Source organism: Flavobacterium chryseum, from assembly GCF_004362015.1.
Taxonomy (GTDB): Bacteria; Bacteroidota; Bacteroidia; order Flavobacteriales; family Flavobacteriaceae; genus Flavobacterium.
In genome coordinates this window covers 230685-346027 of record NZ_SNWW01000001.1, presented here as the reverse complement: position 1 = coordinate 346027, position 115343 = coordinate 230685, and the positions used below count along the sequence as shown (strand labels likewise).

Genomic DNA, 115343 nt, shown 5'->3' with positions numbered 1-115343 from the left:
TTAGCTTTTTACAGAATAAGAAAAGATTCTATTTCCTCTTCAAAATTCAAATTAATAAAACACAATTTTGGTGTTTATAGAGATTTTCATGGTTTTAATTTGGTAAGTTCCATTTTCTTGATGACACGGTTTTTATTTACTCAATTGATTATTAAATCAAAATATATAAAGAAAGTCTAGTATTCTTAAAAGTCACAAATTGTGACCTTAAAGAAGTATGGAGCTATTTCTTATATCCAATTTTAACTCTATCAATTTCGTTTTCCTTTTTCTCAGTTAATTCATCTAAATAAGAAAAAACCAATTCAATATTTTTATCATGATTCTCTAACTTCTTTTGAATCTGAAGAATATCAACCTTAATTTCAGTTGTATCCAGAAGCATTTGTCTCACTTTCGTAAAAATACGCATGATCTGAATATTGGTTTGAATTGCTTTGTCGCTTTTTAGAACACTTGAAAGCATCATAACGCCGTGCTCTGTGAAAGCAAATGGCAAATATTTTTGATGAGTTCCTCTGCCTTTCTTTAAGGTCGCAATTTGCGACCTTAAAGAATCGTGCTCAATTTCAGTTAGTTGAAACATAAAATCTTCCGGAAATCGAGATAAATTTCTTTTTACCTGTTCATTTAACCTTTTCGTTTCAACTTCATAAAGTAAAGCGAGATCACTATCAAGCATTACTTTTTGACCACGGATAAAGTATATTTTATTAGAAACTGTTTCTTCAGAAAGCAGAGATTGATCGTCCATAAGTTTTTAATTAAAAAACAAATGTAAGATTTTATTTATATTTATAAATACGATTTAAACTGTTTTAGTTTACCGCGATTGGTTCTTTCTAAAACCGTTTTTCGGGTAAAAGAGAAGTTAATATGGACTTAAAAAAACAATTCTGTCAACATGTTTAATTTGTAAATCCACCTTTTATTTATTGCTGTTTTTCATTTTTCGTGTCGAGAAAATTCACTTCTTTTTTTAGATAAAAAAAACAATAAAAAGCTAGTAGATTTTATTTGTAATGTTTTTATTCAAAAAACCATGTTAAATTTATATTATTAAATTAAAAAAGTAAAAAAAGTAACACGAATATAATTAGTTTTAACAAAACTTTAAAACTTTTTAATATGAATAAGTATGTTAAATATTTTTGTTTAAGTGTTCTTTTTTACGTCTATTCATGCCAAAATTCAGAGGAATTGGCAGTTCAAAATGTAGATACAAATTATGTTTCAATTGAGGAGGCTATTCTCATTGCAGAAACTCAATCCCCTCCGTTAAAGAATGTGAATGGAAAATTCTTTGGAAAAAGGAAAGTAAAGAAGGCTTTTCCAATAAAAACAGCGGAGGAAAATCCATCTATGTATATTATTAATTATGAAAGCGATGGATTTGTAATTGTTGCAGGAGACAATAGGATATCGCCAATACTTGCATATTCTGACAAAAACTCTTTTCCAACAGAAACTACCGATTTACCAGAAGGATTAATAACATGGATGAAATACATGGATCAATCGCTAAAAGGAATAAGATCAGAAAAAAAAGCACAAAACGCAGATTTGAAAAAAGTTTGGTTAAGTTCCAATCATGTAAATATGTTATACAATAGCAACTCTTCAAGATTATCGACAAAAACAAATAAAGGACGCGTTCCTTCTTATACTGATTATACGTATGAAGGTGACTGTAATAATGGTGATGCCAGGACAATGGTGTTCTATAATGTAGGCCCGTTGACCGAAACTCAATGGGGACAGGGAGAAGGTTATAATGAATTTATAATAGCAATGGGTTGTAGCGATAGATCTAATGGTCGTCCACTTACAGGTTGTGTTGCAACTGCAGTTGCTCAAGTAATGAAATATCATGAATATCCATCTGGATATGATTGGAGTCAGATGTACAACTATCAAGGAACGTCTGAAACGTCTAGATTAATGCGTAATTTAGGATTTTCTAACAATTTAGACATGAATTATGGATGTAGCAGTTCTAGTGCCGATCGTCATAATATTGGAAGAACTTTTAGTAATATGGGTTATCCATCAACTAATTTTGGCAGTTACAATTATGGAACAGTAAAATATGAAATAGCTTATGGCAGACCAGTTATTTTATGCGGTTCTGAAAAAGCCGAGTTTTTAATTTTTGGATCTAAGTCAGGACATTGCTGGGTGGTGGATGGTGTTGGCGAGATAGAATATTATGAATGTATACCAGATCCTAATACACCAGGTGAAGTAATGTCACACTTAATTAGCACCAATGGATATTTACATATGAATTGGGGATGGAGCGGTTCGTATAATGGGAATTACTCTAATGGTAATTTTAACCCAGGGGGAAATAGTTATAATTGGAAACCAGATATGGTAACTAATATAAGAAATCCATAAAAAAACATTTTTTATAATTTTTCAAGGACGCGATTTGTGTCCTTGAAATTTTTTATAAATACGATTTAAACTGTTTTAGTTTTCCGCGATTGGTTCTTTGTAAAACTGTTTTTCGGGTAAATGTAAAGTTTAAATTGGGTTCGAGATACAACTCAATAGCTTCTTTTATTTTCTGAATTTGAGTAGAATCTAATTCATTTTCAGAAACATATTCAATTTCAAAAACATCTATTTTGATTTGTTTGATGATAAATTCTTTTACGTTTCCGTCATCTTCAATAATACTTTTGGTTACATAATAAAATGTCAATCCGGGAGATTTTTTTCCGCTTGGCAAGATTGCAACATCATTAGTTCTGCCAATTAATTTTTTTAAGATCGGTTTTTGCAATGTGCTCTTTTCATCTAAAATTCCGATATCGCCAATTTCATATCTGATAAACGGATTTGCTTTATTGAATAAAGAAGTAATTACAATTCGGCCTTCTTTCCCGTAAGGGAGAACATTATTATTTTCATCTAAAATTTCAACAAAAAGAGTTTCTGCATTAATTTGCCATTCCCCTTTTGTATTTTCAAAAGCAATCAAATCAAGTTCTGATGCTCCATATTCATTGATAATTGGAATTCCGAATTGTTTCTCCAAGAGTTTTTTATCCGATTCAAAAAGCATTTCTGAAGTAACAAAACAAGCTTTCAATGTTGGGCAGATTTCTTTTAAAACAATATTTTTTTGTTCCAAATATTTAGCAAATAAAACAATCGAACTCGTGTAACCATTGATATAATCGAATTTTTTCGATTTGAATTTTTCCAGAAATTTTTCCAGAATTTCATCAGATAAATTGAAAACCGGAAATCGAAAACGACCACTCAAAAAATCTTTAAAACTTTCTTTTTGGTATCCAATAAAATCCATCGGAATTCCGTAAAAACGTGCCTGATACGAATGGTTAAAATCAATACCAAACCAGCCAAATCGCATAATATTCGAAGCCCAGGTTAAAGCATGCGAATATTTATCTTTAGCAAAAACAAAAGGTGTCCCGCTTGATCCTGAAGTTTTGTTGAGGTAAACATTTTTTAAAGTGTAGCCTTTTGAAAGTCTTTCTTCGAGAGGTTTTTGTAAATTGTGTTTGTTAAGAATTGGCAAATCTCCCCAATTTGAAGCTATTTTATTTCCAACTAATCCATTATAAAAAGAGTTGTTTTTTAAATGGAAATCAACAATTTCGTCTTTTTTATTTTGAAGAAAAACGGCATATTCTTCTTCGGATAAATTTACAATTCGATTCAATTCTGCTTTAGCTTTCTTTATTGGAAAACCATTTAATTTTAATGAAAGATCGAAAAGTGATGCCATTTTTTGAGAATAAATTTCCTCAAAAATAATATTATCCAACTACTAACAGAGAAGAATCACGAACTTTTTAAGATTTAATTATTTTTTACGTACAAAAGCAATTATTTTTGCACCACAACTAAATACAACTATACCATGACAATTTTATTATTGGGATCAGGAGGAAGAGAACATGCTTTTGCATGGAAAATGATTCAAAGCCCACTTTGCGAAAAACTTTTTGTTGCACCAGGAAATGCGGGAACGGCTGCAATTGCTACAAATGTTGCAATGTCTCCAACTGATTTTGATGCTATAAAGGCATTCGTACTTAAGGAAAATGTAAAAATGGTGGTTGTAGGACCGGAAGATCCTTTGGTAAAAGGGATTTATGATTATTTTAAAAATGACGAAAGTTTACAACATATTCCGGTAATTGGACCATCAAAATTGGGAGCTCAATTAGAAGGAAGTAAAGAATTTGCTAAAGAATTCCTGATCAAACATAATATTCCAACGGCGGCTTATGACAGTTTTACAGCTGAAACAGTTGAAGAAGGGTGTAAATTTCTAGAAACTTTGCAACCTCCGTACGTTTTAAAAGCAGACGGATTAGCAGCTGGAAAAGGAGTTTTGATTATTCAGGATCTTGAAGAAGCTAAAACTGAATTAAGAAATATGTTGGTTCACCAAAAATTTGGCGCAGCAAGTTCTAAAGTGGTGATTGAAGAATTTCTTGACGGAATCGAATTAAGCTGTTTTGTTTTGACTGATGGAAAAAGCTATAAAATTTTGCCAACTGCAAAAGATTACAAACGTATTGGCGAAGGCGACACAGGATTAAATACAGGTGGAATGGGAGCTGTTTCTCCGGTTCCTTACGTTGATGCTGTTTTAATGGAAAAAATCGAAACACGTATCGTTAAACCAACAATTGAAGGTTTCCAGAAAGACGGAATCGAATATAAAGGATTTGTATTTATTGGTTTGATTAATGTAAAAAATGAACCAATCGTTATTGAATACAACGTAAGAATGGGAGATCCTGAAACTGAAGTTGTAGTACCGAGATTAAAATCTGATTTGGTTGAATTGTTTCTTTCAGTAGCAAATCAAAAATTAGATACTTTCGAATTAGAAATTGACACTAGAAGTGCTACAACAATTATGGTAGTTTCTGGCGGATATCCTGAAGATTTTGAGAAAGGAAAAGTAATTACGGGATTAGAAAATATTACAGATTCTATAGTTTTTCACGCCGGAACAAAATTAGATGGCAATAATGTCGTTAGTAATGGTGGACGTGTTTTGACTGTAACATCATACGGAGACGATTTTCAACAGGCCATAAAAAAATCTTACCAAAATATAGATAAACTAAATTTTGATAAGATGTATTTTAGAAAAGATATTGGCTTCGACTTACTTTAAAAAAGAGTGAGCTGTTGTATCTTGGTTTTCTGTTCCGGCGTCATCAAAAATGCGTAATTGTTTAATCCAATAAACAATTGCGCCTGAACAGATGATCATGAAAATCCAGTTAATAGTACTTGCAGCAAACCATGAAACTGGTTCTAAACGACGTAAAAAGTCAAGTGGAGCAAATAAAATGTTAACGAATAAGTATTGTATTCCTTCAAAAAAAGCTGTCATAATTTATAAAATTATATGTTATTATTGTTTTGTAACGCATTGAAGACAAAATCTATTAATAGAATCTTTTTTCAACTTGTTGGTTTTCCTTTTTAAACAAGTATTATATTTACAATCACAAAAGTATAAAATATCCTTATGATAACAAGTGTTTTTAGAAAATCTACACCATTAAATTATTCGTTGGTCGTAATTTTAATACTGGTTTTCTTTTTTCTGTTTCAATTTCAGGATTCATCCTGGATGAGTTCTTCTTTTTTGACGTTTCAAAAATTGAGTTTACTGTGTTTTATATTTGCTTCTTTTTTCCTTATTAATTTCATCGTAAAAAAGAACGGACTCAGTAAAGACAACGGTTATTCGATATTTTTCTATTTACTTTTTATATTGTTTTTCCCTACGATATTTAATAATCCGAATGTAATATATGCTAACTTTTTTATTTTGTTGGCACTTAGAAGATTGATTTCTATACAATCATTAAAAGCTTCAAAAGAAAAAATATTTGATGCTTCTTTTTGGATTTTAATAGCTTCTTTATTTCAATTTTGGTGTATACTATTCCTGATATTGGTTTTTATATCAATTATTTTTCACGTTTCGCGCGATTATAGAAATTGGGTTTTGCCTTTTATAGCACTTATGGCTGTTGCCGTTATTTTTATATTGATATCATTAATCTTTCATATAAATGCTATTGAGTTTTTTGAAAAACGAGCAGTAATGAATTTTAATATTGATTATTTTAAAAATAATTACGAAAACGGAGCACTTTCAATATACGTTGCCGTTTCCTTATTTTTCGTCTTTTCGATGTTAACAACCTTATCAAACAGACCACAAATTGTTCATAGTTCATACAAAAAAATCGTAGCGTGTTTTTTTATAGCAACCCTCGTTTTTATAGTTTCACCTAATAAAAGCAATGATTTGTTGTTATTTAGTATTGCACCTTTAAGCATGTTGGCTTCAAGCCATGTAGAATACATTCAACAAAAACTAAACAACGAAATTGTATTTTATGTACTTATAGCGTGTAGTTTATTTACTTTTTTCTCTCAGTTATAATTTACTTCCGTAGGCAAGATCACCTGCATCGCCAAGTCCAGGGACAATGTAATTTTTCTCATTTAATTTTTCGTCTAAAGACGCTACCCATAAATGACAATTTTCGGGAAGATGCTTTTCAAGATGAGCAATTCCTTCCGGAGCAGCAATAACAACAACAATATGAATTTCGTTTGGAGTAGCATTCTGAACCAGTTTTTCATGAACTGCAACTATAGACTGACCGGTTGCTAACATGGGGTCAAGAAGCAAAACTGTTTTATTGTTTATGTTAGAAAGAGCTTGATATTCGACTAGGATTTCAAATTCATTATCGTTATTTGGATGATGCCTGCAAGCCGAAACAAAGCTGTTTTCTGCATGATCAAAATAATTTAAAAAACCATTATGAAGAGGTAATCCCGCTCTTAAAATTGAACATAAAACCAAATCATCATTTATTTCTGTTGTTTTTTTGATCCCAAGCGGAGTTTGAATATCGACATTTTTATACGACAGTTCTTTGCTTAGTTCATACGCCATAATTTCGCCAATTCTTTCTATATTTTTTCGAAAGCGCATACTGTCGCCCTGAACATTTATATTTCTGATTTGACCTAAAAAATGATTCAACACGCTATTATTTTTAGATATATAATGAATTTTCATAATGAAATTTTAGAATTGTTAGTATATGCAAAATATTGCAATTGAAAAATTAAGCAATTTTTTCGCACTATAAAAGTATAAAAAGTATCTTTGTGTCTATAAAAAATAAAGACATGTTTTCAAAATTAGCATATTCTGTTTTCGAACAAAGCATCAAAGACTATCATCAATTTGATAATGTAGATCAACCGATAAGCAATCCTTATCCAAAAGATAAATTCGAACATTTACTATATTTAAAAAATTGGATTGACACAGTGCAATGGCATTTTGAAGATATTATTCGTGATCCGAAAATAGATCCTGTAGCCGCTTTAACTTTAAAAAGAAGAATCGATGCTTCAAACCAGGAGCGTACAGATATGGTTGAATATATTGACAGTTACTTTTTGCAAAAATACAGCGATGTAAAAGCAAAAGACGGAGCAAAAATAAACTCTGAAAGTCCGGCTTGGGCTTTTGACAGGTTGTCTATTTTGGCTTTAAAAATTCACCATATGCAAGAAGAAGCTACTCGTGCAGAAGCTTCTCAGGAACACAGAGACAAATGTCAGGAAAAATTAAATATTCTTTTAGAGCAAAGAAGCGATTTATCAACTGCGATTGATGATCTGCTTTCTGACATCGAAAATGGAGAAAAATTCATGAAAGTGTACAAACAAATGAAAATGTACAATGACGATGATTTGAATCCTGTTTTATATCAAAACAAAAAATAATTGGCAAAATTGTCCAATAAAATTAAGCATATAGCCGTCATGAGACTTTCCGCAATGGGAGACGTCGCCATGACGGTTCCTGTTTTATGCGCTTTTGTAAAACAGTATCCGGAGGTTAAAATCACAGTAATTTCACGTCCGTTTTTTAAACCATTTTTTGATGGAATTCCCAATCTTGAATTTTTTGCTTTTGATGAAAAAGAACGTCACAAAGGTTTTAATGGACTTTTGAAATTATTTCAAGATGTAAGGAAACTTAAAATTGATGCCTTTGCAGATCTTCATAATGTTTTAAGATCTAAAATTGTGAGTTTACTTTTCGCTTTAAGCGGAAAAAAAAGAGCTACAGTTGACAAAGGAAGAGAAGGCAAAAAAGAGTTAACCCGAGCCGAAAATAAAATTTTTAAACAGCTGCCAACGATGTTCGAAAGGCATGCAAAAGTGTTTGAAGAACTTGGCTTTCCTTTAGATTTATCAAATCCAGCATTTCCTGAAAAAGCAAATTTGAATTCAGATATTTTAGAAATTATCGGAAAACAAAATCAAAAATTGATTGGAATTGCGCCTTTTGCACAATATGATTCTAAAGTTTATCCGATAGATTTAATGACAGAGGTTATTGCAAAATTAGCGGAAAATTCATCATATAAAATTTTACTTTTTGGTGGTGGAAAAAAGGAAATCGAAATTTTAGATTCATTTTCAAAACCTTTTGAGAATGTAATTAATATGGCTGGAAAAATCAAGTTTCAGCAAGAATTACAACTAATTAGTAATCTCAATATCATGCTTTCTATGGATTCCGGAAACGCGCATATTGCAGCAATGCTGGGCGTTAAAGTAATTACACTTTGGGGCGCAACACATCCGTATGCAGGGTTTTTGCCGTTTAATCAGAGTTTAGAAAACGCATTAACTTCAGATAGAAATCAATATCCAAAACTTCCAACTTCAGTTTACGGAAATAAAATTGTTGAAGGTTATGAAGATGCGATGAGAAGCATTTCTCCAGATGAAATTGTTCAAAAAATACAGTTAAGCATATAATCCATTTAAATCATGGAGAAAATACCCGATAGTTTTCTTTTTGTTTCTATTAGCAACAATTACAACAAAGTGATTTTCTTTTTCTGTAGCTAGTAAAATGTGTTCAAAATCTTCGGTTGAATTTCTATAGACTTTATGCATCAATTGAGATTCTTTAATTTTGTGCGATAGTACTTTAGCAGCTTTTAATTTGCTTATATAAGGCCAGATATTAAAAATATTGTTGTCAGAAACTGTTATTTCAGTCATTTTCCCAATCATAGTTGAGCTATATTTTTCTTCTGTAAGTAATTTTGGTCCTTTTTTATTTCGTTGTTTTTTAATTATAAAGTAAACACAAAAAAGAGCTGTTATTACAAAAAGTGCTATAAATGATAAACGAAGGAAGTGATGCATTGTCATAATATTTAATATTTAAACGTGTTGACAAATTTGATTTAGCTCTACAAATCTCATAAATCATGAGATTGCGATTACCGTAATTACACCACTAAAATAATGAAAACTTGGCAATATTTTAATAAAAATTTGTTTTTATTGTAATCCAATATAATTATAAAACAAAAAAAATTCCAAACCCCAATTTTAAAGTTGGGATTTGGAATTTTTGTATTTAAAATTTTAATCTTCTATACATCATCATAATCTACATAAATAGATTCTGAAGTTGGATGCGCCTGGCAAGTTAAAATTAAACCAGATGCTATTTCTTTATCTGTCAAAATTGAATTTTTAGTCATTTCTGCAGTTCCGGAAGTTACACGAGCTAGACAGCTGCTGCAAATTCCGCCCTGGCAAGAATACGGAGCATCAATTCCTTGTTTTAATGCTGCATCAAGAATGGTTTGTTTTTGAGACATTTCGAATGAAACTTCATCATCATCAACCATAACGGTAATTTTTGTATGTCCTTCTAAAGAAGTTTTTATTTCATGTTCTTGTGATGAAGAAGTAAAAAGCTCAAACTTAATTGCTGATTCTTTTACATTTTTCTCTTTCAAAATTCCGGAAACCGTATTGATAAGTTCTTCCGGTCCGCACAAATAAAACTTATCAAACTGCAATTCTTTGTGTTTGTTATTCAAAACAAAATTCACTGCTGATTTTTCGATTCTGCCAAACAATGCGTTTTCAGCTTTAGCCTGACTGTATACATAATGTACAAAAAAGCGACCTACATACTGCAATTGTAAATCATGCAATTCCTGATGGAAAATAGTTGTTTCAGGAGTTCTGTTTCCGTAAACCAATACAAATGAACTTTTTGGCTCACCTTTTAAAACAGATTTTATTATAGAAAGCACAGGAGTAATTCCGCTTCCGGCTACAAAAGCCGCATAATTTCTTTGTCTTTCAGCATCAGGTTCAAAAGTAAATTTTCCTTCTGGCTGTCCTACTTCAAGAACATCTCCGGCTTTTAATTTTGTATTGGCAAATTGAGAAAAAAGTCCGTTTTTTACCGCTTTTACCGCAATACGCAATTCTCCGCTTTCTGGCGCTGAGCAAATAGAATATGCACGGCGAATTTCTTGATTATCAAGAGTTAATTTTAAATTGATGTATTGTCCAGCTATAAATTTATAATCTGATTTTAGTTCTTCGGGAACATTAAAAAGAACCGAAACAGCATCGGCAGTTTCGCGTTTTACCTCTTTAATTATAAGTTTTAAAAATGAAGGCATGATTGTATATTTTATGCAAAAATAACAAACGGAGATTAAATGACAGACACTAAAATATTATTTTTAACTTTTTTTGTAACGTTTTCTTACATTTGATCTCTTACTACAAAACTAAAAACCAAACCACCATGATTAAAAAGTTTATTTATCTTGAATGGAAAGCCTTTACAAGATCCGCATCTTTTGGTACAAATCTCGCAATGAAAATTTTAATAGGCTTTGTAATGGTCTATTTTTCGGTACTTTTTATCGCAATGGGAGTTGGAGCATTTTACATTTTAAGAAAAGTAAATCTTGAGCCATTAGTTACCATCAACAAATTTTTGATCTATTATTTCTTGTTCGATTTAGTGGTTCGATTATTAATGCAGGCGATACCGGTACTCAATATCAAACCGCTATTGGTACTTCCATTTAAAAAACCAACCATAGTTCATTTCTCTTTAGGAAAAACAGCCTTATCCTTTTTTAATTGGGTTCACGCTCTTTTCTTTCTGCCTTTTGCTATTGTATTGGCAATAGAAGGATATGACATTCTGGGAATCATTTTTTGGCTTTTGGCAGTTTTTTCAATTGTATACATCAACAATTTTTTAAATATTATTCTGAGTAATATCGATAAATTATTTGCTGTTTTTATCCTATTGGCCCTCGCTTTGGCGACCGCACAATATTATAAAGTCTTTGACATTACGATTTTTACAACTCCATTTTTTGAGGGATTTTATGAAACGAAAGGAATATTTTTAATTCCTGTTTTGGTATTGGTCGGATTATATTTATTTACATTTAAATACTTTAAAAACAATTTATTTTTAGATGCAGGACTTTCTAAAAAAGAAGATATTGCTACAACCGAAAATCTTTCGTGGCTAAATCAATTTGGAATATTGGGTACGTTTCTTAAAAATGACATCAAACTGATCAGAAGAAATAAAAGATCGAAATCGACTATATTGTTGAGTGTTTTCTTTTTGTTTTACGGATTCATCTTTTTTGGTAATACACATCAACCTGCCGTAATGCATATTTTTGCAGGAATATTTGTTTCGGGCGGATTTCTATTCGTCTTCGGTCAGTTTGTACCAAGCTGGGATAGTTCTTATTATCAATTAATGATGACACAAAATATTCCGTATCGCGGTTATATTACATCAAAATGGTGGTTGATTGTTATTGCCACTATTATTTCGACAATAATTGCTTCATTTTATCTTTTTTTCGGGTGGGAAATTTACCTCACCATTATTGTAGGCGCAATTTATAATATTGGTGTAAACTCACACTTAGTACTTTTGGGAGGCGCATTTACAAAAACACCAATTGATTTAAGTTCTGCAAGCGGAGCTTTTGGAGACAAAAAAGCATTCAATATAAGCGCCATGTTATTAACGCTGCCCAAAATTTTATTGCCATTGGCACTGTACGGAATCGGACTTTATTTAGGAAATAAAACAGTCGGACTATTGTTGGTAACAGGAGCCGGAGTTTTAGGTTTTATATTTAGGAACGCTGTTTTTTCATTAATCGAAAAAAGATACAAAATAGAAAAGTACAGTACGATAAGTGCTTACAAACAAAAGAATTAAAATTTTAGTTATTAAGAAAAACCAAATTAACGATTAACCAAACCAATAATTAAACGTATAAAAATGATACAAGTAAATCAACTTTCAAAAAAATATAACGGAACTACAGTTTTAAATATTAATAATCTTGAAATTCCAAAAGGACAAAGTTTTGGGTTAGTGGGAAATAATGGAGCAGGAAAAACAACATTTTTTAGTTTGCTTTTAGATTTGATTCAGCCTTCGACAGGAAATATTACAAACAATACTATTCAGGTAAACACAAGTGAAAACTGGAAATCTTTTACAGGTTCTTTTTTAGACGAAAGTTTTCTTATTGGATATTTAACTCCGGAGGAATATTTTTATTTTATTGGAGATTTGCGTCATCAAAACAAAGCTGATATTGATGCTTTATTGGCGCAGCATGAAGAATTTTTTAATGGCGAAATTTTAAACAACAAGAAATATTTACGCGATTTGTCTAAGGGAAATCAGAAGAAGGTGGGGATTATTGCCTCACTTATTGGCAATCCTGAAGTAGTTATTTTAGATGAACCTTTTGCGAATTTAGATCCAACAACTGTTAGCCGATTAAAAAAAATCATCAAAGAATTAGCTCAAAACCCAAACGTTACAGTTCTGGTTTCCAGCCATGATTTGCAGCATACTGTCGAGGTTTGCGATCGTATTGTGGCACTTAATAAAGGTGAGATCGTAAAAGATATTGAAACATCAGAAGAAACCTTACAAGAACTTGAATCTTTTTTTGCTGTTTAAGTTTTAATTATTACAAAAAAGAAGCGTATTTTTACGCGTCATTATACTAAAAATCATTTTTAGAAGTTAAATGATTTAAACTCTTTTCTATTGAAAAAGACTACAATTAAATATGGTTTTGTTCTGGTGTTTTTATTCTTTTTGATAGCTTGTTCTACCAAAAAAAACACCTTTTTGTCTAGAAATTCTCATGCTTTAAGTACAAAATATAACATTTTGTACAATGGCGGCATTGGCTTAGATAAAGGTTTAGCATCTATAAAAGCCAGTGATCAGGACAATTTCTGGAAGCTGCTTCCTATTGAAAAAATGCAGTTTGATGAAAGTTTTCCGGACGACAACAAAACCAAAAATCCTGATTTTGAAAAGGCCGAAACGAAAGCAACAAAAGCCATTCAGAAGCACTCTATGAATATTGGCGGAAGAGAAAAGAACTATCAGGTAGACGAAGCTTATTTAATGCTTGGAAAAGCCAGATATTACGATCAGCGATTTATTCCGGCATTAGAAGCCTTCAATTATATTTTATATAAATACCCTAATAGCAGTAATATTTACACAGCAAAAATCTGGCGCGAAAAAACCAACATGCGTTTAGGAAATGATGGTATTGTTATTAAAAACATCAAATTACTTTTAAAGAAAACCGACTTAGATAAACAAACATTTTCGGATGCGAATGCTTTATTGGCAGAAGCTTTTTTAAATTTAGAAGAAAGAGACAGCGCCGTTACCAAACTTAAAATTGCTGAAGAATATACGAGAATAAACGAAGACAAAGCCCGATACCGTTTTATTCTTGGACAAATGTATCAGGAAGCTGGAAAAAATGACAGCGCAACCTATTTTTACGATGGTGTAATTGATATGAATCGTAAAGCCGACAGAAAATATATGATGCATGCGTATGCTAAAAAAGCACAAATGTATGATTATGATAATGGCAATGACACCATATTTTTAAAGACTTATAATAAGTTAGTTAAAGACCGTGAAAACAGACCTTATTATGATGTGCTTTTATATGAAATGGGTGTTTTTTACGATAAAAAGAAACAACAGGATAATGCATTAACATTCTATAATAAATCATTAGCCAGAAAATCTAAAGATGAATATTTAGTAGCTTCTACTTATAGAAATATTGGTAATATGTATTTTAAAAATACAGATTATACAATGGCTGCAAAATACTACGACAGTACTTTGGTAAAATTAGATCCAAAAAGCAGAGAGTTTGCTTTTATCGAAAAAAACCGAAAAAATCTTGACGACGTTATAAAATACGAAGCAATTGCAAAACGTAATGATAGTATTATTAAGGTAAAAGGTTTGCCGGATTCTGATAGAAAAATTTATTTTGAATCTTACATTGCAGAGCTCAAAAAGAAAGATGAGGCCAAACGCATTTTAGAAGAGAAAGAAAAGGAAAGGTTAGCGAACATAGAACGCAATACAAATTCTGACAGTGGTCCAACAGCGGTGAATCCTAATTCACTAGGAAAACCTTCAGATATGCCAGCAGTGGGAATTGTTCCACCAAGCGGAAATAGTACAGCAAGTACTTTTTATTTTTACAATCCAACAACAGTTGCGTACGGAAAACTGCAATTCAAAAAAATGTGGGGAAACAGAACTTTGGGTGGCAACTGGAGATTGTCTACAATAAAATCTGCTAATAATGCTGCATTAAATGATACCTTAAGTAATAATCAAGATGATTTGAATGTCGTAAAAGATTCTATTATTATAGAAAAATACACCACAGAATTTTACGAGAAAAAACTTCCAACAACACAAATTGCAATGGATAGTATTGGTAAGGAACGCAACTTTGCCTATTATCAATTGGGATTAATTTACAAAGAGAAATTTAAAGAATACAATTTAGCAAGCGATAAACTGGAGCAGTTATTAAAAAACAATCCGGAAGAAAAGTTGGTTTTACCGGCAATGTATAATTTGTACAAGATTTATCAAATTACAAATCCGGCCAAAGCCCAAGCGATGAAAGCTAATATTGTAGGAACATATCCAAATTCAAGATATGCTCAAATTTTAAACAATACAAATGAAGCTGATGTAGCATCACCGGACAAAGAATATCAAAAATGGTTTAAATTGTACCAGGAAGAACAATTTGATGTAGTTTTAAATAATATTGATAACCTGATCAATCAATATTCGGGAGAAGAGATTGTTTCTAAATTTGAGTTGTTGAAAGCTAATACTTTAGGAAAAGTAGAAGGTTTGGTTGCCTATAAAAAAGGTCTTGAAGCAGTTGCTGATAATTATCCGAATACCGAAGAAGGAAAAAATGCACGAGAAATTCTGGAGAAACAAGTGCCAAGTTTAGAAAAACTAGATTTTACAACGGTTGACAGCAAGAGCTGGAAAATTATTTACCCAATTCCTCATGACGATGCCAAATCAGCAAAACTTATAGAAGAATCAATCAAGAAATTTTTAGCTGTAGAGAATTATCAAAGGCTTAAAACTTCTTTGGATAAATACAATAAAACCCAAAATTTTGTTGTTATACATGGTGTACAATCTGAAGCTTATGCTAATGATGTTGTGGGCGTTTTAAGAGATGATAAAAGATTTAAAATCTCTCAGCCGGCAATTATTATTTCCAGCGACAATTATAAAGTTGTTCAAATTAAAAAAAATCTTGAAGTTTACGTAGCCCCCAAAACTCCATAACACCATGTTTGATAAAGTAAAAAAAAACGGAACAGAATTATTAGGAAAAACAAATAGAATTGTAGAAGGCACATCAATTATTGGCGATATAGTTTCTAAAGCAGATTTTAGATTAGATGGCGAATTAATAGGTAATTTTACTTCGCAGGGAAAATTAGTCATTGGCGCATCCGGTGTCATAAAAGGCGAAATAATTTGTAACAATGCTGATATTGAAGGAATTTTTCAAGGAAAAATAAAAGTTTTGGAAGTTCTAAATATAAAAGCATCTGCACATATTCAAGGAGAAGTCGCCGTAGGAAAACTATCTATTGAGCCTGGAGCTGAATTTATCGCTACTTGTACCATGCTAACAAATACTAATGAAGTAACAATAAAAGATGGAAAAGGAGCCGAACAAAAACAGAAGGAATAAGTGGTTGCCATTGATTAATATTCCCGTTCAAATGGGAATTATTATTTTTTTATTTTCCTATTTTGGTAGTTGGTTAGATGAAAACCATCCTAGTCCTAAAGTATATTACAATACTATTTTTGTAATGGTTGGCGTTGCACTCGCCTTATATAATGTTATCCGTCAGGTTAACGAAATCAATAAAACAAAGTAAGTTATCTTTTAAAATCAGCTTTAAATAAATGTTGCATCTTTGCAAAAAATATTTCAAATGCTTTTAAAAAATTACAAACCTATTTTACACTTATTCTTTTTTGCTTTAGCGGCTTATATTTTGCACAGAGCAGTTTTTCTATTTTTAAAAGTTAACCCCCAAAACTTTTATTATAGTATAGAATTCTTGTATTTGATTTTTTTCGGAATATCCGCATTGTTATACCTTATATTATTAATAGTAAAAAAGAAGAATTTTGAAATTGTTGGAATGGCTTTCTTATTTGGAACCTTCACACAAATGTTATTAGGTTATTTAGTTTTGAGACCGATTTTAGAAAACAAATCAGAAGAGGTCATGATCGAAAAAATCAGTTTTTTTTTAACATTTATTTTATTTTTGTTATTTGAAACGCTTTTAACTGTCCGATTACTAAATGAAAAGCGTTAAAATAACGATTCTGTAAAACAAGGTTCAAAAATAATTTTTCATATCCTTTTGAATATTAATAAAAAATGTACCTTTGCACCAAATTTTAGAAACGTAAAAAAATAAGATTTTTAACAGATATGGTGATTTCCAACAAACCGCTCAAATTTATTCTTGCCGCTTTAGTAGCTTGTTCTCCAGTAATGAGTTTTGCAAATTCAGAGAATGACTCAACGCATGTGCAAAATGAGGTAGCTCATGAAGAGAAAGTAGTTTCGCATAACGCTCCTGTGGAAGGAGAGCATGTAGCTCTTGATCCAAAGGCAAAAGTGGATGCTTTTATTGACCATCACTTACAAGATTCTCACGATTTTGTTTTCTTCTCAGATGAAAAGGAAAACAAACATTACGGTTTCCCATTACCAGTTATCCTTATTGATGGAGGTTTGAAAATTTTTTCATCTTCAAAATTACACCATGGTGAAGAAGTTGCAGAAGTTGATGGAAACTTCTACAAATTAGTTCATGGTAAAATTTACAAAACAGATGCTGCCGGAACAATTAATTTTAATGAACACGGACATCCTGAAAACGAAAAACCATTAGATTTCTCTATTACAAAAAATGTAGTATCAATGCTTTTTGTTTCAATATTATTATTAATAATGTTTACTGGTTTAGCCAGATCATATAAAAAAGGACCAATCCCAACTGGATTTGGAAGAGTTTTAGAACCACTAATTATTTTTATCAGAGACGAAATCGCTGTTCCAAATATTGGCGAGAAAAAATACAGAAAATATATGGGTTACTTGTTAACCGTATTTTTCTTTGTGTGGTTGTTAAACTTATTAGGTATGACTCCACTAGGAATTAACGTTACAGGAAATATTGCTATTACAGTTTGTTTAGCAGCCTTTACTTTTATCATTACACAATTTAGTGCAAACAAAGATTATTGGGGTCACATTTTCTGGATGCCGGGAGTTCCTGTTCCAATGAAAATTATCCTTGCTCCAATTGAGATTTTAGGTACCTTAACAAAACCATTCGCATTATTAATTCGTTTGTATGCTAATATTACTGCAGGTCACGTAGTAATAATGAGTTTGATTGCAATGATTTTCGTAGGTAAAAATTTAGCTGCAGATTTGCCAATCTCTTTAGGATTAACATTATTTATTTCGGTTATCGAAGTTTTAGTTGCATTTTTACAGGCTTTCATTTTTACAATGTTATCTTCATTGTTTATTGGTATGGCCGTTCAGGATCATGATCACGCACATCATCACGAAGATGAGACTGCAATCATTTAATTAGAAGTTTAATTTTATATATATAAATACTTATGGGAACAATTCCAACTTTAGTAGGTGCAGGTTTAGTAGTAATCGGTGCAGGTTTAGGTTTAGGTAAAATCGGTGGATCTGCTATGGACGCGATTGCTCGTCAACCAGAAGCTGCTGGTAAAATTCAAACAGCGATGATTATTATCGCGGCTTTATTAGAAGGTTTAGCATTTGCTGCCTTAATCTTAGGAAAATAATAAAGAAAGAAATAACAACATCTTTAACGGTTGGTTAAAGGTGTTGTTACTTTTAAAAAAGAAATTAAATATTTAATATAGTTATAAAATGGATAAGTTAATTAACGATTTTTCATTCGGTTTATTCTTTTGGCAAGCTTTAATCTTGTTGGTTCTAATTTTACTTTTAGTAAAATTTGCATGGAAACCAATCATGCAATCTATCACTGATAGAGAAGAAGGTATTAAAGATGCATTACTTTCTGCTGAAAATGCAAAAAGAGAAATGCAAAATTTACAAGCTGACAATCAAAGAATTTTGAATGAAGCTCGTGCAGAACGTGACGCGATGCTAAAAGAAGCTCGTGAAATGAAAGAGAAAATGATTGCTGATTCTAAAAACGAAGCACAAGAGCAAGGTCAAAAAATGATTGAGCAAGCTAAAGCTGCTATCGAAAGCGAAAAAAATGCTGCAATGGCTGAATTGAAATTACAAGTTTCAACTTTATCATTAAGCATTGCTGAAAAATTATTGAAAGAGGAATTATCTAACAAGGAGTCTCAAACTAAATTAGTTGAGAAAATGTTAGGTGACGTAAAGTTAAACTAAGATTATTATGGCAAGTACAAGAGCAGCAATTCGTTATGCAAAAGCAATTCTAGACTTAGCAAACTCTAAAGGTGTTGCCGAAGCTGTTAATAACGATATGAAATCTATAGCTTTAGCAATAGAAAGTAATGAAGAATTGAGTACCTTTATTCAGAACCCAACTACAAAAGTTGAAGTTAAGGAAAGTGCTCTTTTAGAAGTTTTTGCAAGTGTAAATGGTGTAACTAAAGGTTTATTTCATTTATTATTTGAAAATAAAAGATTCGAAATTCTGGAAGGAATTGCATTAGAATACAATAAATTATTTGACAAAAGCAATGGAGTTGAAATTGCAAAAGTTACTACTGCTATTCCTATGGATGCTGCATTAGAAGCTAAAGTTTTAGCAAAAGTTGCTACTTTATCAGATAAAAAAATAACAATAGAAAATATAGTAGATCCAGCAATTATTGGAGGATTTATTTTAAGAATAGGTGATAAGCAATACAATGCTTCTGTAGCAAACAGATTGCAGGTATTAAAAAGAGAGTTAAGTAATTAGTTTTATAACACAAAAAGTGTCTAAATTATAAATTAAGATGGCGGAAATCAAACCTGCTGAAATTTCAGCAATATTAAGAAAGCAAGTAGAAGGTTTTGAATCTGGTGCTACGCTAGAAGAAGTAGGAACGGTACTTCAAGTTGGAGATGGTATTGCTCGTATTTACGGGCTATCTAATGTACAATATGGTGAGTTAGTTGAATTTGATAACGGACTTGAAGCAATTGTATTGAACCTTGAAGAAGACAATGTTGGTGTGGTACTTTTAGGGCCATCAACAGGAATCAAAGAAGGATCAACAGCAAAAAGAACACAACGTATTGCTTCTCTTAAAGTAGGTGAGCAAATGGTAGGACGTGTAGTTAATACTCTTGGTTTTCCAATTGATGGAAAAGGACCAATTGGTGGAGACTTATACGAAATGCCGTTAGAAAGAAAAGCTCCTGGAGTTATCTTTCGTCAGCCAGTTACTGAGCCATTACAAACAGGAGTAAAAGCAGTAGATGCTATGATCCCGGTTGGTCGTGGACAGCGTGAGCTTGTTATTGGAGACCGTCAGACAGGTAAATCAACTGTTTGTTTGGATACCATCTTAAATCAAAAAGAATTTTACGATGCAGGAAAACCTGTATTCTGTATATATGTTGCAATTGGACAAAAAGCTTCAACTGTAGCAGGAATCGCTAAAATGTTAGAAGAAAAAGGTGCAATGGCTTACACAGTTATTGTTGCAGCTAATGCTTCTGACCCGGCTCCAATGCAAGTTTATGCTCCTTTTGCAGGTGCTGCAATTGGAGAATACTTTAGAGATTCAGGTCGTCCTGCACTTATTGTGTATGATGATTTATCTAAACAAGCTGTTGCTTACCGTGAGGTTTCTCTTTTATTAAGAAGACCACCGGGACGTGAGGCATATCCTGGAGACGTTTTCTACTTACACTCTCGTTTATTAGAGCGTGCTTGTAAAGTAATTGCTGATGATGGAATTGCTAAAAACATGAATGATTTACCAGATTCTATCAAGTCTATCGTAAAAGGTGGTGGTTCATTAACTGCATTGCCAATTATCGAAACTCAGGCTGGTGACGTTTCTGCATATATTCCAACAAACGTAATTTCGATTACAGATGGTCAGATCTTCCTTGATGGAGATTTGTTCAACTCTGGAGTTCGTCCTGCAATTAACGTAGGTATTTCTGTATCTCGTGTTGGAGGTAATGCTCAGATTAAATCAATGAAAAAAGTTTCTGGAACTTTAAAATTAGATCAGGCTCAATTCCGTGAATTAGAAGCTTTTGCTAAATTTGGTTCTGACTTAGATTCTGTTACTTTAAACGTAATTGAAAAAGGAAAAAGAAACGTTGAGATCTTGAAACAAGGTTTGAATGATCCATATCCTGTTGAAAATCAAGTTGCTATTATTTATGCAGGTTCTAAAAACTTATTAAGAAACGTTCCTGTAAATAAAGTAAAAGAATTCGAATCTGATTTCTTAGCTTACTTAAACAGCAAACATAAGGATACGCTTAATGCTTTGAAAGCTGGTAAGTTAGATGATAACATTACTGATGTTATTGAAAAAGCAGCAAAAGAAATTTCAGCAAAATATATCTAATATTTAGTTTATGGTTTTTAGTTTATTGTTTGTGGTTCGCCCAACAATAAACTAAAAACAACAAACGATAAACAAACAATTAATGGCAAATTTAAAGGAAATCCGTAATAGAATTACTTCCGTTTCATCTACGATGCAAATTACATCGGCTATGAAAATGGTTTCTGCTGCAAAGCTTAAGAAAGCACAAGATGCAATCACTGCAATGCGCCCTTATGCCGAGAAATTAACAGAGTTGCTACAAAATCTTTCTGCTACACTTGAAGGTGAAGTTGGAGGAGATTACACAACACAACGTGAAGTAAAAAAAGTATTGCTTGTAGCCATAACTTCAAACAGAGGTTTATGTGGTGCATTCAATACGAATGTAATTAAAGAGATTAAAAGCCGTACTGAGTTTTATGCAGGAAAACAAGTTGATGTTTTTGCTATTGGTAAAAAAGGAAATGATGTTTTAAGTAAAACACATAAAGTTCACGGTCATCATAATGCAATTTTTGATCATTTAACTTTTGATAATGTTGCGGGAATTGCTGATAATTTAATTGAAAAATTTCTTTCCGGAGAATATGACAGAATTGAATTGATCTATAATCAGTTTAAAAATGCTGCAACTCAAATTGTACAAACTGAGCAGTTTTTGCCTTTGGCTCCAATTAAATCTGATGCACCGGTTTCTGGTGGAGATTATATTTTTGAGCCTTCAAAAGAAGAAATTGTTTTGACTTTAATTCCTAAGTCATTAAAAACGCAATTATACAAAGGTATTCGTGATTCATTTGCTTCAGAACACGGAGCGCGTATGACAGCAATGCATAAAGCAACTGATAACGCAACAGAGTTAAGAAACCAATTGAAATTGACTTATAATAAAGCACGTCAGGCTGCTATTACTAATGAAATCTTAGAGATTGTTGGTGGAGCAGAAGCTTTGAACGGATAATTTTATTAGTTAAGATATAAAAAAAGAGCCAGCAAATATTTGCTGGCTCTTTTTTTATAATACTTTTTCAATTTCATTTTTAAGTGAAGAAATTATAAAATGTTGATTCCCAATTAATCAAAATTGAGAATCAATATCATTTTATAATTTAATAGGCAGATTTACATCCCGCAATGCTTTGTCTTTTATGGGAACAAACTAGCTTTATCAGTCCCAATGCTCTGTTTTTTAAGGGTTACAATACAGCAGAATCAATCCCTTTGCTTTGTCTTTTGTGGGAACAAACTAGCTTTATTAGTCCCAATGCTCTGTTTTTTTAAGGGTTACAAATCAGCTGTTATCAAATCCCTACAAAGCAAATTTACTATGAGAATGGTTTCAAAATATTATATCATTTTTTAATTATATTATACATTTTACATTTGAGAATAATTCAAAGAATTAATAGTAAAGATGGTTATTGTAAACGCAAAAAAGCCAGCAATCATATTGCTGGCTTTTTTTATAGTATAATAGTTTTATTTTAAATGAAAGGTTATAAAATGGTGATTCCCAATTTGATCATAAACCGAGAATCAGCTCCATTTTATAAATCTAAAAGCAGATATTTCTCTGCAGTGCTTTGTCTTTCGTGGGAACAAACTAGCTTTATCAGTCCCAATGCTCTGTTTTTTTAAGGGTTACATTTCAGCAGAATCACTCCCTTGCGCTTTGTCTTTCATGGGAACAAACTAGCTTTATTAGTCCCAATGCTCTGTTTTTTTTAGGGTTACATTTCAGCAGAATCAATCCCTTGTGCTTTGTCTTTTATGGGAACAAACAAGCTTTATTAGTCCCAGTGCTTCCTTTTTTATAAGGGTTGTATTTAGCTTTCTCAATCCCTGTGAAGCAAATTTAAGGCGAGACTGTTAAAAAAATGTTACATAATTTTCTACAGCAATTTATATATTTCACATGTTTTGTTAATGTTTTGCTTATTTAAAGAGTAAAAGTTCTTAAAATCAAGCGATTAACATTGCTGATTAGTGAAAACTATGATGAGTATTTAGTCACCTTTTTTCATTATAAAACACAATATTATTGGCCTTTATTAAATCAAATGCATAAAATATAGGATGAGGATAAAATGTAGGTTTATTTAATTTCACAATACCTTATATTCTTAGTTAGTTGTTTTTTTTGATTAATTTTGATAACTATCTTATCTATCATGGAACTGAAAATACGAGAACTCACTACAATACAAGAAATGCTGGATCAAATTGAAACGATGCGATTTCTTTATCCTAATCTTTCTATTGAGAAATATGAAAATTATCTTTCTCAAATGGTGCCACATAATTACACTCAGATTGGTGTTTTTGAAAATAATATTTGTTTAGGAATTACCGGCTGTTGGTCGGCAACAAAATTATGGACAGGCAAATACCTCGAAATAGATAATTTTGTTGTAAATCCAGATGTCCGTTCTAAAGGTATTGGTAAATTATTGACCGATTATATTGAGCAAAAAGCAATAGATTTAGATTGCAGCAGCATTGTTTTAGATGCCTTTACAGGTAATTTCGCGGCGCATCGCTTTTATTATAATCAAGGATACGGGCCAAAAGGTTTTCATTTTGTCAAGATTTTAGATGAGAAGAAACTAACTTTATAATATAATGATTATCTGCTAATTATAAAAGGTTATATTTATATTTTTTAAAATTAGTAACTTTTTAACGTTTTGTGCGTATAATATTTAACAACCAAAAAGGTATTAAAAAAAATCAGATCAAATAAAAGCAATGGCAAAAGAAAGTTTTAATTGGAAGAGTCTTTTTATAAATGAAGAGGCTAATAATCAAGAAAATACGGGCTCAACTCAACCTTCGGCATCAGTTTTACCAACTCCTGACAACAAATTTCCGAATCAGGTTACAGAATCGTTTTCAACTAATTCTTTGACAAATCCTTTTCTGAATGAAATTTTCGAAGTTTATGATAAAGGTTTTGAATCTTTAAATGAATCAGGTTTTGACTTTTTTGAATTGTACAAGTCTGTTGTAGCTGTAGGAGTTACTAATCCGCAGAGTTATCAGATGGCTTTTACAATGGGGAAATCAATAAAATCTGATTTAACTAAAGAATTTCTTCTTCAAAAAGGAAGCTTTTATATAGCAGAAATTGAAAAAGTTTATACCAAATATGATACTATCGGAAAAACCAAAAAAGCAGATTTAGACAGTAACATAACTAAAGAGAAATATAATTTATCTAAAAGTATTTCTGAATTAGAAGCAAAAATTTTAGAACTTCAAAAAGAACTGGAAGCTAAAAAAATAGAACTTCAAAAAATTGATCCGGTTAATATGGAGCAGCTTTCGGAAATTCAATTAAAAATGGAAGCCAATAATTTAGCGAAGCAAAAAATCTTAACATCAATCAATACTGTAATAACAGGAATTAATCAATATTTGTAATAATGGATAAATACGAACAAGAAAGAAGTACACTTTTAACATTACCAATTTTAAAACATTTTGACGAATCAAAAGGAGAAATTGCTTTAAAATCGGGCGCTCTTAAAAAAGGTGAAAAGTCTTTATTTTTGGCTTTTGCACTTGGATTACTTGGAGTTGGGGGATATTTGATTTGGACCTATATCATTCCGCCATTATTTACAATGCTCGGCCAGGCGATTGCGCTTTCTGCAACGGGTGTGTTTTTGGTTTTTTTGGTTATGATGGCTCCGGTTATCATGAAAGCCCTTCGCTTTACAACAAAAAATTTGCATAAAGCATTAATTCAGAGTAATCCTTTTAATGAACTGGAAGAGCAAAAACAAAAAATGATTAAGAACCGCGAAGTTTTTAAGAATACTAAATCCAAGCTAAAAGGTCTTAAAAATGAAATGGAAATCGAAGCCAATAAATCTGAAAAAGAAGCAAAAGCTTTTCAGGAAGATGTTTTGAGCTTACAACGCCAGTCCGAAAAATTAAAATCGGCAATGGATGAAATGGTGAGACAAAACGGAGTTGCCGCAAAAGACACTGATGAATATGTAGCACTGCAAAGTGAACTAGCCAGAAAGTTAAGCGACTCTCAAAGAGTTTCGACACAATACGAACAAAGCAAAAGTTTTATTCAAAAATATGGTGTTCGTGCCAATGTTTTAGGTAAAATGGATAGAAAACTGACTTTGGCGGGAACAGCGATCGATATTAAAATTGCAGATTTTGATGTAACGGTTAAGATGCTTCAGAAAGAATATGAATTTGCCAAAAATGCTAAAGAAGCAACAGAAAGTGCTAAAAGTGCTATGTTGTTTACAAAAGACTGGGAATTAGAATATGCTTTAGAAGTGGTAACATCTACAATTGCGCAGGATATTGCAAAAACATCTGAAAACTTAATTGACATTGATGCCTTAACTTCTAAGTATTCTGTAGACAATGACGAGCTTTATTCAAGATTAGATTCGTTGGCAGATCAAATTAAAACGGGTGATAATACAATTCCGGATTCAACAAAGTATACAAGTCCAAATTATAAAATGACCAAAGAAGATAAGTTATCCGGTGGTGGTTTTGGAGATATTTTTTAATACAATCAATTAAATTTTAAAAATAAAATGGGAAAAATTTTAAGAACAGAAAAGTTAACGACGTTTTCTGAGTTAATAATTGTTATTGCTGCGATTGGAATAATTTTAGCGGGAGTTTATTATATTTCTCCGGGAATTAAAACGGCAGTTTCAAAACAATTAGACGGTATTGATCTTAATCAAACGGATGTTAATAACGTTACAAACGCAGAAAAAATTGCGATTCCATCTACAGATATTTCTACTGAAGTTAGTGATAAACCATTAGTAAGAATTGCAGGTTATGCCTGGAATGCTCAATCGGGAATTATCGTTTCTAACGGAGGTCCAAAAACGACTAAAGGTTCGTTGATGGAAAAAAACGGAGTTAATCTTGAAATTATTCGTCAGGACTGGCTTTCAGAATTACGCAATATGCAAATGAAATTTATCGAAGAATTTGACAAAGGAGAATCTTTCCCAACTTCAGATAAAAGTGCTTTTGCAGTTATGATTATGGGAGATGGTGCGCCATTCTACATTAGTTCTGTTCAAAAATCATTAGACGAAAAATACGGTAAAGACAAATACCACTTGCAGGTTATGGGAGTTGTAGGTATGAGTTATGGTGAAGATAAATTAATCGGGCCACCAAACTGGAAATCTGATCCAAAATCGATGAAAGGTTCTGTTATCTCTGCAGTTCTTGGAGATGGTGACTGGGTAACTACTGTAAACTATTGTTTTGCAAACGGATTAAAAGTAAATCCTGATCCAACAACATATGATGCAGATGCAGTAAATATTTATCCATCTGAAAATGATGATTATATTAAATCAGCAGAAGAATTGATCAAATCTCAAACAACAGGATGGACTGTTACGTTGAAAGAAGTTGTAAACGGAAAATTAACCGGAAAATCTGTTAACAGAAAAATCGACGGTTGTGCTACATGGACTCCTGGAGATAAAACTGTTTTTGATAAATTGACTGGTTTTGTAGATATCGTTTCAACAAAAGAATTTAATAATCAAATGCCAACTGCACTTATTGGTGTAAAAGAATGGGCTGTAAAAAACCCGGATATTGTTTCTAATATTTTGAAATCGGCACTTACGGCTTCAAACCAAATGAAAAATTATGAGGACTGGAAAGTAAGAGCTTCAAAAGCAATTGCTGATACGTATAAAATGGAGACTCCTGAATATTGGTATAAAATGTTTAAAGGACAACAAGGAACTAAAGGCGGATTAACTTATAACATGGGTGGTTCTAAAGTATTTAATTATGCTGATGCTATGCAGTATTTTGGATTATCTGACGGAGTTAACAGATACAAATCAGTTTACAATCAGGTTTCTGGATATTTAACAGAATTGAATCCGTTTGGATTTAATGAAAATGTTGGCGCAGTGGTTCCTTACGATCAGGCAGTAAATTTATTTTTCCTGAAAAACATTAATGATATCGAATCAACTTCTGCAGATAAAGCAGATTACAGCAATCAGGCAACTGAAGTTGTAGCTTCTGGAGAATGGAAAATTAACTTTAATACAGGAAGTGCTGAAATTTCAAATTCATCAAGTAAAGAAGTAGAAAAAATTTATAACCTTTTAGTTCAGGCTGAAAACACAAAACTAACGGTTGTTGGACATACTGATAATGTTGGAAATCCGGATTCTAATTTAGCTTTATCAAAAAGCAGAGCAGAAGCAGTTGTAAATTACTTAAAACAAAAAGGAATTCCTGCAAACCGTTTTCAATTGGTTGACGGAAAAGGTCAAAACGATCCAATTGCAGACAATAATTCTGCTTCAGGAAAAGCACTGAACAGACGTGTGGTTATTACGTTCTTGAAATAATTCTTAACATAATTAAGGGCTATCCAAAAGGTAGCCCTTTACTATACATATGAAAAAATATTTTACGCCTTTTGAAAAAATATCAAAACTCCATAAAACCATTATTTTAATAATTTGGTTGGTACTTTTGATCATTATTTGGTTTGCAACTACATCAGGAGAAAAACATCTTTTTCCGTCTCCGAGTCAGGTTTTAACCGGTTTTACAGAACTTTATAAAGAAGGTTTGGTAGTACATATTTTCAACTCTTTGAAATTGTGTTTTATCTCCATCTTTTTAGCCACAATAATTTCACTGTTTTTTGCCTACGCCTGGTCAATTCCGGTATTAAAATCAATTTCAGAATTTGTAACTAAATTTCGATTTTTGCCTTTTACAGGTTTGTCATTTTACATTACAATGGTCATTCATGAAGCAAGAACAATGCAGGTTTGGATTTTAGTTATTTTCTTAACGACATTCTTAACAACTTCATTAATTGCAGTTATTAAAGATATTCCACAAGAAGAATTTGATCACGCCAAAATGCTAAAATGTACCCGATGGGAAGTGCTTTGGCAAGTTGTAATTTTAGGAAGGTTAGATTATGTAATTGATGTAATCAGACAAAATCTAGCTATAACCTGGATGATGCTCGTAACGGTAGAATCTATAGTAGTGGCTTCTGGAGGATTAGGATTTTTGATAAAAAACTCTGATAAATTCATGAACACGGGACGAATCATAGCACTTCAGATCATCATTTTATTGATAGGACTTGGATTAGATGCCGGAATCAATTACTTAAGAAAAGCACTATTTAGATATTCAAAAATATAATTATGGCACACGAATTTAAAGAGACACTTTTATACGTAGAAAATCTTAGTGTTACATACGATGATATTGTTATTATAAAAGACATAAATCTTGTTGAAAAAGATGTCGTTCGCAATGGTAAAGATTGCACCGGTCAGATAGTGGCTTTTGTTGGAAGATCAGGAAGAGGAAAATCTACTTTTTTTAAAGCATTGACCGGATTAGTTCCTACAAATTCAGGAAAAATTTTAATTCGGGATTTTCAAAATAATGAACCAAACGCAGCCAAATCTGTAAATGAAGGCGACATTGGTTTTGTAGATCAGAAGTACACCTTGTTTAGACATAAAACAGTTACGGAAGCTTTGAAATTTTCATTAAGAAAAACAACACTTTCAAATACTGAAAAAGATGAGAAAATAAAAAAATACCTGAAAGAATGGGGATTGGATAATTGTGCAGACAAGTATCCGAACGAACTTTCCGGCGGACAAAGACAAAGAACAGCCATTATAGAACAATTATTTTCATCAGATCAATTTATTGTTTTAGATGAACCTTTTTCAGGATTGGATGTTGGAAATATTGAAGAAGTTAAAAAATCTTTTGAGTTACTTGGTAATTCGTCTGAGTTTAATACCGTAATTTTTTCTACGCATGATATTGAATTAGCGATTGAATTAGCACAAACAATTTATGTTATTGGACACCCAACCGTAAACGGAAAAATACAAAGCTACGGCACAATTGTAGCAAAATACGATCTTAGAGAAATGGGATTATCCTGGAAAGAATATTGTGACGATCATCAAAAATTATCAAAAGAGATTATTCATCAAATGATGATTTCTTAAATTAAAATATGTCAAAAAAGAACCATTCAATATCGCTTATAGAAGAATCTTTTTTGTCTCTAAAAAGATATTTAGAGACAAACATAAAAACTAATGAAGCCGTTTTTACGGCTTCATTTATTAAAGATCTGCAAAAAGAAACCATAAGTATTCTTGAAATTTGCAGTGTCCTAAATCAAGATTCAGAATTTATTCAAAAATTAAATGAAGGTGTTATTTCAACAACCTCAAAAGGATTGTTGTTTAAAGCCGAACATTTTTTTCTTTCAGACATCATTCATTTGTACGAAAGAGAAGCAGCGAATAAAAACGAAAAAACACAATTTGTTCTGGCGTATTATTATGATGCTTTGCGTAACGGACATTTTGCAAACGAAAATTCTGCAAGCGAATTAAATCAATTGGTTTTTACAGATGAATTTAAAAATCATCTTATAAAAATTCAAAAAGAAAACAAATTACAAACTTCCAATCAAAACGCAAATCACTACCTATTACCTCAATTATTAGTTGAAAAAAAGCATAATAAACTGGAGGGAATTTTAAACAAATATCAAAATTTCATTCAATTTGCTTTTGACAGAAAGTTTGAAAACACAAAAGATTTTACAGCTTTTTTAGGTTTGGATTTAAATAAGTCAGGCGATAAAAAAGAAGTAGATAATCTTCCGGAAGAAGATACTCTTGAAAAAGTTTTGGAAGAATTGAATCTTTTAGTGGGTCTTGCCGAAGTTAAAAAAGATGTTGCAGAGCTTATTAATTTACTGGAGATACAAAAAAAGAGATCGAAACAAGGGCTCAAAAATGTCGAGATTACATTGCATACCGTTTTTCTTGGCGCACCCGGAACCGGAAAAACATCTGTAGCCAGACTTTTAAGCAGAATTTTTAAACATTTGGGATTTTTATCGAAAGGCCAAATGTATGAAACAGATCGCGAAGGATTAGTCGCCGGTTACGTAGGCCAAACGGCAACTAAAGTAGATACTGCAGTAGAATCAAGTTTGGGCGGTGTTTTATTTATTGATGAAGCCTATGCACTTACACAAAACTTTTCAGGAAATGATTATGGTGCCGAAGCAGTAAATACGTTGCTGAAAAGAATGGAAGATCACCGTGAAGATTTGGCTGTAGTGGTCGCCGGATACACAGAACCAATGAAAATGTTTATAGAATCTAATCCGGGATTGCGTTCTCGTTTTAATAGATTTTTTCATTTTAAGCATTTTACACCAACCGAATTATTCCAGATTTTTGAATCATTTTGTGCTAAATCTGATTTTATCGTTTCAGAAGAAGCAAAAGAAAAACTCGTTGATACTTTTGAATTATTATATGCTGAAAAAGACGAAAGTTTTGGTAATGCGAGAGTTGTAAGAAATTTGTTCGAAAAATGTGTTCAGAATCAGGCAAACAGAATAGTAAAACTGAAAAAAATCAGCAACAAAGTTTTAAAAACATTTACAGAAGAAGATATTCCCGAGCCAAAAGAAACGCAAAAAAGTGCTAGTTTTACTGCAACAGACGAAACGGCATAAAGGTTATATTATCCTTAATACCTAAACAAATTACGTAATTATCTCAGAGAAATGGTTATTTTTGTTTCTACAAATTTTATTACATAATTATTTTGGGATTATATAAAAATCTATTCAAACAAACGGCTATTTACGGACTTGCAACGGTTTTACCCCGCATGCTAAGTTTTCTATTAGTACGATTGTATACCGGTATTTTACCAACTTCAGAATACGGCGAGGTTTCGATCGTTTTATCATGGATGGTTTTCTTTAATGTTGTACTTTCTTACGGAATGGAAACGGCTTTTTTTAGATTTTATAGCGCCGAAGAAGACAAGAAAAACGTCATTGCAACCTCTACAATTTCTATCTTTTGGTCGTCAATAGGATTTTTATTTGCCGCATTAATTTTTAGAAATACACTTGCAAATTGGGCAGAAGTTGATGCACAATATATCACCTATTCAGTTTGGATTTTAGTTTTAGATGCTTTGGTTTTAGTACCGTTTTCTAAACTTAGAGCCAACCAGAGGCCAATGGTGTATGCCGCCATAAAAATTGGAAATGTGGTTGTTAACATGCTGCTGAATTTCTTCTTTTTAATATACTTGCCAAAACTGGCAGCTGCAAATCCTAATTCTATTTGGGATAATTTATATGTTGAAAATTTCCAGATTGCGTATATTTTCATTGCAAATCTTATAGCGAGTTTATTGACTTTTGTTGTGCTTTCGCCGAATTACCTTTCGCTTGGCAGAAAATTTGATCCTGTACTTTGGAAAAAAATGATGAAATACGGTTTGCCAATTTTGGTTGCGGGACTAGCCTTTGCCGTTAACGAACATTTCGATAAAATTTTATTGGGTTATTTATTGCCTGAAAATCTAGCTAAATCAGAAGTTGGAGCCTACTCTGCCTGTTATAAGTTAGGCTTATTTATGGTTCTGTTTGCAACAGCGTTTAGATTAGGAATCGAACCATTCTTTTTCAGTCACGCCAAAAATGAAAATGCACCGCAAACGTATGCCGTTATCACGAAGTATTTTGTAATTTTTGGTTCACTAATTTTATTGGGCGTAATTGTTTTTGCAGACCTTTTAAAATATCTTTTATTAGACAATAAATCATATTGGGCAGCGATGAAAGTTGTGCCATTAATTATTCTGGCCAATTTCTTTTTAGGCATTTACAACAACTTATCGGTTTGGTATAAACTAACAGACAAAACAAAAATTGGAGCCTACATTTCGATTGTCGGCGCAATTGTAACCTTGGTTTTAAATTACCTTTTAATTCCAAAATACAGTTATTACGGTTCAGCAATTGCGACTATTTCTGCTTACGGCAGTATGATGTTAATCTCTTATATTTTAGGAAATAAATATTACCCAATACCTTATGATATGAATAAAATTGGAGCCTATTTAGGAATTTCAATTCTGTTTTCAGCAATCTCATTTTACGGATTCAGAGAAAAATATTATGTTGGAATTCCGTTACTTTTAATCTTCATTTACTTTGTTTATCATAACGAAAAAAGCACCATCAAAGGAATTATAAATAGAAAGTAAGAATAAATTTTTCTATACTTCAACCTTACTTTTTAATCTTTAAAAATAATAATGAAAATACAAATAATCAATAAATCTCAGCACGCATTACCAAATTACGAAACAATTGCTTCGGCAGGAATGGATTTACGTGCCAATTTAACCGAATCAATAACACTTAAACCATTAGAAAGAACGATTGTAAAAACCGGACTTTTTATTGAATTACCAATTGGTTACGAAGCACAAGTTCGACCAAGAAGTGGTTTAGCAGCAAAAAAAGGAGTTACTGTTTTAAATTCTCCCGGAACTGTTGATGCTGATTACAGAGGAGAAATTGGGGTTATTTTGGTAAATTTATCAAACGAAGAATTTGTTGTAGAAAACGGAGAGCGAATTGCACAATTGATTATTGCGAAACACGAAAGAGCCGAATGGTTTGAAGTTGCAGAACTTTCTGAAACATCAAGAGGAGAAGGCGGTTTTGGAAGCACAGGAGTGAAGTAGTTTTTAGCGATCCATTTTCAGTCGCAGTTTTCACGATCAGTTTATAACTTTGCGATCTTAAATGAAATGAATGAAATGAATGAAACTTTGCAATCTTTGCGCAAAACCTTTGCGAACTTTGCGGTAAAATTTTTAGGTAAACTAAAACATAACGCAGCGCTAACATAATTTGAACTAACCAAATCGAAGATTTTAGATCTTCCCATAAAAATAAAAGATAATGAAAATAATCGTTCCAATGGCGGGTCGCGGATCAAGACTTAGACCACATACTTTAACTGTTCCTAAACCATTAATTCCGGTAGCAGGAAAATCGATAGTTCACCGTTTAGTTGAAGACATTGCCAAAATATTAAAAGAACCTATTGAAGAGGTTGCATTTATATTAGGAGATCCGGCCTTTTTTGGAGATGATCTTGTAGCAAGTTTAGAAGAATTAGCAGGAAGTTTAGGAGCAAAAGCTTCAATCTATCGTCAGGATTTACCATTAGGAACCGGGCATGCTATTATGTGTGCGAAAGAATCTTTATCAGGTCCGGCCGTAATTGCTTATGCAGATACTTTAATCAGAGCAGATTTTGAATTAGATCCTGCCGCAGATGCTGTAATCTGGGTAAAACAAGTCGATCAACCGGAAGCATTTGGTGTAGTAAAATTAAATGCAAATAATGAAATTACAGAATTAGTCGAAAAGCCAAAAGAATTTGTAAGCGATTTGGCAGTTATCGGAATCTATTATTTTAAAGAAGTTGGCGATTTGAAAAAAGAACTTCAAGGCGTTTTGGACAATAACATTCAGAACGGTGGAGAATATCAAATTAATGACGGAATTAAAGCGATGATGGCCAACGGAAAAGTTTTTAAAACCGGAAGTGTTGACGAATGGATGGATTGCGGAAACAAAGATGTTACGGTAGAAACGAATACCAGAATGCTTGGTTTTTTACATAATGACGGAGAACATTTGGTAGATTATGATGTAAAATTAGAAAATTCAACTATAATTCCACCTTGTTATATTGGAGAAAATGTAGTGTTGAAAAACGCAACAGTTGGTCCAAATGTATCTTTAGGAAAAGGATGTCATGTTATCGACAGCTCTATTAAAAATAGTTTAGTGCAAACTTATTCTCAAATAAAAAATGCTAACTTAGACAATGCAATGATTGGAAACCACGTTAGTTACGATGGTAAGTTTACAAACATCAGCATTGGCGATTATTCTGTTTTAGAATAACATTAAACATAAATTATGTAAATGATGAAGAAAAGAGTTTTAGTAATTTTATTAATCGCTTTGCTAGGCAGCACAGTTTCGGTTTCAGCTCAGACAGAACCGGAAGATATTGCTATGGCTACCGATGAATATCAGGACTCTTTTTATGAATCATTGAAACAAAAAGGAATTGAGAATTACGATAAAGCCATTTTGTCTTTAGAAAAATGTATCAAATTAAAACCGAATGATGCTGTAGCTTATTTTGAGTTAGGTAAAAATTACCTGGCATTAAAAAAATATGCAGAAGCCCAAAGTTCATTTGAAAAAGCAACGCAATTAAACCCAAAGAATAAGTGGTTTTGGCTGGGAATTTATGATGTAAGTTATGAAACCAAAAATTATCCTTTGGCAATAGAAATCATCCAGAAAATTATTCCGTTTGATGAAGAATATAAAGATGATTTGATTTCGTTGTATATGATTACAAATCAATATGACAAAGCGCTTTTGGCGATTAATGAAATGAATGATAAGTTTGGAAAATCTCAGGATCGCGAGCGATATAAACAACAGATTTTATCTCAGGGAAATCATCAGGATACAGAAATTACAAACCTTATTGATCAGATTAAAAAGAATCCAAAAGTAGAATCTAATTACATCGACCTCATTTCTTTATATACAAAAACTGACGAAACAGATAAAGCGTTAGATGTTGCAAAACAACTGGCAAAAGAAGTTCCAACATCTGAATGGGTTCAGGTAACTTTATTTAAAGGATATTTAGATGCGAATCAGGCAGACAAAGCCATTAGTTCAATGAATATAATCTTGTCAAGCTCAAAAATTGATTCAAAAATAAAACACAGAACGCTAAATGAGTTTTTGATTTATGTGAATAAAAACCCGCAATATGCTCCCGATTTAGAAAAAGCTATTGCTTATTTTGACAACGACACAAGTGTTAATGTTGCGAAAGAAGTTGGGAAATTTTATCACAGTAAAAATCAATTTGAGAATGCGATTAAATATTATGAAAAAGATTTAAAAGCAAATTCAGATACAGATCGTGAAACCAATTTGCTTTTGCTTGAAGCATATACACAGGCAAAACAATTTGATCCAATGACAAAAAGAGCGATGAATATGATAGAGGTTTATCCGAGTCAGCCGCAATTTTATTATTATGCAGGATTAGGAAGCAACCAATTGCAACAATTTAAAAATGCAAAAACCGTTCTTGAAATGGGATTAGATTATGTGGTTGATGATGCAAAGCTCGAAGCAAATTTTAATATTCAGTTAGGAGAAGCATATAATGGGTTAGGAGACGCTAAGAAAAAAGAAGAATATTTTTCGAAGGCAAATGAATTATTAAAGAAGAAAAAGTAAAAAGAGAAAATTCAGATGAAAAAATATATAGCAATACTATTTGTATCAGCATTTATGATTTCTTGTAAATCAAAAGCTGTTGCGGTACAGAACAATACTACTACAGAAGTCGTCACTAAAAAAGACACGAAAGTAATAGACAAACATTACGACAATAAATTAGACTTTAAAACATTATATATAAAATCGAGTGCGAAATATGTTGATGAAAAACAAAGTCAGAATGTTTCGGCCGAAATTAAAATTGAAAAAGACAAACAGATTTTAATAAGCGTTCGTTTTTTAGGAATAACAATGGCTAAAGCATTGATTACGCCTACAACAGTAAGCTATTACGAAAAAATAAACAGTACTTATTACGAAGGCGATTTTACCAGTTTAAGCGCTTGGCTTGGCACTGAACTTGATTATAGTAAAGTACAAAATTTATTGGTTGGAGAAGCTTTAGATGATTTAAGAAAAGGAAAATATACACAAACTATTGTAGAAAACCTGATTCGTCTGGAAGATCAAAAAGACACCAATTTGAAAAAATCTTTCTTTCTAGACGGTGAAAAATATTTGCTTCAAAAAGAACAAATTTCTCAACCAACAGAAAACAGAATGTTGCAAATCAGTTATGCTGATAATAAAGTTTTCGACCAGGGAACGTTGCCAACAAGTATTGAAATTAATGCGGTTCAACCAAAAGGCAAAACCGATATTAATTTAAATTATAATAATATTTCGTTTAATGAAGAACTTTCTTTCCCTTATAGTGTGCCAAGTGGTTATAAGAAAGTTATAATTAAGTAAATTTGCAAAAAGAAAAATAGAAACATGCCGAAATTTCTCCTTAGCCTAATTTTTATATGTGCCACCACTTTTACATGGGCACAAGATTCGCAGCAAGAAAAACTTGAACAGCGAAAAGCTCAGATTCAGCAGGAAATTAGAGACAACGAAAAAATGTTGCAATCTGTAAAGAAAAAAGAAAAATCAGCAGTCAATGTGTTTTTAATTCAGGCCAATAAAATCAAGCTGAAAGAAAAACTGATCAACACAACAGCAAAACAAGAGAAAATTTTAAATAACGATATGTATATTAACCAACTTAAGGTTAATAAACTAAAAAGAGAATTAGCAGTTCTAAAAGAAGATTATGCTAAAATGATTTTAAAATCGTATAAAAGCCGTTCAGAACAAAGCAGGGCGATGTTTATTTTGTCTTCTGAAAGTTTTTTACAAGCTTACAAAAGAGCTCAATATTTAAAACAATATACCAATTTCAGAAAAAACCAAGGATTGGAAATTCAGGGAAAAACAGCTGAACTCGTAGATTATAATGCAAAATTAGACGGACAAAGACAGGTTAAGAAAAAAATTATTGCCGAAAATCAAAAAGAACGAGTTACTTTAGAAATAGAGAAAAAAGAACAACAAAAACTTGTTAATGAGATTAAAAGGGATAAAAATAAAATTATCGCCGACACAAGAAGCAAACAACAGGAAGCTAAAAGAATTGACAGACAAATTGATCGTTTGATTCGTGAAGCTATTGCTGAAGCTAATAGAAAAGCAGCTGCTGAAAAAGCAAAAGATAATCCGGGAGCTCCGGCATCGACTGCACCGGTTTCATCATCGAAAATCGCATTAACACCAGAAGGTAAAGTTTTAGCTGCTGACTTTAAAGCCAACCGCGGAAAATTGCCATGGCCGGTAGAAAAAGGATTTATTTCATTAGGATACGGAGATCAGCCGCATCCGCTTTATCCTTCATTAACCGTGCATAATTCTGGAGTTGAAATTACGACAGAACAAGGAGCAACAGCACGTGCAGTATTCGAAGGAGAAGTTTCGAGTGTTATGGTTTTATCACCAATAAACAGAGCCGTGATGATTCAGCATGGAGATTACTTTACCGTATATCAAAACTTAAGTCAGGTATTTGTAAGCAAAGGTGACAAAGTAAATATCAAGCAAAGTATTGGAAAAGTAAGAACCAGCGGAGATACCGGAAAAACAATTATTAAGTTTTTGATTCTTCAAAATACATCCAACAATAATCCGGAAGGATGGCTGCAAAACAGATAAAACAAAAGGGAGCCAATTGGCTCCCTTTTTTTATGGAATTACAATTGTTTATTTGAAATTGTAATGATTGAAATTTAAAATAGTATTTTTGCATTATGGAAACAAATAGACAGAAAAAAATAGGCGGTGTCATCCAAAAAGATTTGGTTGATATTTTGCAAGGTGAAGTGAGAAAAAATGGAATTAATAATTTGGTAATTTCAGTATCCAAAGTTAGTGTCACATCAGATTTATCTGTAGCAACAGTATATTTAAGTATTTTTCCTCAGGATAAAGCCAAAGAAACATTAGAAGGTATAAAATCTAATTCGACTTTAATTAAGCACGATTTATCGCAACGTGTTCGTTTGCAATTGCGTCGCGTACCAAACCTTGTATTTTTTATCGATGACTCATTAGACTACATCGAAAAAATCGACAACGCTTTATCTAACAGAGAGAACCCAATCGAAAACCGTGATCTTTTAGAAAAAAGAAGAAAGTCATAAATTGAATTTCCCACTTTACATAGCCAAACGTTATATTTTTAGCAGAAGTAAAAACAATGCTATTAATATCATTAATTACATTGCCAGCATGGGAATCATTGTTGGTACAATGGCTTTGTTTGTGGTTTTATCTGTTTTTAGCGGATTGAAAGTTTTCAGTCTTTCGTTTACAAATGAAATAGATCCTGATTTAAAAATTACAAATACATTAGGCAAATCATTTTTGCTTACGCCAGATCAGGAAAATCAAATTAAACATATTGATGGCGTTGCTTCATATACCAAAATTATAGAAGAGCGTGTTTTATTTTTGTTTAAAGACAAGCAGCAAGTTACTTACTTAAAAGGAGTCGACAAAAATTATCCTGTTGTAAACAATATCAAAAAAAAGTTATTTAATGGAGAATGGCTTAAACCAGATACGTATCAGGTAGTTATTGGATACGGAATTGCACAGGATTTTTCATTGGGAATTCTGGATTTCGAAAATCCGTTGCAGATATTTGCACCAAAACCTGGAAAAGGCGCATTTGAAAACCCGGATGAAGCTTTTAATAAAACAGAAGTTTTACCCGTTGGAATCTATTCTATAAGTGAAGATTTAGATTCAAAATATGTTTTTGCTGATTTAGGTTTAGCACAGGAATTGTTAATGTATAAACCCAATCAGATTTCTGGAATTGAATTTCATTTAAAAGAAAATGCCAATGAAAATGCTATAAAATTGCAACTTCAAAATATTTTCAAAAATAAAATTACATTAAAAAACAGAGCACAACTTAACGAGTCTTTGTATAAAATGCTTAATACAGAAAACATTGTCGTTTATCTGATTTTTACTTTGGTTATAATTGTGGCTCTTTTTAATTTAGTTGGTGCCTTGATTATGATGATTTTAGAAAAGAAAGGAAACTTAAAAACCCTTTTCAATCTTGGAACAGAAATCAATACAATCCGAAAAATATTCCTGCTTCAGGGAACTTTGCTAAGTGTTTTTGGAGGGATAATTGGTCTTATTCTGGGTATTATTTTAGTACTGCTGCAACAACAATATGAACTCATAATGATAACGCCAACTTTGGCATATCCCGTTGTTTTTACTGCAGAAAATGTATTTATTGTTTTAGGAACAATTGTTTCACTTGGTTTTGTGGCGTCCTTAATTGCCAGCAGCCGAGTGAGTAAAAAGTTATTAGATTAATATTTTTCCGTCAAAAAATAATACTTATATTTATCCTCTTAAAAATCTATAGCCATATGTTTGTTTCTGCCTAATCCTATTTTATTTTTTCAATAATTAGGATACTTCCGTTTTTTTCTTGAGTTCAGAGCTTTGAATCTGGACTAATTTTATCATTTATCCTAACATACCATGACAGAAACAACAATACAGAAAAGTCTATTTTCTAAAATTTACACCACATTAAAACAAGCCATCAAAGGAGATGAATCTTTTGATTATACAGCCGGAAGCATCAAAAAAGCAGTTATTCTATTAGCCATTCCTATGGTTTTAGAAATGATGATGGAATCGGTTTTTGCCTTAGTCGATTTATATTTCGTTGGGCATTTAGAACATAGCAGTTTTGCAATTCAAACCGTTGGTTTGACAGAATCCGTACTTACGATTATATATTCTTTAGCGATCGGAATGAGTATGGCGGCAACGGCCGTTGTTGCGCGACGTATTGGAGAAAAAGATCCTGTCGCAGCTGCAAAAGCCGGAATGCAGGCCATTATAATTGCATTTGCAGTAAATAGCGTAATGAGCATTTTTGGAGTTATTTATGCCAAAGATATTCTGTTACTTATGGGAGCATCTGCCGAGGCAGCAGAACACGGTTATCATTTTACTCAAATTATGATTGGTTCAAGTTTGTGCATCATGCTTTTATTTTTGATTAACGGAATATTTCGCGGAGCCGGAAATGCAGCGATAGCCATGAAAAGTCTTTGGTTAGCCAATATTTGCAATATCATTTTATGCCCCGTTTTAATTAATGGTCTTGGCCCAATTCCAGCTTTTGGATTAACTGGCGCAGCTTTAGCAACTACTTTAGGAAGAAGTATTGGTGTATTGTACCAAGTTTATCATTTGTTTTCAGGAAATGGCGTTTTAAAAATTAAGATAGCTTATTTTACTCCTGATTTTAAACAAATAAAAGCATTAGTAAAAATTGCTGCTCCTGGAATTTTACAATTTGTAATTGCATCCTGCAGCTGGATTTTTCTGGCGCAATTAGTAGCTACAACTGGCGGCGATCATGGTTCTGCAGGTTATCAGACAGCGCTGAGAATTATGATGTTTTTTATACTTCCTGCATGGGGACTAAGTAATGCAGCGGCAACTTTGGTGGGTCAAAATTTAGGAGCCAAACAAATCGAGCGTGCAGAAAAATCGGTATTTACAACAGCGAAATACAATGTGATTTTTATGGCAACGATCATGATTATTACATTGTGTTTTGGTCAATATATTATCTCGTTTTTTACAAATGATGAATTGGTAAAAACGGTTGCGATTGAAGCCTTGCAAATTATGAGTATCGGATTTATCTTTTACGGAATTGGAATGGTTTTAATAAATACATTCAATGGAGCAGGAGATACCTGGACACCAACCGGAATTAATTTTTTCGGGTTTTGGCTGTTTCAAATTCCACTGGCTTATGTATTAGCCAAACATTTTAATATGGGCCCAACGGGAGTTTTTATCGCAATTCCGGTTGCTGAAACTGCAATAACATTAGCGGGAATTTTCTTTTATAAAAGAGGAAAGTGGAAACGTATTCAAGTATAAATTGTAAACAAAAAGACCTTCAAATTTGAAGGTTTTTTTATGAAAATAATTTTGTACCTTTGAATGTACAAATCAAGGTACAATAAATCTATAACGATGAAAGCAATAACAATATCTACATTACGGAAAAATATAAAAAACTATTTTGATGAAGTTTCTGAATCATCAGAAATTATTGTTGTTCCAAGAAACACAGAAGAAGATGCAGTTGTAATAATTTCTATGAAAGAGTATAATTCAATATTAGAGACGCAACATTTATTATCAACTAAAGCAAATAGAAAAAGGCTTAGTGAATCTATTGAACAATTAGAAAAAGGAAAACTTACATCTTATAATATAGAAGAATTGTAATTGAAGTATGGATATTTGTTTTACTAAAAATGGTTGGGAAGAGTTTGAATATTGGATTGAAAATGATACTGATACAGCAATAAAAATAAAAGAATTAATTAAATCAATTAGAGAAAATCCATTTAAAGGAATTGGAAAACCTGAACCTTTACGACATGATTTAAAAAGTTTTTGGTCCCGAAGAATTAATGGGGAACACAGACTAGTTTATAAAGTTTCAGGAACCAAAGGTGTTGATCAAAAATGCATTATAATACAATGTAGATTTCATTACGATGATTAATTTAAATAAAAAAGACCTTCAATTTGAAGGCCTTTTTTATTTAAATCTCTTTGTCAAAGTTTTTGTTATTTTAAACAAATTCATATCCTGCATATACCTGTTCAATTTCTTTCATAATCGCGAATAAATTTTCAGGTTCATCAGTTGTAACTAACTTTTGTTTGTATTCTTTAAAAGAGTGAATTCCTTTGAAATAATTGGTATAATGACGGCGCATTTCAACAATTCCCAAACGTTCACCTTTCCATTCCATTGACCACATTAAATGATTTCTGGCAGCTTCTACACGATCAGCAACCGTTGGAGCAGCTAAGTGTTCACCCGTTTTGAAATAATGCTTTATTTCGTTAAAAATCCACGGATAACCAATTGCGGCACGACCAATCATGATTCCGTCAATACCGTATTCGTTTTTATATTTTAATGCTTTTTCCGGACTGTCGATATCGCCATTTCCAAAAATAGGCATTGTAATTCTGGGGTTATTTTTTACACGTGCAATGTGCGACCAATCGGCGTGGCCCTTGTACATTTGCGCACGCGTTCTGGCGTGAATGGTTAAAGCCTGAACGCCAATATCCTGAAGTCTTTCTGCAACTTCATCGATATTGATAGAATTTTCATCCCAGCCCAAACGTGTTTTTACCGTTACTGGTAAATCTGTACTTCTGATAACGGCTTTTGTTAAACGCACCATCAAATCGACATCTTTCAAAACTCCGGCACCGGCACCTTTACAAACCACTTTTTTTACCGGACATCCAAAATTAATATCCACCAAATCAGGTTTTACTGTAGAAACAATTTTAGACGAAAGTGCCATTGCTTCTTCATCTCCACCAAAAATCTGAATTCCAACCGGACGTTCGTAATCAAAAATATCCAGCTTCATTCTGCTTTTGATAGCGTCACGAATTAATCCTTCCGAAGAAATAAATTCAGAATACATCATGTCAGCGCCATGCGTTTTGCATAATCTGCGAAACGGCGGATCGCTCACATCTTCCATCGGAGCAAGTAATAAGGGAAATTCAGGTAATTCTATGTTGCCAATCTTGACCATCTTCAATATTTTGTGCAAAATTACAACATTTAGTTCAATTTGTACCAAATTGAGGTTCAAAGGTTCAGAGAGGCAATCCCGAAGCCTCGGGACAAAGGTTTTAAATTTAGAGGTTAAACCTTTGTCCCTTTGAACCTTTGCAACTTTGTACCTTAACTATTGAACTCTATAATCGAAAAACCGAATTGGTTTTCGGCTCATCGGATTAAAAACCAAAGGATTTAAAATTTCTTTTGGAGCGAATTCAATTTTTGGAGTAACTCTTAATTTGGCTCTAAAGTGATCTTTTATTTCCTGTAAAAATTCTGGAGATTGATTCTTTGAAGCAATTTTTATCAGGATTTCATCTGTTCCTAAATCGTTGGTAGAAATCTCAATAATGTGATTTTCGATGTTGTCAAAATCTGTCAGAACATCATTCATCGCAGGCGGATAAAGCGTTGTTCCTTTATATTTAATCATTTGTTTTTTACGTCCTACAACCGGGCCAACGCGAACTGTATTTCTTCCGCAAGCACAAGGTTCGCTTTGCAATTGCACAATATCGCCGGTTTTAAAACGCAATAAAGGCATTGCTTCAATTCCTAAAGTAGTGAACGTTAATTCGCCGGTTTCGCCATTTTTCACAGGATTATTATTTTCATCCAAAACTTCGATGATAATCAATTCCGGATGATGATGACCACCAATTCCGTGTTCACATTCTGTAAAAGCAGTGCTCATTTCAGTAGAAGCATAAGTCGAAAACAACTTAATATTCCATTTTTCTGTGATTTTTTTAGACAAAGTATTCATCGAAAAATCCTGATTTCTCAAAGATTCTCCAATGCAAATTGCTCCTTTTATACTTGAATTGTTATAATCGATTCCGTGAATTTCGGCATATTCAATTAATTTCAATAAAAAAGAAGGAACTGTAATTACGTACGACGGCTGGTATTTTAAAATAGAATCCCATTGCAATTCCGGAATTCCGGCTCCAACGCGAATTGCACCAACTTTTAATTTTCTTAATCCCAGAAAATAAGCCAAACCAGCCATAAATTTTCTGTCGATTGTTGTCATCAATTGTACCACATCACCTTCTGCAATTCCGGCGCAGGCAAATGAAATTGCTTCATTATAAGCCAATCGGTCTAAATCAGAATCGGTTAAACCAAAAGTAACAGGATCCCCCAAAGTTCCGGAAGTAGAGGCGTAGTCAATGATTTTATGTTGCGGAACACAAACAAAATCATCGTTATATTGTTGTAAATCTTCTTTTGTTGTTACAGGCAAATGCTGTAAATCTTCAAGTGTTTTAATTTTCGAAATATCGATATTTTGTCCGGCAAAGAGTCTTTTATAAAAAGGAGAATTTTGGCTGATGTAAATTAAAAGTTCTGCTAATTTTTGCTCTTGAAAAATTTTAATTTCTTCTAAAGAATTTTTTTCTATTAATGGAATCATTTTAATTTTCTTTTGATTTTTTTTAAATATTTTTCAATTTGCGCTTTTTCAGGAGCTGTGGTAATTTCCTTAGTCAGTGCTTTTTCAAAATTAGCCTTCGCTAACTGCCAATCTTTTTTTTGATAAAAGTACAACCCTGCTTTGTAATACACAACCCAATAATTGGAGTTTAAAGATTGATATTGTGCAATAAATTCGAGACTAATATTTTCTTCATTTTTTAAACACAAATCTATCTGGTGATCTTCAATTCTAAATTTTTGGTAATTGCTATACGCAGCAGTTTCCAAAAAAGGATCTTTAGCAATATTCAAATTTTCCTGTTCAAAAGAAACGACAGCGCCGGGTTTTCTTCCTTTAAAAATAGAATCTAAATTGTAACAAACAAATTCGCCCAATTGATACGGATTTGCTGAAACCCAAACCATTTTTTCTTTCGGTTTGAATATAATGCCGTGATGTGCCATTAACTGATTCAGTGCTTTTTCATTTCCGTAACCGATAAGATTATCCTTTAAACCTTCTTTATTTCGAAGAATTTCTGACGCAATTTTTGGGTTTATTTTTACGCTTTCTTTAAAAAGTTCCTGCATTCTTTCGAAGCGATATTCAGAATGACTGTTGGCAATTTGAGACTGATTTCGATTGTCATTTTTTAAACCTTCACTTTGAAAATGGTTAGAACATATTAATTGATTGGCGTTTGGAACATCATAAACATCCATTTTTTTAGGTGAAACTTCAATTAGAACCGCTTTATTATCATTGGCACTTCCAACCATAATCGACTCAGAAACAAAAACTTCGCTTTTTTTTGCAATTGCAATGGCCTCATCAATATTCCTTGCATTCTGTAAAATTTCACGAGTTACAATAGAAATTGGTGCTTTTGCAATCAACGGAATTTTCGATTTTGAGGCATTAATTGTTACCGTTAAACCTTGCTGATTCATTCCTGAAACGGCGCCAATCATTCCGGGCCAGGTAACCATCATAAACGGATAACCTTCTTTAGGTTTTATAAAAGCGACGACCTTATTTTCTGCGAAAGGATCACTTACGTAAAAATCGAAATTTCGACCAAGAATTAACTGGCCGTCTTCAGATTTTTCTCCCCAGGCAGCAAACGACGAACAGCCTACTAAAGCCAAATCCTGCAAAGCGTGACCAATATCGTGCGCGCCATGCAAATATAAACTGCGCAGATATTGAGGTGCAATGTTATTCAGGTTTTGTGAAGTATATTTTGAAATGCCATAAATCTCCGCCTGATATTCATTCGGAACGTGCAAATACAATTTTCTATTGTACCATTTTAAAAAACTGCGAAGTAATTGTTGTTCAAATTTTGAAGGAACAATATCTTCAATTCTGGAGAAAAAAATGTGTTCTTGTTTTTTTAAAAGTGAATCTGATAACGCACCGGTATTTGCACCAATTTCAAACGGATCGCCTTCGACATACAATTCCCAAAGACCTTGTTTGTTTTTTAAAAACGAATTTTTTCCTGAAGTAAAAACAGAATCAGATTGTTTGGTTACAACTGGTATTGTGGTATTATAATTTGAAATATCAGGTAAATGATGCATTGATTTTGATGTGCCACAAGAACCCAAAAGCAATAAAAAAACAATAGAAAAAAGGAGAATACTTTGACTTCTCATAGCGTTACTTATTCAGAGGCTTCATTAATTTTATTTACTAAATAGTCTTTTCCAACAATTTCAGAACAGGTTACAACAGCTCCAATTGTTACGCCCAAAACACCATGCATATTTATACTTTGGCCTGTAAGGTAAAGATTTTCTAATTTGGTTTTCGACGGAATAAATGTTTTCATCGGGTTCGTTGCATCTTTTACATAACCGTACATATTACCGTTTGTACCGCCAATATAATCTCTGTAAGAAAGCGGTGTAGAGGTATGAATAGATCTTATGCAATCTTTGATTCCCGGAAATTTTAGTTCGATTTCATGTAAAAACTTTTCGACTTTTCTTGCCTTAAATTCTTCGTAGCTTTCTCCACGATCATTTTCTTCGGCCGTTGTATTAAAAGTATCAACCCAGGGCGCAACATCATCGTAGTTCATGTAGGTTATAAAAGTCATGCCTTCTGCCCATTCTTCTTGTTTTTTCGAAGCGTTCATAGAAGCCATAAAAGCCTTTGGCCACGATTCTTCATCATATTCATAACACGTCCAGATTTCGGTACTTTTCTTGAAATGATAAAAATTATGATTGATGTATCTGAACGTTTCCGGCTTAAAAACCACATATAAACTAAAGGCCGAAATAACGCCTTCCAAACTTTGAATACGGCTAAAAAATGATTTTCTAAAATGTTCTTCTCCTACCATTTTAAGGGTAGTTTTTGGCTCAATATTAGAAATAAAGAAAGAGCCGGAAACACGCGTTCCATCTTTCATCTCTGCCGAAGTTACTTTGTTCTCTTCAACATTAAATTTGGTAACTTCTTTATACTTGTAAAATTCACCACCGTGTTTTTTAAGCTGTTTTAAAAGCTGTTTTGTAATTTGGCTTCCACCATTTATACAGCGCCATGAACTTTGAATGTACGAGTTTACCGAAAGCGCATGAACGTAAAATGGCGATTTGTCCGGTATTCCCGCATACAAAAAATTAGAACCGGCAAGAACCGCTTTTAGTTTATCATTTTGGGTAAATTTTTCGATCGTTTCTTTTGCATTAAGAGAAAGGATTTCATGATCATATTTCCCGTCTGCACGCAAATTATAAAGCGGAAATGAATCGCAAATTTCCCTTACTTTATCGCAATATTTTTCGATATTTTCTTTTTCATCAGGAAAGAAATTCCCTAACTGCTTGACAAAATTATCATAGCCCTGCGCGTGAGGATATTCGTTTTGATCATCTTCAAAAGAAATAATATCAAAACCATCTTCGTCCATTTTTTTTAAATTCAACTGATCGATAATCCCTAAATATTTAAAATATTTATACAGATTTTCTCCTTCACTCAAACCACCGATATAATGAATTCCAGTATCAAAAATGGTTTTATCACGCACAAAAGTTTGTAGGTTTCCACCGTATTGATTGTTTTTTTCGAGTACACAAACGCTATATCCTTCCTTAGCCAGAATAATCGACGAGACTAATCCGCCTAATCCGCTGCCTACAATCACTACGTCATATTGCTCTTTCATTTAGTTTTTCTTTAATACAATTATGGAGTTTTCTTCCAAAATAGAATCAAAACCAAAGTTAATCAATGTGTCTTTTAAACCTGAATTATCAATTAAAATAATACAAGAAGTTGTAGCGACAACTTGCTCTAAATCATTTTTATAATTTTCATCTGAAATTATAACAGCATCATATTGATTTTCTAATGCCGATTCAAAATTTTCGAGATAAGTTATTTTTCTTTTTCTAACGATATAATTCGTTTTGGCAACGTTAAGTTGTTCTTTGTCTTTATTGTAAGAAAAAACTTTTCGTTGAGGTTCCTGCAAAGTTAACAACAAATCGAGTTGTCCGTAATCATTTGATAAATGCAATATTTGGGCTTTCGCCGAAAGATGCTTGTTAAGACGATAATAGGTTTCTAAGTTTTTTTCTAAATTGCTTTTCACACTATTTATGATTTCAATTTCTTTGTAATCATAACTATGAATAAGCATTCTTTTGAAGTACTCAGGGCCTTCAAATTCCTGGCGAATTTTATCAAATTCTTGTTTAAAAAACGTACTTAATTGTTTCGTTCTTTCGACATAATTTTTTCCGAAAGAAAGATTATCAGGTGTAATTCTTTCTAAAATTGAAACAGTAACATGACTGTGATGAATGACAAAATCGCCTTTTGGAATTGCCTCCGAAGCACCATGAATAACAACTGGAATTATATCTAAATTAAATTCTTCGGCAAGATAAAAAGCACCTTTATGAAAACGTTTAATCTGATTACTTTGTGAACGGGTTCCTTCAGGAAAAACCATCAAAGAATATCCTTCTTCTACTTTTTTACGCAAATGTTCCACACCGCTTTCAAGTCCTTCAGAAACCGGATAAAAGCCTGCTTTTCTAACGGCGCCGCCAAAAATAGGAGAATTGTAAACCCAGTCGCTTACTAAAAATATAATTTTAGGACTCAACATTCCCATTGCCAGAATATCGATAAACGAAGTATGATTGGCAATTATAATAGCTGGTTTATCAAAAGTTTCGTTGTATTTATTGATGACTTTTTTATGAAGAAACGGACCTGAATGCAACACCGAATTCATAAATTTTGAAATGACATATCGAAAAGCTTTCATTTTCTTTTTCTCACTAATCGGAATAAGTGGCATAATCGTCATGCTGAAAATCGACATTACAATGCCACCAAAACCGTAATAGAAAAACGAAATGACACCGTGAATAAAAGATCGCAAAACAAATGGCGGATTTCCTTTTTTCGAACGGTTCGATATAAATAGTTTAAAGAGAATAGGATAGAAAATAAACGTTATAATTAACGCTGCAAAAACCCCAATTAATGAAACCGATGAAATAGATCGTAATGCTGGATGTTGCGCAAAAATCATTGCACCAATTCCTAAAATAGTCGTAATTACGGCAAGAATAATTGAAGTTCTGTAAATCGCAATTTCGTTTACTCCTGTGGTATATTCTTTTTGAAGTGCGCTTGTCATGAAAATGCTAAAATCGACACCATGACCAAAAATCAACGTACAAACGATCATACTAAAAATGTTCATCTGAATGCCAAAAATGCCCATGATTCCAGCCGTTACAATTCCCGTTAAAGCAATCGGAATACAACTTACAATGACCAATTCGATTCTTCTGAAAAATAAAAACAAAATCAGAATAACAGCGATAAAAGAATAATTGACAAGAGAATTGAAATCGGTTTTTAGCGTGCTAAAAAACGTTTCATTCATTTGCTGACGATCAATCGCAATAAGATTATTTTTTGCTGAAGCCGATTTTACAAAAGCATCGCGTTGTTTAGGTGAGACTTTTACTAAAGTCGAAATCGTGAAAAAACCATTTTTTTGCGTTACAAATTCATGCAATTGCAAAGCCTGAATTTTAAGATAATCTTCTGCCGAAATAGGTTTAAAATTAAAATCTAAATGATCAAAAAACAGCAAATAAGTGGTTGGTTTGAAACCCAATTTTGAACCTTCGGCAATTAATCCGGATTTTAAAAGCTGCTTTTTATTGGCATCCCAAAACGAATTCCATTTTGCAATTTTTTGTTGCTGCTCTTTTTGCGAAAGCATAATGCCGCCAACGGAACTAAAATTCACAATCTTATCCTGTTGTTTTTCTTTAGATAAAGAAGCAAAAAGCTGGCTGTTATTTTGCAAAACTTCCTCCATACTATTTCCGTAAGAAGCAACATAAATTGTTTTTGAAGTTAAACTCGTGCTTTCTTCCAAATCTTTTTCGGCAGCCTGAATGTCTTTTGGCACAAAATTCAATTGCGACAAATCATTATTAAAGCCAACATTATTATACGTAAAACAGCAAACAATAGTAATAAGAACACAAAACCCAATCAAGATTTTATTATTATGGAATGAAAAATGAGCGAGTTTATCAATAACATTTTTCTTATGTTCAAAATTATTTTGTGCCGGTTTGTACAAATGAGGAACAATCAAAAGAGAGAAAAATGCAGAAGCCATAACGATTACGGCAGCAAAAATTCCTAAGTCATTTAAAGCATCAGATTTTACAAAAAGCAAACATAAAAAAGCAACCGCTGTAGTCGAGCTGCTCATAATTACCGGCATTGTAATGTCTTTATACAAAGTTTTTACATCGCTGTTATGTTTGTAATGCGTAAGAATATGTATGGAATAATCGATTGTGATTCCTAATAAAATAGAACCAATTCCGAGTGAAATTGCCGATATCTGTTCTTTTACAAAATATAAAAAAGCAACGGCAAACAAAGCGCCAAAAACCGTTGGAAGAAAAATAATAAATGGAATTAAAACTTTTCGGTAGAATAAAATCAAAATCAACATTAGCGTAATCATCGCTATAGTTGTCGTTAAAATAATGTCACTTTTAATTTGCTTTGCATTGGCCACAGCAATTAATGCTGAACCAAAATAACTTACCGAAGTTTTGCCTTTAAATTGCTTGTTTAAATTGTTCTGAATTGATGTAAGCTTATCAGCAAAAATGGTGTTTTTTTCGGTTTCGCTCGACGGAAGACTTGAGGTAATAAAAAGCAATAATTTCTTTTTGTCCTTCGTCATTACAAAACCATTGTCGAGCGTAAAATCGTCTCCAATATTAAGTTGCTGTAATTTTTTTAAAGCAATAAAAGAAATCCCAAGCGGATCCTGCAAAATAAAATCTTTAGTTATAAATCCGGATGGCGAAATAATCGATTTATAATTGCCCTGCACAGCTGCGGCAATACTATCTTTTTGTAGTTTATTCTGAATTGCAGCATAATCTTTTTGCTCTAAAAAAAGCGGCAGATTATTGTAGACAAAATCTATAGTTTCCTGAATGTTTTCTTCATCAACTTTTCCCTGAATTCCGGTAATATAAGGTTTGCAGGATTGGGCAACACTATCTGAAAAAACAGTTGCCATTTGCTTTAAATCTTCGTCTGTTCCGTTTTTATCGAGTTTGAAAATAACGGTAATTTTATCAGCAAAATTTAACTGTTTTAACACTTTTGCCGTAACATCAGACTTATCGTTTGTTGGAATAAGTTTGGTAATATCTTCTTCAAATTTAATTTTAGAAGCAAAAAAACCAAAAGCCAAAAGCATCAGAATTGCCAAAATTACCGATAATGATTTCCTTCGATTTACAAATAAATGAATAGCGTAGAAATAGTGATGCATAGTTATTTATTATTGTTCTTTACCACAGATTACAGGATAAATTGCACTTAAAAGTTTGTGTTAGTTCGCCACGAATTTCACGAATTTTCACGAATTAATTTGTGCTAATTTTTGAAATTCGTGGCAAAAAAAATCTCTTTAAATCATCTTTAATCTGTGGCGAAACTTTACTTAATATTCGTTTTGTTTTTTAGCACTAAAAGCCGTTAAAAGTAAATAACTTAAAAGACCAATAATCAGTGCCGAAACGGATGCTAAAGTAAGACTTCCCACGATATATTGCGTTGCATTTTTCTGAATATCATCAAGTGTAATTGAATTATCTAAAATTAGCGGAACTTCGTTCGTGACAAAGTAACTTCCCATTTTTAATGAACCGTAAATAACAAAGGGAATAAAGGGAGGAAAACTCACATTTGAAGCCATATAGGCAATGACTTTATTGAGTTTAAAAACGGTAGCAAAAAACAAAAGTAAAATGGTTTGAAATCCCCAAAACGGAGAAATTCCGATAAAAATACCTAATGCAATAGCAGCAGATTTTTTAAAATTAGAGTCGCCGCTTTCTAAAATATCTTCGAGGAAGAATTTTTTAAGACCTTTTTTTTTTGCTTTTCGAAAAAAGTCTCTGGGTTTAATGTACAATAACGCATTCAGAACCAAAACCGTATTTAGGATACTGATTCTGGTGAAATCCTTAAAAGGACGAAAATGCGAAACACGTTCTGCAGGATCGTATAAAATTTGAATCGGAATATTTTTTACAACAATTCCTTTCCAGGCAGAGCGCACAATTACTTCAATTTCGAATTCAAATTTGCTGGTACAATATTGCTTCGGAATTAATTTTAAGGGATAAGATCTAAAACCAGATTGTGTATCTTCTAGTTTGATTCCGGTTTCAAACCAAAACCAAAAGTTAGAAAATTTATTTCCAAAACTACTTTTCTTCGGCACATTTTCCGTCGTCATATTTCGGCTTCCAATCAACAAAGAATTTGGTTCTTTTTGAATTTCAGTAATAAAATTTGGAATATCAGAAGCAAAATGCTGCCCATCAGAATCGATCGTAATAGCGTATTCGAAATTCATTTCGATTGCTTTTCGAAATCCGTTTCTCAACGCCCTGCCTTTTCCTATGTTTTTAGGATGGTGAATTTGTGTTAACTGCGAATATTGTTTTAAAATTTCGCTGGTTTCATCAGTCGAGCCATCATTAACTATAATAATATCTGACGTGAAATCTAAAATAGAATCCAGTACTCTTTTTAGCGTTTTGTGATTGTTGTACGTAGGCACAATAACACAAAAATGCGTCGATTTTAATAGCTCTTGCTGAGATAAAGTAGGTGTCATTAAGGTAGTTTCTTTTCCTACTTCACAAATTGCTTCTCTTTATCAGAGAAACTTTTACATTGCAAAACAAAGTCTTTAAGATATTCTTTTAAAGCGCCGGTTTGTTCTGCGTAATGTGTTGTAATGAATTTTTTATCTTCTTTAATATTTTTCTTGTAACCCGTAATTCCAGGAACATCTTCCTGAATACTTAAGCGAATCATTCTTATTTCGATATTATTCGGATCACTTTTTAAAGTTGCTTCAAGAAGTTTTGCGCCTTCTTTAAAACGCGAAATCTTATTTCCCAAAATACTTTCAAACTTTGAATCTAATAAAATAGAAGCCGCTTTATAAGCCACTAAAATTTTGTCGTCGCTGTTTGAAATTCCAGAGAGTTTTTCTGTAAAGTCTTTAGCATTTGTTTCTGATTTTGCAACGTCAGTATACATTTTTCGAATGGCTGCCAAATCTGGAGTACCAGCGAAATTAACCCATAATAGTAATGTCAATAATAATTTCATAATTATAATTTTTTGTAAACATTGCTTAGTTTTAAAGCAACTGTTTCGTTAAAATAAGTTGTGTTCTTCACTTTAACCAAATCCTCTTCTGTCGTTACAATATCAAGTTCTAATCGTAATTCAGGAGTCGCGTCCGGATTAATAAGTGCCATAAACTTTACGTTTGTAAGTGTTTGTATCATTAAAGTTGCACCTGTAATTTTTTCACTAAGTTCTTTAATAATCTGAATCATGCAAACGCCGGGCATTATTGGATTTCCCGGAAAATGGCCTTTGAAAACTTCGTGTTTCTCATTAACCAAAATTGTAATACTATATTTAGTGTCGTTTATTTTTTCTTCCGACAGAATTTTATAAAAATCTTTTAAAACCATGTTTTTTTATTTACCAAAAGCGTATGAAACCCCAACTTGAAAGCCAATATTTGTATTATAATCATCAAGCCAATAATCGTTGCTATTGCCGTTGTTGCCGTAATAGTCGCTATCTATAACATCGACTAAACCTTTTTTAACACGAGCTTCAATAGTTAATCCTGTTGAAGGAATGTTATAACCAATACCGGCTACAAAAGCAAGATCAATATCAGACTTTTCAGAAAGTAAATTGTCACTTGTTCTAAAATCCATCGTTGGACCAACCTGCGCCTGAAAACCGCCCGGAAAAGTAAATTTATTGATCATCGCAATCGAAACATAATCAATTTTTAAATTTCTATTGACAACAATAACATCACCGTTGTTTTCATTATAACCTATAAAGGTTTTAACATTATTAGCGCCTTGTTTGGTATATGTAATTTCAGGTTGTAAGGTGTATATTTTAGTTAATTTAATTTCACCGAAACCACCAATGTAAAAATCGGTTTTATAATCAGAACGTGTATTTGAGAACGTAAAAAAAGCAGCTCCGGCTCTTAAACCTGGTTTAAAGGTTACCTGAGCATTCATTGAACTTATAAATAAAATAAAAGCAATTGCAATTAATTTTTTCATGTATTTGGTTTTTAATTAGTATTGAATTTTCTATTCTGGTTTAAAATAATTTAATTCAATTTTCAATTTTATATTCTGATGAACAATGTTAATTTTTTCCGCAAAAATATTATTTTCTGAATGAAATGTCAGCGTAAACTTTTCTTTTGTTTTAGAGGAATGAATGACTTTCTCTAATTTACGATCTTTTTTTGATATAAAAAGGTAATTGTCAAATTTTCCGTCTGCAGATTTGTAAATATTATCTGATTCATTTTCAAATTGTTCCTGAATTGTGTAATCTTTTTTAAGAAGCAGTCGAAAATCTTCACGCAAAGTATTCACTAAAATTTTGCGGTCTAACTCAGATACAATCGAATTTACTTTAAAATCTTTTTCAGAAATTTCAAAATCCAGCAATTTGTTACCAAACTCAGTTGTAAAAACGACACGATGTGTAGTGTCATTAATTTTTTTGGCAATAAAAATTCCGGTCAGTTCATTTCCGTAAACTGAGATATTGGTTTTATAAACATAATCTATCTTCGAATCCTTAAAATAAGGAACTTCATAAGATTTTTTATCTAATGTTTTGGGTGTATAATTTTTTGTGACCGAGCCACAAGAGACTAAAATAATTGCCAGAAAACAATTAATTAGTAAAAACTGAATCGTCGATTTTTGCATTGATCACTTTGTTTTTAAGTACAATTCGGGTATAATCTTCAGATGATTCTAACAATTTTACTTGTTCAACAGTTGCTTCATCTTTATCAAAAGTCAATTCGATTTGTTTAATGTATTTTTTTAAAGTCGCATCTTTCGGAATAAACTTCGCAATATTCTGGCCTTTAGCTTTAAAATAAGTAATTGTAAATTCTTTATCATCAAACATATTTCCGCTTACACTTCCCACAATTAATTTATTGATGCGTCCAAAAATTTTGCTGTTTCCAATATCAACGGCGCTTTTTTTACCTTCATCGTTAATCAGGATTTTCCCGTTTTTAAAAACAATACTATAATTGTATGGTTTTTTATATTGCCATTGCAATAAGTTCGGTTCCTTGAAAATCATTTTTCCTGAAGTTTCAATATCCTTAGATAAAAAATCTAAATGTTTGTATTGTACAAAATCAGTACTTAAGGTTTTAATTTTTTTTGATACTACATTTACACCTTCTTTAAACGAAGCAATTTCTGCAGCCGTCATTTTTTGTTCCTGAGCAAACAGGTAAGAGTTGCAAATGTTTAGTACTATAAGTAGAATATATATTTTAGTTTTCATATGCTTTAAGATTCAAAAGTTCTTCTATTGAAATCACTTTATAATTGTTTTGCTGTAAAAATTGCAAAAACTGTTCCAATACTAAAACAGAGTGTGATGCCGTATCGTGCAAAAGTACAATTCCGCCGGGACAAACTCGCTTAATAAGTCTATTGAAAATTAAATTTTGATTTTTCGTTCCACCATCCAAAGAGCGAATATTCCATCCAATAACTTTATGTTTCGTTATTTTCAGGGCTCTGCGAATCGAAGGCGTCGTTACGCCATAAGGCGGCCTGAAGAAGTTTATTTTTTTAGAAGTATGCTTTTCTAAAACGGCATCTGTTTTTTGAATTTCTTCGGATATTTTTTTTGCATTGTAAAAATCAAAAAAAGGAGAGTGGTTATAAGAATGATTTCCAACCAAATGTCCTTCGTCTACAATTTGCTGAATAATTTCCGGATGCGCTTCAACATTTTTTCCGATGCAAAAAAAAGTGGCTTTTATATCGTATTTTTTCAACAACGCTAAAACTTCTAAAGTAAAAACACTCGGCCCATCATCAAACGTAATCGCTATTTTTTTTTCTGTTTCTAATGGATTATTGCAGAAAGCTTTTACATGATAATTGGAAGATATCAAAGAGGAACCAACAAGATTAAATAAGAACCAAACCGAAACAACCACAACAAACCACCAAAAATTAATTGCAAAATAAAGATTCAGAAGAAGCAGTAAAAGCAATAAAAAGATAAAAAATAGTGAGATGTTTTTGTGCGTTATCATTTTGAGATTAACGTAAAACTATGATTTTTTCCGTTTAACTGATTGTATAATAATATCGTTTTGTAAGTTGGTTTTGTAACCGAATTTACTTTTACAATTTCAGGAATTTCTTGTGTTTGTAATACTTTAGCAGCCATCCATAATGCAAATGCCGATGCAGTATCGTATTCTCCGCTTAAATGCTTGTAATATAAAACAGGCGTTTGAGCAAAAGCTTTTTCGGCAAGATTTTTATAATAAACTTCAAAATCTACATTTCCGTCAAAACCTAAAACCAAAGCATCAATGTCTGAAACTTCTAATTGATTTGCTTTTAAAAACGATTTTACTTCGTCCTCAATTTCATTTTCTTTCAGTGTATTTACAATTGCAATATCCAGAACTTCTGCATACGTATTGTCTTTTCGTTTATTTTCTAAAACAAAAAAACTGGCTCCTTCACCATAAACAGCACCGCTTGTTGTAGAATCTAAAAGATTATAAGGTTGTTGATTATCTGGCTTTATACGACCTGATAATTTAAAAAGTGCGGTTGTGTATTCACCGTTTTCATCAACGCCGCCAATTAATACAGATTGCGCTTCACTTTCTTCAATTTGCATTTTAGCATCTAAAAGGGCAGACTCAAAAGAAACAGCTCCGTTTACATACGTAAAATTATAACCTTTACATTGTTGCAGCAAAGCAATTTGTGCACCAACTGTATTATGCGTAGATTGAATGAACGATGTTGGCGTTAAAAACTGTTCGTTGTTGTCAAGAATATTGGTCAGGAATTTTTCAGAATCTTCAATACATCCTAGTCCAGTTCCGGTAATAATGGCATCAACATTTTCAACTTGCGCATCTTTCATGGCAATTGCCGAAGCTACAATTCCGTTTTTTACGCCTTTTGCCATTCTTCTGCTGGCAGCCGGCGAAATATAGTCTTTGTAAACCGGAGCAACTATTTTAAGAACGTTCTCGTCGTGATTGTGCACGGCTTCTTCTAAAAAAACAGTATCAAATGTTTTTTGAGTCGAAATACAACCTATTCCATTTATATATGTTTTCATTCGCTTTTAGAAAATATAAGAGTTGAACAATTTCCTCCAAACCCAAAAGAGTTCGATAAAACGTGTTCGATATTTTTGTTTTTTAGAGCAGTTTGTGGTTTCAGATCAAATTCTTCCATTGGTGTTTCGAAATTCAAATTTGGGTAAACCACATTATTCTGAATCGCCAAAACACTGTAAACAGCTTCAATTGCAGCTGCTGCCGCCAAAGTATGACCTGTAAAAGGTTTGGTAGAACTGAAATCAGGAACAGCTTCGTTCTCGTAAATGCGTTTTATAGCTCTTCCTTCAGATAAATCGTTGTTTGGAGTTGCAGTTCCGTGCACGTTGATATAATCAATTTGTGAAGGTTCTATTCCCGCAACTTCAAAAGCTTTTTTCATAGCCAGATAAGCACCATCGCCATTTTCCGATGAAGCCGTTTGATGAAAGGCATCATTCGCATTTCCATAACCTAAAACTCTCGCTAAAACTTTTTTATTTTGTTTTTTTACAACTTCATCAGATTCTAAAACTAAATAAGCCGCAGCTTCACCTAAATTTAGTCCTTTACGATTATTGTCAAAAGGTTTGTTGTATTCATCAGATAAAATCATCAGAGTTTTAAATCCGTTGATGGTAAATTTTGCCAAAGCATCAGTTCCACCCACAATAACGCGGTCTAATTTTCCTGTTTTTATCAAACGCGCACCCAACATAATTGCGTTTGCTGCAGAAGAACAAGCGGTACTAATAGTGGTAACGAATCCTTTTAAACCTAACTCTTCGGCAATCTTATCAGCAACATCGCCGCCATCATGGCAAGTAATATATTTGACAAGTTCAGGATGTTTAAAATAATCATAATAATGCTTTTCCGTCATGTCCATTCCACCCACACTTGTAGCCGAAACAAGTCCGGTTCTGAATTCGTTTATCGAAGTTATTCCGGCATTTTTTACAGCTTGTTTCGCTGCAAAAGTACCAATCATAGCTGTTCTCGAAAAATTATTATCAGCAGGAAGTTCCAATTCGCTGATCAAATCATCATTGGTTTTTTTAATTTCTCCTACCTTATTAATATCTGCGTGAATAGTCGTTAAATTTTCGACACGAGTTATGGCAACTTTATTTTCAATCAACGAAATATAATTTTCTTCGACTGAATTTCCAATCGCAGAGATAATTCCCATTCCTGTTATAGCAACACCTTTTGTCATTTTAGACTTCTTAGATTTTAGATTTTTAGACTTCTTAGATTTTGGGCTTGTTAGAATTTAGACATAACTTCTCTAAGAAGTCTAAAAATCTAAGCAAGTCTAAGCAGTCTTACTTCGTTCTGTTAGCGCTAATGTAAGCTGCCATACTTTCGATAGATTGAAAAATGGTTTTTCCTTCTTTCGGGTCAACCAGTTTAATACCGTAATCTTTATCTAAAATCACGATTAATTCTAGTGCATCAATCGAGTCTAAACCTAAACCGTCTCCAAACAAAGGATCAGTATCAGCAATATCATCAATTGCAATATCTTCAAGATTTAGAGTAGTAATGATTTTATTTTTTAATTCTTCTTTTAATGCTTCCATGATTATTTATTATATAATGTATTGATAGTTTCGGTTTTATATTTTGTATTTTCTTCTTTACTAATGGTGCAAAGAAACGCTTTGTAATTATCATTAAAAAATTCAACCCATCCACAAAGCACCATATCGGCCTTATTTGAATCTAGCAGAATGTTTGAATAATTCGACATAAATTCAGGATTGAAGGCCTCAAATATAAAGAAAGAATTTTCACTTTTCAGCTGATGACGGATACTTATTTCGCCCAGACAAATATTTGGAAGCGTATAAACGAAAACCGCCGGACTCGGAAAGTAATTTTCTTTGTCTGAAATCGATTCCTGGTATTTTACATCGGTATCTAAACTCGACGATTTGTTGGCCAAAACCAACGCAATATTATTTTCTTTTTCAGTTGAAGTTATCGGACTTAAAAGCAATTCTGATCCTAAAAAAGCCAGTTTGCTCAAAGCATCCATTTTAAAAAACTTTGGATATTGCATTTCAAAATTACGATACGCTTGTTTCGAAAAATCAGCAAAATCTGTTGGTTCAATTTTGAAAACAGAATTTCCGTTCAAAACAATTTCGTTGTTTTGGATGGTGATATAGGATTGTATGTATGTTTTGTTTTGAGTCATTGTTTTATTTTAAGAAACCCAGGTATTAGCAATTTTGGTAATATGCCATTTTCCAGACTTGTTTTCAATCGTAATTGTGAATCCTTGCCCACATCTTCCTCCGCCACATGAAGCACTTGCTTCTAAAGTTCCCAATGTTTTAGTTCTATTAAAATTAATTTTGTGAACCTTAATAGTACCAACTGGCATTCCACTATCTTTATCTTCTATATCCCAAAGTATTTCTTCAGGGAATTTAGAAGTATATTGAAAATTAAATTTTTTATTGTTTTTGAATGGTGCTAAATCAAACTTGTCATCATTGATTCCGTTGCTTACTACAAAATCATGAACACCTATTAAAATTCTATGTTTATCATTTTTAATACTTTCTTGTTCAATCTGATATCTTTTTAATTTATCATGATATCCAATAGTATCTTGTTTATTTGTTTTAAAATCTATCCTTGGCATTGGTGGCGGAAGCATAGTTCTTCTATCCATATAAATAGAATCTACAATTTCGATAAAAACACTATTCAAAACATTTTTTTCAAAATCAGATTCAGACACTACTTTCTTTTTACATGCAAATGATGAAAGAAGAACGAGTGTTATAAATATGAATTTTGATAATTTCATTTCTTAATTCGATTATTTTTGAACTTGTAAATTTTCCTTACAAGTTGGATTTTCTTTTGAACTGTTAAGGAAACCCAAACAGTTCAAACTATATTATTATGAACAAAACAGCAACAATTTTAATTCGTGTAATTAGTATTTTAATTTTTCAAAAACCACAGCCGTATTACAACCTCCAAATCCAGAAGCTGTTTTCAGGAAAAAATCAATATTCGCAGGTTCATTTTTCTCAATAACATTAATTGATTCACTAACTCCAATTTTATCAAAACCTTTTGATTCAAAAAGCATATTTTGATTCGCTGATTCAATTGCAATTACCGTTTCTAATAATCCCGAAGCGCCTAATGTATGACCGTAAAATCCTTTTAAACTATTTACCGGAACATTTTGCAAACCCAAACGATTTAATGCAATGGCTTCCATTTCGTCGTTAAACGGAGTCGCGGTTCCATGAGCTGAAATATAATCAAGTTTGTCAATATCAATTTGAGCCTCTTTTAAAGCATTTTGTATACTTCTAAACAAACCTTCTCCCGTTCTTGACGGTCCCGAAATATGATTGGCATCGTTTATAGAACTGTCTCCAATAACTTTTATTTTTGCATTCTTGGCTTCCGCCGAAACTAAAACAGCTGCAGCAGCTTCGCCTAAACTTACACCGGTTCTGTTTTTAGAATAAGGTTTACAAGGCAAATCGCTCATCGCCTGAAACGTATTAAAACCTGACAGAACAAACTCTGAAACTTCGTCGCCGGCAATGATAAAAATATTATCGTACAATTCAGATTGAATCATTCTTTTGGCAATTGAAACGGCTAAAATTCCGGAAACGCAAGCATTCGAAATTACAATTGGCTGCGTTTTAAATCCGAAGAAATCAGAAACGTTTCTTGCTAAAACATCCAAATGCGCATTATTAAAACTTTCTTCAGAATCATTTTGTAATGCTGTAATATTTCCTTTTGTAGTCGAAAGAATAAATGCCGTTTTTGAATTTAATTCAACACCAGAATTTTTGATGATCGGCGCTAAAGCCAAAATCATCATCTTTTCTAATCTTGAGTATTTAGCTGAAGTGCTTATTTTTTCAAAAACACTGTTTAATTTTTCAGTATTAATGACAGAACCATAAAACGGAATTGGCATTAATGATGCATCCTGATGCAGCTGAATACCAGAATCGCCACGAACAATAGCGTCGATGTTCGACTGAACATCAAAACCTAAAGGTGTGATACAATTCGTTTCTGTGATATATATTGCTCTTGTCATTTTGTAGTTTTCAATTTTGTAAGCTAATTAAATTGCACGCAGATTTTACAGATTTAGGCAGATTAACACAGATTTTATAAATCAAATTCGTGAAAATTTGTGTAATTCGTGTTTACTTTAACAATCCCACTTTTCGTTTCCATTCTTCATAAAAAGGCGGATTCGTAAGCATCAAATTTCCATCTTTATCTAAAAATACCTGAACGGTTTCGCCAGTACAGGCTACTTCGCCTTGGGCATCAATTATTTTAAAACGATAAATCATTTTAGCGGCCGGAGTATCAACTACTGTGGTTTCGATAGTAACAACATCGCCGTAACGCAAAGATAATTTATGTTCGCATTTTGATTTTACAATGGGCGTGGTATAACCCGTATTGCCAATATCCAAATAAGTAAGGCCGTGTTCGCGTCCAAAAGCTTCTCGTCCGTCCTCGAAATAGGTAATATAATTGCCATGCCAAACGATTCCCAACGGATCAGTTTCGTTAAAACGAATTCTGATTTCATGAGAAACGGTTAGTGAAGTTGCTTCGTTATACTGTTCTTTTCTTTTTGTCATAAAATAATGCAATAGATGTTGTGAGAATAAAAAACAAAAACAGTAAACTTATTTTTGGTATGATTTCTAAGAAAGAGATGTTGCGTAATAAAACATCATAAAAAGCTTCTAATGCCCAATTCATTGGTGATGATTTGGCAACGATCTGCATGATTTTTGGCATTGCAAAAACAGGAACCCAAACACCGCCAATAGCAGCTAAAATGATAACACTTGTTGCGCCAAAAGGTGCGGATTGTTCTTGCGTGCTTGCAACAGTTCCGAGTAAAATTCCGAAACCAATTGCTGCAAATCCTGAAAATAAAGCAACAATACTCATTAAAAATAAATGTCCTTCGATATTTAAGGAAGGCAAACCAATATGTGGAAACAGAAAAACGGCCACAGCAACCATCATATAAAACTGAATCATACAAATGGCCGAATAGGTAATTGTTTTTCCTATAATGACAATAAGATTAGAAGACGGATTGGTTCTTAAACGAACAAATGTTCCTTGTGTTTTTTCTTTTACGATATTAATAGACAACGGAATTACAATAAAAAATATAGCAAAGAGTGTCCAGGCAGGAACGTTGTGCTGTACAGAATTTGGTCGGACTTCTTTGTTGTTTATTGTTGGAATTATTTCTTTGAAAGAAATGAAACTTTTTTGTTCGAAATCGGCATTTCCTTCTCCCAATTGATTTTGAAAGGTCTTGTAAATTGATTTTGATTCGATTTGAGAAATCATTTTATCAATCGAGCTCATTACCGCATTTTTAAAACTCAACTGAACCGCCGGATCAAAATAAAGTTTTACTTCTTTTTCTTTGATGATTCTTGGAGCACCGGTTTTGGCAACGCTATCAGTTAAACCCATATTGCTCAAAATGTTGTCTACATTCTGATCAATTTTGGCTTGTAAATCGACGCTTAATTTTGAAGGAATTACAATTGCAAGTTTATATTTTCCTTTGTAAACGGCTTCTTTGGCAATTTCTTCTGTAATTGGCTGATTGTCGATTTTAGTTACGACTGTAAACAAACTGCTTTTTTCAAGATTTTCGAAAACAGTTTTAGAAACATCACCTTTATCATTATCGATTAATAAAATCTCAATTTTAGAATCGCTTACGGTTTTAAAAGTGCTGTCTTGTATTAATGTTACGGTGATCACAAGTACCAATGGCATGACAAACAAAATGATCAAACCACCTAAATCCCGTCTTAACAACAGGAATTCTTTTACTACAGACATCCAAATTTTATAGCTCATCTCTAAAGTCTTTACCGGTTAATGAAATAAAAACTTCTTCAAGGTTTCTTGCTTTTTCAGTAGAAGAAATTAAGCTCGAAGGCGTGCCTTGTGCATAAATTTTGCCTCGGTCTAAAATGGCAATATTGGTGCAAAAATCTTCGGCTTCAGCCAAATGATGCGATGTATAAATAATGGTTGTTCCGTTTTGGTTTAATAATTTCAAATAATCTATAATGGCATTTTTAGACTGAACGTCAACGCCAACGGTTGGCTCATCTAAAAACAACACTTTTGGATTATGTAGAATTCCGGCAATTAAATTGACTCTTCGTTTCATTCCGCCCGAAAATGTTTCGATACGTTTGTCTGCGAATTTTAATAATCCTAAAAGGTCTAAAGTTTCGATTACTTTATCTTTTAAATCTGAACCTTTCAAGCCGTACATACTTCCAAAATACTGCAAATTTTCTCGGGCTGTCAAAGTAGGATATAAAGCATACTCCTGAGGAACAACACCAATAATTTTTTTAATTTGTGAAGAATCGTCAGTGTAGTTCAAACCATCAATTGTAAAATGTCCTGAAGTTGGTTTTACCAATCCGCAAAGCATCGAAATTAAAGTGGTTTTTCCGGCACCGTTTGGGCCTAATAAACCAAAAATATTGCCTTCATTTATATGCAACGAGACTTCGTTCAAAGAATACATTTCTGCATTTTTGTACTTTTTCGAAAGGGATTCTATTTTAATTATGGGATTCAAAATATTTTTTTAGCTAATTGCTTTTTTTAGTTTTTTGAAAAAGATTTCTTCTCTATTGGCAATGTCCAAAAGTTCATCGGCAATAGTATTGTAAGCATCTTCTTTGGCGCTTCTGTTTTTGTAAATTCGGGATGCTTCAACAGCAAAATCACGCCATGAATCGCCAATTTGAGTCATTTCTTTCGAAAGTACTTTCAACTCTTCATTGCCTAAAATAACTGAAGCTTCCTGTAAAAAAGCAGCATATATAAAACGGAAACCTCCGCCTCCGGTTCCTATTTCTTCCTGCATACGAACCATTTGTGCCAAATAATGATTGGCTTTTTTAGTTCCGTGTTTTACAGGCCATTTTCTAATTTGTTTTGATACAAACCGAATACCGCGAACACCAATAATGGGCATCGGTGCCAACATATCGCGACACGTATTTTTGATTCCTTTTATAATGGCACTTTTTAAATCTACCGTTTCAGGAATATTTATTGGGTAATACATTTGTCCTCTTGGTGCAAAAGCTCCTTTTGCAAAACGTACTTTGTCTAATTCGTCGTGTGTTAAAGTTGTAACGGTTTCCATTACAGGATCGCTTACTAAATAATCGGTTTCGGTTTTACCGTAAACGACTAGATTATGTGCGTTAAAATGAAAACGATATTCATCAGGAAAATAACTTAAATGATACACACCAACTTGTAATCCCGTTGGGATATTGTTTTTTAAATTTTCATCTAAAGCTTTATTTGCATTTACCGTAGAAGAGAATTTTTGTCTTTTTATTTTTAAATTTAAACGACTTGCCAGTTTATTAAAAATTTGTCCAGGCAAAGTTCTATAGCTAATTGCAGGGGCGTGATTTACTTTTATAAAAGGCAAATACACAAAAAAAAGTCCAGAACCAATACCAAAAACCATCGGCTCGCTAATGTTGAGACCGTTGTTTTTTAACAAATTCGAAGCTACTCCGTTTTCGCAGTGAGCAGATTGATGATGTGTAAAATTCGTTTGCATTAGTCTGTTTTAATATTTTTTAATTCTTGTACCGAGATCTCAAAAGCATCGGCATATTTTTGTAAAGTTTTATCGTTTAATTTGGCAAAAACATCAGGTTTAAAATGTCTTTTTACGCGCCATTTCCAAAGTCCAACATAACTGGCAAGAATAGTAAGGTCCATTTTGTTGACTTCCATGTAATAACAAATGGGACTTAATTCGCCGTTTAAAACTTGTTGTTTTGCGTCGGCAATTCGTTCGTTTATATCATCGATAGAATTAGAAAGTGCAATTGTTTTTGGCTCCCAACCAGAACTTAAAGTGGTAGTGTAATCACCATTTTCATCGGTGGCATACAGTAATTCTTTCAGATTATTTTTGGTTAAATTACCTTTGTCTTGTGGTACTTTTTCTTTTTCCATGACCGTTTTATTTTCGATTGAAATTATGAAATAACCGAAATTGTTTTTTGAATGAACAAATTAATTTCGCATTCTAAAAGTATTTTTTCACCAAGTGAACTTTCGCAACTCATTGTGCATAAAGTATAATCGTCTCCGGCAAATTTAGAAACCAAATTTGCTTTGGTTGTAATTGTATCTCCAACTTTTGGCAACGAATGTATTTTTACATTTTTTAAGGCGCTGATAAAACCAATAACATTTACGTTATCATTTTCGGTTCCGTCTTCCTCAACAAAATATTTTTTGCCAACAATAGAAGAACAGGTTTGCGCTGTATTTTCGATTAAACCGGCTTCTATAAAAACACCTTTATCAACAAAAATATTATCTTCTTTTATTAAAAACGTAGTTTCTACAAAGTTGGTATCCAAATCTAATATTAAATCCACCATAAGCAACGGCGCTCGGTGTGGCAAGTAATTTTGTATGTCGACGTTAGTGTCCATACCTACTTTATTTGGCTAAAACAGTTTTCATTTGTCCTGTAGCAATCTCTTCATTATTTAAAGTCGTTACTATATTCACTAAAGTGATTCCGGCAAATTCCTGTAAAATAGTTACAGTTGATTGTATCGTATCGTTGATTTTAGGTAATCTTTTAATTTCAATTTCTTTGATAGAGCCAATATATCCCGTTGGGGCTGTTTCTTTTCTTAAAAAAAACTCATATCCGGTATGCAACGCAACAGATTGCGCCATATGTTCTATTAATCCTGCTTCTAAAAAAGTATTATTATCAAAAAAAATGTTGTCTTCCTGAATTTGTAAACCTGAAACTAATGAAGCTTCTGTAAACGAATACATTTTATCTACCATAACAAAAGGAAACTTTTGTGGCAATAAATTTTCGACAGCATTTTTTTCTAAAAGTAAAATTCTCTCCATTAACAAACGGTTAAATAAGCATAGGCAAAAGAAAATCTTCCGCTTTCCGGTACTGATAAAAGAATACGGTCTCCTTTTTTTAGATTACCGGAATTCATCAATTCTTCTAAAGCTAAATAGATGGAGGCAGAACCTACGTTTCCAACTTTTGAAAGATTCATGAACCATTTTTCATCAGCCATTCCAACGCCTTTTTCACTTAATCCTTTTTTTAATCCTTCAACAAAAAAGTTAGAAGAAACGTGAGGAATGAAATAATCGACCTGATCTGTTGAAATATTATTTTTATTCATGGCATCACTCATACTTTCAGCCCCTTTGGAAAGGATAAACTCATCCAGTAATTTCACATCTTGTTTGATAGAAAAAACAGATTGATTTAGCAATTCTTCAGGTTCGTAATCGCTCCATGATTTAATCTCGCCATTCTCTAATTTATCTCCGCCGGCGTACATACAGGTCTCTAATTCAAATGCATAAGAAAAAGCTTCCATCCATTCGATTTTTAAAGAAATGCCTTCACCAGGTTCGTTTTGTAATAATAAAGCACCGGCACCATCAGATAACATCCAACGTAAAAAATCTTTTTTGAAAGCAATAATAGGCTGCTCTTCAAGGTTTTTTAAGTTGCTTACTTCCTGACTGTATTTTTTTGCTATTAACCATGTTGATACTTTTTCAGATCCTGTACAAATAGCATTTTTAGAGTTTCCTGATTTTACAGAAAGGAAACCAAATTTTAAAGAATTCATTCCGGCGCAGCAAACCCCGGTTGAAGAATTTAATTCTACCGATTTATTTTTAAGTAAACCATGAACCATTGCAGCATGAGAGGGCAGGAAAACATCTGGTGTTGAAGTTCCGCAAGAAAGGACTTCTAAATCCTGAGCGGTAAATTTTTCATCAAATAATTGCTCTATCGCATTGTTAGTTAACTCAGCATTGCTGTGTGTACTTTTTCCTGTTTTATCTACAGCGTAATGGCGGCTTATAATTTTATTATTGCGCAAAATAATACGTCTTGCTTTAGAAGCGGTATCATTTATAAGACCTAAATAACTTTCCATTTCATCATTTGAAACAGCTTCGTTTGGCAAAAATTTTGCGGCTCTGGTAATATATACTTCAAACATAATTCTACTTTCGTCTTCTTAAACCCCTTTATAATATTGAGTTTCTTTTTTTATAGTATTTAATTTAATAGGGTAGGTAAAAAGGTGCAATATATACACTATTGGTGAGATTAACCATATCGCAAGGAATAAATAAACATTAAATAGTTTAAGCAGCAATTTTCTGTTATTTTTATTTTTATAAATAAGGTTTGACCATTTATTAAAAATTTTATTTGCTGTTTTATCAACAGTAACTAAATACGGACTAATTTTTACCGCGTCAATTGCCAGTAATTTGGGTTGTAAATTGCTTAGATTGTTCTGTTGAAATTCTGAAAGCATTACTTTTCCAAACTTTTCTGATTCCTGAATGTCTTTATCTGAAACGCCCGGTAAAGGGAAAATTCCAAGATACTTTTTCTTAACACCTGAAAACATCCATTCAACAATTGTAATAACACTTATTAAATTTCCTACACGATCTACCAAAGCTACATTTCCTACCAATTGCGCATTGGCTTCTTTTAGTAAAACTTTGATTTTTTCCTGAGCCATAATCCACATATTACGAGAACCGCTAATGGTAATAACGGGCGTATTATTTAATATTTTTTTGGCTTCATCACTTTTTAAAAATGAGTTTATAGGAATAGACGGAGATAAATACCAAACCTGATAATGAAAAAGAACCAAATCATATTTTGTATTAAGAACTACTTCTGAAACCGGTTTTAATGCTGTTGGAATTTGTAAAAACGATTCCGGAAAAGCATCAAAAAAGGAATTTTTATCCCACGGAAAAGGAAAAGGTTTCTCTAATTTTATTTCATGAAATGTTACATTTATTTCATTTGAATTTAGAAAAGGTTTTGCAATATTTTGTGCAATTTCTCCTAATTGTCCAGATTGAGAATAGTAGATTACAAGAACATTTTTCATTTTTTGGTTTGTTGATTTGGTTGAAAACGCAAAAATAAGTATTTTTTTCTAAACGAATTTCCTTATTTTATCTGTTCGTTTTGTGTGAACCCATTCCGGCCATGTAGTCTGATCTTCAGCATCATAAATTCTGATTTTTTGATTTTCATCTTCAATCAGTAAATCATCCGGCGTGCAGCCTAAAATTGTTGCAGCGGCTGCAACACCTGAGTGTGTTGCACCTGTAACGCCGTGAGATAATGTACAAGCTCCGCAAAGGAACAGGTTTTCGATTTCAGTTTTATTCTTATAAGAAAAAGGACCAACCTGATTTAATGTTTTTTCGGTTCCGTAAACATTTCCTTTTGTCGAATTAATGTAAAATTCATTTGTTTTTGGAGTTCCTAATTCTGCCTGAATAATATGCTGTTTTGCATTCGGAATTATCTTCTCGACATTGTTCATGAGTTTATCGACTACTTTTTCTTTAAACTTTTTATATTCCTCATTGTGATAATCATCCAAACCATTAAAATCACTCATGTGATCGTAGTTTACATAAGTTACAATTTCAAAATTATGATATCTTCCGTTAAAACTTGCGGGATCTTTAAGTGTCGTACAGCTTATAAAAACTGCAGGAAATGAATCTCCGGTTGCAATTGTATCGCTCATTAAATGTTCAAAATTGGCATCATCATTTTCATCTTTCATCATCCAGATATTTCCGGAATCGATTTGAAATTGTGTAACATCTAAATCTAATGTCAAAAACAAAATTAAAGAGGTAACAGAATATTTCGTTTTTTCTAATTTCTTTAGGAGTGATTTACTGATGTGTTCTTTGCCAATTAAATTTAAATAAGTGATAGAAGGATCAGCATTTGAAACAATATTCTTAGCCATTATTCTGTCGCCATTTTCAAGCTGAACGCCTACTGCCTTTTTATTTTCAATAATAATGTTCTTAACATTTTGCTTTACGCGAACTTCACCGCCATGTCTTTTTATTCCGTTTGTCATGGCTTTTACAATGCCGCCGCCGCCGCCCATTGGGTAAAAACCGCCATCAAAATAATGACTCATTACAGAACAATGTACAGGAAAACAGGCTCTGTTTGGTGAAAGGCCGTGATCGCCGCATTGTATATTAAGGACTGCTTTTAATATCGGGTCTTTTACGTGCCAGCCAACCACTTTCTTTAATGGAAATAGAGCAAACTTTCCGAAATGTTTGGTACGAAACGGAACGGTTATGTTTTGCCAGAAACCTTTTAGTTTTGGAATTAATTGCAATTCATAACTTACTCTTTGAACTAGTGTAAGATATTCGTTTATGTTTTTTTCTTCGTGTGGAAAATGTGAAGAAAGTCTTTTTTTAAGATTGTCAACTCCTGCAGGTAAATCGAAACTTTTGTCGCCAATTAAGCAATGCTCGTAGGCATCTTTGTTCATTCTAAAAAATACCATATCATTGGCAATTCCTAAACCTCGATATAATTTATCTGTAGATTGTCCTTCATCAAGAAGTCCTACATAATGAACACCCGGACTAAAACGTTGTCCTTTTAAAGTAAAACTATGACTCCAGCCACCAGGAACGTAATGTTGTTCTAGTACTAACACTTTTTGTCCGGCTCTTGCCAGACATATTGCGGTTGATAATCCTCCAACTCCAGAACCGATGATAATTGTGTCAAATTCCTGCATGTTTTATTTTAAGATTTGGATATTTATGAAAGAACGACCTTAAATTGTATGTTTTACTTTTTTAACTGGTTCCAGAAATCAAAATAATTGAACCATTGTAAAGGATATTTTTCAAGCATTGATTCGACACTTTCGATATAAGATCTTAAAAGTGCTTTTTCGTCTCTGTGTTTTACTTCTGCTTCACGTGCATATAAATGATAATGCAGGTTTTGTTCTTTCATTACATAAACAAAAACTACAGGAACTTTTAATCGCGATGCAATTAAAAATGGGCCAGCAGGAAAATTAGCTTGTTCGCCCAGAATTTTTTCAGATAATGATTTTGTGCCTTCAAAATAGCGGTCGCCGGTAAAACAAACCAATTCATTACTAGACAAAGCTGCATTGATCTCAAAAATATGAGACAAATCATCTCTGATAATTATAAATTTTACGGTTGGTTTTTTTACAACAGTTTCAAGATAATTCTTGATAGCAGAATGCTCTAAATCTGTAGTGACTAAATTGATTTGAAAATCAAGATCAATTTCGCCAAAAAAATGTTCGGCAATTTCAAAATTTCCAATGTGCGCGCTAATTAAAACACCGCCTTTTTTCTCTGCTAAAAGTTTTTTCAAAATTTCAATTCCGTCAAACTCATAGGTGAATTTGTTTCGCATTCCTGCTGAAATAGAAATCTTATCAATGATGGTTTGTCCAAAAGTATAATAACTTTTGAATACCATTTTTTTAGATTTAAATTGAGGGTACTTTAGCCTTTCTTTAAAATAATAAAAAATGGCTTTATTACTTTTCTTTAAAAACAAGAAATAATAAGAAGCAACAAAATAAAGTAAAACGTAAGCGGATTTAACACCCGCTTTTTGTATCAAAAAAACAAATATTTTATAGCCTAAAACTGTTCCTTTTGATTTGCCATCCCATTGACTCATTAAACAACTTTAGCTTTTAGTTTAGTTTCAATAAGATCATAAAAACTTTGAAAAGAAGCGATTCCTACGAAATCGGCTTCAACTAGTTTTACACCAAAAGTGGCTTCAATCGAAACTACTAAGTCAACATAGTCTAAACTATCTAACCCAAGTGTATCTTTTAAATTTGCTTCTGGTTCAATGTCGTCATTATCAACTTCAAATTCATCAACCAAAAAACTATTAATTTTATTTATTATTTCTTCTTTATTCATCGCTTTCATTTAATCTTTTTAACTACAAGTGCAGAATTTGTTCCTCCAAACCCGAAGGAATTGGACAAAAATATATCAATTTTTTTATTTAACGTAGTTTTAACTAAATTTAATTTCGCTGAATCTTCATCTGTATTTTCTAAATTGATGTTTGGAGCGATAAAATCGTTTTGCATCATTAGTATAGAATAAATTACTTCGCTTGCTCCTGCCATCCAACATTCGTGTCCCGTCATTGATTTTGTGGAACTTACGTATGGATTGCTTTCTCCAAAAACTTCAAAGATTGCTTTGGCTTCATTGCTGTCTCCAACTGGCGTCGAAGTGGCATGAGCATTTATGTAATCGATATCACTTGCTTTTAATTGTGCATCATCAAGTGCTCTTTGCATTGCTATTGATGGTCCTTCGACATTTGGTGTCGAAATATGGCCTCCGTTTGAAGAAAATCCGTAACCTGCAACTTCAGCAATAATGTTGGCACCACGGGCAATTGCAGATTCGTAGCTTTCTAATATTAACGTTGCACCGCCACCACTCGGAATTAATCCGTCTCTTTCGGCATCAAAAGGTCTTGAAGCTTTTGCGGGTTCGTTTTCTCTTCCGGAAAAAACACCTAATCCGTCAAAGCTGCTCATTGCATATTTATTGATTTCCTGTGCTCCACCACAAATAATGATATCCTGAAAACCACTTTTTATTAAAAAATAAGCTAATCCTATAGAGTGAGAACCACTTGCGCAGGCTGCACTGATGGTAAGATTTATACCACGAAGTTTAAAAATGGTAGACAAATTCATTGTTACCGTAGAATTCATCGATTTAAAAATAGCGCCTGAACCAATTAAAGCGGTGTCCTTTTTTTCGCGTATAATATCTGTAGCTTCAATAATTGCTTTAGAAACACTGTCGTTTCCGTACATGATTCCAACTTCGCGATTGTCAAAAAAAGCATCGTCTATATTTGCATTTTTCAGCGCCTCAATGGTAGCCATGTAGGCGTATTCGGTTTCTTCACCAACGCTCATACGTTGCCTTCTGGTTAGCAAAGATTTTAAATCCGGTCTTGGAACCATTCCTGTTAATGCGGATTGAAAACCAAATTCTTTTCTTTCAGAATCAAACTGTATACCAGATTTTCCGGTGTATAAGGATTCCTTTACTTCATCTAAAGAAGTACCTATACAAGAATAAATTCCCATTCCAGTAATTACAACTCTTTTATTCATCGTTTTTAAAGTAATTTTTTAAGAATATATTCCTCCGTTTATATTAATGATTTCACCGGTAATGTAGCTTGCTTTTTTTGAAATTAAAAAACTCACTAAATCTGCTACTTCCTCGGCTTCGCCAAAACGATTAACCGGAATTAGTTTTAGTAATTCTTTTTCATCTAACTGGCTTGTCATATCCGTTCTGATAAAACCCGGTGCAACTGCATTTACGGTAATATTACGTTTGGCAACTTCCTGAGCCAGCGCTTTTGTAGCCGCAACGATTGCGCCTTTTGCAGCTGAATAATTGGTTTGCCCTGCGGTTCCTTTTACTCCGGAAACCGAAACAATATTTACAATTCGGCCATATTTATTGCGCAGCATTTTTTGCATGAAAAACTGTGTCACATTAAAAAATCCGTTTACACTTGTATTTACAACTCCGCTCCAGTCTTCAGGTGTCATCCACATAAACAGACCGTCTTTTGTAATTCCGGCATTGTTTACAATTGCTTCAACAATTGCTTCAGGATTGGCGTCCTGCCACTGTGTTAAAGTTTTTTGTACGTCTTCAAAATTCGAAACATCAAAACCTAAAATTTCTCCGGTTGCTCCTAATTTTTGTATTTCCTGAAGCGTTTCTTCCGCTGCAGTTTTGTTAGAATGGTAATTAATCAGAATATGATAGCTGGCTTCAACGGCTAATTTTTTACAAATAGCACTTCCAATTCCTCTTGAACCACCCGTTACTAATACACACTTCATATTATAAAAATAGTTTTTTATTATTTTTGAAAGAGTTCAGCATTATCAAACCATTGGTTACCTAATACAGTACCATCCGGTTTAAGAAATCCCCATTTCTTTTCATTTTTTACTCTTGCAACACCATTAATAAATCCTTTTTCCTGATCTGAAAACAGCGAAAGGACAAAACCATTAGAGGTAATACCATATTGAGTTGGAATTACTATTTTTCCTTTTTCATTGATAAAACCCCAGTTGCTTTCTTTAATTGGAGCCAAACCGTTTGAGCTGAAAGTTTCAGCATCGCTATAGGTTGGCGGAATTATAAATTCTCCTTTTAAATTAATATAACCCCATTTTGAACCAACAAGAACGGGCGCAAGGTTTTTTGAAAAAGCTTTTGCTTTATCATATATTGGAAGAATAGCCCAGTTTCCTTTTAAATCAATAAAACCAATTTTTCCGTTTTTTCTCGCATAGGTTAAATCCTGTGTTCCAAAATCCCAGATTTTATCAGCTCCGTCAACAGGAATAAATTTTCCTGCCGCTACTAATCCAAAACTTTCTCCTTTTTTTGCCCAGGTTGTCGCTTTGTAGTAATTACCAATTTCCTGATAAGCAATCTCTACAACAATTTTTCCGGCTGTATTGATGATTCCCCAATTATCATTGTTTTTTACTTTTGCAAAACCATTTTCAAAAGGTTTGATTACATCGTATTTTGGCTCTAAAACAACGGTCATTTTCGGATTCATTAATCCAATTTTGTTTCCTTGTTTTATGAATGCCACACCATTTTCAAAATCAAATAGTTTTTCAGAAGCAGGCGCAGTCAAAACCTCTCCTTTAGTATTTATGTATACCCATTTTTTATCTTTGGATACCACACAAATTCCGCTTCCGAAATATTTTACATTATCAAATGTAGCCGGAATTACCAACGTGCCTTTCATGTCTATAAAACCCCATTTCCCATTATCTTCTACAGCGGCAAGGCCTTCGGAGAAATTTTTGGCATTCTTGTATTTTGGTTCTATACGAAATGTTCCTTCTTTAGTAAGGTATCCGTATTTACCGTCCTTTTTAACTAAGGCCAGTTCCTGAACAGGAGTTTGACTATTAGCAAATTGAATAAACAATAACAACAAAAAAAGAAATGATTTTTTCATAGCTTAAGATTCAGATTAATAATTGGTGTTGATTTTAATTATTTATAAGGTGATCTTTTACTTGTTGAACAAAAGGATACATTACCTGATCTTCTTTAAATACCGGGATGATTTTTCTAATATCATCGTACCATTTTCTGGTAACTGACGAAATTTTATCTTTTTGTTCTAAATAATCGATTGCCTGAACAATTGTGATCATTTCAATACTTAATACTTCAAATGCATTTTCGATTACTTTCGCTGTAATCACTGCTGCATTTGTTCCCATACTTACAATATCTTGATTATCGTTGTTGTTTGGGATACTATGTACGTACATTGGATTAGATAACATTTGGCTTTCTGCAGTTGTAGAAGTAGCAGTAAACTGAACTCCCTGCATTCCGAAATTGAATCCTAAAGTTCCTAAATTTACGAATGGAGGTAGAAGTTCGTTGATTTTTGAATTCAGTAAATAATTCAATTGACGTTCTGCCAACATGGTTAATTTGGTAATAACGATTTTCAATTTATCCATTTCAAGCGAAATATAATCGCCGTGGAAATTACCTCCGTGATAAACGTGTTGGTTTTTTACGTCGATAATTGGGTTGTCATTCGCCGAGTTAAATTCGTCTTCAAGAATAGAAGCAACATTATTTATTGTTTCTAAAACCGGACCTAAAATTTGAGGTACACAACGTAAAGAATAATACTCCTGAACTTTTTCTTTAAAAATTTCTTCGGTATTTTCACCTGAATATAAATGGTCTTCTCTTTTACGGATCAAAGTACTGTCTGAAAGATTGGCTCTCATTTTTGAAGCAACTTCCTGTTGACCTTTATGACGTTTTGTTTGATTTAATTCTTCTGAGAAATGGTCATCATAAGCCTGAACCAATTCATTGATGGCACAAGAACATTTTAAAGACCAGTCTAATAGTTTATTAGCATAATGTACATTTACAACTCCAATTCCGGTCATTACAGATGTTCCGTTTATTAAAGCCAGACCTTCTCTAATTTCTACCTGAATAGGTTTTAAACCTTCGATTTCAAAAACTTCCTGAGTTGGTCTTCTGTCTCCTTTGTAAAAAACTTCGCCTTCACCAATTAAATTCAAAGCTAAATGCGATAATTGTACCAAGTCACCACTTGCTCCAACACCACCGTGTTCAAAAATTAAAGGAGTGATGTCTCTGTTAATAAATTCTGACATTAAGTGAATTACTGAAGGGTGAACTCCGGAATTTCCTAAAGAAAGTGTATTTAAACGAGCCAAAATTGCTGCTTTTGCACAAACCGGACTTAAAGGCTTTCCTGTTCCTGAAGAGTGGCTTCTGATTAAGTTATACTGTAATTGAATCTGATCAGATTCTTTAATTCGATATTGCGCCATTGGCCCAAACCCGGTATTTACACCATAGATTACTTTATTCCCGGAAAATTCTTTTAGGAAATTAAAGCTTTCATTTACTCGATTTAATACAAGATCGCTCACAACAACCTTGTTGTTTCCAAATATTATGGATTCGAATTCTTTTAAGCTTAGATATTCATTAATTGTGTTCATTAAATTGTTTTTGGTTCGTGCTAATTTAATTTTATTTATCAAAATAAATGTAGTTATTTTGAAATGGCAAATGTAAGTTAATAATTGATAACATTTTTATTATGACAAAAGAGATTGTTGATGTTTTAGTGATAGGTGCAGGACCTTCAGGATGTGTTTCTGCTTCGTATCTTCATAAGAACAATATTAAGATAAAAGTTGTAGAGAAAACAAAATTTCCGAGACTTGTAGTGGGCGAAAGTCTTATTCCTCGTGTGATGGACCATTTCGCTGAAGCGGAACTTTTTGAAAGTCTTGATGTGATGAATTTCGAAAAAAAATTAGGGGCACGTTTTATTCGCGGAGAAGAAATTTGTGTTTTTGATTTTAGTCAAAAATTTGGAGAAGGATGGGATTGGACATGGCAAGTGCCGAGAGCTGACTTTGACAACACAATGGCACAGGAGGTTATTCGTAAAGGAATTGATTTAGAATTTGAAACTGAAGTATTAGAAGTTTCTTTTGAAGGGAAAAATTCTAAAACGATTGTAAAGGATAAAGACGGGAATTTAAAAGAAATTCACGCTAAATTTATTATTGATTCTAGCGGATACGGTCGTGTTTTACCAAGACTTTTAGATCTTGATACACCATCAAAATTAGATCCTCACTCTTCGATATTTGCACACGTAAAAGACATCAACAGACCGGAAGGCGTAGAAGGAACCATGATTTCTTTTGATATTTTAGAAACAGAAGTTTGGTTATGGGTAATTCCGTTCTCAAACGGAAACACAAGCTTAGGAGTTGTTGGACCAACGGATTTTATCAATTCGCTTTCTGAAAATAAAGATAATGCTGAGGCTCTGAGAAATGCGATTCAGCTTTCTGATTATTATATTAAAAGATTTAAAGGAACGGAGTTTTTGTTTGAGCCGGTAAAACTGGAGAATTATTCAAGATCGGTTAAAAAAATGTACGGAGATGGTTTTGCCTTAACAGGAAACAGCTCTGAATTTTTAGATCCTGTATTTTCATCAGGAGTTGCTTTTGCTACAGAATCTGGAATGTTAGCTGCAAAATTATATATTAAGGAATCGCAAGGAATTGATGTAGACTGGGAAACTGAATTTACAAGTTATATGAAAAGAGGAATTTCTGTTTTTACCACTTACGTGAAAGAATGGTACACCGGAAATTTACAAACCTTATTTTTTCACCAACCTGAAAACCCTGAAGTGAAAGAAAAAATTTGCTCGGTTTTAGCAGGTTATGTTTGGAACGAAGAAAATCCTTTCGTTAAAAAGCATGATAACGTGATTAAGAATATGGCGTATCTTATTAATAGTGAAAAAGAAAATGCTGCAAAATAATCGAGTATTATTTTATGAGATAAAAAAAGAGGATGCTGATTAGTATCCTCTTTTGTAAAAGAAAACCCTGATACAAATCAGGGTTTTTATTTTTATATAAATCTTATTTGTAAGCTTTCTTTAAAAGTAATTTACCAAGAGATTTACCAGTTTTAGCATATCCTTCACCAATTCTGGTTTCGTTGCTAAAATTGCTTCCGTATTGATCTCCAGGAGCTTCTTCACTTGAAATTTCTAATAATACATTTGATTTGTTAGCAGTTTCAACAAATTTTAGGTTTGTTGTTACTTTTGCTGCTTGTTTCATCATCGCAATATCCCAACCTGGATAAATCCAAACTGTTTGTACAATTAAAGTATAAGGAGTTGTTAAACCTTCCTGAAAGTTAACATCTTTTTTTTCCTTGTTTAAAACGACATTAACCAATTCTAAAAACTTAGGATTCCAGGACAATTCTTTAGCAGCAGCCCATTTTTTGCTCCATGCAGTTCCATTTCCTTTTGTTTTTTCATTCAATTCAGCAGTTCTTTGTTCTACATACTGAGCTTCAGTTTTTTTATCTTTTAAAACTGTAAACGAGCTGTAATCAAATTCTACGTTAATTTCTTTTTGATCTTTTAAAAAATCAAAATTTCCTTTTACAACTTCCATGTCCTGAGCAAATGCAGCTCCAGACATCAACAATAATGATAGTACTAGTTTTTTCATAAAAAGTGTTAAATATTTAGATTTCAAATGTAAATATTATTTTATTAAAAACTATTTTCTACTGTATTATTTATGTGTAAAATATGAAATTATTTTAACATAAATATTTGCTCCATAAGAACCCATTTTTCTCCGGATTTTGCCCAGGGTAATGCTTGTTGAAATTTCCACATTAAGGTTTCCCATTCCTGAACTTTAGCGTTTTGAGCATCTGATTCTGATTTTTTTTCTAACGAAAAATCTGAATCTGCTTCTATAATCATAAACAATCTGTTGCCGGTACAATAAATATCAAGTACCGTTATGCCTGCATTCTTTATACTCTCTATAACCTCCGGCCAAACTTTTTCATGCAATGATTTATATTCTGCAATTAGAGCGGGATCATCTTTTAAATCTAAGGCTAAACAAAATTTTTGTGCTGACATATATATAGGTGTAAGAATAGTAAAATTAAATAATTGATGTAAGAAAAAAAAAGACTGTCGTTTATAGACAGTCTTTTTTTTTCAAAAAATAATATAGTAAAAAATTATACTACCAGAATTTTACATACAAAGCCACAATAATCAATAATGTGATTACGATTAAAACTGTAGTTTGTGGTTTTACTTTAAACATTTCAGAGTCGATTTCGAATGCTTTAGGATTTACTTTTGGTCCAGCAAAACTAATTACAATCATAGCCAGCATTGTAAAGAAAAATGATAATCCCATACAGATATGGAAAGGAATTTCGAAAGCGCCTTTTCCGTTAGGATAAGCCGTATATAATAAGGTTTCGTTTCCAAATAACATTGGAGCATATTCGTTGAATAATACTGATAAAACAAATCCTAAAATTACACCAACAATAGCTGCGGTTCCTGTAGTTCTTTTCCAGAACATACCAAGGAAGAACATGGCAAAAACTCCAGGGCTAATAAATCCTGTGTATTTTTGGATGTATGTAAATCCACCAACACCGCCAATTCCTAAAATATCATTCCAAGTAAATAAAACCGCCAAAAGCATTGCAGCAAAAACGGCAATTCGACCAATGTTTACTTGTTGTTTTTCACCCGCTTCTTTCTGGATGTATTTTTTATGAATATCTAATGTATAAATTGTAGAAATACTGTTTACTTTTCCGGCTAAAGAGGCTACAATCGCAGCAGTTAAAGCCGCAACAGAAAGTCCTTTTAAACCTGTTGGCAAGAATGTTAAAACCGCAGAATAAGCTCCATCTTTACCTCCAACTAATTGTGGTAAATGTCCGTTTTGGTATAAAACGTAAGCTGCTATTCCTGGTAACATTACGATTAATGGCATTAATAATTTTAGCATACCGGCAAATAAAATACCTGTACGGGCTGTTTGTAAATCAGCACCAAGAGCCCTTTGCGTAATGTATTGGTTACAACCCCAATAGTTTAAGTTGATGATCCAGATACCGGCCAGGTATGACATTAACCCAGGGAAAGTTAAATACTTATCAATATCAAGTTGAGATGATGTTGCTGTTGGTTTTGGAATAATCATTTTAAAATGCTCCGGAGCTTCTCTCATTAAAACTTTGAAACCTGCAATAGCATTTTCGCCAACCCCAAAATATTGACCAACCGTTGTAAGTGCAATATAAGATGTTACAAGACCTCCAATAATTAAAACGGCAACCTGAATAACGTCTGTATAAGCCACAACTTTCATTCCTCCAAGAGAAATCAGCAAAGCAAATAATGCCAGCCCGACCATAATAACATGAAGATATTCTCCTCCTGCAAGTCCGTTGATAGCAACAGCTCCTAAATATAAAATAGAAGTTAAGTTTACAAAAACATATAAAAACAACCAGAAAACTGCCATAATCAAAGCAGTCGACTCATTATAACGTGTTTTTAAAAATTGTGGCATCGTGTAAATCTTATTTTTAAGATATACAGGAATAAACCACACAGCAACAATAATTAAGGCAACAGCTGCCAACCATTCATAAGCTGCCACGGCAATTCCTAAAAAGAAACCTTCACCGCTCATTCCTATAAATTGTTCTGCAGAAATATTAGAAGCAATTAATGATGCTCCAATAGCCCACCAGGTTAAGTTTCCTTCAGCTAAGAAGTAGGCTTTAGCATCTTGTTCATCTTTTTTACGTTTGTGGTAGATCGTAAAACCGTAGGATGCGACTACGATAAAGTAGATAATAAAAACCGCATAATCTGCGAGAGCAAGGTTCTGGTTCATTGTTAGTATTTTAAAAAATTAGTAAAGGGTGATTGTTTGTTTTTTTTAAAAGTTAAAACTTATTTTATTTTTCGGTTATGAATGTTCAACCTGACTTTTTTCTTTGCTTTTATAATGCACGTCTGATAATTCTCTTAAAATTTCGGCACTTTTTTCAGGAGTAATATCACGTTGCGATTCCGCTAACATTTCGTAACCAACCATGAATTTTTTAACGCTGGCAGAACGCAATAATGGCGGATAAAAATGCATGTGAAAATGCCATTCCGGATGTTCAAATCCATCTGTTGGTGCCTGATGAATTCCTGACGAATACGGAAAAGAAGTGTTGAATAAATTATCGTATTTTGATGTCAGTTGTTTTAAGATCGTAGCATAAGCAATCGTTTCATCAGCAGTAAGATCTGTGATTTTACCAAATGCTCTTTTGCTTATAATCATGGTTTCATACGGCCAGATTGCCCAAAAAGGAACCAAAGCTACAAAATGATCATTCTCGATAACAATGCGTTCTCCGGATCTTAATTCTGCTTTTAGGTAATCTTCAAGAAGCGTTTTGTGGTTTTTATCGAAATACGCTTTCAAGCTTTTATGCGTTTTTTCAACCTGCGTTGGCAATGATGACTGCGCCCAGATTTGTCCGTGCGGATGCGGGTTGCTGCATCCCATAACACTTCCTTTATTTTCAAAAATCTGAACGTAATTAATATATTTAATATCTCCTAAATCAGTATATTCTGCTTGCCAGGTTTTAATGATATTTTCAATTTCGGCAATACTCATTTCAGGCAGAGTAAGATCGTGTCTTGGTGAAAAACAAACGACTCTTGAAATTCCGCGCTCAGGCTGCGCTTTAAAAAAGGTATGTTTAATATCTTCCTCAAAAATAATTTCGTCTTGTTTCATGGCGGCAAAATCATTTTCAAAAACAAAGCTGTCTTTGTAGTCAGGATTATTGACTCCGTTTGCACGTACATTTCCGGGACATAAATAACAAGTTGAATCGTATTTTGGCAATGTCTCCGTTAAAACAGTTTCGTTTTGCCCTTGCCAGGGACGTTTTGAGCGATGAGGTGAAACTAAAACCCATTCATTTATTAATGGATTAAAGCGTCTGTGCGGATCTTCGTTAATGTCGAAATTTTTCATTGTAGTTGCTGTGGTATTAAAGTAGTGTTGTTCCGTTTGCGATTTTTACATCGTAGAATTTTAGTTCGATACCAAATATATTTAAATAAAGATTTGAAAACTTATTTTTCACCTCATTTTCGTGACCTTTTTTAATTAAATTTATGGTACAACCGCCAAAACCACCTCCCATTAATCGTGAACCAACTATCGCATCGTCATCTTTTGCAGTAGCTACAAGCATATCAAGCTCCTCACAACTCACTGCATATTCCTTCGACAAACCATCATGAGTTTCAAAAAGCAATTGTCCTAAAAGTTCTATATTTCCGTTATCTAAAGCCTCACATGCTTTTGTTACACGGGCAATTTCTTTTACTACAAAATGAACTCTTTTAAAAACCGTTTCATTCATTTTATCCTTAAGGCTCAAAATTTGCGCTTCGGTACAATCCCTAAAACTTTTTATTTCAGGAAAATTATTTTTTATAATTGATAAACCTTCTTCACATTCAATTCTTCTCGTATTATATTCTGATGTAAAAAGAGAATGCTTAACATTACTGTCAAATAAAACCAAAGAGTAATCTTTGAAGTTGGCATCGTGATATTCAAATTCCAGCGTATTACAATCTAATTTTATTACCTTGTTTTCAAGACCGTGAACGCTCGAAAACTGGTCCATTATGCCACAATTAATACCAACCCAGTGTTCTGCTTTTTGACCCATTAAAGCAATATCTACCTTATTGATTGTAAGATTAAAAAGTTCTTTTATGCCGAAAAGCATTCCGCACTCTAAAGCCGCAGAAGACGATAATCCGGATCCAACGGGAATATTACTGCTAAAAACACAATTAAAACCTTCAAAAGAAAATCCTTTATCCTGCAATTGTTTAATTACACCCAGAATATAATTTGTCCAGACAACATCGCTTAATTTAATTTCTTTCGTTAAATCAACCTCAAATTCTTCATTCAAATCAATGGCAATTACTTTAGATTTTGAAGTATTATTTTTTTCGAATGCAAAAACAATAACCTTGTCTATTGCAGCCGGTAAAACATAACCATCATTATAATCGATATGTTCGCCAATAATATTAATTCTTCCTGGAGAAAGCACCACTTTTTGAGGCGCTGATCCAAAAGATTTTTCAAAAAAAGCAGTTGTATTTTGTATTAAAATGTCATTCATTGGATGATAAATAGAGTGTTATTTTTAGCTTATTTTTTGAAATTGATAAACAGTTTTTTGTTGATATTCATCTCCTTTTTTCAAAACTGAATTTGGAAAATGAGAATGATTTGGCGCATCAGGAAAATTTTGTGTTTCAAAACAAATTCCGCTTGACGTATGATAATTTGCGTTTTCTTTTCCTTTTAAAGTATCAAAACAATTTCCTCCCACATATACATGCACGCTTGGCTGATCTGTGTAAACGTTCATTTGCAAATTGTTTTTTTTGCTGAATAATTGCGCTGCAATTTCATTTTTAGCTTCAATCACAAATGAATTATCAATTACCGGAGGACAATTTTTTGGAGTTCTAAAATCGAAAGCATGATTAGAAAGATTCGTAAAATTTCCTGATGGAATATTATCTGAATTCGTTTCTAAAATCTGATCAGAATTTACAAACATTTCCTGATCAAGAACCGTCGACTCATGACCGTTGAGGTTAAAATAACTATGATGCGTCAGGCTTATAACCGTATCTTCGGTTGTTGTTGCTTTATATTCTAATTGTAATTCGTTTGCTTCTGTTAAAGTATAAGTTAAATCAACCGTTAATTCTCCCGGAAAATTTTCGTCTAAATTTTCACTTACCAAACGAAAAGTTATCGATGGACTTTTTTCATTTGTACTATTCACAACAGACCAGACTTTTCTTCCAAAGCCAAAATTTCCTCCGTGTAAAGTATTTCCATTATTGTTTCCAACAAGTTGAAAAGTTTTTTCATTTAAAGTAAAAATTCCTTTGTTGATTCTTCCCGCATATCGTCCAACAGTGGTTCCAAAATAAGGTGCACTTGGCAAACTATAGGATTGTAAATAAGAATCTAAAGTATCAAAACCTAAAACAACATCTGCCAGTTTTCCATTTTCAAGCGGTACCTGAAGCGAGGTAACAGTTGCACCATAATTGATAATTTGAACTTTCATTCCATTTTCATTTGATAATTCGAAAGAATAAATCTTCTCATCATTAGGCATGAAACCAAACAATTTACTTTCAGAAATATCTATTAAATGCGATATGTGTTTTAATTCCATCAAAATTTTAGTAAAAATGAAATTCAAAAATAGAAACAATTTAAAATTTTACATACCAGTACCTACCAGTTTTTGCTATATTGCATAAAAATTTGCATTTTTATGAATTTGATATCCATCCAAAACAATCTTGGTTTACCAAAATATAAACAGATAATTCTTTCAATTGAAAAGGCAATTGAGGAGGAACAGTTGGTAAAAGGCGACAGGCTTCCGTCTGTAAATAAAGTTTGCTTGGCTTTTTCTTTGTCTCGCGATACCGTTTTGCAAAGCTATGACGAACTTAAAAAAAGAGGAATTATTTATGCTATTCCCGGCAAAGGCTATTACGTGAAAAGCGTTGAAACCACTATAAAACAAAAGATTTTTTTACTTTTTGATGAGTTGAATATTTTTAAGGAAGACATTTATAATTCGTTTTTAAAAAACATCGGAAAAAATGTTCAGGTTGATATATTCTTCCATCATTTTAACGTTCCCGTTTTTCAAAAGCTAATAAATGACAGTAACGGAAATTACACGAAATATATCATTATGCCCACCAACTTAATCGATATCGCTAATTCTATAAAAACCCTACCAGTAGGTGATGTAATTATACTGGACCAAACTAATGCAGACTTAAAAATGTATCCTGCCATTTATCAAAATCACCAAAAAGATATTTTTGAAGGTTTGCAAAAAGGAAAATCAAAATTGAATAAATACAAAAAGCTGATTTTAATTTTTCCCGGATTCAGAGAACCACTTGGAATGAAAATTGGATTTGAAGATTTCTGTAAAGAATATCATTTTGAATACGAAATCATAACCGAGTTCACCAACAGAGAAATTACAGTAGGCGACCTTTACATTATTCCAAACGACAGAGATTTAGTTCGTGTAATTGAAAATGCCAGAAATCAGAACCTGAAATTAGGCAACGATTTTGGAATTATCTCTTATAATGAAACGCCGCTAAAAAAAATTGCTGCAAACGGAATAACTACAATTTCAACCCATTTTGAAGCCATGGGAAAAATTTTAGCCGAAATGGTTCTGAAAGGAAAAAAGGAACAAATTGAAAATAAGTCTTCACTAATTATGCGAAACTCATTATAACCTTAAAAACGGGTTTTTGTCTGTTTTATGATTTTATCACAATCGATTGCAATTATGTTTATTAAATCATCATAATTTTAATTAAAAAAATAAATTAAATATTTCTTGTTTTAATGAAATTATTTTACATACATTTGTAAATGTAAATTTCACACTTATTTTTTAGCATTGGTAATGTGAAATTTATACAAAGTAATTTGTTAGTTTTTTAATAGTAGTTTTATTGAAGGAAAAACCCTGAGAGTTTGTAGCTTTCAGGGTTTGTTTTTTTATGTAGTTTAATTGGCGTGAAACTTTTTAAAGATTCAGTACAAAATCGTTGAGTAATTTTTCTTCGTATTTTTCTTTATTAAAAGTATATAAATAAGATCCTTTTCGGGAAGATTGCATGTCTTTTTCTTCGAGTTTATTTAAAATTTCCAAAGAATTTATCTTGCTGATAAAATTTCGTTTATCCAATTCTTTACTCAAAATAGCTTCATACAATTCCAGTAATTGACGCATGGTGAATTTTTCCGGCAACAATTCAAAACCTATTGGTTTTATCGAAGTTCTGTAACGTAATCTTTTAATGGCATTTTTCACCATTTCATTATGGTCAAAAATTAAGTTTGGAGCCTCTGAAATAGGAAACCATTCGGCATGGTAATTTTTAATAAGCTCCGTATTGTGATTTTCAATATTAATTAAAGCATAATACGAAACCGAAATGGTTCTTTCAACAGGGTCACGATCAATTTCGCTGTACGCATATAATTGCTCCATATAAATGTCGTGTAAACCTGTATAGGTATTCAGGATTCTAATGGCAGCATTATCTAATATTTCGTCACGTTTTAAAAATCCGCCAATCAAAGACCATTTCCCCTTTTCAGGTTCAAAGTCCCTTTGAATTAGAAGTATTTTCAATCCCTGGCTGTCAAATCCAAAAATGATACAATCCACTGCTAATAAGACCTTATCGGCAGAGCTATAACTGTTTAGCATATTCAATAATTTATTGGTAAATATATAAACTTCTCAACAGGTTTCATAATTTATTAATGTAGGTTTTACACTTAAATTAAATAATTTTCTATTATACGGGCTAAATAAAGACATTATTATTATTTAATAATTAAAAACAGTGCTTTTTAGTTATAATTTCACAATTTGTTTGCGAAATGTATTTTTATTTATTCTTTTTTTTAGTATTAATTTGTTTTTAAGGTTTTATTTTAGCTAATTTTACAAATGTACAATAAACACTTATGTGAGTTTGATACGGTATTAAAATTAAGAGCTTTACGCTTTAATTATTTGTAAAATATTGCAAAACAAGATAATATGAAAAAAATACTTTTAATTGGATTTCTTACAGCGATATCTTCTCAGGTTAATTTTGCTCAAAACCGAACTACAGTAATTACTATTGCTAATAAAGCAGATGCTCCAATAATAAATAAAAACATTTATGGTCATTTTGCTGAGCATTTAGGTCGATCTATTTACGGTGGATTTTTTGTGGGAGATACTTCCAAAATTCCAAATACAAACGGAGTTAGAAACGATATTATTCAAGCTTTGAAAGACTTGAAAATTCCAAACTTAAGATGGCCTGGCGGTTGTTTTGCCGATACCTATCATTGGAAAGATGGAATTGGACCAAAAGAACAGCGACCAACAATTGTAAACAAATGGTGGGGCGGCGTTACAGAAGATAACAGTTTTGGGACACATGATTTTCTAAATATGTGCGAATTACTTGGCGCTGAACCGTATCTATCCGGAAATGTTGGGAGCGGAACCGTTCAGGAATTAGCAGATTGGGTTCAGTATACCAACTTTAGCGGTAGAAGTCCGATGAGCGATTTGCGCAAAAAGAATGGCAGGACAGAGCCGTGGAAAGTGAAGTTTTGGGGAATTGGAAATGAAGCCTGGGGTTGTGGAGGAAATATGACAGCAGAATATTATGCTGGAGAATATCGCAAGTTTGCCACATTTATGTCAGACTGGGAAAATACCGGTGGTTATACCCGCATTGCTTCAGGATCTAATAGTGCGGATTATAATTGGACAGAAGTTTTAATGAAAAATATTCCTCTTAACATGCTAGGCGGAGTTGGTGTGCATCATTATGCAGTAATCGATTGGAACAAAAAAGGAGATGCAGTTGATTATACAGAAGAGCAATACTTTAAAACCATGAAGCAAGCGTTGAAAATGGAGGAACTCGTTACAAAGCATAGCGCGGTAATGGACAAGTACGATCCTGAGAAAAAAGTTCCCATTATGGTTGATGAATGGGGCGCTTGGTATGATGTCGAAAAAGGAACAAACGGAGGTTTTTTATACCAGCAAAATACAATGAGAGATGCTGTTTTAGCGGGCTCAACATTAAATATATTTAACAATCACGCTGACAGAGTTCGTATGGCCAATTTAGCACAATGTGTCAATGTTTTACAAGCCGTAATCCTGACAGATAAGGCAAAAATGATTACTACCCCAACTTATCATGTAATGAAAATGTACAACGTACATCAGGATGCTAAATTATTGCCAATAAGTTTTAATTCGCCAAACTATACTTATAACGGAGAAACACTTCCTGCGGTATCGGCATCGGCTTCAAAAGATAAAAGCGGTCTGATTCATATTTCATTGGTAAATATCGATTCAAAAAATAAAAACAAAGTAGAGATAGATGTAAAAGAACTGGGAGTTAAAAACTTTACAGGAACTATTTTGAGAGCAGGAAAACTGCAGGATTACAATTCGTTTGAAACTCCAAACAAAATTGTACCAACAGTTTTTAAGGATTTTGAAAATAAAAAAGGAAAATTAGAAATTACGATTCCGCCTTTTTCGGTATTAGTTTTAGAAGGAAAATAGAAAGCTAAAAATAGGGTTTTAAGAATTAAATGAAGTAATCGCAAAGAAATAAATGTAAAATTAACCTTTGTTTTTTGATTTGTTCTTAAATCCTTGTTTTGATGCATTATCTATAAAAATAAACTGTGTCATTTTTGTTAAGTGTTTTTTGTACACTTATAAGTTAATTATATTTATATTTGTCGTCATTAAAAATTATTTGGAATGAAAAATTACGTTATTGGGTTAGACTACGGAACAGATTCTGTTCGAGCGGTGCTGATAGATACTGAAAATGGGCAGGAATTAGCATCAAATGTTTCTCATTACAAAAGATGGAAAAACAAACAATATTGCGATGCATCGATAAATCAATTTCGTCAGCATCCTTTAGATCATATCGAAGGGCTGGAAATTACGATTCAAACCGTTATAAAAGAAAGCAAAGTTGATCATTCTTTAGTAAAAGGCATTTGCATCGATACAACCGGATCTTCTCCTGTTCCTGTAACGAAAGACGGAATTCCGTTAGCCTTGACAAAAGGTTTTGAAGAAAATCCGAATGCGATGATGGTTTTGTGGAAAGATCATACTTCAATCAATGAAGCAAACGAAATCAACGAACTGGCAGTAAGCTGGGGCGGAGAAAACGTAACTAAATATGTAGGCGGAATTTATTCATCAGAATGGTTTTGGGCAAAAATCCTGCACATCGCCAGAGAAGATGAAGCCGTTCGAAACGCAGCGCACACCTGGATGGAGCACTGCGATTTAATGACGTATTTATTAATTGAAGATAAAGATTTAAAAACCTTCAAAAGAAGCCGTTGCGCCGCAGGACACAAAGCCATGTGGCACGAAGACTGGAACGGTTTGCCTCCGGTTGAATTTTTAGAAAAACTACATCCCTATTTAGCAACGCTTCGCGGAAACTTATATGATGAAACGTATACGTCTGATTTAGTTGCCGGAAATTTAAGCAAAGAATGGGCAGAGCGTTTACGACTTTCAACAGAAACAGTTGTAGCTGTTGGAACTTTTGATGCACATTCTGGAGCTGTTGGAGCAAAAATTGGAGAAAATACTTTAGTGCGCGTTATGGGAACTTCAACCTGCGATATTCTAGTTGGTTCGTATGATGAAGTTGGAACAAAAACCGTTCGCGGAATCTGCGGACAAGTTGATGGTTCAGTTATTCCGGGCTTTATTGGTCTTGAAGCCGGACAATCTGCTTTTGGAGATTTATTGGCTTGGTACAAAGAATTATTGCTTTGGCCGACAGATCATTTATTAACAGCTTCAACAATTTTAAATGACGCTCAAAAAGAACAATTAAGAGAAGAATTCAGCGATAAATTAATTGTGGAATTGACAAAAGAAGCCGAGAAAATTCCGGTTTCAGAAAGTCTTCCAATTGCATTAGACTGGATTAACGGAAGAAGAACTCCAGATGCGAATCAGGAATTAAAAAGTGCGATTTCAAACCTTTCTTTAGGAACAAAAGCACCACATATTTTTAAAGCTTTAGTAAACGCAATCTGTTTCGGGGCGAAGAAAATCGTCGATCGTTTTGAAGAAGAAGGCGTAAAAATCGACAGCGTTATCGGAATTGGCGGCGTTGCCCGAAAATCTCCTTTTATCATGCAGACTTTGGCCAATGTTTTAAACAAGCCAATTAAAATTGCAGCTTCAGATCAGACTCCAGCTTTGGGCGCAGCAATTTACGCAGCCGTTGCAGCCGGAATTTATTCAAACGTAATCGAAGCAAGTCAAAAAATCGGAAGTGATTTTGACGGAGAATATTTTCCTCAATTAGATAAAGTTGCAGCGTATAACAAACTGCTTATCGCTTACGATCAATTAAGCGCTTACGAAGATCCAACTATTAAAATTTCGCAACATGAGTTCTCCATATAAAGATTTAAAACAAGAATGTTACGAAGCCAACATGCAGTTGAATGCATTGAATTTGGTAGTGTACACTTTTGGAAACGTTAGTGCCGTTGACAGAGAAAATGGCGTTTTTGCCATTAAACCAAGCGGCGTTCCGTACGAAGATTTAAAACCGGAAGATATTGTAATTGTCGATTTTGATAATAACATTATTGAAGGAACAATGCGTCCGTCATCAGACACTAAAACGCATGCTTATTTATATAAAAACTGGCCAAATATTGGAGGTGTTGCGCATACACATGCAACGTATTCTGTGGCTTGGGCGCAATCGCAACGTGACATTCCAATTTTCGGAACCACACACGCCGATCATTTAACGTCTGATATTCCGTGCGCTCCGCCAATGGCGGATTCCCTTATCGAAGGAAACTACGAACACAATACCGGAATCCAGATTCTAGATTGTTTCAAAGAAAAAAATCTTTCATACGAAGAAGTAGAAATGGTTTTGATAGGAAATCACGGTCCGTTTGCCTGGGGGAAAAATGCAGCAAAAGCAGTTTATAACAGCAAGGTTTTAGAAGTAATTGCCGAAATGGCCTATTTGACTTTACAAATAAATCCAAATGCACCAAGATTAAAAGATTCCTTAATAAAGAAACATTACAACCGCAAACACGGAAAAGACTCGTATTACGGACAATAGAAAGTTTGTTTCAGGTTTCAGGTTTTTTTTAGTTTCAAGTTTTTGGAACGTGAAACTTGAAACCTGAAACAAAAAATAACAAAAAAATTTATAACAAAGATTTTCCGCATTTCAGAACTTGAAACCTGAAACAAAGAAAACCTGAAACAAATAAAAAATGATAGATATCTCTCAAAAAGAAGTTTGGTTTGTAGTAGGAAGCCAGGAATTATACGGTGAAGAAACACTTAGAAAAGTAGCGGAGCATTCGCAGATAATTGCAAAAGGATTAGACGCTTCGTCGAGTATTCCTGTAAAAGTGGTTTACAAAGATGTCGTAAAATCTCCATCTCAAATATTAGATGTTTGTTTAGCGGCGAATTCTGCTAAAAACTGTATCGGAATTATTGCCTGGATGCATACTTTCTCTCCGGCAAAAATGTGGATTGGCGGTTTGAACATTTTGAAAAAACCATTATGCCATTTACATACACAATACAACGCTGAAATTCCGTGGGGATCTATCGATATGGATTTCATGAACTTGAATCAATCCGCACACGGAGATCGTGAATTTGGATTCATCATGTCGAGAATGCGTAAAAAACGTAAAGTAGTTGTTGGACATTGGGAAGACGAAAGAGTTCAGAAAAAACTAGGCATCTGGACAAGAGTTGTTTTAGGATGGGATGAACTTCAAAACCTAAAAGTAGCCCGTATTGGAGATAATATGCGTGAAGTTGCAGTAACAGAAGGTGATAAAGTAGAAGCGCAGATTCGTTTTGGCGTTTCGGTAAACGGATACGATTCGTCTGATGTAACTAAATATATTGAGAAGGTAACAGACAAAGAACTAAACGATTTATTAGCCGTTTACGAACAATCTTATACTTTAACCGATTCTTTAAAAGAAGGCGGAGCGCAAAGAAGTTCTTTAGCAGAAGCAGCAAAAATTGAATTAGGTTTAAGAGCATTCCTTGAAGAAGGAGGTTTTGGCGCCTTTACAGATACGTTTGAAAACCTAGGAGTTTGGAAACAATTACCGGGAATCGCAACACAAAGATTAATGGCCGATGGTTACGGTTTTGGAGGAGAAGGCGACTGGAAAACCGCTGCAATGGTAAGAGCTTTAAAAGTAATGAATATTGGTTTGGAGGGCGGAACATCTTTCATGGAAGATTACACCTATCATTTCACACCACAAAAATCATATGTTTTAGGATCGCACATGTTAGAAATTTGTCCTTCTATTGCTGATGGAAAACCTTCTTGCGAAGTGCATCCGTTAGGAATTGGTGGAAAAGAAGATCCTGCTCGTTTGGTGTTTAATTCACCAGCCGGAGATGCAATCAACGTTTCTTTGGTAGATATGGGAACTCGTTTCCGTTTGATAGTTAACGAAGTAGAAGCTATTAAACCAATGGCTGAATTACCAAAATTACCAGTTGCAAGAGTTTTATGGGATTGTAAACCAAATCTTGAGATAGCTGCAACGGCTTGGATTCTTGCTGGTGGAGCGCATCATACCGTTTACAGCCAATCGCTTACAACAGAATATATGGAAGATTTTGCAGATATTGCTGGAATCGAATTATTGGTTATTGATGAAAAAACAACAGTTAGAGACTTTAAGGATAAGATTAATGCTAATGAGGCATATTATCATTTGTTTCAACATGGATTGTAATCTGAGGTACTAAGGTTCTAAGTTGCTAAGATTCTAAGTTTTTGCTACTTTTAACTTCTAACATTTAACCAATTAAAAAATCATTTATGAATGTATTAAAACGTTGCGTTTTTGGAATTACGCTAATAAGTTTGGCGACACTTTCAGTTCAATGTAAAAGCGATAAAAAAGCTGATGCCGAAGCAATTTCTTCAGATGAAAAAGCGGCGGTTACAATCGAAAAATCTTCTTATGGAACAACTGCTAAAGGAGAAAAAGTCGATAGCTATAAATTGAAAAACCAAAATGGGATGGAAGTCGACATCATCACTTTTGGTGGAAGAATTACAGATCTAAAAGTTCCAAATAAAAAAGGTGTTTCTGAAAATGTAGTGATCGGTTATAATTCTTTGGCACAATATGAAAAAGAAAATCCATTCTTCGGAGCTTTGATTGGAAGATACGGAAACCGAATTGCAAAAGGAAAATTTACTTTGGATGAAAAGGAATATCAGTTGGCAATAAATAATGCGCCAAATGCTTTACACGGTGGTCCGCAAGGATATTTTAATGTGGTTTGGAAAGCCGATGAGGTAAAATCGGGAAATACAGCTTCTTTAAAATTATCGTATTTGAGTAAAGATATGGAAGAAGGTTATCCAGGAAATTTAAAGGTTTTTGTAACCTATACTTTGACAAATGACAATCAGTTAGAAGTGCTTTACGAAGCAACAACAGATAAAAAAACAGTGGTGAATTTAACGCAGCATTCTTATTTCAATTTATCGGGAGATTTTTCAAAAACAATCTTAGATCATGAATTAACTTTGAATGCAGATAAATTAGTTCCGGTTGACGCGACATTAATTCCAACAGGGAAATTAGAAGATGTTGCCAATACACCTTTCGATTTCAGTAAACCAAAATTAATTGGGAAAGATATCGCGGTTAAAAACGAACAATTAGAAAGAGGAAAAGGTTACGACCATTGCTGGGTGTTGAAAAATCCAGAAAAAGGAAAAACAATTATTGCAAAAGTATATCACGCTGTAAGCGGACGAGTTTTAGAAATGACCACAGATGAACCTGGAATTCAGTTTTACTCCGGAAATTTTCTTGACGGAACGTTACCAACTCGCGATGGTAAAAAATATGCACACAGAACCGGACTTTGCCTGGAAACAGAACATTATCCGGATTCTCCAAACCAGAAAAATTTCCCAACAACGGTTTTAAACCCGGGAGAAAATTATAAAACCAAAACTACTTTTAAATTTTCTGTACAGAAATAGTTTTAGGATTTATTTTAATTAGTTAGTAATTCTCTAAGAAACCTCGAAAGTTATGCTTTCGAGGTTTTTTTATGGAGCTGATAAAATTTTTTGCCACGAATTAAACTAATTTACACAAATCAGGACGGTTAATTTTAATTAGTGAAAATTCGTGAAATTCGTGGCAGAAAAAACTTTGCGACTCTGCGACTTTGCGTGATTAATTCATTTCTGCTGATAAAAACACTTAATTTAGCTTTAGCAAAAAACTAAAATGAAACATCTATTCACAGCAAAGCTAAATTGGGCTTCGAAGAAAACCCCTGTAGATTTAACAAAAAAGCTTTACAGCAAAAGCCATCAAATTCAAATTGAAGGAAAACCTATTTTAGATATTTCAGCTGCAAAAGCCTTTAAAGGCGATCCTGAATTATATAATCCTGAAGATTTACTTTTAAGTAGTCTAGTTTCCTGCCACATGATGTCGTATTTATATGTATGCTCTCAAAACGGAATAGAAGTTTTGGAATATTTAGACAATGCTGAAGCGAAGCTAGAAGTTTCTGAAGATGGAAGCGGACGTTTTGTTGAGGTAGTATTAAATCCTAAAGTAAAAATTTCGAATTCAGATCAAATTCAATTGGCTTTAACTTTACATGAAAAAGCAAATCAATTATGTTTTATTGCTAATTCATGCAATTTTCCTGTTTTACATAATGCGAGTTGTGAGGTTTGAACCATATAAGCTATATAAGTAAAATATAAAGTTGCATAATAAAACATCAGCTATTGAAATGTTTATAATTGCTTATATATTGAAAAATAAATTTATAAACCAAAAAACATTTTTCGTTAAAAAGAGAATTTCTACTATTAGCGATTGTATGTCGAAATTAAAGAACTAAATAGAGAGTGTTTTAAACAATTTTTGGAAGATTATTATAAATTGTTTGTACTGAGATAATTCTTAAATTAAATAATTGTTTGGTATGACAGAAAAGAAACATAATAAGATATATTTGCAAATGAAAGTGCCGTTCAGTAGCCAATTTATTCCTTTATGATAACCTTTGAGTTTTTATATTATGCTTTTTAATTCATTAAATTTTGCAATATTTTTGCTTTTTACGTTTATACTCTATTGGTTTATTGGAAGAAAATCTTTAAAATTTCAGAATATCCTACTTTTAATTGCAAGTTATTTTTTTTATTCTTGTTGGGATTGGCGGTTTTTATTCTTACTTGTTTTTTCGACTTTATTAGACTATTATACAGGAATTAAAATGTCGGAAGCGAAAAGTCAAACTAATAAGAAATTTTGGTTTTGGTTAAGTATAGCTGTAAATCTTGGATTTCTCGGTGTTTTTAAATATTATAACTTTTTTGCCAGTTCTTTTGCCAATGCAATTTCAAACTTAGGATTTTCTACAAGTCCGTGGTTTTTAAATGTGATTTTGCCTGTCGGAATTTCCTTTTACACTTTTCACGGATTATCTTATGTAATTGATATATACAAAGACCGAATTAAACCCGAGAAGAATTTTGTAGATTATTCCGTGTTTGTAAGTTTCTTTCCATTGCTAGTTGCGGGGCCAATTGAACGTGCAACACATCTTTTGCCACAAATAAAAAAAGAAAGAAATTTTGACTACTCAAATGCAGTTGATGGATTGAAACAGATTTTATGGGGATTATTTAAAAAAGTAGTAATTGCTGACCAATGCGCAGGATATGCTAATATAATATTCAATAATTCGACAGAATACTCAGGAAGCACACTTCTTGTCGGAGCAATATTTTTTACATTTCAAATTTATGGTGATTTTTCAGGTTACTCCGATATTGCAATAGGTACTGCCAGACTTTTCGGGATTGACTTATTAAGGAACTTTGCGTTTCCTTATTTCTCAAGAGATATAGCTGAATTTTGGAGGCGTTGGCACATATCTTTGTCAAATTGGTTTAGAGATTACTTATACATACCCTTAGGAGGAAGTAAAGGTGGGATCTGGATGAAAGTTAGAAACATTTTTATAATATTTCTTGTAAGCGGTTTTTGGCATGGAGCAAATTGGACATTCATTGTCTGGGGTCTACTAAACGCTTTATATATTATACCTTCTATAATTTTTAATACCAATAGAGCTAACCTTGACATTGTGGCTCAGGGTAAATATTTCCCCACTATTAAAGAATTAGTCTCAATGTTTTTCACTTTTAGTTTAACTGTCCTTGCATGGATTTTTTTTAGAGCAGAAAATTTATCGCATGGTTGGAATATAATCACTAAAATATTTTCGAAAAGCTTATTCGTATATCCGATGTATGATAAGAATGATTCTGTTAAACCCTTAATGCTATTGATGATTATTTTTATTGCAATAGAATGGTTTGGTAGAGAACAACAATATGCAATTGCAAAATTAGGAATAGGATTGCCTAAAGTTTTAAGATGGGGATTTTATTACGCTATTATAATTGCAATATTTTACTTTGCCGGTACAGAACAAAAATTCATTTATTTTCAATTCTAAACATGAAAAAATTTATAAGACAAGTGGTGTTTTTTTTAGCTCCAATAGTTATAACAGCATATTTTGTTGATGTTTTTATATCAAAAAACTTAAAAAAGTCGAATTCATATGCGGCAGGAGAATATTCAATCTGGAATGATGTAATTGATGGAAAAATTAATTCAGACATTGTTATATATGGAAGTTCCAGGGCTTGGGTACAGATTAATCCTACAATGCTATTTAATGAATTAAATTTGTCAACATATAATTTAGGTATAGATGGGCATAACTTTTGGTTACAATATCTTAGACATTCATTATTAATTGAAAACAATGTTAGGCCTAAATTAATTATACATTCTGTTGATGTATTTACTTTATTGAAAAAAAAAGATTTGTATAATTTTGAGCAATTTCTTCCATATATGCTTTGGAATGATAAAATTAAAGATAAAACAATAAGTTATAATGGTTTTGATTTAATTGATTATGAAATTCCTTTAATCAGATACTTTAAAAGTCGAGAGGCTAAAAAAATTGCTTTCTCGATGGCTAAAATTAGTAAGGATAAAGAAGTAAGGATTAAAGGATATCAGGCACAAGATTATAAATGGAATTCGGATTTTGATGAGGCAAAAAAGAAAATGAAGAATTATGATATAAAATTGGATAATGCGTCAATACTTTTGTTTGATAAATATTTAAAAGAATGTCAGTACAAAAACATAAAGATTATTTTAGTTTATACTCCTGAATATATAGAAGGACAGAAATTTGTTAGAAATAGAGATAGTATAATATCGTTGTACAGAAATTTTAGTAAAAAATATAATATTCCGTTTTACGATTATTCGAATGATTCCATATCATTTAAAAAAAAATATTTTTACAATGCAGAACATCTTAATAAAACGGGTTCAGAATTGTTTACGCAAAAGTTAATAGATACATTAAAAAACACAAAACTATTGAAATCTATGATTTAGGATTTTTAAATGTAAATTATTTTTTAGTAGTAATAATATGTTTATTGTAACATAAACTTACCTGTTCGCATAATTCGAGTTGTGCAGTTTAAGCCAATATTTAAAATATAACGTTGCGTTATAAACATAAGTTATTAAATGCACTTACATGGCTTAAAATAAACGTATTAACCAAAAAAACCTCTTCCGTTAAGAAGAGGTTTTTGTACCCGGAGCCGGAGTCGAACCGGCACGGTTTCCCACAGGTGTTTGAGACCAGCGCGTCTACCAATTCCGCCATCCGGGCTTAGCAGACGAAAAAATAATTAATAAATCAACTATTTTAACGCAATAGAATAAGTGATTATGTTACCATAAACGTGCTTATTCCTTTAACACGGTGCAAATGTAAAAAATAAAATTAAATGTTCTACTAAAAAACTTAAATATTTCCTTTCAGTCTCCAATAAATTTTCTAAATTTGCACCTCGTTAAAACGAAGCGCACACAACTAACTACAAAACAACAAATTATAATGTCGCACCTAGAACCAGAAGCTAAAATTTTTGCTTGTTCACAAAGTGTTTACCTTGCAGAGAAAATTGCGGAACAATACGGAATCCCGCTAGGCAAAGTAACGATGTCAACGTATAGTGATGGAGAATTTCAACCATCTTACGAAGAGTCAATCAGAGGATTACGTGTTTTTATCGTGTGCTCTACTTTTCCAACTGCGGATAATTTGATGGAATTGTTACTAATGATTGATGCAGCAAAACGCGCATCTGCAAGACATATTACAGCTGTAATGCCTTATTTTGGTTGGGCAAGACAAGATAGAAAAGACAAACCAAGAGTTCCGATTGGAGCGAAATTAGTAGCTAATTTATTAGATGCTGCCGGAGCAACAAGAGTTATGACAATGGATTTGCACGCAGATCAAATTCAGGGGTTTTTCGAAAAACCGGTAGATCATTTATTTGCATCTACAATCTTTTTACCATACGTAGAAAGTTTAAAATTAGACAATTTAACTATTGCATCTCCTGATATGGGAGGTTCAAAAAGAGCATACGCTTACTCTAAGTTTCTTGAATCAGATGTAGTAATCTGTTACAAACAAAGAAAAGCAGCCAACGTTATCGACACTATGGAATTGATTGGTGAAGTTAAAGGTCGTAACGTAATATTGGTAGACGACATGATTGATACTGGTGGAACATTAGCGAAAGCAGCAGATTTAATGATCGAAAAAGGAGCATTAAGTGTTAGAGCAATTTGTACACACGCCATTTTATCAGGTGATGCATACGAAAAAATCGAAAACTCAAAATTAAGCGAGTTAATAGTTACCGATTCTATTCCGTTAAAGAAAGAATCAAAGAAAATCAGAGTAGTGAGTTGTGCACCTCTTTTTGCTGAAGTTATGCACATGGTGCACCACAACAATTCCATCAGTGGAAAATTTATAATGTAGAAAGCAATAAGCTGTAAGCAATTGTTACTCATTAGAAAAAGCCTAAAGCCTAGTGCCTAAAGCTTAATGCAAATTAGAATATTTATTAATAACTATATTTTTTTTACAATGAAATCGATTACAATTAAAGGATCAGAAAGAGAAAGCGTGGGCAAAGTGTCAACTAAAGCCTTACGTAATGCTGGAGCGGTTCCTTGCGTGTTATACGGAGGAAATCAAGCAGTACACTTCTCAGCAGACGCTGCAGCGTTCAAAAACTTGGTTTACACTCCAAACGCACACACAGTTGTGATTGAGCTTGGAAAAGGAAAATCATTTAATGCAATTTTGCAAGACATTCAGGTTCACCCAGTATCTGACAAAATTTTACACATTGACTTCTTTCAATTATTTGATGACAAAGAAATAACTATGGAAGTTCCGGTAAAAGTTGTTGGTACATCAAAAGGTGTTCTTGCAGGTGGTGTTTTACGTTTAAACACTCGTAAATTAAAAGTTAAAGCTTTACCTAAAAATCTTCCTGATTTTGTTGAAGCTGACATTACTCCACTTGAAATGGGTAACAAATTATATGTTACTAAAGTTGGTACACCAGACTACAAAGTTATGCACCCAGAGAACACTGTTGTTGCTCAGGTAAGAATTTCTCGTGCTGCTATGAAAGCTGCTCAAGAAGCTGCAAAAGCTGCAAAAGCTCCTGCAAAAGGAAAGAAAAAATAATTTTTTTTTCAAAATCAATACAAAAAGCATCAATCGAAAGATTGGTGCTTTTTTTTTTGCTTTTAAAGGTTCTGAGTTGCTAAGATACTGAGGTTCTAAGAGTGAAAGTTTTCTAGTCTGTCAGACTGAGCGAAGTCGAAGTCCTTTGTTGACTTTTCGGTTGTTTTTTTTTCGAAGCAGAAAATTTTCGGTTTTTTCAAGACCCAACGCTCCTGCCATCCGCTATATCTTTTCCTTGCTAAAGGAGCAAGAAAAAGGATACCGCTGCTGTCAGGGCTAGCAAGAAGTTTTGTTTTTATAAGGAAAGGGATCAAAGATTCAGAGCGACAAAGTTGCAAAGGTTTCGCTCGGTCTGACAAAAATGGGATAAACTTAGATCTGTAAAATAAAATCCGCGTTTCCTTCTTTGTACTCTTTGCGGTTAAAAATAATTAGTCTTATTTTTGCCTCATGATAAAATGGATAACAAAACTGTTTTCATCAACACAAAAAGAAGAGAACATAGACAATATGAAACCGGAGGTTCACGAACACCCAAAAAACAATATAGAAAGCGTGAGTAAAAAATATTTAATCGTAGGACTCGGTAATATTGGTGCTGAATACGTAAACACAAGACATAATATAGGCTTTAAGGTTTTAGACTTCTTAGCCAAAAAAGAAAGCCTTTCTTTTGAAACTGTAAAACTCGGTGCTTTGGCAGAATATAAATTTAAAGGAAGAACCTTTTTTCTGCTTAAACCAAACACTTACATGAATTTAAGCGGTAAGGCCGTAAAATATTGGATGGATAAGGAAAACATTCCATTAGAGAATATTTTGGTTATTACAGATGATTTAAACCTTTCATTCGGAACCATCAGAATCAAACCAAAAGGAAGCGATGGTGGTCATAACGGACTTAAAAACATCAACCTGGTTCTCAATACGCAAGAATATACACGTTTTAGATTTGGTATAAGTGACCAGTTTAAAAAAGGGCAGCAAGTTGATTATGTATTAGGCGATTGGGATGAAGAAGAAAAAGCCAAATTACCGGAGCGTTTAGAAGTTGCTTCTGAAATTATCAAGACATTTGGAACAGCCGGATTAGAAAACACAATGACAAGTTTTAATGGAAAATAAAGATTTGCAAGTATTTAAGTCTTTAAAAATTAAATTATCAATTAATTAAATTCAATTATAACGAAATAGTATTTTCTATTCCAAAGTTAAATGTTTAAATTTGGGATAAATTATTATAAACCATAAAATCATAATATCATGGCTTTTGAATTACCACAATTACCTTATGCATATGATGCATTAGAACCACATATTGATGCACGTACAATGGAAATTCACCATTCAAAACATCATAATGCCTACACAACAAATCTTAATGCTGCAATTGCAGGAACAGATTTAGAGGGAAAAACAATCGAAAACATCTTAATAAACTTAGATAAATCTAACGGTGCAGTTCGTAACAACGGTGGAGGTTTTTACAACCACAATTTATTTTGGACTGTAATGAGCCCAGACGGTGGCGGATTACCAACAGGTGATTTGTTAACTGCAATTGAGTCTTCTTTTGGAACTTTTGAAGAGTTTAAAGCAAAATTTGCTAAAGCTGGTGCAACACAATTCGGTTCAGGATGGGCTTGGTTAACAGTACAAAAAGGCGGTAAACTAGAAGTTGTAGGTACTCCAAATCAGGATAATCCATTAATGCCAGAAGTTGCGGGTAATGGTGGAACTCCAATCTTAGGAATGGATGTCTGGGAGCATGCTTACTATTTAAACTACCAAAACAGAAGACCGGATTATATTGAAGCTTTCTTTAATGTAATCAACTGGACAGAAGTTGCAAGAAGATACGCTTTAGATAAATAAGATAAAATAGAATAAAGAACAAAAGAAAAGACGGATGACCTAAAGTTATCCGTCTTTTTTATTTATAATATTTTTCCTTTTTGTGTTATCTTTAAATGTAATTCAATTCTCTGGATTCTTTTTTCTGTACACACTTTTTAAAAAATAAAAAAGGCGGAATTTCTTCCACCCTTTTTGCCCCAAATCTACCATGTACTTAACCTACTAATGTAATGGTTTAGTAAATCTATGATAGATAAATTGTTTTCCCAAATATTTTAGATTAAGTGCAAATATATTCGATGAAATACGTAATTTCTTACTTTGACCTGTTTTTGACTTTATTCCAATAAAAAAGGTGGAATTTCTTCCACCCTTTTTGCCCCAAATCTACCATATACTTAACCTACTAATGTTATGGTATAGTAAAGCTATGATAGTTATATCTTACCGCCAAATATTCTAGACAAACTGCAAATATATTCGACGAAATGCGTAATTTCTTACTTTGAAATAATCCTTGACTTTATTCCAATAAAAAAGGTGGAATTTCTTCCACCCTTTTTGCCCCAAATCTACCATAAACTTAACCTACTAATGTTATGGTGATCCAAAAGTATCGTAGCTATTCGATTTTGCCAAACATATAAGACGAACGGCAAAAAAAACCGATTAACTGCACTATTTAACCTTTTGTTAGCATTTTTTTAATATGCCCTTGCATCTTTTCCTTCATAGAAATTCATGAATGCTCTGTTTACAACACGATTTCCGCCTGGTGTAGGATAGTCACCTGTAAAATACCAGTCACCAAGATTTTTAGGACAAGCAATATGTAAATCTTCTACTTTTTGAAAGATAATCTTCACTTCTGCATTAATTTCCGGAGAACTTAACATTTCGGCAATTTTAGCTGAAATTTCTTCCGGAGTAAATTGATCGTAAATTGCAGTTACGTAGTTTACAACATCTGTATCAACATAATTTTCCTGAGCTTTACATTTAGCATAAACTTCATCAACAATATGATATAAGTTTCTTTCTTTTAATAAAGCAAGAGCTGCTCTAAAAGCAACAAGTCCTTCCAGTTTCGCCATATCGATTCCGTAACAATCAGGATAACGAATTTGAGGAGCAGAAGAAACAATTACGATACGTTTTGGATTTAAACGATCCATCATTTTTATGATACTCATTTTTAATGTTGTACCACGAACAATACTATCGTCAATAATAACCAAATTATCAGTTGGCTTAATTACTCCGTAAGTTACATCATAAACGTGAGCAACTAAATCGTCACGGCTGCTGTCTTCGGTAATAAAGGTTCTAAGTTTAGCATCTTTAATAGCAACTTTCTCTGTACGAATTTTTACAGCTAGTAATTCCTGTAATGTTTCTGCAGTAAGTGTATTTCTGTTGGCTAATATATAATTGTTTTTTCTTTGATTCAGGAAATCCTGAGCTGCTTCAACTAAACCGTAAAATGAAGTTTCGGCAGTATTTGGTATGTAAGAGAAAACAGTATTGTCTGTATCGCTGTCAATAGATTCAAGAACGGCAGGCAAAATTAGTTTTCCTAAGTTTTTACGTTCCTGGTAAATTTCAGCATCACTTCCTCTTGAGAAATAAATTCTTTCAAATGAACAAGCTTTTTTTACGGTTGGCTCTAAGATTTGTTCCATAGAAACTTTTCCGTTTTTCTTGATGATTAATGCATTTCCGGGATCGATTTCCTGAACACTTTCAAAAGGTACATTAAATACAGTTTGAATAACCGGACGTTCAGAAGCTACAACAACTACTTCATCATCCTGATAATAATAGGCTGGACGAATTCCGGCTGGATCTCTAAAAACAAAAGCATCACCATGACCTAATAATCCGGCCATTGCATAACCTCCATCTAAATTTTTTGCAGAACGGGCTAATATTTTTGCAATATCCAATCGGTCTGCAATAATAGGAGAAGCTTCTCTTTTAGAATAACCTTCAGCTTTGCAATCCTGGTAAAGCTGCATTACTTCTTTATCCAAAAAGTGACCAATTTTTTCCATTACTGTTACCGTATCCGCCATTTCTTTTGGATGTTGTCCAAGCTCAACAAGATTTTCAAAAAGTTCTTTAACATTTGTCATATTAAAGTTTCCGGCCAAAATTAAATTACGGTGCATCCAGTTACTCTGACGTAAAAAAGGATGTACACTTTCGATGCTGTTTTTTCCGAAAGTTCCGTAACGAACGTGTCCTAAAAATAATTCTCCTATATAAGGTATGTTAGCTTTTTGTTTTGCGACATCATTTGCATATTCAGGATTTGCAGTCATTTCTTCATTGATACGATCATTGATTTGTGCAAAAACATCCTGAATAGGTTGTGCGTGGTTCGAACGGACTCTGCTAATGTAGCGTTGTCCAGGTTCTACATCAAGTTTGATGCTGGCAAAACCTGCGCCATCCTGACCACGGTTGTGTTGCTTTTCCATCATCAGATACATTTTTTGTATTCCGTAAAAAGCAGTTCCGTATTTTTCTTTGTAATATTCAAGCGGTTTAAGAAGTCTAACCAGGGCTATACCACATTCGTGTTTTAAAGCGTCGCTCATTGTGTTTTGTATTTTTGTGTTGTTGTAAGTTGTGTGTATTAACGTAATAAAAAAAGCCCCGTGTTATCGAGGCTTTCGGGCATTATATTTCTATGTCGAACTGAGTTAACGATTTAAATTGTTGTAATCGAATCGCTACTTCTGCTTTGCTTAATGTTTCCATCCTTTCGGTTCCAAATTTCTCCACACAAAATGAAGCTAAATTCGAACCGTAGATAATTGCGTTTTTCATGTTTCCAAACGAAATGTTTTCACTTTGTGCAATGAATCCGGAAAAACCACCTGCAAAAGTGTCTCCGGCTCCTGTTGGGTCAAAAACATCTTCTAATGGTAAAGCCGGTGCAAAGAATACTTCTCTGTTATGGAATAAAAGTGCGCCGTGTTCTCCTTTTTTGATCACCACATATTTTGGTCCCATGTCCTGGATTTTGGCAGCAGCTCTTACTAATGAATATTCTCCTGAAAGTTGTCTTGCTTCTTCATCATTAACAGTTATAACGTCTACACGTTTAATAACGTCTAGTAATTCCGGAAGAGCACAATCCATCCAAAAGTTCATTGTGTCTAAAACAATCAATTTTGGTTTTTTCTCTAATTGATCTAAAACACTGCTTTGTACTAAAGGATGTAAGTTTCCTAACATCACGATATCAGCATCTTTAAAATTTTGAGGAACTTTTGGTTGAAAATCAGCCAAAACATTTAATTCTGTAACTAAAGTATCTCTTGAGTTTAAATCATTATGGTATAAACCGCTCCAAAAAAACGTTTTACCGCCTTTTACAATTTCGATACCAGAAATATCAATATTTTTTGAAGTTAAAAGATCTAAATGTTCTTGAGGAAAATCGTCGCCAACTACAGAAACAATGGCCGATTGTAAGTTGAAAAATGATGCTGATAAACCAATGTACGTTGCAGCACCACCTAATATTTTATCTGTTTTTCCGAAAGGAGTTTCGATCGCGTCGAAAGCAACCGTTCCAACAATCAATAATTTATTCATTTTATGAATTTCGAATTAGGGTGCAAAGATACTCCATAAGTTACAATATTGCAACGGTTTAGGTTCTCAAAATTTTCATAAAAAAACAATATCGTTTGCGGAGCTAAAAGTATTGTATATGAGGGAATTATATTTGACAGATTGAAGAGCTTAAAATATGATTTTTGGATTTAAAAAGCAATATAATTTTTGAAAAATGCTTTAAAGATTTTATTTAAGTTTTCTAACAAAAGAGGTTTTTCAAAAGCAATTTAATTAAAAGTATCTTCAAAGTTTTGGAAATAATTTGAAGATACATTCGCTACTAACCCAATTTTTCAAATCCGTTAGTAGCTGTTAGCGATGGGGCTCTTTTTTTACTTATGATTCTTTACTTTATCTATGTTTTTAACCCAATTGATTGCATATTTCATAGGCTCATCAGAGTCTGAAAATGATGTATTGTGGCCCAAGTTTGGAAACAATTTATATTCATAATGTTTTCCTTTGGATTTAACTTTATTAAGATATTCGATTGATAGATTCACAGGTACTTGAATATCTTTGCCTCCAAAAATCCATAGTCCAGAAATTGATAATCTAGCAAGAACATCTTTTGGATCAGTGTCAATAAACTCATATCTATCTGCGTCATTGAATACATGTTTTCTTGCATCTTCTTCTGAGTGCGTATCCCAAAAATTTCGATCTCCATCTGTGTAAAATTGGAATCTCAATTGTTCTTTAACTGTTATCAAAGCTCCGCTAAATATTGTCATAAATTTGACTTTCTTATTTTTCTCCGCAGCCAATGGAATTATCCATCCAGCTTGACTAGCGCCCATTAAACCTAGTGGTATTTGATCATTTGATAAATATTTAGATAAAGTATTTATAGCAGCACTCGCATCTAAAGACAAAAGATTTAGATTTGAGAAATCAACATTGTTAGTTCCTACTTCAGGACCGGCATATACACCAGCTGATTCTCCGACTCCACGTTTATCATACGTTAAAACTGCAATACCATTGTTGGCTAGGATTGTAGCAAAGTTTATCATTCTTTTTTCTTTTCCAGATCCATGAACAAGCACAACGGCTGCCTGTATCTTTTTTGGTGTAAAAACAGTTCCGGTGAGTGAAACTTCTTCACTAATAAATTTTATTTCCTTACTAGTAAAGTTTGGTGGAATTGCTGATACGTAACTAATGACAAAAAACAACAACATTAAGAGAGAATACGGGGATATTTTTCTTGCTCTTAGAATGCTTTTAAAAATTGCCCGTTTATTTTTCATTTTTTTAAAATTAATCAAATCATGCGTATGTGTCATTACCGCTTTTGTTAGTTTAAGATCTCGACAACTCGTACCTCTTATCAAAATAATTTTTCAAAACGCCTATCTGAACTAAAACCATAAAAGGAACGATCAAAACAGCATATAAGATGTTTTTAGAAAAATGAATTCCTGAAAAAGCGGTTGAAATTTTATCAGAATATAATTTTCCTATTTCGTCGATTTTGAAATTGTTTTCTGATACTGAGAAAAGAGATGCATAAATTACTATAGCAGCTAAAGCCAATCCTAGGAAAATCCAGACCGGTTTAGAAATTAAAGGTTTATATGTTTTACGTTTTTTCTCCTCTAAAATAAGAACCTGAGCCATTATTTTTGAAGTAAAATCTATCGATGGTGACTGCAGTTTTTCTTCAGCCATCATTTTATCAATAAGTTGCTCTATATTTTTATCGTTCTCTTTCATAGCATTCTATTATTTCTGGTTCTAACTGCTTTCTCAAAATTAAGGCTAATTTCTGCCTGCTTCTAAATAATTTTACTTTCGCATTATTTGCCGAAATGTTCATGATTTTTCCAATTTCCTCTAAATTCTGATCTTCAAAATAAAATAAAGTTAAAAGGAAATTTTCGTCACTGGGTAATAAATTTAAACATTTTTGAATGGTTTGTTTTCGTTCTTTATCTTCCAAAGCACTCAATGCATTGTCCATTGTTTTGATTAAATGTGCCGAAAATTCATCAATTGAAATATTCAAATCTTCTTTTTTGTTTTTCTTTAACCGGTCCAGACAAGTATTATAAGCGATTTTGTAAATCCAGGTTGAGAATTTAGAATCACCTTTAAATTTTGGGAGGGAATTATAAATCTTTATAAATGTATCTTGCGAAACTTCTTCGGCTTCTTCCCGGTTTTTAACCATTTTGAGCGACAACGTAAAAATCATATCCTTATAACGATCAACCAGCACGGCAAACGAATTAGTATCGCCCTGCAGGATTTTATCGATATAATGTTGATCACTTATTGTACTCATATTATATAGGACGACAGAACATAATTTTTGGTTACACAAATTCCAAAAATTTTAAATTCCAAATTTCAATTGTTGAATTTGCCACAACAGAACTTTGTCAATTTGCGACATTATGATTTCAAAATTAACTGATAATCAACAAGTTTTGGATTTTTGAATTTAAAATTTAAAATTTATTTTAAAAAAGTTGTAACCTGAATTTAAAAAGCCTCGTCATATGAAGTATCAATCAATTAAAAACAAAATATTATGTTAGCAGGAATTTTAGTACCACTGAGTTTTTTTCTAATGATCTTCGGGATTGTTTACCTTATTTATTCAACAAGAAACAGGGAGCGCCTGGCACTTATAGAAAAAGGCATTGACGCCAGTATTTTTTTTCAAGGCAAAGAGAAAGGTGTTGCAATCTGGAAAATCATTGTTGTTAATTTGGCCTTTTTATTAATAGGCTGTGGCGTGGGAATATTTCTTGCGTTATTAATAACAACCTACACCTCTCTAGAGGACAATGCAGTTTATCCTTCTATCATTTTTATAATGGCAGGAATTGGGCTTTTGACAGGATTTAAAACTGCAAAAGACTTAGATAAAGAATAAGGAAGATTTTAAGTTAGTAATTCGAATAACGCATTGAAAAACATTTTTTTCGATGCGTTATTTTTTTATTCTTTAGAAGCTACGGTTTCATAATAAACATCTACAGAAAGTTTGGGTTGCATTGATGCCATAACCGCCAGTTCATCGCAACGTTCATTTTGTGGATGATTGTTATGTCCTTTAATCCATTTAAAATCGACTTGATGTTTACGATATACAATTAAAAAGCGTTTCCATAAATCAGGATTTTTTTTGCCGGTATATCCTTTTTTCTCCCAGCCAAAAACCCATTTTTTTACAACAGAATCGACAACATATTTAGAATCGGAAATAACCAAAACTTTCATATTCGGGTTTTTTAATTTCTCCAAACCAACAATTACAGCTAAAAGCTCCATTCTATTATTGGTTGTAAGACGAAAACCTTCGTAAAATTCTTTTTTGTGTGGCGTTCCTACCAATTCCATTACTACGCCATAACCGCCGTTTCCCGGATTTCCCTTTGCTGCGCCGTCAGTATATATATGTACTTCGTGATTCATTTTTTTTAGACTTCTTAGATATTAGATTTTAGACTTCTTAGATTATTGGATTTTAGACTTCTTAAATTTTTATAATAATCGAAATAAATCTTGAGAGATTTAGATGAGAAGTCTAAGAAGTCTAACGATCTAAACAATTTATTGTTCTAAGATAGTCTGAATAATTTCCGGAAAATGTTTTTGTTCTAATTCGTGAATCTTTTCGGCTACGGTTTCTGGAGTATCATCATCAGTTAATGCTATATTTTGTTGAAATATGATCCCGCCTTCGTCGTAATTTTCATTTACATAATGAATCGAGATTCCGGTTTCTTTTTCCTTATTATTTATTATCGCTCTGTGTATGTGCATTCCATACATTCCTTTTCCTCCGTAATTAGGTAAAAGTGCAGGATGAATGTTGATTATTTTGTTTGGATATTGCTCGATTATGTTTTCAGGAAATTTCAATAAGAAACCAGCCAATACGATTAGATCCGGGTCGATTTCTTGTATTTTTTGTAAGACATTTCGATCCAAAAGTTCGTTTTTTGAGAATATTTCGACCGGAATTTGATGATTTTTGGCTCTTTCGATAACTTTTGCCGAAGCATTATTGGTAAAAACCGAAACAACATTTGCAATTTTTGATGCTGCAAAATATTTAATAATGTTTTCTGCATTAGTTCCTGATCCTGAGGCAAAAACAATAATTTTTTTCATAATAGGGATTATTTTCAGAATGCAAAAAACGGAATAAAAATCGAAAATAAATAGTATTAAAAGGGCTTTCTTGAAATTAATTTTATAAATTAGTATCACATTTATAAACTAAATAGTTGTTTTAAAATAAAGTTTTTTATTTTTGCCAACAAATTAAATTCTAAAATTAAAGATTATGTCAGACATTGCATCAAGAGTAAAAGCGATTATCGTAGACAAATTAGGTGTTGACGAAAACGAAGTTGTAACAGAAGCAAGCTTCACTAATGATTTAGGAGCTGACTCATTAGACACTGTTGAGCTTATTATGGAATTCGAAAAAGAATTTGATATCCAAATTCCAGACGATCAAGCAGAAAACATTGCTACTGTTGGTCAAGCTATTTCTTATATCGAAGAAGCTAAAAAATAATAATACTACACCCGATTTCTAAAAATCCCAATTTTTGAAATTCCAAATTCCAATTGGAATTTGACTTTTGACTTTTGAAATTTGTAAAAATCGGGTGTTATTATTTTTTTAAAATTTTAAATTTCGATTGGTTTTCAATCAAAAAGATATATTTATATTGTAATACCCATAGCTCTTAAGTACACAAAACAGTTAAGAAAGCGTGGGTTTTATTTGTTTAAAGTACAAAATACATATTTATGACGTTAAAGCGAGTTGTTGTAACAGGATTAGGTGCTCTTACTCCTATCGGGAATAATATCCAGGATTATTGGGAGGCACTTGTGAATGGGGTAAGCGGAGCCGCTCCTATCACGTATTATGATACAGAGAAGCATAAAACGAAATTTGCCTGTGAAGTAAAAAACTTCAATATTGAAGAATACATGGATCGCAAAGAATCTCGAAGATTAGATAAATTCGCTCAATATGCTGTTGCTGCAAGTGATGAAGCTATTAAAGATGCCGGACTTACTAATGATAATATCGACAAAACAAGAGTTGGTGTTATTTGGGGAGCAGGAATTGGAGGTTTAGAAACTTTTCAGGAAGAAGTAATTTACTACGCTAAAGGTGACGGAACTCCAAAATTCAATCCGTTTTTTATTCCTAAAATGATTGCCGATATTGCACCAGCACACATCTCGATGCGTAATGGTTATATGGGTCCAAATTATACTACCGTTTCTGCATGTGCATCTTCTGCAAATGCATTAATTGATGCCTTCAACTACATTCGTTTAGGAATGTGTGATGTCATCATATCAGGCGGATCAGAAGCTGCTATTACCATTGCAGGTATGGGAGGTTTTAATTCTATGCACGCTTTATCTACAAGAAATGAAAGTCCGGAAACAGCTTCAAGACCTTTTGACGGAACCAGAGATGGTTTTGTTTTAGGAGAAGGAGCAGGAGCTTTGGTTCTTGAAGAATACGAACATGCAAAAGCCAGAGGCGCAAAAATTTATTGCGAAGTTGGCGGAGGCGGAATGTCATCTGATGCTTACCACTTAACAGCACCACATCCGGAAGGAATTGGAGTTATTGCAGTAATGAAAAACACATTGAGAGATGCAGGAATGAGTCCGGAAGATGTTGATCATATCAATACACACGGAACTTCTACTCCATTAGGAGATGTAGCTGAATTAAAAGCAATTAGCGCAGTTTTTGGCGAACACGCAAAAAACATCAACATCAACTCGACAAAATCAATGACAGGACATTTACTTGGTGCTGCGGGAGCGATTGAAGCTATTGCTTCTATCCTTTCAATGCAACATGGTATTGTTCCTCCAACGATTAATCATACTGTAGTTGACGAAAATATAGATCCGGCATTAAATCTTACCTTAAACAAACCTCAAAAAAGAGAGGTAAATGTTGCTATGAGTAACACTTTTGGTTTTGGTGGACACAATGCTTGTGTATTGTTTAAAAAATTAGTTGACTAGTTTTGTCTATGAATATTATCAAAAAAATATTTTCAAAATCCCGTTCTCAAGAAGACGGGATTTTTTTTGACACTATTCAGAAAATACTTGGTTTTCAGCCAGTTTCGATTGAATTTTATAAGAAAGCTTTTACGCATCGCTCTTCAAATAAATTAGACGAATCAGGAAATCCAATTAATTATGAAAGACTTGAATTTTTAGGAGATGCCATGTTGAGTGCTGTAATTGCAGCACATTTGTTTGACAAAGCACCAAATGGCGATGAAGGTTATTTAACCAAAATGCGCTCTAAAATTGTTAGTCGCGAACATTTAAATGAATTAGGTAAAGACTTAAACCTGGTTCGTTTTGTAGAAAGTAAAGTACCCGTTCAGCATTTTGGAGAAAATATTCATGGTAATATTTTTGAATCACTTGTTGGTGCTATTTATTTAGACAGAGGGTATCCTTTTTGTGAAAAATTCATTCAAAAAAGAGTTATTACGCCTTATGTTGATATAGCACGACTGGAAGGAAAAGTAATTAGTTATAAAAGTCTTGTTATCGAATGGTGCCAGAAAGAAAAAAGAATCTTTCATTATGACATTTTTGAGGATAACGGAATTGACGGCCAACGCTTATTTGGCGTTAAATTAAGTATAGACGATAAAGTAATTGCAAGAGCAAGAGCAACTTCAAAAAAGAAAGCAGAAGAAAAAGCATCGCAAAGAGCTTATTTTGCCTTTCAGGAGAAAATAGATAAGAAATAACTACAATATTATTGTAATTTGCTCCAGACTATAACGTTTTCGTTTATAAATTAACAAAAACATCCACATCTTAACTATTGATGCTCCAATAGAAATAGTATATTTACACCTAGATTTTTCATGATATGGCAATTCATAGATTGGATTTAGACGAATTTGACGAAATTGATTATTATTTAATGGCAATTCATACTTCATTAGAAGATTACAGATTGGCCTATTTTATCAATAAAAATCTTCCGATAAACTTAAGTAAGAGCAAAAACGAGATCCATGCTCAAACTAAGGAAGGCGAGGCAAATTTTTCGAGATTTTATTATTATGATGCCGAAAAAGCAGTTTCATGGAATTTGATTCAGAATAAAAATGAGATCATTTCAGCGAGTAAGAATGATTTTCAAGATTTGTTTTCCAATGAGACAAGTGAGGTTTCAACAACAATTCATTTACTTCCTGAATTCAAAAAAGTAGATTTTTTCCTGAAAATAGACAATAGCGAAGAGGCTCTTGATTTTTCAGAAATTCAGCAACAATTAAACACAATAGAAAGTATTGCGGCTATTTATGCTGTAGATACCAATAAAATAAAATCAAAAAACAATCTAATTTTTTAAAAAAAATGCTAAAAACAAACAAAAAAACCAAAATTGTAGCTACACTTGGACCTGCATGTAGTACGAGAGAGATTATCAAGGATATGATCGAGGCAGGGGTTAATGTGTTTAGAGTCAATTTTTCGCATGCTGATTACGAAGGAGTAAAAGATAAAATTAATATTATTAGAGGCTTAAACGAAGAGTTTGGTTATACAACTGCAATCCTTGGAGATTTACAGGGACCAAAACTTAGAGTTGGTGTAATGGAAGAAGGAACAGTAGTAAATGATGGTGATGTTATCACTTTTACAACTGCTGAAGATATTATCGGGACAGCTTCTAAAGTTTTCATGAAATATCAAAACTTTCCAAATGATGTTAATCCGGGTGAGCGTATTTTGCTTGACGATGGTAAACTTATTTTTGAAATCCTTACGACTGATAAAAAAACAGAAGTTACAGCGGTAGTAATTCAAGGTGGAGAATTAAAATCTAAAAAAGGAGTTAATCTTCCAAACACTAAAATTTCTTTACCGGCTTTAACTGAAAAAGATATTGCAGATGCAATTTTCGCAATCGAGCAAAAAGTAGACTGGATCGCACTTTCGTTTGTAAAAACGCCTCGTGATTTACAAGATTTGCAAGAATTAATCGCAAAACATTCAGAATATAAAATTCCGATTATTGCTAAAATTGAAATGCCGGAAGCTCTTGTAAATATCGATAAAATTATAGCCTATTGCGACGGATTAATGGTTGCTCGTGGAGATTTAGGAGTTGAACTTCCTGCACACGAAGTACCTTTAGTTCAAAAAGATTTGATCCGCAGAGCTAAAATAGCAAGAATTCCTGTTATCGTTGCGACTCAAATGATGGAGACAATGATTACAAGTTTAACGCCAACAAGAGCAGAAGTAAACGACGTTGCAAACTCTGTAATGGACGGAGCTGATGCGGTTATGTTGTCTGGAGAAACAGCTACAGGAAATTATCCGGTACAGGTAATTCAGAAAATGACTCAAATTTGTGAGGCTGTTGAAGATTCACCACTTATTCAGGTTCCGCAAAACACACCACAAATTAAAACCAAACGTTTTGTTACTAAAACAGTTTGTCATCAGGCAGCTTTATTGGCAAATGAAATTAAAGCGAAAGCAATTTGTACTTTAACAAATAGTGGATATACAGCTTTTCAAATTTCTGCCTGGAGACCTTCAGCGCATATTTTAGTATTTACTTCAAACAAAAGAATCTTAACACAATTGAATTTATTATGGGGAGTAAGATCTTATTTCTATGATAAAGACGAAAGTACGGATGATACTGTAACTGACGTTAACGAAATTGCAAGAGAAAAAGGATTTGTTGTAAAAGGTGATTACTTAATTAACCTTGCAGCAATGCCAATTAAAGATAAAGGAATGGTAAATACCATGAGAGTTTCTGAAATAGAATAATCTCTAATAATACATCATAAAAAAAGCCATCAGAATTATTTTTGATGGCTTTTTTGCGTAATAGATTTTATGAATAAATTTTCAAAAGGCTTACGAATTATTTCGTAAGCCTTTTTTTATTAAATTATTTTAATCCCAAAAATAAAAATCTCACATTAGTTTTTCTGCTAAAGCTATTTTTCGTGTTTCATTTTATAAAATGGAACATCCTCAAGCTCCATTATTACAATGGGAACCTTCTTTATTGGTTAATTTTGAGGCACTTAAAATTTTTTTAAGAAATTTCTTGTTTCAAATACCATTTTAAAAAAATAAAGTGGAGACAAATTAAAGCATAAAATTTTATCTCAATCAGATAAACAGTCTACTAGTTTTTGAATTAATAAATACCACTATACACAGAAAAATCATTAACAAATTTACTACCATGAAACAAATAAAACTCAAAATCAGATTTGGAAATACGATAGTGCTATTTGCATTATTGGGCTTAACAATGGGGATGACGGCACAGACGAAAAAACCCAATATATTAATAATTTGGGGTGACGATATTGGGACAACAAATGTTAGTGCCTATAGTGATGGATTAATGGGATATACAACTCCAAATATCGATCGGGTAGGAAATGAAGGAATTCGTTTTTTACATTATTATGCAGAGCAAAGCTGTACGGCAGGACGCGCCGCCTTAATTACGGGACAACACGGAATTAGAACCGGTTTGACTAAAGTTGGTTTTCCCGGAGCACCAATGGGAAATATACACATGGAGACAGTGAATATATTGACGGAATGATCGAACATGATATTACTGTTGGTGAACTTTTGAAAGCATTAGATGATTTAGGAATTGCAGATAATACATTAGTTGTTTATTCTACAGATAATGGTCCTCACATGAATACATGGCCTGATGGTGGAATGACTTCTTTTCGTTCAGAAAAAAACACCAATTGGGAAGGTGCTTTCAGAGTTCCTTGTATGGTGCGCTGGCCGGGCGTAATCAAACCAGGCCAGATTACTACTGAAATGATGAGCCATAATGATTGTTCCCACTTTAGTTTCAATAGCAGGAGAGCCGGATATTAAAAACAAACTGCTGACAGGTTACAAAGCCAACGGAAATACTTATAAAGTGCACTTAGACGGTTACGATCAATCTGCATTCTTAAAAGGTACAACGCCTAAAAGCGCAAGAACTGATTTTTACTATTCTGATGATGACGGCTTACTTGTAGGTATGCGTCAGGGAGATTACAAATATGTTTTTGCAGAGCAACGTAAAGAGGGAACAATGGGATTGTGGGCAGAACCTTTTACAAAACTGCGTCTTCAAAAAATATTTAATTTATATCAGGATCCTTACGAAAGAGCTGATTTTACCTCTAATACCTATTGGGATTGGATGATGAATCATGTACCAACCGTTTACGGAATGAATGTAGCAGTTATGAAATTTGCAGAAACTTTTAAGGCATATCCACCTCGCTCAATTCCTCCAACTTTTTCTCCTGTAACCATTATGGAAGAAGCATTAGAACAAATCAAACTAGAAAAAGCGATGGATGCGCATAGTGCTGCGAAGAAAAAATAAATAAATTACAGTGGAGCTTGAATTTCCCATAGATCAAGCTCCATTAAATTAAAAATCAATATCATGTACAAAAAAATATATCTACTTCCATTATTTTTATTGCTGTTGGTTTCCTGTAAAAAAAATGAAGCAACCGCTACTGTAAATCCTAAAGACAGTACAGCTTCTATTGCTTACAGTGATAATCCGCTGCCAAGCTGGAATGAGGGTAAATTAAAAAATGACATCATTGCGTATGTAAAAAAAGTCACTACAAAAGGAACGCCGGATTTTATTCCGGTCAATGACAGAATTGCCACTTTTGATAATGATGGAACACTTTGGGCCGAAAAACCGCTGCCTCAGGAATTGTTTGCTTTTTACCGAGTGAAGAAAATGATTGAGGCAAATCCTGCTTTGGCACAAAAACAACCGTTTAAAGCTGTTGTAGAAAAAGACAAAACTTTCTTTGAAAAAGGCGGTGAAAAAGCTTTAATAGAATTAGTTGCTGCTACACATACCGGCCTGACCGAAGATGAGTTTGAAATTTCAGCTAAAGATTTTTATGCAACAGCAAAATATCCGGGAAAAAATGTTTCCTTAAAACAAATCAGATATCAGCCTCAATTAGAGTTGCTGAAGTATCTCCGTGCAAACGGTTTTAAAACATTTATTGTAACAGGAGGAACGGTTGAATTTGTCCGTGCAATATCTCAGGATTTTTACGGAGTTCCAAAAAGTCAGGTAATTGGAACTTCTTTTAAGTATGCATTTGATGATGCGACTAATAGCATTAAAAGAGAACCGGCTTTAAATCATTTTAATGATAAAGGAGGTAAACCTGTCGCCATACAATTACATATTGGCCAGCGCCCCGTTTTTGCCTGTGGCAACGAAGGCGGAGCCGGTGATATTGCCATGTTACAGTATTCACAGGGGAATACACATCCCTCCTTTCAATTATTGGTGAATCATAACGATTCTATCAGAGAATACAGTTATCAGGAAAAAGATAATCTGTCATTAAATACAGCAGCAAAAAACAAATGGCATGTAGTAAGTATAAAAGACGATTGGAAAAAAGTCTTTGCAGATCAATAATTTTGAATTTAGTTCGAAACTGAAAATGAAACGACTTTTTAAAGTTGAAAAGTGGTTTCATTTCAGTTTTTAAAATGATAAAAACTTTAAACAGATAATTATGAAAACCTCAAAACCGAAATTCTCTATTAAATTCATTTTCAATTCTGCTTTTTTGCTTTTAAGTTTTGTAGGTTTTTCTCAAGAACCAAAACCAGGAGCCAGCGCTCAGGAACTGGCAGATAAATTGGCGAATCCGGTGGCGAGTTTAATTAGTGTACCGCTGCAAAATAATATTAATTATGGCATTGGCCCTTTTAACGGATCAAAATATACTGTAAACATACAGCCCATTATTCCTTTTAAGTTAACTGAAAATCTCAATTTAATTACCCGTTATATTCTTCCGGTTGTAGATCAAAGAGATATTACAGGCGAAAATA

At 32.9% G+C, this 115343-nt stretch carries 115 protein-coding genes and 1 tRNA gene (2 of these 116 cut by a window edge); 61 read left to right on the top strand and 55 right to left on the bottom strand.

Features of this window, described 5'->3' with window-relative positions:
* Positions 1-180, top strand: the final stretch of a protein-coding gene (locus EV143_RS01500; protein ID WP_133506220.1) for a glycosyltransferase family 2 protein. 588 nt of this gene lie to the left of the window's left edge; 180 of the gene's 768 nt are visible here — the last part of the coding sequence; its start codon lies beyond the left edge, outside the window; its stop codon occupies positions 178-180.
* Positions 181-223: 43 nt separating this feature from the next.
* On the opposite strand, the gene EV143_RS01495 is transcribed toward EV143_RS01500, so the two are convergent.
* Positions 224-754, bottom strand: a complete 531-nt coding sequence (locus EV143_RS01495) for an ORF6N domain-containing protein (protein WP_133506219.1) — start codon at positions 752-754, stop codon at positions 224-226.
* Between the two features lie 374 nt (positions 755-1128).
* Between EV143_RS01495 and EV143_RS01490 the strand changes: the two genes are divergently transcribed.
* Entirely contained in the window at positions 1129-2400 is a 1272-nt protein-coding gene (locus EV143_RS01490) for a C10 family peptidase (RefSeq protein ID WP_133506218.1), read from the top strand.
* Between the two features lie 52 nt (positions 2401-2452).
* On the opposite strand, the gene EV143_RS01485 is transcribed toward EV143_RS01490, so the two are convergent.
* Complete coding sequence (locus EV143_RS01485; RefSeq protein WP_133506217.1) at positions 2453-3763, bottom strand: phenylacetate--CoA ligase family protein; 1311 nt, start codon at positions 3761-3763, stop codon at positions 2453-2455.
* Positions 3764-3898: 135 nt separating this feature from the next.
* On the opposite strand from EV143_RS01485, the gene purD reads away from it, so the two are divergent.
* Positions 3899-5173, top strand: coding sequence for a phosphoribosylamine--glycine ligase (gene purD, locus EV143_RS01480; protein WP_133506216.1), 1275 nt, complete (start codon positions 3899-3901; stop codon positions 5171-5173).
* Here the strand turns inward: purD and EV143_RS01475 are convergent.
* Positions 5165-5395: a DUF6341 family protein gene (locus tag EV143_RS01475; RefSeq protein WP_133506215.1), complete on the bottom strand. Its 231-nt coding sequence runs from the start codon at positions 5393-5395 to the stop codon at positions 5165-5167. The genes purD and EV143_RS01475 overlap by 9 nt on opposite strands.
* Before the next feature lie 138 nt (positions 5396-5533).
* Here EV143_RS01475 and EV143_RS01470 point away from each other — a divergent pair, with 138 nt between their 5' ends.
* Positions 5534-6463 carry a DUF6427 family protein gene (locus EV143_RS01470; RefSeq protein ID WP_133506214.1) on the top strand — a complete coding sequence of 310 codons (930 nt, stop codon included), beginning with the start codon at positions 5534-5536 and terminating at the stop codon, positions 6461-6463.
* Here EV143_RS01470 and upp read toward each other — a convergent pair.
* A complete protein-coding gene (upp, locus tag EV143_RS01465) occupies positions 6458-7111 on the bottom strand; it encodes a uracil phosphoribosyltransferase (RefSeq protein ID WP_133506213.1) in 654 nt (217 codons plus the stop codon). The genes EV143_RS01470 and upp overlap by 6 nt on opposite strands.
* Before the next feature lie 113 nt (positions 7112-7224).
* Here upp and EV143_RS01460 point away from each other — a divergent pair, with 113 nt between their 5' ends.
* On the top strand, positions 7225-7830 hold the full coding sequence (locus EV143_RS01460) for a DUF4254 domain-containing protein (protein WP_133506212.1): 606 nt from the start codon (positions 7225-7227) through the stop codon (positions 7828-7830).
* 39 nt (positions 7831-7869) lie between these two features.
* Positions 7870-8877 carry a glycosyltransferase family 9 protein gene (locus EV143_RS01455; protein WP_133506211.1) on the top strand — a complete coding sequence of 336 codons (1008 nt, stop codon included), beginning with the start codon at positions 7870-7872 and terminating at the stop codon, positions 8875-8877.
* Here the strand turns inward: EV143_RS01455 and EV143_RS01450 are convergent.
* Both EV143_RS01450 and EV143_RS01445 read right to left on the bottom strand, forming a co-directional pair.
* A complete protein-coding gene (locus tag EV143_RS01450; RefSeq protein ID WP_243739773.1) occupies positions 8866-9273 on the bottom strand; it encodes a hypothetical protein in 408 nt (135 codons plus the stop codon). The genes EV143_RS01455 and EV143_RS01450 overlap by 12 nt on opposite strands.
* A 233-nt stretch (positions 9274-9506) precedes the next feature.
* Positions 9507-10559: a ferredoxin--NADP reductase gene (locus EV143_RS01445; protein ID WP_133506209.1), complete on the bottom strand. Its 1053-nt coding sequence runs from the start codon at positions 10557-10559 to the stop codon at positions 9507-9509.
* A 128-nt stretch (positions 10560-10687) separates the two neighbouring features.
* Here EV143_RS01445 and EV143_RS01440 point away from each other — a divergent pair, with 128 nt between their 5' ends.
* From EV143_RS01440 to EV143_RS01295, 30 genes are all read left to right on the top strand, one after another.
* A complete protein-coding gene (locus EV143_RS01440; protein ID WP_133506208.1) occupies positions 10688-12148 on the top strand; it encodes a DUF5687 family protein in 1461 nt (486 codons plus the stop codon).
* Between the two features lie 63 nt (positions 12149-12211).
* Positions 12212-12907, top strand: a complete 696-nt coding sequence (locus EV143_RS01435) for an ABC transporter ATP-binding protein (protein ID WP_133506207.1) — start codon at positions 12212-12214, stop codon at positions 12905-12907.
* Between the two features lie 90 nt (positions 12908-12997).
* Positions 12998-15613 carry a type IX secretion system periplasmic lipoprotein PorW/SprE gene (gene porW / locus EV143_RS01430; RefSeq protein ID WP_133506206.1) on the top strand — a complete coding sequence of 872 codons (2616 nt, stop codon included), beginning with the start codon at positions 12998-13000 and terminating at the stop codon, positions 15611-15613.
* Positions 15614-15617: 4 nt separating this feature from the next.
* Positions 15618-16028, top strand: a complete 411-nt coding sequence (locus EV143_RS01425; protein ID WP_133506205.1) for a bactofilin family protein — start codon at positions 15618-15620, stop codon at positions 16026-16028.
* Entirely contained in the window at positions 15994-16221 is a 228-nt protein-coding gene (locus tag EV143_RS01420; protein WP_133506204.1) for an AtpZ/AtpI family protein, read from the top strand. The genes EV143_RS01425 and EV143_RS01420 overlap by 35 nt, the downstream gene beginning before the upstream one ends.
* Positions 16222-16278: 57 nt before the next feature.
* A complete protein-coding gene (locus EV143_RS01415; RefSeq protein WP_133506203.1) occupies positions 16279-16671 on the top strand; it encodes a hypothetical protein in 393 nt (130 codons plus the stop codon).
* Between the two features lie 119 nt (positions 16672-16790).
* Entirely contained in the window at positions 16791-17966 is a 1176-nt protein-coding gene (gene atpB, locus EV143_RS01410; protein ID WP_133506202.1) for a F0F1 ATP synthase subunit A, read from the top strand.
* 32 nt (positions 17967-17998) lie between these two features.
* On the top strand, positions 17999-18196 hold the full coding sequence (atpE, locus tag EV143_RS01405; RefSeq protein WP_008465835.1) for an ATP synthase F0 subunit C: 198 nt from the start codon (positions 17999-18001) through the stop codon (positions 18194-18196).
* 88 nt (positions 18197-18284) lie between these two features.
* A complete protein-coding gene (locus EV143_RS01400) occupies positions 18285-18785 on the top strand; it encodes a F0F1 ATP synthase subunit B (RefSeq protein WP_133506201.1) in 501 nt (166 codons plus the stop codon).
* A 7-nt stretch (positions 18786-18792) separates the two neighbouring features.
* Positions 18793-19326 (top strand): ATP synthase F1 subunit delta, encoded by a 534-nt coding sequence (gene atpH, locus EV143_RS01395; protein WP_133506200.1) that lies wholly within the window; start codon positions 18793-18795, stop codon positions 19324-19326.
* A gap of 37 nt (positions 19327-19363) precedes the next feature.
* Complete coding sequence (gene atpA / locus EV143_RS01390; protein ID WP_133506199.1) at positions 19364-20941, top strand: F0F1 ATP synthase subunit alpha; 1578 nt, start codon at positions 19364-19366, stop codon at positions 20939-20941.
* Positions 20942-21023: 82 nt separating this feature from the next.
* Positions 21024-21884 carry an ATP synthase F1 subunit gamma gene (atpG, locus tag EV143_RS01385; RefSeq protein ID WP_133506198.1) on the top strand — a complete coding sequence of 287 codons (861 nt, stop codon included), beginning with the start codon at positions 21024-21026 and terminating at the stop codon, positions 21882-21884.
* 1210 nt (positions 21885-23094) lie between these two features.
* Positions 23095-23541 carry a GNAT family N-acetyltransferase gene (locus EV143_RS01380; protein WP_133506197.1) on the top strand — a complete coding sequence of 149 codons (447 nt, stop codon included), beginning with the start codon at positions 23095-23097 and terminating at the stop codon, positions 23539-23541.
* Between the two features lie 130 nt (positions 23542-23671).
* On the top strand, positions 23672-24346 hold the full coding sequence (locus EV143_RS01375) for a hypothetical protein (protein ID WP_133506196.1): 675 nt from the start codon (positions 23672-23674) through the stop codon (positions 24344-24346).
* Between the two features lie 2 nt (positions 24347-24348).
* The gene (locus EV143_RS01370; RefSeq protein ID WP_133506195.1) at positions 24349-25470 is read left to right on the top strand and encodes a hypothetical protein; all 1122 of its coding nucleotides are present in this window, start codon (positions 24349-24351) and stop codon (positions 25468-25470) included.
* Positions 25471-25497: 27 nt separating this feature from the next.
* The gene (locus EV143_RS01365; RefSeq protein WP_133506194.1) at positions 25498-27312 is read left to right on the top strand and encodes a phosphate ABC transporter substrate-binding/OmpA family protein; all 1815 of its coding nucleotides are present in this window, start codon (positions 25498-25500) and stop codon (positions 27310-27312) included.
* A 49-nt stretch (positions 27313-27361) separates the two neighbouring features.
* Positions 27362-28132, top strand: a complete 771-nt coding sequence (locus EV143_RS01360; protein ID WP_133506193.1) for an ABC transporter permease — start codon at positions 27362-27364, stop codon at positions 28130-28132.
* Between the two features lie 2 nt (positions 28133-28134).
* On the top strand, positions 28135-28965 hold the full coding sequence (locus tag EV143_RS01355; protein ID WP_133506192.1) for an ATP-binding cassette domain-containing protein: 831 nt from the start codon (positions 28135-28137) through the stop codon (positions 28963-28965).
* 8 nt (positions 28966-28973) lie between these two features.
* Positions 28974-30503, top strand: a complete 1530-nt coding sequence (locus EV143_RS01350; RefSeq protein WP_133506191.1) for an AAA family ATPase — start codon at positions 28974-28976, stop codon at positions 30501-30503.
* Positions 30504-30595: 92 nt separating this feature from the next.
* The gene (locus EV143_RS01345) at positions 30596-32056 is read left to right on the top strand and encodes a lipopolysaccharide biosynthesis protein (RefSeq protein ID WP_133506190.1); all 1461 of its coding nucleotides are present in this window, start codon (positions 30596-30598) and stop codon (positions 32054-32056) included.
* 51 nt (positions 32057-32107) lie between these two features.
* On the top strand, positions 32108-32542 hold the full coding sequence (dut, locus tag EV143_RS01340) for a dUTP diphosphatase (protein ID WP_133506189.1): 435 nt from the start codon (positions 32108-32110) through the stop codon (positions 32540-32542).
* Between the two features lie 220 nt (positions 32543-32762).
* The gene (locus EV143_RS01335; RefSeq protein ID WP_133506188.1) at positions 32763-33779 is read left to right on the top strand and encodes a sugar phosphate nucleotidyltransferase; all 1017 of its coding nucleotides are present in this window, start codon (positions 32763-32765) and stop codon (positions 33777-33779) included.
* A gap of 24 nt (positions 33780-33803) precedes the next feature.
* Positions 33804-35153, top strand: a complete 1350-nt coding sequence (locus EV143_RS01330; RefSeq protein WP_133506645.1) for a tetratricopeptide repeat protein — start codon at positions 33804-33806, stop codon at positions 35151-35153.
* 15 nt (positions 35154-35168) lie between these two features.
* Positions 35169-35948 carry a DUF4292 domain-containing protein gene (locus tag EV143_RS01325; protein WP_133506187.1) on the top strand — a complete coding sequence of 260 codons (780 nt, stop codon included), beginning with the start codon at positions 35169-35171 and terminating at the stop codon, positions 35946-35948.
* 24 nt (positions 35949-35972) lie between these two features.
* Complete coding sequence (locus EV143_RS01320) at positions 35973-37226, top strand: murein hydrolase activator EnvC family protein (protein WP_133506186.1); 1254 nt, start codon at positions 35973-35975, stop codon at positions 37224-37226.
* 95 nt (positions 37227-37321) lie between these two features.
* A complete protein-coding gene (gene rbfA / locus EV143_RS01315) occupies positions 37322-37714 on the top strand; it encodes a 30S ribosome-binding factor RbfA (RefSeq protein WP_059115515.1) in 393 nt (130 codons plus the stop codon).
* 1 nt (position 37715) lies between these two features.
* The gene (locus EV143_RS01310; protein ID WP_133506185.1) at positions 37716-38915 is read left to right on the top strand and encodes an ABC transporter permease; all 1200 of its coding nucleotides are present in this window, start codon (positions 37716-37718) and stop codon (positions 38913-38915) included.
* Positions 38916-39086: 171 nt separating this feature from the next.
* Entirely contained in the window at positions 39087-40514 is a 1428-nt protein-coding gene (locus tag EV143_RS01305; RefSeq protein WP_133506184.1) for an MATE family efflux transporter, read from the top strand.
* 96 nt (positions 40515-40610) lie between these two features.
* Positions 40611-40868, top strand: coding sequence for a type II toxin-antitoxin system Phd/YefM family antitoxin (locus EV143_RS01300; RefSeq protein ID WP_133506183.1), 258 nt, complete (start codon positions 40611-40613; stop codon positions 40866-40868).
* Positions 40869-40875: 7 nt separating this feature from the next.
* The gene (locus EV143_RS01295; protein ID WP_133506182.1) at positions 40876-41151 is read left to right on the top strand and encodes a Txe/YoeB family addiction module toxin; all 276 of its coding nucleotides are present in this window, start codon (positions 40876-40878) and stop codon (positions 41149-41151) included.
* Between the two features lie 70 nt (positions 41152-41221).
* Here the strand turns inward: EV143_RS01295 and dusB are convergent, their stop codons facing one another.
* The 34 genes from dusB to EV143_RS01125 all read right to left on the bottom strand — a co-directional run bounded on the left by dusB (position 41222) and on the right by EV143_RS01125 (position 75076).
* Complete coding sequence (dusB, locus tag EV143_RS01290; RefSeq protein ID WP_133506181.1) at positions 41222-42214, bottom strand: tRNA dihydrouridine synthase DusB; 993 nt, start codon at positions 42212-42214, stop codon at positions 41222-41224.
* Between the two features lie 156 nt (positions 42215-42370).
* Entirely contained in the window at positions 42371-43663 is a 1293-nt protein-coding gene (locus tag EV143_RS01285) for a phenylacetate--CoA ligase family protein (RefSeq protein ID WP_133506180.1), read from the bottom strand.
* The gene (locus EV143_RS01280; RefSeq protein WP_133506179.1) at positions 43660-45327 is read right to left on the bottom strand and encodes a C45 family autoproteolytic acyltransferase/hydolase; all 1668 of its coding nucleotides are present in this window, start codon (positions 45325-45327) and stop codon (positions 43660-43662) included. Before EV143_RS01280 ends, EV143_RS01285 begins: the two co-directional genes overlap by 4 nt.
* An 8-nt stretch (positions 45328-45335) precedes the next feature.
* Positions 45336-46853, bottom strand: coding sequence for a phytoene desaturase family protein (locus EV143_RS01275; protein ID WP_133506178.1), 1518 nt, complete (start codon positions 46851-46853; stop codon positions 45336-45338).
* Entirely contained in the window at positions 46854-50534 is a 3681-nt protein-coding gene (locus EV143_RS01270; protein WP_133506177.1) for a 1-acyl-sn-glycerol-3-phosphate acyltransferase, read from the bottom strand.
* 171 nt (positions 50535-50705) lie between these two features.
* Entirely contained in the window at positions 50706-51890 is a 1185-nt protein-coding gene (locus EV143_RS01265; protein WP_133506176.1) for a DUF2062 domain-containing protein, read from the bottom strand.
* A 17-nt stretch (positions 51891-51907) separates the two neighbouring features.
* Complete coding sequence (locus EV143_RS01260; protein ID WP_133506175.1) at positions 51908-52393, bottom strand: hypothetical protein; 486 nt, start codon at positions 52391-52393, stop codon at positions 51908-51910.
* Between the two features lie 2 nt (positions 52394-52395).
* On the bottom strand, positions 52396-52767 hold the full coding sequence (locus EV143_RS01255) for a 3-hydroxyacyl-ACP dehydratase (protein ID WP_133506174.1): 372 nt from the start codon (positions 52765-52767) through the stop codon (positions 52396-52398).
* A gap of 6 nt (positions 52768-52773) precedes the next feature.
* Positions 52774-53388, bottom strand: a complete 615-nt coding sequence (locus EV143_RS01250; RefSeq protein WP_133506173.1) for an outer membrane beta-barrel protein — start codon at positions 53386-53388, stop codon at positions 52774-52776.
* 30 nt (positions 53389-53418) lie between these two features.
* Entirely contained in the window at positions 53419-54054 is a 636-nt protein-coding gene (locus tag EV143_RS01245) for a hypothetical protein (RefSeq protein ID WP_133506172.1), read from the bottom strand.
* Complete coding sequence (locus EV143_RS01240; protein WP_133506171.1) at positions 54020-54655, bottom strand: outer membrane lipoprotein carrier protein LolA; 636 nt, start codon at positions 54653-54655, stop codon at positions 54020-54022. Before EV143_RS01240 ends, EV143_RS01245 begins: the two co-directional genes overlap by 35 nt.
* Entirely contained in the window at positions 54645-55421 is a 777-nt protein-coding gene (locus tag EV143_RS01235; RefSeq protein WP_133506170.1) for a polysaccharide deacetylase family protein, read from the bottom strand. Before EV143_RS01235 ends, EV143_RS01240 begins: the two co-directional genes overlap by 11 nt.
* Positions 55418-56476, bottom strand: a complete 1059-nt coding sequence (locus tag EV143_RS01230) for a beta-ketoacyl synthase N-terminal-like domain-containing protein (protein WP_133506169.1) — start codon at positions 56474-56476, stop codon at positions 55418-55420. Before EV143_RS01230 ends, EV143_RS01235 begins: the two co-directional genes overlap by 4 nt.
* The gene (locus EV143_RS01225; RefSeq protein ID WP_133506168.1) at positions 56473-57675 is read right to left on the bottom strand and encodes a beta-ketoacyl-[acyl-carrier-protein] synthase family protein; all 1203 of its coding nucleotides are present in this window, start codon (positions 57673-57675) and stop codon (positions 56473-56475) included. Before EV143_RS01225 ends, EV143_RS01230 begins: the two co-directional genes overlap by 4 nt.
* A gap of 109 nt (positions 57676-57784) precedes the next feature.
* Positions 57785-58042: a phosphopantetheine-binding protein gene (locus EV143_RS01220; protein WP_059115533.1), complete on the bottom strand. Its 258-nt coding sequence runs from the start codon at positions 58040-58042 to the stop codon at positions 57785-57787.
* 2 nt (positions 58043-58044) lie between these two features.
* Positions 58045-58662 carry a beta-ketoacyl-[acyl-carrier-protein] synthase family protein gene (locus EV143_RS01215; RefSeq protein WP_133506167.1) on the bottom strand — a complete coding sequence of 206 codons (618 nt, stop codon included), beginning with the start codon at positions 58660-58662 and terminating at the stop codon, positions 58045-58047.
* Between the two features lie 9 nt (positions 58663-58671).
* Positions 58672-59283 (bottom strand): hypothetical protein, encoded by a 612-nt coding sequence (locus EV143_RS01210; RefSeq protein WP_133506166.1) that lies wholly within the window; start codon positions 59281-59283, stop codon positions 58672-58674.
* A gap of 132 nt (positions 59284-59415) precedes the next feature.
* Positions 59416-60558 carry a beta-ketoacyl-[acyl-carrier-protein] synthase family protein gene (locus EV143_RS01205; protein WP_133506165.1) on the bottom strand — a complete coding sequence of 381 codons (1143 nt, stop codon included), beginning with the start codon at positions 60556-60558 and terminating at the stop codon, positions 59416-59418.
* Positions 60559-60670: 112 nt separating this feature from the next.
* Entirely contained in the window at positions 60671-61120 is a 450-nt protein-coding gene (locus EV143_RS01200; RefSeq protein ID WP_133506164.1) for an acyl-CoA thioesterase, read from the bottom strand.
* A complete protein-coding gene (locus EV143_RS01195) occupies positions 61095-62378 on the bottom strand; it encodes an ABC transporter permease (RefSeq protein ID WP_166638094.1) in 1284 nt (427 codons plus the stop codon). Before EV143_RS01195 ends, EV143_RS01200 begins: the two co-directional genes overlap by 26 nt.
* Positions 62368-63066 (bottom strand): ABC transporter ATP-binding protein, encoded by a 699-nt coding sequence (locus EV143_RS01190; protein ID WP_166638106.1) that lies wholly within the window; start codon positions 63064-63066, stop codon positions 62368-62370. Before EV143_RS01190 ends, EV143_RS01195 begins: the two co-directional genes overlap by 11 nt.
* A gap of 63 nt (positions 63067-63129) precedes the next feature.
* The gene (locus EV143_RS01185) at positions 63130-64128 is read right to left on the bottom strand and encodes a BtrH N-terminal domain-containing protein (RefSeq protein ID WP_133506162.1); all 999 of its coding nucleotides are present in this window, start codon (positions 64126-64128) and stop codon (positions 63130-63132) included.
* A complete protein-coding gene (locus EV143_RS01180) occupies positions 64128-64532 on the bottom strand; it encodes a hypothetical protein (RefSeq protein WP_133506161.1) in 405 nt (134 codons plus the stop codon). Before EV143_RS01180 ends, EV143_RS01185 begins: the two co-directional genes overlap by 1 nt.
* A gap of 23 nt (positions 64533-64555) precedes the next feature.
* Positions 64556-65020, bottom strand: coding sequence for an ABC transporter permease (locus EV143_RS01175; protein ID WP_133506160.1), 465 nt, complete (start codon positions 65018-65020; stop codon positions 64556-64558).
* A 7-nt stretch (positions 65021-65027) separates the two neighbouring features.
* Positions 65028-65459, bottom strand: coding sequence for a hypothetical protein (locus tag EV143_RS01170; protein ID WP_133506159.1), 432 nt, complete (start codon positions 65457-65459; stop codon positions 65028-65030).
* Positions 65459-66592, bottom strand: a complete 1134-nt coding sequence (locus tag EV143_RS01165) for a beta-ketoacyl-ACP synthase III (protein WP_133506158.1) — start codon at positions 66590-66592, stop codon at positions 65459-65461. The genes EV143_RS01170 and EV143_RS01165 overlap by 1 nt, the downstream gene beginning before the upstream one ends.
* A gap of 18 nt (positions 66593-66610) precedes the next feature.
* Positions 66611-67513, bottom strand: coding sequence for an NADPH-dependent FMN reductase family protein (locus tag EV143_RS01160; RefSeq protein ID WP_133506157.1), 903 nt, complete (start codon positions 67511-67513; stop codon positions 66611-66613).
* A gap of 48 nt (positions 67514-67561) precedes the next feature.
* Positions 67562-69202 carry a phytoene desaturase family protein gene (locus EV143_RS01155; RefSeq protein ID WP_133506156.1) on the bottom strand — a complete coding sequence of 547 codons (1641 nt, stop codon included), beginning with the start codon at positions 69200-69202 and terminating at the stop codon, positions 67562-67564.
* A gap of 53 nt (positions 69203-69255) precedes the next feature.
* A complete protein-coding gene (locus EV143_RS01150) occupies positions 69256-70137 on the bottom strand; it encodes an LpxL/LpxP family acyltransferase (RefSeq protein WP_133506155.1) in 882 nt (293 codons plus the stop codon).
* Positions 70137-70391 (bottom strand): acyl carrier protein, encoded by a 255-nt coding sequence (locus EV143_RS01145; RefSeq protein WP_133506643.1) that lies wholly within the window; start codon positions 70389-70391, stop codon positions 70137-70139. Before EV143_RS01145 ends, EV143_RS01150 begins: the two co-directional genes overlap by 1 nt.
* 5 nt (positions 70392-70396) lie before the next feature.
* Positions 70397-71620 carry a beta-ketoacyl-[acyl-carrier-protein] synthase family protein gene (locus EV143_RS01140; RefSeq protein ID WP_133506154.1) on the bottom strand — a complete coding sequence of 408 codons (1224 nt, stop codon included), beginning with the start codon at positions 71618-71620 and terminating at the stop codon, positions 70397-70399.
* Between the two features lie 18 nt (positions 71621-71638).
* Positions 71639-72370, bottom strand: a complete 732-nt coding sequence (fabG, locus tag EV143_RS01135) for a 3-oxoacyl-ACP reductase FabG (protein WP_133506153.1) — start codon at positions 72368-72370, stop codon at positions 71639-71641.
* A gap of 20 nt (positions 72371-72390) precedes the next feature.
* A complete protein-coding gene (locus EV143_RS01130; RefSeq protein ID WP_133506152.1) occupies positions 72391-73521 on the bottom strand; it encodes a WG repeat-containing protein in 1131 nt (376 codons plus the stop codon).
* A 34-nt stretch (positions 73522-73555) separates the two neighbouring features.
* Entirely contained in the window at positions 73556-75076 is a 1521-nt protein-coding gene (locus EV143_RS01125; RefSeq protein ID WP_133506150.1) for an HAL/PAL/TAL family ammonia-lyase, read from the bottom strand.
* A 101-nt stretch (positions 75077-75177) separates the two neighbouring features.
* On the opposite strand from EV143_RS01125, the gene EV143_RS01120 reads away from it, so the two are divergent.
* The gene (locus EV143_RS01120) at positions 75178-76428 is read left to right on the top strand and encodes an NAD(P)/FAD-dependent oxidoreductase (protein WP_133506148.1); all 1251 of its coding nucleotides are present in this window, start codon (positions 75178-75180) and stop codon (positions 76426-76428) included.
* Positions 76429-76531: 103 nt separating this feature from the next.
* Here the strand turns inward: EV143_RS01120 and EV143_RS01115 are convergent, their stop codons facing one another.
* From EV143_RS01115 to EV143_RS01090, 6 genes are all read right to left on the bottom strand, one after another.
* Complete coding sequence (locus tag EV143_RS01115) at positions 76532-77137, bottom strand: hypothetical protein (RefSeq protein WP_133506147.1); 606 nt, start codon at positions 77135-77137, stop codon at positions 76532-76534.
* 89 nt (positions 77138-77226) lie between these two features.
* Positions 77227-77565, bottom strand: coding sequence for an L-rhamnose mutarotase (locus EV143_RS01110; protein ID WP_133506145.1), 339 nt, complete (start codon positions 77563-77565; stop codon positions 77227-77229).
* A 109-nt stretch (positions 77566-77674) separates the two neighbouring features.
* Complete coding sequence (locus EV143_RS01105; RefSeq protein ID WP_133506143.1) at positions 77675-79360, bottom strand: sodium/sugar symporter; 1686 nt, start codon at positions 79358-79360, stop codon at positions 77675-77677.
* A 75-nt stretch (positions 79361-79435) separates the two neighbouring features.
* Positions 79436-80509, bottom strand: coding sequence for a UDP-glucose--hexose-1-phosphate uridylyltransferase (locus EV143_RS01100; RefSeq protein WP_133506141.1), 1074 nt, complete (start codon positions 80507-80509; stop codon positions 79436-79438).
* A gap of 16 nt (positions 80510-80525) precedes the next feature.
* The gene (gene galK, locus EV143_RS01095) at positions 80526-81686 is read right to left on the bottom strand and encodes a galactokinase (protein WP_133506140.1); all 1161 of its coding nucleotides are present in this window, start codon (positions 81684-81686) and stop codon (positions 80526-80528) included.
* Between the two features lie 24 nt (positions 81687-81710).
* Positions 81711-82766 carry an aldose epimerase family protein gene (locus tag EV143_RS01090; protein WP_133506138.1) on the bottom strand — a complete coding sequence of 352 codons (1056 nt, stop codon included), beginning with the start codon at positions 82764-82766 and terminating at the stop codon, positions 81711-81713.
* A 102-nt stretch (positions 82767-82868) separates the two neighbouring features.
* On the opposite strand from EV143_RS01090, the gene EV143_RS01085 reads away from it, so the two are divergent.
* Positions 82869-83867, top strand: coding sequence for a GntR family transcriptional regulator (locus EV143_RS01085; protein WP_133506136.1), 999 nt, complete (start codon positions 82869-82871; stop codon positions 83865-83867).
* A gap of 297 nt (positions 83868-84164) precedes the next feature.
* Here EV143_RS01085 and EV143_RS01080 read toward each other — a convergent pair whose 3' ends face one another.
* Positions 84165-84854, bottom strand: a complete 690-nt coding sequence (locus EV143_RS01080; RefSeq protein ID WP_133506134.1) for an NUDIX hydrolase — start codon at positions 84852-84854, stop codon at positions 84165-84167.
* Positions 84855-85193: 339 nt separating this feature from the next.
* On the opposite strand from EV143_RS01080, the gene EV143_RS01075 reads away from it, so the two are divergent.
* The 8 genes from EV143_RS01075 (at position 85194) to EV143_RS01040 (ending at position 95740) form a co-directional block, all read left to right on the top strand.
* Complete coding sequence (locus tag EV143_RS01075) at positions 85194-86741, top strand: alpha-N-arabinofuranosidase (RefSeq protein WP_133506132.1); 1548 nt, start codon at positions 85194-85196, stop codon at positions 86739-86741.
* A 204-nt stretch (positions 86742-86945) separates the two neighbouring features.
* Positions 86946-88637 (top strand): ribulokinase, encoded by a 1692-nt coding sequence (locus tag EV143_RS01070; protein ID WP_133506131.1) that lies wholly within the window; start codon positions 86946-86948, stop codon positions 88635-88637.
* Positions 88621-89322, top strand: coding sequence for an L-ribulose-5-phosphate 4-epimerase (locus tag EV143_RS01065; RefSeq protein ID WP_133506129.1), 702 nt, complete (start codon positions 88621-88623; stop codon positions 89320-89322). Before EV143_RS01070 ends, EV143_RS01065 begins: the two co-directional genes overlap by 17 nt.
* 157 nt (positions 89323-89479) lie before the next feature.
* Positions 89480-90988, top strand: a complete 1509-nt coding sequence (gene araA, locus EV143_RS01060; protein WP_133506127.1) for an L-arabinose isomerase — start codon at positions 89480-89482, stop codon at positions 90986-90988.
* Between the two features lie 86 nt (positions 90989-91074).
* Entirely contained in the window at positions 91075-92259 is a 1185-nt protein-coding gene (locus EV143_RS01055; RefSeq protein WP_133506125.1) for an aldose epimerase family protein, read from the top strand.
* A 253-nt stretch (positions 92260-92512) separates the two neighbouring features.
* Positions 92513-92974, top strand: coding sequence for an OsmC family protein (locus tag EV143_RS01050; protein WP_133506123.1), 462 nt, complete (start codon positions 92513-92515; stop codon positions 92972-92974).
* Positions 92975-93323: 349 nt separating this feature from the next.
* Positions 93324-94772: an MBOAT family O-acyltransferase gene (locus EV143_RS01045; protein WP_133506121.1), complete on the top strand. Its 1449-nt coding sequence runs from the start codon at positions 93324-93326 to the stop codon at positions 94770-94772.
* A gap of 2 nt (positions 94773-94774) precedes the next feature.
* Positions 94775-95740 (top strand): hypothetical protein, encoded by a 966-nt coding sequence (locus tag EV143_RS01040; protein ID WP_133506119.1) that lies wholly within the window; start codon positions 94775-94777, stop codon positions 95738-95740.
* A 206-nt stretch (positions 95741-95946) separates the two neighbouring features.
* Here EV143_RS01040 and EV143_RS01035 read toward each other — a convergent pair.
* Positions 95947-96026 (bottom strand) — tRNA-Leu (locus EV143_RS01035).
* Between the two features lie 228 nt (positions 96027-96254).
* On the opposite strand from EV143_RS01035, the gene EV143_RS01030 reads away from it, so the two are divergent.
* The 4 genes from EV143_RS01030 to EV143_RS01015 all read left to right on the top strand — a co-directional run bounded on the left by EV143_RS01030 (position 96255) and on the right by EV143_RS01015 (position 99791).
* A complete protein-coding gene (locus EV143_RS01030; protein ID WP_029271464.1) occupies positions 96255-97196 on the top strand; it encodes a ribose-phosphate pyrophosphokinase in 942 nt (313 codons plus the stop codon).
* A 108-nt stretch (positions 97197-97304) separates the two neighbouring features.
* The gene (locus EV143_RS01025; RefSeq protein WP_065451677.1) at positions 97305-97916 is read left to right on the top strand and encodes a 50S ribosomal protein L25/general stress protein Ctc; all 612 of its coding nucleotides are present in this window, start codon (positions 97305-97307) and stop codon (positions 97914-97916) included.
* 450 nt (positions 97917-98366) lie between these two features.
* Entirely contained in the window at positions 98367-99041 is a 675-nt protein-coding gene (gene pth / locus EV143_RS01020) for an aminoacyl-tRNA hydrolase (RefSeq protein WP_133506117.1), read from the top strand.
* Positions 99042-99179: 138 nt separating this feature from the next.
* The gene (locus EV143_RS01015; RefSeq protein ID WP_133506116.1) at positions 99180-99791 is read left to right on the top strand and encodes a superoxide dismutase; all 612 of its coding nucleotides are present in this window, start codon (positions 99180-99182) and stop codon (positions 99789-99791) included.
* 686 nt (positions 99792-100477) lie between these two features.
* Here the strand turns inward: EV143_RS01015 and EV143_RS01010 are convergent.
* The 5 genes from EV143_RS01010 to EV143_RS00990 form a co-directional block, all read right to left on the bottom strand.
* Positions 100478-102376 carry an amidophosphoribosyltransferase gene (locus EV143_RS01010; RefSeq protein WP_133506114.1) on the bottom strand — a complete coding sequence of 633 codons (1899 nt, stop codon included), beginning with the start codon at positions 102374-102376 and terminating at the stop codon, positions 100478-100480.
* Between the two features lie 82 nt (positions 102377-102458).
* The gene (locus tag EV143_RS01005; RefSeq protein ID WP_133506112.1) at positions 102459-103382 is read right to left on the bottom strand and encodes a PfkB family carbohydrate kinase; all 924 of its coding nucleotides are present in this window, start codon (positions 103380-103382) and stop codon (positions 102459-102461) included.
* A gap of 356 nt (positions 103383-103738) precedes the next feature.
* Entirely contained in the window at positions 103739-104695 is a 957-nt protein-coding gene (locus EV143_RS01000) for an alpha/beta hydrolase family protein (protein ID WP_243739772.1), read from the bottom strand.
* Positions 104696-104711: 16 nt separating this feature from the next.
* Positions 104712-105125: a hypothetical protein gene (locus EV143_RS00995; RefSeq protein WP_133506110.1), complete on the bottom strand. Its 414-nt coding sequence runs from the start codon at positions 105123-105125 to the stop codon at positions 104712-104714.
* Positions 105109-105696, bottom strand: coding sequence for an RNA polymerase sigma factor (locus EV143_RS00990; protein WP_133506108.1), 588 nt, complete (start codon positions 105694-105696; stop codon positions 105109-105111). Before EV143_RS00990 ends, EV143_RS00995 begins: the two co-directional genes overlap by 17 nt.
* Positions 105697-105945: 249 nt before the next feature.
* On the opposite strand from EV143_RS00990, the gene EV143_RS00985 reads away from it, so the two are divergent.
* Positions 105946-106293 (top strand): DUF6249 domain-containing protein, encoded by a 348-nt coding sequence (locus tag EV143_RS00985; protein WP_133506106.1) that lies wholly within the window; start codon positions 105946-105948, stop codon positions 106291-106293.
* Positions 106294-106358: 65 nt separating this feature from the next.
* On the opposite strand, the gene rnhA is transcribed toward EV143_RS00985, so the two are convergent.
* Both rnhA and purN read right to left on the bottom strand, forming a co-directional pair.
* Positions 106359-106835: a ribonuclease HI gene (gene rnhA, locus EV143_RS00980; protein WP_133506104.1), complete on the bottom strand. Its 477-nt coding sequence runs from the start codon at positions 106833-106835 to the stop codon at positions 106359-106361.
* Between the two features lie 138 nt (positions 106836-106973).
* Positions 106974-107537: a phosphoribosylglycinamide formyltransferase gene (purN, locus tag EV143_RS00975; protein WP_133506102.1), complete on the bottom strand. Its 564-nt coding sequence runs from the start codon at positions 107535-107537 to the stop codon at positions 106974-106976.
* Between the two features lie 175 nt (positions 107538-107712).
* On the opposite strand from purN, the gene EV143_RS00970 reads away from it, so the two are divergent.
* From EV143_RS00970 to EV143_RS00935, 10 genes are all read left to right on the top strand, one after another.
* Positions 107713-107949, top strand: coding sequence for an acyl carrier protein (locus tag EV143_RS00970; protein ID WP_007137004.1), 237 nt, complete (start codon positions 107713-107715; stop codon positions 107947-107949).
* A 239-nt stretch (positions 107950-108188) separates the two neighbouring features.
* On the top strand, positions 108189-109442 hold the full coding sequence (gene fabF, locus EV143_RS00965) for a beta-ketoacyl-ACP synthase II (RefSeq protein WP_133506100.1): 1254 nt from the start codon (positions 108189-108191) through the stop codon (positions 109440-109442).
* Positions 109443-109450: 8 nt separating this feature from the next.
* The gene (gene rnc, locus EV143_RS00960) at positions 109451-110191 is read left to right on the top strand and encodes a ribonuclease III (protein WP_133506098.1); all 741 of its coding nucleotides are present in this window, start codon (positions 109451-109453) and stop codon (positions 110189-110191) included.
* Positions 110192-110316: 125 nt separating this feature from the next.
* Entirely contained in the window at positions 110317-110805 is a 489-nt protein-coding gene (locus EV143_RS00955; RefSeq protein ID WP_133506096.1) for an IPExxxVDY family protein, read from the top strand.
* Positions 110806-110810: 5 nt separating this feature from the next.
* Complete coding sequence (gene pyk / locus EV143_RS00950) at positions 110811-112244, top strand: pyruvate kinase (RefSeq protein WP_133506094.1); 1434 nt, start codon at positions 110811-110813, stop codon at positions 112242-112244.
* Between the two features lie 427 nt (positions 112245-112671).
* Entirely contained in the window at positions 112672-113043 is a 372-nt protein-coding gene (locus EV143_RS21705; protein ID WP_243739771.1) for a sulfatase-like hydrolase/transferase, read from the top strand.
* Entirely contained in the window at positions 113040-113336 is a 297-nt protein-coding gene (locus EV143_RS21700) for a sulfatase-like hydrolase/transferase (protein WP_243739770.1), read from the top strand. The genes EV143_RS21705 and EV143_RS21700 overlap by 4 nt, the downstream gene beginning before the upstream one ends.
* Positions 113290-113841 carry an alkaline phosphatase family protein gene (locus EV143_RS21695; protein WP_243739769.1) on the top strand — a complete coding sequence of 184 codons (552 nt, stop codon included), beginning with the start codon at positions 113290-113292 and terminating at the stop codon, positions 113839-113841. Before EV143_RS21700 ends, EV143_RS21695 begins: the two co-directional genes overlap by 47 nt.
* A gap of 63 nt (positions 113842-113904) precedes the next feature.
* Positions 113905-114921: an HAD family hydrolase gene (locus EV143_RS00940; protein WP_133506092.1), complete on the top strand. Its 1017-nt coding sequence runs from the start codon at positions 113905-113907 to the stop codon at positions 114919-114921.
* A 100-nt stretch (positions 114922-115021) separates the two neighbouring features.
* Positions 115022-115343 carry the 5' portion of a hypothetical protein gene (locus tag EV143_RS00935; RefSeq protein WP_133506090.1) on the top strand. It continues 503 nt past the right edge of the window, so the window shows 322 of its 825 coding nt (coding positions 1-322); the start codon lies at positions 115022-115024; its stop codon lies beyond the right edge, outside the window.

Coding starts and splice junctions, on each gene's coding strand:
- EV143_RS01495 (WP_133506219.1), bottom strand. CDS start 754: ATGGACGATCAATCTCTGCTTTCTGAAGAAACAGTTTCTAATAAAATA.
- EV143_RS01490 (WP_133506218.1), top strand. CDS start 1,129: ATGAATAAGTATGTTAAATATTTTTGTTTAAGTGTTCTTTTTTACGTC.
- EV143_RS01485 (WP_133506217.1), bottom strand. CDS start 3,763: ATGGCATCACTTTTCGATCTTTCATTAAAATTAAATGGTTTTCCAATA.
- purD (WP_133506216.1), top strand. CDS start 3,899: ATGACAATTTTATTATTGGGATCAGGAGGAAGAGAACATGCTTTTGCA.
- EV143_RS01475 (WP_133506215.1), bottom strand. CDS start 5,395: ATGACAGCTTTTTTTGAAGGAATACAATACTTATTCGTTAACATTTTA.
- EV143_RS01470 (WP_133506214.1), top strand. CDS start 5,534: ATGATAACAAGTGTTTTTAGAAAATCTACACCATTAAATTATTCGTTG.
- upp (WP_133506213.1), bottom strand. CDS start 7,111: ATGAAAATTCATTATATATCTAAAAATAATAGCGTGTTGAATCATTTT.
- EV143_RS01460 (WP_133506212.1), top strand. CDS start 7,225: ATGTTTTCAAAATTAGCATATTCTGTTTTCGAACAAAGCATCAAAGAC.
- EV143_RS01455 (WP_133506211.1), top strand. CDS start 7,870: ATGAGACTTTCCGCAATGGGAGACGTCGCCATGACGGTTCCTGTTTTA.
- EV143_RS01450 (WP_243739773.1), bottom strand. CDS start 9,273: ATGCATCACTTCCTTCGTTTATCATTTATAGCACTTTTTGTAATAACA.
- EV143_RS01445 (WP_133506209.1), bottom strand. CDS start 10,559: ATGCCTTCATTTTTAAAACTTATAATTAAAGAGGTAAAACGCGAAACT.
- EV143_RS01440 (WP_133506208.1), top strand. CDS start 10,688: ATGATTAAAAAGTTTATTTATCTTGAATGGAAAGCCTTTACAAGATCC.
- EV143_RS01435 (WP_133506207.1), top strand. CDS start 12,212: ATGATACAAGTAAATCAACTTTCAAAAAAATATAACGGAACTACAGTT.
- EV143_RS01425 (WP_133506205.1), top strand. CDS start 15,618: ATGTTTGATAAAGTAAAAAAAAACGGAACAGAATTATTAGGAAAAACA.
- EV143_RS01420 (WP_133506204.1), top strand. CDS start 15,994: ATGGAAAAGGAGCCGAACAAAAACAGAAGGAATAAGTGGTTGCCATTG.
- EV143_RS01415 (WP_133506203.1), top strand. CDS start 16,279: ATGCTTTTAAAAAATTACAAACCTATTTTACACTTATTCTTTTTTGCT.
- atpB (WP_133506202.1), top strand. CDS start 16,791: ATGGTGATTTCCAACAAACCGCTCAAATTTATTCTTGCCGCTTTAGTA.
- atpE (WP_008465835.1), top strand. CDS start 17,999: ATGGGAACAATTCCAACTTTAGTAGGTGCAGGTTTAGTAGTAATCGGT.
- EV143_RS01400 (WP_133506201.1), top strand. CDS start 18,285: ATGGATAAGTTAATTAACGATTTTTCATTCGGTTTATTCTTTTGGCAA.
- atpH (WP_133506200.1), top strand. CDS start 18,793: ATGGCAAGTACAAGAGCAGCAATTCGTTATGCAAAAGCAATTCTAGAC.
- atpA (WP_133506199.1), top strand. CDS start 19,364: ATGGCGGAAATCAAACCTGCTGAAATTTCAGCAATATTAAGAAAGCAA.
- atpG (WP_133506198.1), top strand. CDS start 21,024: ATGGCAAATTTAAAGGAAATCCGTAATAGAATTACTTCCGTTTCATCT.
- EV143_RS01380 (WP_133506197.1), top strand. CDS start 23,095: ATGGAACTGAAAATACGAGAACTCACTACAATACAAGAAATGCTGGAT.
- EV143_RS01375 (WP_133506196.1), top strand. CDS start 23,672: ATGGCAAAAGAAAGTTTTAATTGGAAGAGTCTTTTTATAAATGAAGAG.
- EV143_RS01370 (WP_133506195.1), top strand. CDS start 24,349: ATGGATAAATACGAACAAGAAAGAAGTACACTTTTAACATTACCAATT.
- EV143_RS01365 (WP_133506194.1), top strand. CDS start 25,498: ATGGGAAAAATTTTAAGAACAGAAAAGTTAACGACGTTTTCTGAGTTA.
- EV143_RS01360 (WP_133506193.1), top strand. CDS start 27,362: ATGAAAAAATATTTTACGCCTTTTGAAAAAATATCAAAACTCCATAAA.
- EV143_RS01355 (WP_133506192.1), top strand. CDS start 28,135: ATGGCACACGAATTTAAAGAGACACTTTTATACGTAGAAAATCTTAGT.
- EV143_RS01350 (WP_133506191.1), top strand. CDS start 28,974: ATGTCAAAAAAGAACCATTCAATATCGCTTATAGAAGAATCTTTTTTG.
- dut (WP_133506189.1), top strand. CDS start 32,108: ATGAAAATACAAATAATCAATAAATCTCAGCACGCATTACCAAATTAC.
- EV143_RS01335 (WP_133506188.1), top strand. CDS start 32,763: ATGAAAATAATCGTTCCAATGGCGGGTCGCGGATCAAGACTTAGACCA.
- EV143_RS01330 (WP_133506645.1), top strand. CDS start 33,804: ATGAAGAAAAGAGTTTTAGTAATTTTATTAATCGCTTTGCTAGGCAGC.
- EV143_RS01325 (WP_133506187.1), top strand. CDS start 35,169: ATGAAAAAATATATAGCAATACTATTTGTATCAGCATTTATGATTTCT.
- EV143_RS01320 (WP_133506186.1), top strand. CDS start 35,973: ATGCCGAAATTTCTCCTTAGCCTAATTTTTATATGTGCCACCACTTTT.
- rbfA (WP_059115515.1), top strand. CDS start 37,322: ATGGAAACAAATAGACAGAAAAAAATAGGCGGTGTCATCCAAAAAGAT.
- EV143_RS01305 (WP_133506184.1), top strand. CDS start 39,087: ATGACAGAAACAACAATACAGAAAAGTCTATTTTCTAAAATTTACACC.
- EV143_RS01300 (WP_133506183.1), top strand. CDS start 40,611: ATGAAAGCAATAACAATATCTACATTACGGAAAAATATAAAAAACTAT.
- EV143_RS01295 (WP_133506182.1), top strand. CDS start 40,876: ATGGATATTTGTTTTACTAAAAATGGTTGGGAAGAGTTTGAATATTGG.
- dusB (WP_133506181.1), bottom strand. CDS start 42,214: ATGGTCAAGATTGGCAACATAGAATTACCTGAATTTCCCTTATTACTT.
- EV143_RS01285 (WP_133506180.1), bottom strand. CDS start 43,663: ATGATTCCATTAATAGAAAAAAATTCTTTAGAAGAAATTAAAATTTTT.
- EV143_RS01280 (WP_133506179.1), bottom strand. CDS start 45,327: ATGAGAAGTCAAAGTATTCTCCTTTTTTCTATTGTTTTTTTATTGCTT.
- EV143_RS01275 (WP_133506178.1), bottom strand. CDS start 46,853: ATGAAAGAGCAATATGACGTAGTGATTGTAGGCAGCGGATTAGGCGGA.
- EV143_RS01270 (WP_133506177.1), bottom strand. CDS start 50,534: ATGCATCACTATTTCTACGCTATTCATTTATTTGTAAATCGAAGGAAA.
- EV143_RS01265 (WP_133506176.1), bottom strand. CDS start 51,890: ATGACACCTACTTTATCTCAGCAAGAGCTATTAAAATCGACGCATTTT.
- EV143_RS01260 (WP_133506175.1), bottom strand. CDS start 52,393: ATGAAATTATTATTGACATTACTATTATGGGTTAATTTCGCTGGTACT.
- EV143_RS01255 (WP_133506174.1), bottom strand. CDS start 52,767: ATGGTTTTAAAAGATTTTTATAAAATTCTGTCGGAAGAAAAAATAAAC.
- EV143_RS01250 (WP_133506173.1), bottom strand. CDS start 53,388: ATGAAAAAATTAATTGCAATTGCTTTTATTTTATTTATAAGTTCAATG.
- EV143_RS01245 (WP_133506172.1), bottom strand. CDS start 54,054: ATGCAAAAATCGACGATTCAGTTTTTACTAATTAATTGTTTTCTGGCA.
- EV143_RS01240 (WP_133506171.1), bottom strand. CDS start 54,655: ATGAAAACTAAAATATATATTCTACTTATAGTACTAAACATTTGCAAC.
- EV143_RS01235 (WP_133506170.1), bottom strand. CDS start 55,421: ATGATAACGCACAAAAACATCTCACTATTTTTTATCTTTTTATTGCTT.
- EV143_RS01230 (WP_133506169.1), bottom strand. CDS start 56,476: ATGAAAACATATATAAATGGAATAGGTTGTATTTCGACTCAAAAAACA.
- EV143_RS01225 (WP_133506168.1), bottom strand. CDS start 57,675: ATGACAAAAGGTGTTGCTATAACAGGAATGGGAATTATCTCTGCGATT.
- EV143_RS01220 (WP_059115533.1), bottom strand. CDS start 58,042: ATGGAAGCATTAAAAGAAGAATTAAAAAATAAAATCATTACTACTCTA.
- EV143_RS01215 (WP_133506167.1), bottom strand. CDS start 58,662: ATGACTCAAAACAAAACATACATACAATCCTATATCACCATCCAAAAC.
- EV143_RS01210 (WP_133506166.1), bottom strand. CDS start 59,283: ATGAAATTATCAAAATTCATATTTATAACACTCGTTCTTCTTTCATCA.
- EV143_RS01205 (WP_133506165.1), bottom strand. CDS start 60,558: ATGACAAGAGCAATATATATCACAGAAACGAATTGTATCACACCTTTA.
- EV143_RS01200 (WP_133506164.1), bottom strand. CDS start 61,120: ATGACAAAAAGAAAAGAACAGTATAACGAAGCAACTTCACTAACCGTT.
- EV143_RS01195 (WP_166638094.1), bottom strand. CDS start 62,378: ATGAGCTATAAAATTTGGATGTCTGTAGTAAAAGAATTCCTGTTGTTA.
- EV143_RS01190 (WP_166638106.1), bottom strand. CDS start 63,066: ATGTATTCTTTGAACGAAGTCTCGTTGCATATAAATGAAGGCAATATT.
- EV143_RS01185 (WP_133506162.1), bottom strand. CDS start 64,128: ATGCAAACGAATTTTACACATCATCAATCTGCTCACTGCGAAAACGGA.
- EV143_RS01180 (WP_133506161.1), bottom strand. CDS start 64,532: ATGGAAAAAGAAAAAGTACCACAAGACAAAGGTAATTTAACCAAAAAT.
- EV143_RS01175 (WP_133506160.1), bottom strand. CDS start 65,020: ATGGACACTAACGTCGACATACAAAATTACTTGCCACACCGAGCGCCG.
- EV143_RS01170 (WP_133506159.1), bottom strand. CDS start 65,459: ATGGAGAGAATTTTACTTTTAGAAAAAAATGCTGTCGAAAATTTATTG.
- EV143_RS01165 (WP_133506158.1), bottom strand. CDS start 66,592: ATGTTTGAAGTATATATTACCAGAGCCGCAAAATTTTTGCCAAACGAA.
- EV143_RS01160 (WP_133506157.1), bottom strand. CDS start 67,513: ATGAAAAATGTTCTTGTAATCTACTATTCTCAATCTGGACAATTAGGA.
- EV143_RS01155 (WP_133506156.1), bottom strand. CDS start 69,202: ATGCAGGAATTTGACACAATTATCATCGGTTCTGGAGTTGGAGGATTA.
- EV143_RS01150 (WP_133506155.1), bottom strand. CDS start 70,137: ATGAGTCAATGGGATGGCAAATCAAAAGGAACAGTTTTAGGCTATAAA.
- EV143_RS01145 (WP_133506643.1), bottom strand. CDS start 70,391: ATGAATAAAGAAGAAATAATAAATAAAATTAATAGTTTTTTGGTTGAT.
- EV143_RS01140 (WP_133506154.1), bottom strand. CDS start 71,620: ATGAATAAAAGAGTTGTAATTACTGGAATGGGAATTTATTCTTGTATA.
- fabG (WP_133506153.1), bottom strand. CDS start 72,370: ATGAAGTGTGTATTAGTAACGGGTGGTTCAAGAGGAATTGGAAGTGCT.
- EV143_RS01130 (WP_133506152.1), bottom strand. CDS start 73,521: ATGAAAAAATCATTTCTTTTTTTGTTGTTATTGTTTATTCAATTTGCT.
- EV143_RS01125 (WP_133506150.1), bottom strand. CDS start 75,076: ATGAACACAATTAATGAATATCTAAGCTTAAAAGAATTCGAATCCATA.
- EV143_RS01120 (WP_133506148.1), top strand. CDS start 75,178: ATGACAAAAGAGATTGTTGATGTTTTAGTGATAGGTGCAGGACCTTCA.
- EV143_RS01115 (WP_133506147.1), bottom strand. CDS start 77,137: ATGAAAAAACTAGTACTATCATTATTGTTGATGTCTGGAGCTGCATTT.
- EV143_RS01110 (WP_133506145.1), bottom strand. CDS start 77,565: ATGTCAGCACAAAAATTTTGTTTAGCCTTAGATTTAAAAGATGATCCC.
- EV143_RS01105 (WP_133506143.1), bottom strand. CDS start 79,360: ATGAACCAGAACCTTGCTCTCGCAGATTATGCGGTTTTTATTATCTAC.
- EV143_RS01100 (WP_133506141.1), bottom strand. CDS start 80,509: ATGAAAAATTTCGACATTAACGAAGATCCGCACAGACGCTTTAATCCA.
- galK (WP_133506140.1), bottom strand. CDS start 81,686: ATGAATGACATTTTAATACAAAATACAACTGCTTTTTTTGAAAAATCT.
- EV143_RS01090 (WP_133506138.1), bottom strand. CDS start 82,766: ATGGAATTAAAACACATATCGCATTTAATAGATATTTCTGAAAGTAAA.
- EV143_RS01085 (WP_133506136.1), top strand. CDS start 82,869: ATGAATTTGATATCCATCCAAAACAATCTTGGTTTACCAAAATATAAA.
- EV143_RS01080 (WP_133506134.1), bottom strand. CDS start 84,854: ATGCTAAACAGTTATAGCTCTGCCGATAAGGTCTTATTAGCAGTGGAT.
- EV143_RS01075 (WP_133506132.1), top strand. CDS start 85,194: ATGAAAAAAATACTTTTAATTGGATTTCTTACAGCGATATCTTCTCAG.
- EV143_RS01070 (WP_133506131.1), top strand. CDS start 86,946: ATGAAAAATTACGTTATTGGGTTAGACTACGGAACAGATTCTGTTCGA.
- EV143_RS01065 (WP_133506129.1), top strand. CDS start 88,621: ATGAGTTCTCCATATAAAGATTTAAAACAAGAATGTTACGAAGCCAAC.
- araA (WP_133506127.1), top strand. CDS start 89,480: ATGATAGATATCTCTCAAAAAGAAGTTTGGTTTGTAGTAGGAAGCCAG.
- EV143_RS01055 (WP_133506125.1), top strand. CDS start 91,075: ATGAATGTATTAAAACGTTGCGTTTTTGGAATTACGCTAATAAGTTTG.
- EV143_RS01050 (WP_133506123.1), top strand. CDS start 92,513: ATGAAACATCTATTCACAGCAAAGCTAAATTGGGCTTCGAAGAAAACC.
- EV143_RS01045 (WP_133506121.1), top strand. CDS start 93,324: ATGCTTTTTAATTCATTAAATTTTGCAATATTTTTGCTTTTTACGTTT.
- EV143_RS01040 (WP_133506119.1), top strand. CDS start 94,775: ATGAAAAAATTTATAAGACAAGTGGTGTTTTTTTTAGCTCCAATAGTT.
- EV143_RS01030 (WP_029271464.1), top strand. CDS start 96,255: ATGTCGCACCTAGAACCAGAAGCTAAAATTTTTGCTTGTTCACAAAGT.
- EV143_RS01025 (WP_065451677.1), top strand. CDS start 97,305: ATGAAATCGATTACAATTAAAGGATCAGAAAGAGAAAGCGTGGGCAAA.
- pth (WP_133506117.1), top strand. CDS start 98,367: ATGATAAAATGGATAACAAAACTGTTTTCATCAACACAAAAAGAAGAG.
- EV143_RS01015 (WP_133506116.1), top strand. CDS start 99,180: ATGGCTTTTGAATTACCACAATTACCTTATGCATATGATGCATTAGAA.
- EV143_RS01010 (WP_133506114.1), bottom strand. CDS start 102,376: ATGAGCGACGCTTTAAAACACGAATGTGGTATAGCCCTGGTTAGACTT.
- EV143_RS01005 (WP_133506112.1), bottom strand. CDS start 103,382: ATGAATAAATTATTGATTGTTGGAACGGTTGCTTTCGACGCGATCGAA.
- EV143_RS01000 (WP_243739772.1), bottom strand. CDS start 104,695: ATGACACATACGCATGATTTGATTAATTTTAAAAAAATGAAAAATAAA.
- EV143_RS00995 (WP_133506110.1), bottom strand. CDS start 105,125: ATGAAAGAGAACGATAAAAATATAGAGCAACTTATTGATAAAATGATG.
- EV143_RS00990 (WP_133506108.1), bottom strand. CDS start 105,696: ATGAGTACAATAAGTGATCAACATTATATCGATAAAATCCTGCAGGGC.
- EV143_RS00985 (WP_133506106.1), top strand. CDS start 105,946: ATGTTAGCAGGAATTTTAGTACCACTGAGTTTTTTTCTAATGATCTTC.
- rnhA (WP_133506104.1), bottom strand. CDS start 106,835: ATGAATCACGAAGTACATATATATACTGACGGCGCAGCAAAGGGAAAT.
- purN (WP_133506102.1), bottom strand. CDS start 107,537: ATGAAAAAAATTATTGTTTTTGCCTCAGGATCAGGAACTAATGCAGAA.
- EV143_RS00970 (WP_007137004.1), top strand. CDS start 107,713: ATGTCAGACATTGCATCAAGAGTAAAAGCGATTATCGTAGACAAATTA.
- fabF (WP_133506100.1), top strand. CDS start 108,189: ATGACGTTAAAGCGAGTTGTTGTAACAGGATTAGGTGCTCTTACTCCT.
- rnc (WP_133506098.1), top strand. CDS start 109,451: ATGAATATTATCAAAAAAATATTTTCAAAATCCCGTTCTCAAGAAGAC.
- EV143_RS00955 (WP_133506096.1), top strand. CDS start 110,317: ATGGCAATTCATAGATTGGATTTAGACGAATTTGACGAAATTGATTAT.
- pyk (WP_133506094.1), top strand. CDS start 110,811: ATGCTAAAAACAAACAAAAAAACCAAAATTGTAGCTACACTTGGACCT.
- EV143_RS21705 (WP_243739771.1), top strand. CDS start 112,672: ATGAAACAAATAAAACTCAAAATCAGATTTGGAAATACGATAGTGCTA.
- EV143_RS21700 (WP_243739770.1), top strand. CDS start 113,040: ATGATCGAACATGATATTACTGTTGGTGAACTTTTGAAAGCATTAGAT.
- EV143_RS21695 (WP_243739769.1), top strand. CDS start 113,290: ATGATTGTTCCCACTTTAGTTTCAATAGCAGGAGAGCCGGATATTAAA.
- EV143_RS00940 (WP_133506092.1), top strand. CDS start 113,905: ATGTACAAAAAAATATATCTACTTCCATTATTTTTATTGCTGTTGGTT.